Annotated in this window: 105 protein-coding genes and 3 riboswitches (1 of these 108 only partly in view); of the genes, 56 read left to right on the top strand and 49 right to left on the bottom strand. The window is 73.3% G+C overall.

Features of this window, described 5'->3' with window-relative positions:
• Window positions 1–850: the 5' portion of a 3-methyl-2-oxobutanoate hydroxymethyltransferase gene (gene panB / locus ACIGXM_RS17785; RefSeq protein WP_396561807.1), read on the bottom strand. It extends 38 nt beyond the left edge of the window; the window shows 850 of its 888 coding nt (coding positions 1–850); its start codon is at window positions 848–850; its stop codon lies beyond the left edge, outside the window.
• 266 nt (window positions 851–1116) lie between these two features.
• Here panB and ACIGXM_RS17780 point away from each other — a divergent pair, with 266 nt between their 5' ends.
• The 3 genes from ACIGXM_RS17780 (at window position 1117) to ACIGXM_RS17770 (ending at window position 4611) form a co-directional block, all read left to right on the top strand.
• Window positions 1117–2724, top strand: a complete 1608-nt coding sequence (locus ACIGXM_RS17780; RefSeq protein ID WP_396561805.1) for an MFS transporter — start codon at window positions 1117–1119, stop codon at window positions 2722–2724.
• Window positions 2725–2748: 24 nt separating this feature from the next.
• The gene (locus ACIGXM_RS17775) at window positions 2749–3429 is read left to right on the top strand and encodes a TetR/AcrR family transcriptional regulator (protein WP_396561803.1); all 681 of its coding nucleotides are present in this window, start codon (window positions 2749–2751) and stop codon (window positions 3427–3429) included.
• A gap of 129 nt (window positions 3430–3558) precedes the next feature.
• Window positions 3559–4611, top strand: a complete 1053-nt coding sequence (locus tag ACIGXM_RS17770) for an endonuclease/exonuclease/phosphatase family protein (protein WP_396561801.1) — start codon at window positions 3559–3561, stop codon at window positions 4609–4611.
• A gap of 27 nt (window positions 4612–4638) precedes the next feature.
• Here ACIGXM_RS17770 and ACIGXM_RS17765 read toward each other — a convergent pair whose 3' ends face one another.
• Window positions 4639–6396: an NAD+ synthase gene (locus tag ACIGXM_RS17765; RefSeq protein ID WP_396561799.1), complete on the bottom strand. Its 1758-nt coding sequence runs from the start codon at window positions 6394–6396 to the stop codon at window positions 4639–4641.
• 206 nt (window positions 6397–6602) lie between these two features.
• Here ACIGXM_RS17765 and ACIGXM_RS17760 point away from each other — a divergent pair, with 206 nt between their 5' ends.
• The 3 genes from ACIGXM_RS17760 (at window position 6603) to ACIGXM_RS17750 (ending at window position 12394) form a co-directional block, all read left to right on the top strand.
• Window positions 6603–7964, top strand: a complete 1362-nt coding sequence (locus tag ACIGXM_RS17760; RefSeq protein ID WP_396561797.1) for a glutamine synthetase family protein — start codon at window positions 6603–6605, stop codon at window positions 7962–7964.
• 550 nt (window positions 7965–8514) lie between these two features.
• Window positions 8515–9213 carry a hypothetical protein gene (locus tag ACIGXM_RS17755; protein ID WP_396561796.1) on the top strand — a complete coding sequence of 233 codons (699 nt, stop codon included), beginning with the start codon at window positions 8515–8517 and terminating at the stop codon, window positions 9211–9213.
• 154 nt (window positions 9214–9367) lie between these two features.
• Window positions 9368–12394 (top strand): bifunctional [glutamine synthetase] adenylyltransferase/[glutamine synthetase]-adenylyl-L-tyrosine phosphorylase, encoded by a 3027-nt coding sequence (locus ACIGXM_RS17750; protein WP_396561794.1) that lies wholly within the window; start codon window positions 9368–9370, stop codon window positions 12392–12394.
• Between the two features lie 96 nt (window positions 12395–12490).
• Here the strand turns inward: ACIGXM_RS17750 and ACIGXM_RS17745 are convergent, their stop codons facing one another.
• Entirely contained in the window at window positions 12491–13465 is a 975-nt protein-coding gene (locus tag ACIGXM_RS17745) for a phosphatase PAP2 family protein (RefSeq protein WP_396561792.1), read from the bottom strand.
• Between the two features lie 299 nt (window positions 13466–13764).
• Entirely contained in the window at window positions 13765–14505 is a 741-nt protein-coding gene (locus tag ACIGXM_RS17740; RefSeq protein ID WP_396561790.1) for an SDR family oxidoreductase, read from the bottom strand.
• A 319-nt stretch (window positions 14506–14824) separates the two neighbouring features.
• Here ACIGXM_RS17740 and ACIGXM_RS17735 point away from each other — a divergent pair, with 319 nt between their 5' ends.
• The 3 genes from ACIGXM_RS17735 (at window position 14825) to ACIGXM_RS17725 (ending at window position 17473) form a co-directional block, all read left to right on the top strand.
• Window positions 14825–15844, top strand: coding sequence for an alpha/beta hydrolase (locus ACIGXM_RS17735; protein ID WP_396561788.1), 1020 nt, complete (start codon window positions 14825–14827; stop codon window positions 15842–15844).
• 184 nt (window positions 15845–16028) lie between these two features.
• Window positions 16029–16754 carry a hemerythrin domain-containing protein gene (locus ACIGXM_RS17730; RefSeq protein WP_396561786.1) on the top strand — a complete coding sequence of 242 codons (726 nt, stop codon included), beginning with the start codon at window positions 16029–16031 and terminating at the stop codon, window positions 16752–16754.
• Window positions 16755–16897: 143 nt separating this feature from the next.
• Entirely contained in the window at window positions 16898–17473 is a 576-nt protein-coding gene (locus ACIGXM_RS17725; protein WP_396561785.1) for a hypothetical protein, read from the top strand.
• On the opposite strand, the gene ACIGXM_RS17720 is transcribed toward ACIGXM_RS17725, so the two are convergent.
• A complete protein-coding gene (locus ACIGXM_RS17720) occupies window positions 17460–18911 on the bottom strand; it encodes an FAD-dependent monooxygenase (protein WP_396561783.1) in 1452 nt (483 codons plus the stop codon). The two genes, ACIGXM_RS17725 and ACIGXM_RS17720, sit on opposite strands and share 14 nt — an antisense overlap.
• Window positions 18912–18985: 74 nt before the next feature.
• On the opposite strand from ACIGXM_RS17720, the gene ACIGXM_RS17715 reads away from it, so the two are divergent.
• A complete protein-coding gene (locus ACIGXM_RS17715; protein ID WP_396561781.1) occupies window positions 18986–19633 on the top strand; it encodes a TetR/AcrR family transcriptional regulator C-terminal domain-containing protein in 648 nt (215 codons plus the stop codon).
• A gap of 49 nt (window positions 19634–19682) precedes the next feature.
• Window positions 19683–20645, top strand: a complete 963-nt coding sequence (locus ACIGXM_RS17710; RefSeq protein ID WP_396561779.1) for a DUF1152 domain-containing protein — start codon at window positions 19683–19685, stop codon at window positions 20643–20645.
• 13 nt (window positions 20646–20658) lie between these two features.
• Here ACIGXM_RS17710 and ACIGXM_RS17705 read toward each other — a convergent pair whose 3' ends face one another.
• Window positions 20659–21213 (bottom strand): DUF1697 domain-containing protein, encoded by a 555-nt coding sequence (locus tag ACIGXM_RS17705; protein WP_396561777.1) that lies wholly within the window; start codon window positions 21211–21213, stop codon window positions 20659–20661.
• 296 nt (window positions 21214–21509) lie between these two features.
• Window positions 21510–21866 (bottom strand): arsenate reductase family protein, encoded by a 357-nt coding sequence (locus tag ACIGXM_RS17700; RefSeq protein ID WP_396561775.1) that lies wholly within the window; start codon window positions 21864–21866, stop codon window positions 21510–21512.
• Window positions 21867–21973: 107 nt separating this feature from the next.
• Here ACIGXM_RS17700 and ACIGXM_RS17695 point away from each other — a divergent pair, with 107 nt between their 5' ends.
• A complete protein-coding gene (locus tag ACIGXM_RS17695) occupies window positions 21974–23194 on the top strand; it encodes a cytochrome P450 (protein WP_396561773.1) in 1221 nt (406 codons plus the stop codon).
• A gap of 124 nt (window positions 23195–23318) precedes the next feature.
• Entirely contained in the window at window positions 23319–24476 is a 1158-nt protein-coding gene (locus ACIGXM_RS17690) for a PP2C family protein-serine/threonine phosphatase (protein ID WP_396561771.1), read from the top strand.
• 184 nt (window positions 24477–24660) lie between these two features.
• On the opposite strand, the gene glnA is transcribed toward ACIGXM_RS17690, so the two are convergent.
• The gene (glnA, locus tag ACIGXM_RS17685; protein WP_396561770.1) at window positions 24661–26073 is read right to left on the bottom strand and encodes a type I glutamate--ammonia ligase; all 1413 of its coding nucleotides are present in this window, start codon (window positions 26071–26073) and stop codon (window positions 24661–24663) included.
• Between the two features lie 306 nt (window positions 26074–26379).
• On the opposite strand from glnA, the gene ACIGXM_RS17680 reads away from it, so the two are divergent.
• Window positions 26380–26847, top strand: coding sequence for an RDD family protein (locus tag ACIGXM_RS17680; protein ID WP_396561768.1), 468 nt, complete (start codon window positions 26380–26382; stop codon window positions 26845–26847).
• A gap of 95 nt (window positions 26848–26942) precedes the next feature.
• Here the strand turns inward: ACIGXM_RS17680 and ACIGXM_RS17675 are convergent, their stop codons facing one another.
• From ACIGXM_RS17675 to lipB, 4 genes are all read right to left on the bottom strand, one after another.
• On the bottom strand, window positions 26943–27632 hold the full coding sequence (locus ACIGXM_RS17675) for a DUF4191 domain-containing protein (protein WP_396561766.1): 690 nt from the start codon (window positions 27630–27632) through the stop codon (window positions 26943–26945).
• Window positions 27633–27745: 113 nt separating this feature from the next.
• Window positions 27746–27922, bottom strand: a complete 177-nt coding sequence (locus ACIGXM_RS17670; protein ID WP_396561764.1) for a hypothetical protein — start codon at window positions 27920–27922, stop codon at window positions 27746–27748.
• 205 nt (window positions 27923–28127) lie between these two features.
• The gene (lipA, locus tag ACIGXM_RS17665; RefSeq protein WP_396561762.1) at window positions 28128–29084 is read right to left on the bottom strand and encodes a lipoyl synthase; all 957 of its coding nucleotides are present in this window, start codon (window positions 29082–29084) and stop codon (window positions 28128–28130) included.
• A gap of 136 nt (window positions 29085–29220) precedes the next feature.
• Window positions 29221–30042 carry a lipoyl(octanoyl) transferase LipB gene (lipB, locus tag ACIGXM_RS17660; RefSeq protein ID WP_396561966.1) on the bottom strand — a complete coding sequence of 274 codons (822 nt, stop codon included), beginning with the start codon at window positions 30040–30042 and terminating at the stop codon, window positions 29221–29223.
• A gap of 332 nt (window positions 30043–30374) precedes the next feature.
• Between lipB and ACIGXM_RS17655 the strand changes: the two genes are divergently transcribed.
• Window positions 30375–32114: a regulator gene (locus ACIGXM_RS17655; protein ID WP_396561760.1), complete on the top strand. Its 1740-nt coding sequence runs from the start codon at window positions 30375–30377 to the stop codon at window positions 32112–32114.
• A 68-nt stretch (window positions 32115–32182) separates the two neighbouring features.
• Here ACIGXM_RS17655 and ACIGXM_RS17650 read toward each other — a convergent pair whose 3' ends face one another.
• On the bottom strand, window positions 32183–33511 hold the full coding sequence (locus ACIGXM_RS17650; RefSeq protein ID WP_396561758.1) for an FAD-dependent oxidoreductase: 1329 nt from the start codon (window positions 33509–33511) through the stop codon (window positions 32183–32185).
• 255 nt (window positions 33512–33766) lie between these two features.
• A complete protein-coding gene (locus ACIGXM_RS17645; RefSeq protein WP_396561756.1) occupies window positions 33767–34672 on the bottom strand; it encodes a TIGR01777 family oxidoreductase in 906 nt (301 codons plus the stop codon).
• 149 nt (window positions 34673–34821) lie between these two features.
• Here ACIGXM_RS17645 and ACIGXM_RS17640 point away from each other — a divergent pair, with 149 nt between their 5' ends.
• Complete coding sequence (locus tag ACIGXM_RS17640; RefSeq protein ID WP_396561754.1) at window positions 34822–35889, top strand: DUF2510 domain-containing protein; 1068 nt, start codon at window positions 34822–34824, stop codon at window positions 35887–35889.
• A gap of 40 nt (window positions 35890–35929) precedes the next feature.
• Here ACIGXM_RS17640 and ACIGXM_RS17635 read toward each other — a convergent pair whose 3' ends face one another.
• The 6 genes from ACIGXM_RS17635 to ACIGXM_RS17610 all read right to left on the bottom strand — a co-directional run bounded on the left by ACIGXM_RS17635 (window position 35930) and on the right by ACIGXM_RS17610 (window position 43768).
• Complete coding sequence (locus tag ACIGXM_RS17635) at window positions 35930–36445, bottom strand: DUF4240 domain-containing protein (RefSeq protein ID WP_396561964.1); 516 nt, start codon at window positions 36443–36445, stop codon at window positions 35930–35932.
• 172 nt (window positions 36446–36617) lie between these two features.
• Window positions 36618–38384 (bottom strand): 2-oxoglutarate dehydrogenase, E2 component, dihydrolipoamide succinyltransferase, encoded by a 1767-nt coding sequence (gene sucB, locus ACIGXM_RS17630; RefSeq protein ID WP_396561752.1) that lies wholly within the window; start codon window positions 38382–38384, stop codon window positions 36618–36620.
• A gap of 65 nt (window positions 38385–38449) precedes the next feature.
• Window positions 38450–39838 carry a dihydrolipoyl dehydrogenase gene (lpdA, locus tag ACIGXM_RS17625; RefSeq protein ID WP_396561750.1) on the bottom strand — a complete coding sequence of 463 codons (1389 nt, stop codon included), beginning with the start codon at window positions 39836–39838 and terminating at the stop codon, window positions 38450–38452.
• Between the two features lie 406 nt (window positions 39839–40244).
• Window positions 40245–41738, bottom strand: coding sequence for a leucyl aminopeptidase (locus ACIGXM_RS17620; protein WP_396561748.1), 1494 nt, complete (start codon window positions 41736–41738; stop codon window positions 40245–40247).
• Window positions 41739–41900: 162 nt separating this feature from the next.
• Complete coding sequence (locus ACIGXM_RS17615) at window positions 41901–42647, bottom strand: adenosylcobinamide-GDP ribazoletransferase (RefSeq protein ID WP_396561746.1); 747 nt, start codon at window positions 42645–42647, stop codon at window positions 41901–41903.
• 5 nt (window positions 42648–42652) lie between these two features.
• Entirely contained in the window at window positions 42653–43768 is a 1116-nt protein-coding gene (locus ACIGXM_RS17610; protein ID WP_396561744.1) for a nicotinate-nucleotide--dimethylbenzimidazole phosphoribosyltransferase, read from the bottom strand.
• A gap of 119 nt (window positions 43769–43887) precedes the next feature.
• Between ACIGXM_RS17610 and ACIGXM_RS17605 the strand changes: the two genes are divergently transcribed.
• Complete coding sequence (locus tag ACIGXM_RS17605) at window positions 43888–44358, top strand: hypothetical protein (protein WP_396561742.1); 471 nt, start codon at window positions 43888–43890, stop codon at window positions 44356–44358.
• A gap of 33 nt (window positions 44359–44391) precedes the next feature.
• Here ACIGXM_RS17605 and cobU read toward each other — a convergent pair whose 3' ends face one another.
• Window positions 44392–44952, bottom strand: coding sequence for a bifunctional adenosylcobinamide kinase/adenosylcobinamide-phosphate guanylyltransferase (cobU, locus tag ACIGXM_RS17600; RefSeq protein WP_396561740.1), 561 nt, complete (start codon window positions 44950–44952; stop codon window positions 44392–44394).
• Between the two features lie 125 nt (window positions 44953–45077).
• On the opposite strand from cobU, the gene ACIGXM_RS17595 reads away from it, so the two are divergent.
• Window positions 45078–45278 carry a hypothetical protein gene (locus tag ACIGXM_RS17595; RefSeq protein WP_396561739.1) on the top strand — a complete coding sequence of 67 codons (201 nt, stop codon included), beginning with the start codon at window positions 45078–45080 and terminating at the stop codon, window positions 45276–45278.
• A 37-nt stretch (window positions 45279–45315) separates the two neighbouring features.
• On the opposite strand, the gene ACIGXM_RS17590 is transcribed toward ACIGXM_RS17595, so the two are convergent.
• Together ACIGXM_RS17590 and ACIGXM_RS17585 are read right to left on the bottom strand one after the other, a co-directional pair.
• Window positions 45316–46113 carry a class I SAM-dependent methyltransferase gene (locus tag ACIGXM_RS17590; protein ID WP_396561738.1) on the bottom strand — a complete coding sequence of 266 codons (798 nt, stop codon included), beginning with the start codon at window positions 46111–46113 and terminating at the stop codon, window positions 45316–45318.
• Between the two features lie 155 nt (window positions 46114–46268).
• Window positions 46269–46868, bottom strand: coding sequence for a DUF3043 domain-containing protein (locus ACIGXM_RS17585; RefSeq protein WP_396561736.1), 600 nt, complete (start codon window positions 46866–46868; stop codon window positions 46269–46271).
• 266 nt (window positions 46869–47134) lie between these two features.
• Here ACIGXM_RS17585 and ACIGXM_RS17580 point away from each other — a divergent pair, with 266 nt between their 5' ends.
• Window positions 47135–47935, top strand: a complete 801-nt coding sequence (locus ACIGXM_RS17580) for a PspA/IM30 family protein (RefSeq protein ID WP_396561734.1) — start codon at window positions 47135–47137, stop codon at window positions 47933–47935.
• Window positions 47936–47974: 39 nt separating this feature from the next.
• Complete coding sequence (locus tag ACIGXM_RS17575) at window positions 47975–48268, top strand: hypothetical protein (RefSeq protein WP_396561732.1); 294 nt, start codon at window positions 47975–47977, stop codon at window positions 48266–48268.
• Between the two features lie 74 nt (window positions 48269–48342).
• Here the strand turns inward: ACIGXM_RS17575 and nadA are convergent, their stop codons facing one another.
• On the bottom strand, window positions 48343–49527 hold the full coding sequence (nadA, locus tag ACIGXM_RS17570) for a quinolinate synthase NadA (RefSeq protein ID WP_396561730.1): 1185 nt from the start codon (window positions 49525–49527) through the stop codon (window positions 48343–48345).
• A 193-nt stretch (window positions 49528–49720) separates the two neighbouring features.
• Here nadA and ACIGXM_RS17565 point away from each other — a divergent pair, with 193 nt between their 5' ends.
• From ACIGXM_RS17565 to ACIGXM_RS17555, 3 genes are all read left to right on the top strand, one after another.
• On the top strand, window positions 49721–50647 hold the full coding sequence (locus tag ACIGXM_RS17565; protein WP_396561728.1) for an NADP-dependent oxidoreductase: 927 nt from the start codon (window positions 49721–49723) through the stop codon (window positions 50645–50647).
• A gap of 77 nt (window positions 50648–50724) precedes the next feature.
• Window positions 50725–51189: an Lrp/AsnC family transcriptional regulator gene (locus ACIGXM_RS17560; protein ID WP_396561726.1), complete on the top strand. Its 465-nt coding sequence runs from the start codon at window positions 50725–50727 to the stop codon at window positions 51187–51189.
• A 131-nt stretch (window positions 51190–51320) separates the two neighbouring features.
• Window positions 51321–52688 carry a pyridoxal phosphate-dependent decarboxylase family protein gene (locus tag ACIGXM_RS17555; protein ID WP_396561724.1) on the top strand — a complete coding sequence of 456 codons (1368 nt, stop codon included), beginning with the start codon at window positions 51321–51323 and terminating at the stop codon, window positions 52686–52688.
• A 6-nt stretch (window positions 52689–52694) separates the two neighbouring features.
• Here the strand turns inward: ACIGXM_RS17555 and ACIGXM_RS17550 are convergent, their stop codons facing one another.
• Window positions 52695–53561, bottom strand: a complete 867-nt coding sequence (locus ACIGXM_RS17550) for a GNAT family N-acetyltransferase (protein WP_396561722.1) — start codon at window positions 53559–53561, stop codon at window positions 52695–52697.
• 238 nt (window positions 53562–53799) lie between these two features.
• Between ACIGXM_RS17550 and erpA the strand changes: the two genes are divergently transcribed.
• Window positions 53800–54153, top strand: a complete 354-nt coding sequence (gene erpA, locus ACIGXM_RS17545; protein WP_396561720.1) for an iron-sulfur cluster insertion protein ErpA — start codon at window positions 53800–53802, stop codon at window positions 54151–54153.
• A 64-nt stretch (window positions 54154–54217) separates the two neighbouring features.
• Here the strand turns inward: erpA and ACIGXM_RS17540 are convergent, their stop codons facing one another.
• Window positions 54218–54916 (bottom strand): hypothetical protein, encoded by a 699-nt coding sequence (locus ACIGXM_RS17540; RefSeq protein ID WP_396561718.1) that lies wholly within the window; start codon window positions 54914–54916, stop codon window positions 54218–54220.
• A gap of 111 nt (window positions 54917–55027) precedes the next feature.
• Entirely contained in the window at window positions 55028–55246 is a 219-nt protein-coding gene (locus tag ACIGXM_RS17535; RefSeq protein ID WP_396561716.1) for a hypothetical protein, read from the bottom strand.
• A gap of 206 nt (window positions 55247–55452) precedes the next feature.
• Between ACIGXM_RS17535 and ACIGXM_RS17530 the strand changes: the two genes are divergently transcribed.
• Window positions 55453–56427, top strand: coding sequence for a carbohydrate kinase family protein (locus tag ACIGXM_RS17530; protein WP_396561714.1), 975 nt, complete (start codon window positions 55453–55455; stop codon window positions 56425–56427).
• Here ACIGXM_RS17530 and ACIGXM_RS17525 read toward each other — a convergent pair.
• Entirely contained in the window at window positions 56424–57818 is a 1395-nt protein-coding gene (locus ACIGXM_RS17525; protein WP_396561712.1) for a cysteine desulfurase/sulfurtransferase TusA family protein, read from the bottom strand. The two genes, ACIGXM_RS17530 and ACIGXM_RS17525, sit on opposite strands and share 4 nt — an antisense overlap.
• A 337-nt stretch (window positions 57819–58155) precedes the next feature.
• Between ACIGXM_RS17525 and ACIGXM_RS17520 the strand changes: the two genes are divergently transcribed.
• From ACIGXM_RS17520 to ACIGXM_RS17505, 4 genes are all read left to right on the top strand, one after another.
• On the top strand, window positions 58156–59004 hold the full coding sequence (locus ACIGXM_RS17520) for a cytochrome c oxidase subunit II (RefSeq protein WP_396561710.1): 849 nt from the start codon (window positions 58156–58158) through the stop codon (window positions 59002–59004).
• 2 nt (window positions 59005–59006) lie between these two features.
• Complete coding sequence (gene ctaD, locus ACIGXM_RS17515; protein WP_396561708.1) at window positions 59007–60791, top strand: cytochrome c oxidase subunit I; 1785 nt, start codon at window positions 59007–59009, stop codon at window positions 60789–60791.
• A complete protein-coding gene (locus tag ACIGXM_RS17510) occupies window positions 60791–61189 on the top strand; it encodes a cytochrome c oxidase subunit 4 (RefSeq protein ID WP_396561706.1) in 399 nt (132 codons plus the stop codon). Before ctaD ends, ACIGXM_RS17510 begins: the two co-directional genes overlap by 1 nt.
• A gap of 173 nt (window positions 61190–61362) precedes the next feature.
• Window positions 61363–62667 (top strand): Ig-like domain-containing protein, encoded by a 1305-nt coding sequence (locus ACIGXM_RS17505; protein WP_396561704.1) that lies wholly within the window; start codon window positions 61363–61365, stop codon window positions 62665–62667.
• A gap of 2 nt (window positions 62668–62669) precedes the next feature.
• Here ACIGXM_RS17505 and ACIGXM_RS17500 read toward each other — a convergent pair whose 3' ends face one another.
• From ACIGXM_RS17500 to ACIGXM_RS17480, 5 genes are all read right to left on the bottom strand, one after another.
• Window positions 62670–63038: a GntR family transcriptional regulator gene (locus tag ACIGXM_RS17500; RefSeq protein WP_396561702.1), complete on the bottom strand. Its 369-nt coding sequence runs from the start codon at window positions 63036–63038 to the stop codon at window positions 62670–62672.
• Between the two features lie 123 nt (window positions 63039–63161).
• On the bottom strand, window positions 63162–64820 hold the full coding sequence (locus tag ACIGXM_RS17495; protein WP_396561700.1) for a cytochrome bc complex cytochrome b subunit: 1659 nt from the start codon (window positions 64818–64820) through the stop codon (window positions 63162–63164).
• The gene (locus tag ACIGXM_RS17490) at window positions 64817–65899 is read right to left on the bottom strand and encodes a Rieske 2Fe-2S domain-containing protein (protein WP_396561699.1); all 1083 of its coding nucleotides are present in this window, start codon (window positions 65897–65899) and stop codon (window positions 64817–64819) included. Before ACIGXM_RS17490 ends, ACIGXM_RS17495 begins: the two co-directional genes overlap by 4 nt.
• Before the next feature lie 8 nt (window positions 65900–65907).
• Window positions 65908–66717, bottom strand: coding sequence for a c-type cytochrome (locus tag ACIGXM_RS17485; RefSeq protein ID WP_396561698.1), 810 nt, complete (start codon window positions 66715–66717; stop codon window positions 65908–65910).
• Between the two features lie 151 nt (window positions 66718–66868).
• Complete coding sequence (locus ACIGXM_RS17480) at window positions 66869–67489, bottom strand: heme-copper oxidase subunit III (protein ID WP_396561696.1); 621 nt, start codon at window positions 67487–67489, stop codon at window positions 66869–66871.
• Between the two features lie 460 nt (window positions 67490–67949).
• On the opposite strand from ACIGXM_RS17480, the gene ACIGXM_RS17475 reads away from it, so the two are divergent.
• The 3 genes from ACIGXM_RS17475 (at window position 67950) to ACIGXM_RS17465 (ending at window position 71324) form a co-directional block, all read left to right on the top strand.
• Window positions 67950–68375: a hypothetical protein gene (locus ACIGXM_RS17475; protein WP_396561694.1), complete on the top strand. Its 426-nt coding sequence runs from the start codon at window positions 67950–67952 to the stop codon at window positions 68373–68375.
• Window positions 68376–68531: 156 nt separating this feature from the next.
• Complete coding sequence (trpD, locus tag ACIGXM_RS17470) at window positions 68532–69608, top strand: anthranilate phosphoribosyltransferase (RefSeq protein WP_396561692.1); 1077 nt, start codon at window positions 68532–68534, stop codon at window positions 69606–69608.
• A 110-nt stretch (window positions 69609–69718) separates the two neighbouring features.
• Window positions 69719–69838: riboswitch (SAM riboswitch) on the top strand.
• Window positions 69839–69887: 49 nt separating this feature from the next.
• Window positions 69888–71324, top strand: coding sequence for an aminotransferase class V-fold PLP-dependent enzyme (locus ACIGXM_RS17465; protein WP_396561690.1), 1437 nt, complete (start codon window positions 69888–69890; stop codon window positions 71322–71324).
• 35 nt (window positions 71325–71359) lie between these two features.
• Here the strand turns inward: ACIGXM_RS17465 and ACIGXM_RS17460 are convergent, their stop codons facing one another.
• Both ACIGXM_RS17460 and ACIGXM_RS17455 read right to left on the bottom strand, forming a co-directional pair.
• Window positions 71360–71641: an Lrp/AsnC family transcriptional regulator gene (locus tag ACIGXM_RS17460; RefSeq protein WP_396561688.1), complete on the bottom strand. Its 282-nt coding sequence runs from the start codon at window positions 71639–71641 to the stop codon at window positions 71360–71362.
• Window positions 71638–72462 carry a rhomboid family intramembrane serine protease gene (locus tag ACIGXM_RS17455; RefSeq protein WP_396561686.1) on the bottom strand — a complete coding sequence of 275 codons (825 nt, stop codon included), beginning with the start codon at window positions 72460–72462 and terminating at the stop codon, window positions 71638–71640. Before ACIGXM_RS17455 ends, ACIGXM_RS17460 begins: the two co-directional genes overlap by 4 nt.
• A gap of 183 nt (window positions 72463–72645) precedes the next feature.
• Between ACIGXM_RS17455 and ACIGXM_RS17450 the strand changes: the two genes are divergently transcribed.
• From ACIGXM_RS17450 to ACIGXM_RS17425, 6 genes are all read left to right on the top strand, one after another.
• Window positions 72646–72891 (top strand): hypothetical protein, encoded by a 246-nt coding sequence (locus tag ACIGXM_RS17450; RefSeq protein ID WP_396561684.1) that lies wholly within the window; start codon window positions 72646–72648, stop codon window positions 72889–72891.
• Between the two features lie 145 nt (window positions 72892–73036).
• Complete coding sequence (locus ACIGXM_RS17445; protein WP_396561682.1) at window positions 73037–74440, top strand: NYN domain-containing protein; 1404 nt, start codon at window positions 73037–73039, stop codon at window positions 74438–74440.
• A gap of 179 nt (window positions 74441–74619) precedes the next feature.
• Window positions 74620–75663, top strand: a complete 1044-nt coding sequence (locus tag ACIGXM_RS17440; RefSeq protein ID WP_396561681.1) for an NlpC/P60 family protein — start codon at window positions 74620–74622, stop codon at window positions 75661–75663.
• 276 nt (window positions 75664–75939) lie between these two features.
• Window positions 75940–76090: riboswitch (cyclic di-AMP (ydaO/yuaA leader) on the top strand.
• A 3-nt stretch (window positions 76091–76093) separates the two neighbouring features.
• Entirely contained in the window at window positions 76094–77185 is a 1092-nt protein-coding gene (locus tag ACIGXM_RS17435; protein ID WP_396561679.1) for an NlpC/P60 family protein, read from the top strand.
• Window positions 77186–77366: 181 nt separating this feature from the next.
• On the top strand, window positions 77367–78437 hold the full coding sequence (locus ACIGXM_RS17430; protein WP_396561677.1) for an NlpC/P60 family protein: 1071 nt from the start codon (window positions 77367–77369) through the stop codon (window positions 78435–78437).
• A 41-nt stretch (window positions 78438–78478) separates the two neighbouring features.
• The gene (locus ACIGXM_RS17425; protein WP_396561675.1) at window positions 78479–79612 is read left to right on the top strand and encodes a hypothetical protein; all 1134 of its coding nucleotides are present in this window, start codon (window positions 78479–78481) and stop codon (window positions 79610–79612) included.
• A gap of 26 nt (window positions 79613–79638) precedes the next feature.
• Here the strand turns inward: ACIGXM_RS17425 and ACIGXM_RS17420 are convergent, their stop codons facing one another.
• On the bottom strand, window positions 79639–81042 hold the full coding sequence (locus ACIGXM_RS17420) for a glycosyltransferase 87 family protein (RefSeq protein WP_396561673.1): 1404 nt from the start codon (window positions 81040–81042) through the stop codon (window positions 79639–79641).
• Between the two features lie 186 nt (window positions 81043–81228).
• Between ACIGXM_RS17420 and ACIGXM_RS17415 the strand changes: the two genes are divergently transcribed.
• Window positions 81229–82368 (top strand): glycosyltransferase family 4 protein, encoded by a 1140-nt coding sequence (locus ACIGXM_RS17415; protein ID WP_396561671.1) that lies wholly within the window; start codon window positions 81229–81231, stop codon window positions 82366–82368.
• Between the two features lie 22 nt (window positions 82369–82390).
• On the opposite strand, the gene ACIGXM_RS17410 is transcribed toward ACIGXM_RS17415, so the two are convergent.
• On the bottom strand, window positions 82391–84181 hold the full coding sequence (locus tag ACIGXM_RS17410; protein ID WP_396561669.1) for an AMP-dependent synthetase/ligase: 1791 nt from the start codon (window positions 84179–84181) through the stop codon (window positions 82391–82393).
• Window positions 84182–84441: 260 nt separating this feature from the next.
• Here ACIGXM_RS17410 and ACIGXM_RS17405 point away from each other — a divergent pair, with 260 nt between their 5' ends.
• The 5 genes from ACIGXM_RS17405 to ACIGXM_RS17385 all read left to right on the top strand — a co-directional run bounded on the left by ACIGXM_RS17405 (window position 84442) and on the right by ACIGXM_RS17385 (window position 88442).
• Window positions 84442–84873, top strand: coding sequence for an SRPBCC family protein (locus ACIGXM_RS17405; RefSeq protein ID WP_396561667.1), 432 nt, complete (start codon window positions 84442–84444; stop codon window positions 84871–84873).
• Window positions 84874–84881: 8 nt separating this feature from the next.
• Entirely contained in the window at window positions 84882–86096 is a 1215-nt protein-coding gene (locus tag ACIGXM_RS17400; protein ID WP_396561665.1) for an ArsA family ATPase, read from the top strand.
• Between the two features lie 95 nt (window positions 86097–86191).
• The gene (locus ACIGXM_RS17395) at window positions 86192–86437 is read left to right on the top strand and encodes a DUF5304 family protein (RefSeq protein WP_396561663.1); all 246 of its coding nucleotides are present in this window, start codon (window positions 86192–86194) and stop codon (window positions 86435–86437) included.
• Window positions 86438–86635: 198 nt separating this feature from the next.
• Window positions 86636–87580 carry an ROK family glucokinase gene (locus ACIGXM_RS17390; RefSeq protein ID WP_396561661.1) on the top strand — a complete coding sequence of 315 codons (945 nt, stop codon included), beginning with the start codon at window positions 86636–86638 and terminating at the stop codon, window positions 87578–87580.
• A 70-nt stretch (window positions 87581–87650) separates the two neighbouring features.
• Entirely contained in the window at window positions 87651–88442 is a 792-nt protein-coding gene (locus ACIGXM_RS17385) for an endonuclease/exonuclease/phosphatase family protein (protein ID WP_396561659.1), read from the top strand.
• Between the two features lie 7 nt (window positions 88443–88449).
• On the opposite strand, the gene ACIGXM_RS17380 is transcribed toward ACIGXM_RS17385, so the two are convergent.
• The gene (locus ACIGXM_RS17380; protein ID WP_396561657.1) at window positions 88450–89007 is read right to left on the bottom strand and encodes a hypothetical protein; all 558 of its coding nucleotides are present in this window, start codon (window positions 89005–89007) and stop codon (window positions 88450–88452) included.
• 30 nt (window positions 89008–89037) lie between these two features.
• Window positions 89038–89811 carry an alpha/beta hydrolase gene (locus ACIGXM_RS17375; protein WP_396561655.1) on the bottom strand — a complete coding sequence of 258 codons (774 nt, stop codon included), beginning with the start codon at window positions 89809–89811 and terminating at the stop codon, window positions 89038–89040.
• 198 nt (window positions 89812–90009) lie between these two features.
• Here ACIGXM_RS17375 and ACIGXM_RS17370 point away from each other — a divergent pair, with 198 nt between their 5' ends.
• A complete protein-coding gene (locus ACIGXM_RS17370; RefSeq protein ID WP_396561963.1) occupies window positions 90010–90822 on the top strand; it encodes a lysophospholipid acyltransferase family protein in 813 nt (270 codons plus the stop codon).
• On the opposite strand, the gene ACIGXM_RS17365 is transcribed toward ACIGXM_RS17370, so the two are convergent.
• Both ACIGXM_RS17365 and ACIGXM_RS17360 read right to left on the bottom strand, forming a co-directional pair.
• The gene (locus ACIGXM_RS17365) at window positions 90819–91475 is read right to left on the bottom strand and encodes an NADPH-dependent F420 reductase (RefSeq protein ID WP_396561653.1); all 657 of its coding nucleotides are present in this window, start codon (window positions 91473–91475) and stop codon (window positions 90819–90821) included. The genes ACIGXM_RS17370 and ACIGXM_RS17365 overlap by 4 nt on opposite strands.
• 50 nt (window positions 91476–91525) lie before the next feature.
• Complete coding sequence (locus ACIGXM_RS17360; protein ID WP_396561651.1) at window positions 91526–93496, bottom strand: anthranilate synthase family protein; 1971 nt, start codon at window positions 93494–93496, stop codon at window positions 91526–91528.
• 296 nt (window positions 93497–93792) lie between these two features.
• Here ACIGXM_RS17360 and ACIGXM_RS17355 point away from each other — a divergent pair, with 296 nt between their 5' ends.
• A complete protein-coding gene (locus tag ACIGXM_RS17355) occupies window positions 93793–95127 on the top strand; it encodes a class II 3-deoxy-7-phosphoheptulonate synthase (protein ID WP_396561649.1) in 1335 nt (444 codons plus the stop codon).
• A gap of 129 nt (window positions 95128–95256) precedes the next feature.
• On the top strand, window positions 95257–95565 hold the full coding sequence (locus tag ACIGXM_RS17350) for a bacterioferritin-associated ferredoxin (RefSeq protein WP_396561647.1): 309 nt from the start codon (window positions 95257–95259) through the stop codon (window positions 95563–95565).
• Window positions 95566–95584: 19 nt separating this feature from the next.
• On the opposite strand, the gene bfr is transcribed toward ACIGXM_RS17350, so the two are convergent.
• Window positions 95585–96064 (bottom strand): bacterioferritin, encoded by a 480-nt coding sequence (gene bfr, locus ACIGXM_RS17345; RefSeq protein ID WP_396561645.1) that lies wholly within the window; start codon window positions 96062–96064, stop codon window positions 95585–95587.
• Window positions 96065–96292: 228 nt separating this feature from the next.
• Between bfr and ACIGXM_RS17340 the strand changes: the two genes are divergently transcribed.
• The gene (locus ACIGXM_RS17340; RefSeq protein ID WP_396561643.1) at window positions 96293–96922 is read left to right on the top strand and encodes a sulfite oxidase-like oxidoreductase; all 630 of its coding nucleotides are present in this window, start codon (window positions 96293–96295) and stop codon (window positions 96920–96922) included.
• Between the two features lie 3 nt (window positions 96923–96925).
• Here the strand turns inward: ACIGXM_RS17340 and pknB are convergent, their stop codons facing one another.
• The 4 genes from pknB to thiO all read right to left on the bottom strand — a co-directional run bounded on the left by pknB (window position 96926) and on the right by thiO (window position 101147).
• Entirely contained in the window at window positions 96926–98863 is a 1938-nt protein-coding gene (gene pknB, locus ACIGXM_RS17335) for a Stk1 family PASTA domain-containing Ser/Thr kinase (protein WP_396561641.1), read from the bottom strand.
• 123 nt (window positions 98864–98986) lie between these two features.
• Window positions 98987–99784 carry a thiazole synthase gene (locus tag ACIGXM_RS17330; protein ID WP_396561639.1) on the bottom strand — a complete coding sequence of 266 codons (798 nt, stop codon included), beginning with the start codon at window positions 99782–99784 and terminating at the stop codon, window positions 98987–98989.
• 5 nt (window positions 99785–99789) lie between these two features.
• Window positions 99790–99999 carry a sulfur carrier protein ThiS gene (gene thiS, locus ACIGXM_RS17325; RefSeq protein WP_396561637.1) on the bottom strand — a complete coding sequence of 70 codons (210 nt, stop codon included), beginning with the start codon at window positions 99997–99999 and terminating at the stop codon, window positions 99790–99792.
• The gene (thiO, locus tag ACIGXM_RS17320) at window positions 99996–101147 is read right to left on the bottom strand and encodes a glycine oxidase ThiO (RefSeq protein ID WP_396561635.1); all 1152 of its coding nucleotides are present in this window, start codon (window positions 101145–101147) and stop codon (window positions 99996–99998) included. Before thiO ends, thiS begins: the two co-directional genes overlap by 4 nt.
• A riboswitch (TPP riboswitch) is annotated at window positions 101141–101254 on the bottom strand. Its footprint overlaps the gene before it by 7 nt.
• Before the next feature lie 78 nt (window positions 101255–101332).
• Between thiO and ACIGXM_RS17315 the strand changes: the two genes are divergently transcribed.
• The 3 genes from ACIGXM_RS17315 to thiE all read left to right on the top strand — a co-directional run bounded on the left by ACIGXM_RS17315 (window position 101333) and on the right by thiE (window position 103589).
• Complete coding sequence (locus ACIGXM_RS17315; RefSeq protein ID WP_396561633.1) at window positions 101333–102523, top strand: NAD(P)/FAD-dependent oxidoreductase; 1191 nt, start codon at window positions 101333–101335, stop codon at window positions 102521–102523.
• Between the two features lie 65 nt (window positions 102524–102588).
• Window positions 102589–102945, top strand: coding sequence for an Rv2175c family DNA-binding protein (locus ACIGXM_RS17310; RefSeq protein WP_396561961.1), 357 nt, complete (start codon window positions 102589–102591; stop codon window positions 102943–102945).
• A complete protein-coding gene (gene thiE / locus ACIGXM_RS17305; protein ID WP_396561631.1) occupies window positions 102945–103589 on the top strand; it encodes a thiamine phosphate synthase in 645 nt (214 codons plus the stop codon). Before ACIGXM_RS17310 ends, thiE begins: the two co-directional genes overlap by 1 nt.
• Here the strand turns inward: thiE and ACIGXM_RS17300 are convergent.
• On the bottom strand, window positions 103583–104689 hold the full coding sequence (locus ACIGXM_RS17300) for a polyprenyl synthetase family protein (protein ID WP_396561629.1): 1107 nt from the start codon (window positions 104687–104689) through the stop codon (window positions 103583–103585). The two genes, thiE and ACIGXM_RS17300, sit on opposite strands and share 7 nt — an antisense overlap.
• Before the next feature lie 182 nt (window positions 104690–104871).
• Between ACIGXM_RS17300 and metF the strand changes: the two genes are divergently transcribed.
• The gene (gene metF, locus ACIGXM_RS17295) at window positions 104872–105786 is read left to right on the top strand and encodes a methylenetetrahydrofolate reductase [NAD(P)H] (protein WP_396561627.1); all 915 of its coding nucleotides are present in this window, start codon (window positions 104872–104874) and stop codon (window positions 105784–105786) included.
• A gap of 116 nt (window positions 105787–105902) precedes the next feature.
• Complete coding sequence (locus tag ACIGXM_RS17290) at window positions 105903–106781, top strand: hypothetical protein (RefSeq protein ID WP_396561625.1); 879 nt, start codon at window positions 105903–105905, stop codon at window positions 106779–106781.
• 10 nt (window positions 106782–106791) lie between these two features.
• Here ACIGXM_RS17290 and ACIGXM_RS17285 read toward each other — a convergent pair whose 3' ends face one another.
• Window positions 106792–108177 (bottom strand): phytoene desaturase family protein, encoded by a 1386-nt coding sequence (locus ACIGXM_RS17285; RefSeq protein ID WP_396561623.1) that lies wholly within the window; start codon window positions 108175–108177, stop codon window positions 106792–106794.
• A gap of 32 nt (window positions 108178–108209) precedes the next feature.
• The gene (locus ACIGXM_RS17280) at window positions 108210–108812 is read right to left on the bottom strand and encodes a DUF4126 domain-containing protein (RefSeq protein WP_396561622.1); all 603 of its coding nucleotides are present in this window, start codon (window positions 108810–108812) and stop codon (window positions 108210–108212) included.
• A gap of 281 nt (window positions 108813–109093) precedes the next feature.
• Here ACIGXM_RS17280 and ACIGXM_RS17275 point away from each other — a divergent pair, with 281 nt between their 5' ends.
• From ACIGXM_RS17275 to ACIGXM_RS17265, 3 genes are all read left to right on the top strand, one after another.
• Window positions 109094–109603 (top strand): SAV_6107 family HEPN domain-containing protein, encoded by a 510-nt coding sequence (locus ACIGXM_RS17275; protein ID WP_396561620.1) that lies wholly within the window; start codon window positions 109094–109096, stop codon window positions 109601–109603.
• 62 nt (window positions 109604–109665) lie between these two features.
• Window positions 109666–110418, top strand: a complete 753-nt coding sequence (locus ACIGXM_RS17270) for a methyltransferase (protein ID WP_396561618.1) — start codon at window positions 109666–109668, stop codon at window positions 110416–110418.
• Window positions 110419–110684: 266 nt separating this feature from the next.
• Complete coding sequence (locus ACIGXM_RS17265; RefSeq protein WP_396561616.1) at window positions 110685–111071, top strand: DUF3040 domain-containing protein; 387 nt, start codon at window positions 110685–110687, stop codon at window positions 111069–111071.
• The last annotated feature ends 145 nt before the right edge of the window (window positions 111072–111216 follow it).

The following is a 111216-nucleotide window of genomic DNA, read 5'->3' as shown; positions in this document are numbered from 1 at the left end:
CGCGCACCTCGTCGGCGAACTCCCGGGCCGCGCCGCCGAGTGCCTCGCGCAGCTCGGCGAACTTCTTGACGAACTTCGGTACCCGGCCGGCCGTCATGCCCGCCATGTCGGTCCACACCAACACCTGCGCGTCGCAGCCCGCGCCGGCGCCGATGCCGACGGTCGGGATGGTCAGCGACTCGGTGACGTGCTGGGCCAGTTCGGCCGGGACCGCCTCCAGCACCACCGAGAAGGCGCCGGCCTGCTGCACCGCCTTGGCGTCGCGCTGCAGCTTGTGCGCCGCCTCGTCGCCGCGGCCCTGGACGGGGTAGCCGCCCAGCGCGTGCACCGACTGCGGGGTGAGACCGATGTGCGCCATCACCGGCACGCCCGCCTCGACCAGCAGCTCGATGGTGTGCGCGCTGCGCTCGCCGCCCTCCAGCTTGACCGCGTGGACCCCGGCCTCCTTCATCAGCCGGGCGGCGTTGCGCAGGGCCTGGGCCGGGGACTCCTGGTACGAGCCGAACGGCATGTCGCCGATGACCAGCGCGCGCTGCGTGCCGCGCACCACGGCTGCGGAGAGCATCGTCATCTGGTCCATGGTGACCGGCACCGTGGTGTCGTAGCCGAGGTGGCAGTTGCCCGCCGAGTCGCCGACCAGCAGGACCGGGATGCCCGCCTCGTCGAAGACACCGGCGGTCAGCGCGTCGTACGCGGTGAGCATGGCCCAGCGCTCGCCGCGCTGCTTGGCGGCGGCCAGGTCGCGGACGGTGACGCGGCGGTTGGTGACCCCGCCGTAGAGGGTGCTGCCCTGGGACGCGGCCGCCGCGGCGGCGGGCGTCTGGGCAGGCGAAAGCGGAGAAGTGTTCATGGAACAGGCTCCTGAAGGGTTGTCGTCTCGTGGCGCCGTGCGGCGTCCCCGGATCACCCCCATGCTTGCACGGCCCCGCCACGCAGCAAAAGCCCCGACCGTCCGGCGAGGCTTTGCCCAGCCTTTACGATACGGCTACGTCTCGTATCGTAAAAGCGAGTACGCTGGGCCGCCGGGGGTTCCGAGACGTTTGCGTCTCGTTAAGAGGCCGGGCCGCGCCCGGTCGTCCCTCCCGCCAGCACTCCTTCCTTCGACGGGACACCCGCATGTCATCGCCGCTCCCCACCAGCCCGCCCCGGGTGCCGGAAGCCATCCACCGCCGCCGCTGGGCGATCCTCGGCACCCTGGTGCTGGCCCTGCTCGTGGTGGTCCTGGACAGCTCGATCCTCAACGTCGCGATGAAGACCATCTCGACCCCGGCGCCGGTCGGCCTGGGCGCCTCGCAGAGCGACCTGGAGTGGGCGATCAACGCCTACACGCTGGTCTTCGCCGGGCTGCTCTTCACCTCCGGCCTGCTCGGCGACCGGTTCGGCCGCAAGAAGACGCTGCTGGTCGGCATGGTGGTGTTCGGCGTCGCGTCACTGTTCTGCTCGATGGCCACCAGCCCCGCCGAGCTGATCGGCTTCCGCGCGCTGATGGGCCTCGGCGGTGCCTTCGTGATGCCCGCCACGCTGGCCATCATCATGAACGTCTTCGAGCGGCACGAGCAGCCGCGGGCGATCGGCATCTGGGCCGGCGCGGTCGGTCTGGCCATCGCGATCGGCCCGATCACCGGCGGCCTGCTGATCGAGCACTTCTGGTGGGGCTCGGTCTTCCTGGTCAACGTGCCGATCGTGGTGGTCGCCGTGGTCGCGATGGCCGTCCTGGTCCCGGACTCCAAGGACCCCAACCCCGGCAAGCTCGACCCGGTCGGCGTGCTGCTCTCCATCGTCGGTCTGGTGGCGCTGATCTACGGCATCATCAAGGGCGGCGACAAGGCCTCCTTCACCGACCCCGCGGCCGTCGTCCCGGTGCTGATCGGGCTCGGCGCGCTGGCCGTGTTCGTGCTGTACGAGCGGCGGATCGCGCACCCGGCGCTGAACGTCACCTGGTTCCGCAACAAGGTCTTCGCCACCTCGGTCGCGGTGATCGGCCTGGTCTTCTTCGCGCTGATGGGCGTCTCGTTCTTCGGCGTCTTCTACACCCAGGGCGTGCGCGGCTACAGCGCGCTGGCCGCCGGTGCGCTGATGCTGCCGCTGGCCGTCGCGCAGATGCTGTTCGCCCCGCGGGCCCGGCTGGTGGTGGACAGGCTCGGCGTCCGGGCCACCTGCGCCGGCGGCATGCTGCTGATCGCGCTCTCCTTCCTGGGCTACCTGCTGCTCGGCACGACCACCCCGATCTGGGTGCTGGAGGTGATCGGCTTCGTGATGGGCGCCGGCATGGCGCACGTGATGCCGCCGGTGACCGTCTCGATCATGGGTTCGCTGCCGCGGGAGAAGGCCGGCTCGGGCTCGGCGATCAACAACACCTTCCGCCAGGTCGGCGGCTCGCTCGGGGTCGCGGTGCTCGGCGCGGTGCTCTCCACCGTCTACCGCAACGGCATGACCGACCACCTCCAGCAGCTGCCGCCCGCGGCGCGGCAGGCGGCCGGCGAGTCGCTGGAGGCCACCCTCGACGTGGTCGGCACGCTCGGCCCGCGCGGCCAGGTGCTGGTCCAGCCGGCCTTCGACTCCTTCATCCACGCGATGCACACGGTGGCCACGCTGTCCGCCGTGGTGACCCTGGTCGGCGCGCTGCTGGCCTGGTTCTGCCTGCCGAGCAAGGTCGCCGCCCCGGCCGCCGGCGGCCCGGCGCCGGCCGAGGAGACCCGCGCCCCGCAGTCCGCCGAGGCCTGAGTGATCAGCGTGGAGAATGGCCGCATGGACACGGAGCGTCAGGCCCATCTCCTCGGCAGTGCCCCCGGCGGCACCTCCGCCGGGACGCCGACCTGTGCGGCGCCCCGGCGCGGCCGACCCCGCTCCGAGGCGGCCGAGCAGGCCATCTGCGCGGCCGTCGAGCGGCTGATGATGGACGGCGCGGGGCTGGCCGACCTGACCGTCGAGGGCGTGGCACAGGCCGCCGGCGTCGGCAAGGCCACCATCTACCGCCGCTGGCCCAACAAGGAGGCCATGCTGGTCGACGTGGTGGTCCGGCTGGACGACCCGGAGCCCGAGCTGGCCGGCCGCTGCGCCAAGGACGACCTGGTCACGCTGCTGGAGCACATGCGCCGGCGCGGGCTGGCCAAGCGCTCGCGCTGGGTGCTGATGGTGGTCTTCAACCAGCTGCACGGGCTGCCCGCGCTCCGCGAGGTCTACTACGAGCGGGTGATAAGGCCCCGTCGGGAGACCATCCGTTCGGTGGTCGAGCGCGGTCAGGCCACCGGCGAGTTCCGGGCCGACCTGGACTCCGAGATGCTGGCCGAGATGCTGGTCGGCCCGATGCTGGTGCGCACCGTGCTCTGGGACGACGCACCACTGGACGACCCCGGGCTGTCCGCCGCCATGGTGGAGGCGGTGCTGGAGGGTCTGGGTGGCCCGGCTCACGTTCGCCGGGCCGGCTAGTCGCGGCCGCGCCGGAACCCTGGGTGACCGTTCGGACGTCTGTCACGTCATAGGCTCAGCCGAGAATCAGATCATTTGCGTCGGAATCGGCACAGCCTGACGAACCGCAGAGCACCAAGGGGTCACCGCATGACGCAGGCCGACGAAGCAGTCGTGGCGGACGGTGGCGGCACGCCGCCCACCGCCGCAGGCGCACGCCTGCGCCGCGCGGGCGGGTGGCTCCGCCGCTCCTGGGGCCCGGACCGCAAGGGCCGCCGCAGCTGGCGGCGCGGCTGGATCCTCGCCGTGCTGGCCGGGCTGCTCGCCCTGCTGATGGCGCTGCACCGGCAGCTGCCCAACAGCTTCGGCAACCTCGGCAGTCTGCTGGAGACCTTCCTGCCCTGGTTCGGCCTGCTGGTCCCGGTGCTGCTGGTCGGCGCGCTGCTGCGCCGCTCGGCCACCGCGCTGGTGGCGCTGCTGCTGCCGGTGCTGGTCTGGGTCAACCTGTTCGGCGGCCTGCTCGGCGACAAGAGCACCGGCAAGGGCGACTTCACCGTGCTCACCCACAACGTGGAGGCCGGCAACACCGACCCGGCCGGCACCGCCCGGATGGTGGTCGGCTCGGGCGCGCAGATCGTCGCGCTGGAGGAGCTGACCGGCCAGGCGCTGCCGGTCTACACCGCTGGGCTGGCCACCGCGTACCCGTACCACGTGGTCGAGGGCACGGTCGGGCTCTGGTCCAAGTACCCGCTCTCCGGCACCCGGGTGGTGGACATCAGGATCGGCTGGACCCGGGCCTTCCGTACCGAGGTGACCACCCCCGAGGGGCCGCTCGCGGTGTACGTGGCGCACATGCCCTCGGTCCGGGTGAAGTTCGACGGCGGCTTCACGGCCGACCAGCGCGACGTCAGCGCGCAGGCGCTGGGCGACGCCATCCAGGACGAGCCGCTCGGCAAGGTGCTGCTGCTCGGTGACCTCAACGGCACCATGAACGACCGCGCGCTGGCCCCGGTCACCTCGCAGCTGCGCTCGGCGCAGGGCACCGCGGGGGCGGGCTTCGGGTTCAGCTGGCCCTCGGAGTTCCCGATGGCGCGGATCGACCAGATCATGAGCCGGGGCATGCAGCCCACCGACTCCTGGGTGCTGCCGGCCGACGGCAGTGACCACCGGGCGGTCGCCGCCGACTTCCGCTACGACCGTTGAGGCGTCGCGGCGGAAGCCGGCGGCCGGTCAGCCGCGACGCCAGCCGTTGGTGATCGGCAGCCGGCGGTCCCGGCCGAAGCCCTTGGGGGAGATCTTCGGGCCCGGCGGGTACTGCCGACGCTTGTACTCCGCGGTGTCCACCAGCCGCACCACCCGGTCCACCACGGCCGGGTCGAAGCCCTGCGCCACGATCGCGTCCCGGCCCTGGTCGCCCTCCACGTAGGCGTCCAGCACGGCGTCCAGCAGGTCGTAGTCGGGCAGCGAGTCGGTGTCCAGCTGGTCCGGCCGCAGCTCGGCGCTCGGCGGCTTGCTGATGGTGTTCTCCGGGATCGGCGGGGTCTCGCCGCGCTCGGCCGCCAGCTCGTTGCGCCAGCGGGCCAGCCGGAAGATCAGCGACTTGTAGACGTCCTTGATCGGGCCGAAGGCGCCCACCGAGTCGCCGTACAGGGTCGAGTAGCCGACCGCCAGCTCGCTCTTGTTGCCGGGCGCGAGCACGATGTGCCCCTCCTGGTTGGAGATCGCCATCAGCAGCGTGCCGCGCAGCCGGGACTGCAGGTTCTCCTCGGCCAGCCCGGTCAGCCCGAGCGCGTCCATGTAGGCGTCGAACATCGGGGCGATCTCGACGGTCCGGAAGTGCAGTCCGGTGCGCCGGGCCAGCTCGGCCGCGTCGTCCCGGGAGTGCTGCGAGGAGTAGCGGCTCGGCATCGAGACGCAGTGCACGTTCTCGGAGCCGATCGCGTCCACCGCGATGGCCGCCACCAGCGCCGAGTCGATGCCGCCGGAGAGACCGATCAGCACCGACTTGAAGCCGTTCTTGCGCACGTACGCCCGGGTGCCGGTGACCAGGGCGGCGTAGATCTCGGCCTCGTCCTCCAGCCGCGGCGCGGTGCCCGCGGTGAGCGGCTCGGCGGGCCGTTCGACGACCTCGCCGCCCAGCTCGGTGCGGGCCAGGTGCAGGCCGTCGCTGAGCAGCAGGCCGTCGGTGCGGTCGCGCTCGTCGGCGGCCGGCAGGTCGAGGTCGAGCACCAGCAGCGCCTCCTCGAACTGCGGCGCGCGTGCCAGCACCCGGCCGGCCGCGTCCACCACCAGCGAGTCGCCGTCGAAGACCAGCTCGTCCTGGGCGCCGACCATGTTGAGGTACGCCAACGTGCAGTCGGCCTCGGCGGCCCGGCGCTGGACCAGCTCCAGGCGCAGGTCGTCCTTGTTTCGCTCGTACGGCGAGCCGTTGATCACCAGCAGCAGCCCGGCCCCGGCCTCCCGGGCGGCGGTCACCCGTCCGCCGTCCTGCCAGATGTCCTCGCAGATCGCCAGCGCCACGTCCACCCCGTGCAGCCGCAGCACCGAGAGCTGCTCACCGGGCACGAAGTAGCGGTACTCGTCGAAGACGCCGTAGTTCGGCAGGTGGTGCTTGGCGAACCGGGTGACCACCCGGCCCCGGTGCAGCACCGCCGCGCAGTTCTGCGGTGACCCGGCCGGCCGGTACGGGCGGCGCGACTCCTGTTCGGACCGGCCCAGGTAGCCGACCAGGACGGGCAGCTCGCCCAGCCCCTCGGCGGCCAGCCGCTCGGCCAGCGCCACCAGCGCGGCCCGGGAGGCCTCCACGAACGACCGCCGCAGCGCGAGGTCCTCGACCGGATAGCCGGTCAGGGCCATCTCGGGGAACGCGACCAACTGCGCACCGCGCTCGGCGGCACGCCTGGTCCAGCGCACCACCTCCTCGCTGTTGTGCGCGATGTCCCCGACGTGGGGATCGAACTGGCTCAGGGCGAGGCGGAGATTGGGCATGCCGCCAGTCTAATCGTCTAACTGACGTTATGTCGCGGCCAGGCCGGCCCGCGAGCGTTCCGCGAACGTTCGCCGTGACCGGGGTGCCACCGGGGGTGGTGGATCCGCGATGATGGGAGCGAACAGTGCGTACGTCCGGAAACGGCGTCCCGCGACCGTCCCGCTTGCGTAACACGAACGTAAAGAGCAGAGGTGAGACTGTCCCCATGGGCAAGCAGCAGGAGTTCGTGCTCCGTACGCTCGAAGAGCGTGACATCCGGTTCGTCCGGCTGTGGTTCACCGACGTGCTCGGGTTCCTCAAGTCGGTGGCGGTGGCCCCGGCCGAGTTGGAGCAGGCCTTCGAGGAGGGCATCGGCTTCGACGGCTCCGCGATCGAGGGCTTCGCCCGGGTCTACGAGTCCGACATGATCGCCAAGCCGGACCCGACCACGTTCCAGATACTGCCCTGGCGCTCCGAGACCCCCGGCACCGCACGGATGTTCTGCGACATCCTGATGCCGGACGGCTCACCGTCCTTCGCCGACCCGCGCTTCGTCCTCAAGCGCACCCTGAAGCGGACCTCCGACCTCGGCTTCACCTTCTACACCCACCCCGAGATCGAGTTCTTCCTGCTCAAGAACCTCCCCGGGGACGGCACCGCGCCCCAGCCGGCCGACCAGTCCGGCTACTTCGACCACACCCCGCGCGGGGTGGGCCACGACTTCCGCCGCCAGGCGATCACCATGCTGGAGTCGATGGGCATCTCGGTCGAGTTCTCGCACCACGAGGGCGCCCCCGGCCAGCAGGAGATCGACCTGCGCTACGCCGACGCGCTCTCCACCGCCGACAACATCATGACCTTCCGGCTGGTCATGAAGGAGGTGGCGCTGGAGCAGGGCGTCCACGCGAGCTTCATGCCGAAGCCGTTCTCGCAGTTCCCGGGCTCGGGCATGCACACCCACCTGTCGCTCTTCGAGGGCGACCGGAACGCCTTCCACGAGACGGGCGCCGAGTTCCAGCTCTCCAAGGTCGGCCGCTCCTTCATCGCCGGCCTGCTCCGGCACGCCGCCGAGACCGCCGCCGTCACCAACCAGTGGGTCAACTCCTACAAGCGGATCTGGGGCGGCTCGCAGCGCACCGCCGGCGCGGGCGGCGAGGCGCCGTCGTACATCTGCTGGGGGCACAACAACCGCTCCGCGCTGATCCGGGTGCCGATGTACAAGCCGGGCAAGCAGGGCTCCACCCGGGTCGAGGTCCGCTCCCTGGACACCGGCTGCAACCCCTACCTCGCCTACGCGGTCACCCTCGCCGCCGGTCTCAAGGGCATCGAGGAGGGCTACGAGCTCCCGCCCGGCGCCGACGACGACGTCTGGGCCCTCTCCGACGCCGAACGCCGTGCCATGGGCATCCAGCCCATGCCGCAGAACCTCGGCGAGGCGATCGACCTGATGCAGCGCAGCGAACTGGTCGCCGAAACCCTCGGTGAGCACGTCTTCGACTTCTTCCTGCGCAACAAGCGCCAGGAGTGGGAGGAGTACCGCTCCGAGGTCACGCCGTTCGAGCTGCGCAAGAACCTCCAGGTGCTGTAGCCACCGGGCGGCCAGTACGGCGGCTCCGGCCCGGCGGATCACCCCCACCGGGCCGGAGCCGTCGTACTGGGTGGGGGTGGGCCGGAGGGGCGGCGATTGGGCGGCTTGGGGGAATTTCCGACGACTTGCCTGATGATCTCCGTGTTCTGATCTCCTCGTCAGAATTGTCGCCTCCATGATCTGAGTGGCATTCACTCGGAGTGATGGAGGTGCGGGCGTGGGTCGGTTGGTGAGAACGCCGGTGAGGGGCGTGCGACGGTGGGTCGTCCCGTTGGTCGCGCTCTGCGCCACCAGTACGGGTTTGCTGGTGGGGGCGTTGCCGGCGCGGGCGTTGGGGGAGCCGGTGGGGGCGGCGAGCGCGAGTGCCACCACGAGTGCCGGTGTGTCGGCGAGCCCTGGGCCGAGTGCTGTGACCAGCCCCGGCGCGGAGGTCGGCCCGAGCGCGTCGGCGAGTCCCGGTGCGGTGACGAGCCCGAGCGGGTCGGCGCGGCCGAGCGCGCCCGTGCAGGGGCCCCCGGCGCGCGATCCGCGGCGGTGCCACCTGGAGATCGTGAAGTCGGCCGACCGGACTTCCTACGTCGCCGGGCAGCGGATCACCTTCACCGTCCGGCTCCACAACGACGGGAACGAGCCGATCACCGGGGCGGTGGTGACCGACGACCTCCGCGGGGACCTCGCGGATGCCAGGTACGACCAGGACGCGCGGGTGGGCGTCGGGCGGCTGCGGTACGACGCGCCCGTGCTGACCTGGACCGGTGACCTCAGGCCGGGCGAGCAGACCGTGATCGTCTACAGCGTCACCACCAACCGGCCGGACAACGGTCCGATGACGCTGCACAACGCGGTGACCGGCCCGCCGTTCAGCAGCTGCCCGACCGGGACGGAGGCCGGTTGCAGCGTGGACATCTGCGGTTCGCCGGGCAGCCCGTCGCCCAGCCCGTCGAGCAAGCCCAGCCCGTCGCCCAGCCCGTCGAGCAAGCCCAGTCCGTCGCCCAGCCCGTCGAGCAAGCCCAGTCCGTCGCCCAGCCCGTCGAGCAAGCCCAGCCCGTCGAGCACGCCGGCGAAGCCGACCCGGCCCACCTGGCCGAGTCACCCGACGCCGCCCGCCCAGCCCACCCCCACCGCCCCCGGACAGCTCGCGCAGACCGGGGCCGACGACGGGCCGGGCCTGCTCGGGACGGTCTCGGTGCTGCTGGTGATCGCCGGTGCCACGCTCTTCCTGCTGTCCCGTCGGGCGGGCCGGCGCTGACCCGCAGCCTCCCGCACGCCCCCGCGGGGTCCGGCCCACCGGCCGGGCCCCGCGGTCGTGTTCCCCGCCGGCGTGCGTCACCCGCCCGGGGCGGGGAAGGAGCTTGACGAACACGTACGCCACCCAGCGATCACCGCCAGCGAAGGGAGCCCGGATGACCAGCGCCGGCAGCCGCGTCAGCAGGCCCGAGGTCCGGCTGGTCCGCCGCGGCTTCACCGACCCCGAGGCGGCCGTCCGCCGGCTCGCCGTCCCCGCCCTGCACGGCCTGGCCGACGACCCGGTCCTGCTCGACGCGCTGGGCGCCACCGCCGACCCCGACCTCGCGCTGCTGGGCCTGGCCCGACTGCTGGAGGCGCTCGGCGAGACCGAGCGGCACACCCTGCGGGACACCCTGACCACCTCCAAGCCACTGCGCGACCGGCTGCTGAGCGTGCTCGGCGCCTCCGCCGCGCTCGGCGACCACCTGGCCACCCACCCGCGCGACTGGCACGCCCTGGAGACCTTCGAGGTGCGGGACATCCACCCGGGCACCGAGGAGTTCCGCCGCGAGCTGGCCGAGCGGCTGGCCGCCGCCGAGGGCGACCCCGCCGACGTGCTGCGCACCGGCTACCGCCGCTGCCTGCTGGCCATCGCCGCCCGCGACCTGAGCGCCACCGCCGACCTCGCGCAGACCTCCGCCGAGCTGGCCGACCTGGCCGGCGCCACCCTGCGGACCGCGCTGGCGCTGGCCGAGGAGGCGGACGAGGAGGCCGCCGAGGCCTGCCGACTGGCCGTGATCGGCATGGGCAAGTGCGGCGGCCGCGAGCTGAACTACGTCTCGGACGTCGACGTGATCTTCGTCGCCGAGGCCCGCGAGGGCGTCGACGAGCAGCACGCGCTGCAGGCGGCCACCAGGCTGGCCGCCCGGATGATGCGGCTCTGCTCGGACACCACCCGGGAGGGCTCGATCTGGCCGGTGGACGCCAACCTGCGCCCCGAGGGGCGGCACGGCCCGCTGGTGCGCACCCTGGCCAGCCACCTCGCGTACTACCAGCGCTGGGCCAAGACCTGGGAGTTCCAGGCCCTGTTGAAGGCCCGCCCGGTGGCCGGCGACGCCGAGCTGGGCGCGGCCTACGTCGCGGCGCTGGCGCCGATGGTCTGGCAGGCCGCCGAGCGGGAGAACTTCGTCGCGGACGTCCAGCAGATGCGCCGCCGGGTGGTCGAGGCGATCCCGGCCCCCGAGCTGGACCGCCAGCTCAAGCTCGGCCCGGGCGGCCTGCGGGACGTCGAGTTCTCGGTGCAGCTGCTGCAGCTGGTGCACGGCCGCACCGACCCCGCGCTGCGCAGCGGCAACACCCTGGAGGCACTGGCCGCGCTGTCGGCCGGCGGCTACGTCGGCCGTGCCGACGCCGCCTCGCTGGACGCCGCGTACCGGTTCCTGCGCGCGCTGGAGCACCGGATCCAGCTGCACCGGCTGCGCCGCACCCACCTGATGCCCAAGGACCCGGCCGACCTGCGCAGACTGGCCCGTTCGCTGGCCGCGGTGATCAACGGCGACACCCGGGCCGACCCGGTGGCCGCGCTGGAGCGGGAGTGGAAGCGGCACGCGCTGGAGGTCCGCCGGCTGCACGAGAAGCTCTTCTACCGCCCGCTGCTGGACGCGGTGGCCGACCTCCCGGCCGGCGCGGCGCTCACCCCGGGCACTCCGGCGATGAGCACCGAGGCGGCCCGGGCCCGGCTGGTCGCGCTGGGCTTCCACGACCCGGCGGCCGCGCTGCGCCACCTGACCGCGCTGGCCACCGGGGTCAGCCGCAAGGCGGCCATCCAGCGGACCCTGCTGCCGGTGCTGCTCGGCTGGTTCGCCGACTCGGCCGACCCGGACGCCGGCCTGCTGGGCTTCCGGCAGGTCTCCGACGCGCTCGGCCGCACCCCCTGGTACCTGCGCCTGCTGCGCGACGAGAGCGCGGCGGCCGAGCAGCTGGCCCGGGTGCTCTCGGCCGGGCGGCTCGCCCCCGACCTGCTGCTGCGCGCCCCCGAGGCGGTGGCCATGCTGGGCGACCCGCAGGGGCTGCAGCCGCGCGGGCGGGCGGCGCTGGAACAGGAGGTGCTGGCGGCGGTCGGCCGGGCGGACGGCCCGGCGGCGGGCGTCGCGGCGGTCCGTTCGGTCCGCCGGCGCGAGCTCTTCCGCACCGCGGCGGCCGACCTGCTGGGCCGGTTCGGGGACGACCCGGGCGAGGCGCTGGAAGCCGTCTCGGAGGCGCTGACCGATCTCACCGCGGCCACCTTGCAGGGTGCGCTGGCGGCCTGCGTGGCGAGCTGGGAGGCGGAGCACGGCGCGCCGCTGCCGGCCCGGATCGCGGTGATCGCGATGGGCCGGTTCGGTGGGCACGAGCTGGGCTACGGCTCGGACGCGGACGTGCTCTTCGTGCACGAGGAGCGGTCGGACGGGGACCGGGACGCCACCGCGGCCGTCCGCTCGGTCTGCAACGAGCTGCGCACCCGGCTGGCCGTGCCGTCGACCGAGCCGCCGCTGCTGGTCGACGCCGACCTGCGCCCGGAGGGCCGGCAGGGGCCGCTGGTGCGCACCCTGGGCTCGTACCGGGCGTACTACGCGCGCTGGTCGCACGTCTGGGAGAGCCAGGCGCTGCTGCGGGCCGAGCCGGTGGCGGGCGACGCCGAGCTGGGGGAGCGGTTCCGGGCGCTGATCGACCCGCTGCGCTACCCGGTGGGCGGGGTGCCGGAGGGGGACCTGCTGGAGATCCGGCGGATCAAGGCCCGGGTGGAGCGGGAGCGGCTGCCGCGCGGGGCCGACCCGACCACCCACACCAAGATCGGCCGCGGCGGGCTGGCCGACGTGGAGTGGACCGTCCAGCTGCTCCAGTTGCAGCACGCGGACCGGGTGCCGGAGCTGCGCACCACCCGGACCCGGGAGGCGCTGCGGGCCGCGACGGAGGCGGGGCTGCTGGCCGCCGCCGACGCCCGGGTGCTCGACGAGGCATGGGTGCTGGCCTCCCGGGTGCGCGCCGCGGTGATGCTGGTCCGCGGGCGGCCCGGGGACAGCTTCCCGGGGGAGTCGCGGGAGCTGGCCGGGGTGGCCCGTTACCTCGGGTACGGCGAGGGGCGCAGTGGCCAGCTGCTGGACGACTACCGGCGGACCACCCGGCGGGCCCGGAGCGTGATGGAGCAGGTCTTCTACGGCTGATCGTGTGCGACGGCCGGGCGTCCGCCACGGCCGGTCCGGGCCCGGACACGACGCCGCCCCCGCCCGGCGGACCGGACGGGGGCGGCGTGCGCGGAGTTACTGGCGGGAGCCGGCGCCGACCGGGGTGGGCCGCTGCTCGGGCACCGACGCGCCCTGCGGCGGGCTCTGCCGCGCGACCGGAACCTGCGGGAACTGGTAGGCCCAGCGGTGGTAGACCAGCCGGGTCACCGTGAAGCCGATGGCCAGGCAGACCGCCCCGCCGACCGCGTCCATCCAGAAGTGGTTGGCGGTGGAGATGATCACCATCAGGGTGGCCGCCGGATAGGCCAGGCCGAGCGCCCGCACCCACTTCCGTTCGGCCAGGAAGAAGATCGTCAGGCCGCACCAGGAGGACCAGCCGATGTGCATCGAGGGCATCGCGGCGAACTGGTTGGAGACGCTGGCGCCCGGGCCGGAGGCCAGCGAACCCCAGGTGTGGTGCACGGCGACGGTGTCGATGAAGTGACCGTCGGTCATCAGCCGCGGCGGTGCCAGGGGGTAGAAGTAGAACCCGACCAGGGCGATGCCGGTGGTGATGAAGAGCACCGTGCGGGAGGCCGCGTAGCGGCCGGGATGACAGCGGTAGAGCCAGACCAGGACGCCGATCGTCATGATGAAGTGCAGCGTCGCGTAGTAGTAGTTCATCCCCACGATCAGCCAGGTCACCGAGTTGACGGCGTGGTTGATCGAACGTTCCACCGCGACCCCGAGGCCCTGCTCGGTGTGCCAGACCCAGAAGGCGTTCCGCTCGGCGGCCGAGGCCTGCTCCGGGACGGCGTTGCGCACCAACGAGTACAGCCAGTAGCTGATCGCGATCAGCGCGAGCTCGAAGACCACCTTGGGCCGGGCCGGATGCTGCCGCTGGGCGCTGATCCAGGCGCGGACCCCGGAGGCTCCGCGAAGCGCGGTGCTGGCGCCGGCTCCGTCCGCAGGCCCGTCGGCCGGCCGGCCGGGGGACTGGACGGAACCGCCGCCGCGTGCCGTGGTGGCGCGCTCGGCGCCCGGCGACTGGATCTCGGTCGGTTCCCCCATGGACGAGAAGTCTGCCAGACGTTCTGTGGCCGTCCGATCATCCTCTGGTCGTGGATTCTTCATCGGCTGTCCTCCCAGAGTGCTAGGTGACCGCCCCCGACCGGGGCTGAGGAGGCGGCACGGCACACGCGGGTGCGGCGCGTCGGAGGGACACACATGCGTTCCATTGTTACTCGTTCGCAATGTGGGCTGCGCGGCGACCCCCCTCCGGCGCCGTCCGGGTGCCGGGAGCCCTGGCCGGGCGCGGTCCCCGGCCGTCTCCGGCGTCGGGCGGTCGCCCGCCGGGCCGGCCCGGGCGGTCAGCCGCGACCGATGTACGGCATCGTGGTGGCCAGCACGGTGGCGAACTGGATGTTGGCCTCCAGTGGCAGCTCGGCCATCTGCCGGACGGTCCGCGCGACGTCGGCGACGTCCATGGTCGGCTCGACGACGATCCGTCCGTCGGCCTGCCGGGCGCCCACGCTCATGGCGGCGGTCATCTCGGTGGCGGCGTTTCCGATGTCGATCTGCCCGCAGGCGATCCGGTACGGCCGGCCGTCCAGCGAGAGCGACTTGGTCAGGCCGGTGACCGCGTGCTTGGTCGCGGTGTAGGCGATGCTCTGCGGGCGCGGCACGTGCGCCGAGATCGAGCCGTTGTTGATGATCCGGCCGCCCTGCGGCCGCTGCTCCTTCATCTGCCGGAAGGCGGCCTGGGCGCAGAGGAAGGAGCCGGTGAGGTTGAGGTCGACCACGGCCCGCCAGTCGTCGTGGCCCAGCTCCTCCAGCGGCACGGCGCGGCCGAAGGTGCCGGCGTTGTTGAAGAGCAGGTCGAGCCGCCCGTAGTGCCCGGCCGCCTCGGCGAAGAGCGCGTGCACCGCCGCGGGGTCGGTGACGTCGGTCGGGACCACCAGGCCGCCGCCGGCCAGCCGGGCGGTCTCCCGGAGCGGTTCGGCACGCCGCCCGGCCAGGGCCAACTGCCATCCGGCCCGGGCGAGTTCGAGGGTCACGGCGCGGCCCACGCCGGTGCCGGCCCCGGTGACGACGGCGATCTGCTGCGGCATGCGTGCTCCCTCTGGTGCGACGGTCCTCCGATGATCGCCGACAGCGGGCCGGCCCGTCACCGTAGGAGCCGCCGAAGGGCGGTGGCGGCCCGGTCCGGGCCTTGGACGGAGTCGACACCACCCGCCGGTCGACCCCCGCCGGATGGCCGGGATTTTGCCAAAGTCACAGCAAATGTTGGTTGCCAGGCAGCCCGGTCGCAACCATGGCGGGACGAGGTCGCGTCATAGGATCGTCCTCACCCCGCGCCGCCCCACATCCGGTCGGCGCCGCCCGACTACGAGACGGTTCGGGCGCCACCCACCAGTCGGAAGACCTGCCGTGCATCCGCCGCTCGCTCGTACCCGTGCCGTTCTGACCGCTGCCGCCGCGCTGACCCTGGCCGGCGCCCTCACCGCGTGCGGGGGAGGCGGTGGCGGCGCGTCCGGCGCCGACGCCCATCCGGCCGGCTCCGGCGGCTCGGTGGCCCCGAGCGTGCCGGCGTCGCCCGCGGCCGATGCCAAGGTGCTGATGCCGACCGGCCCGACCACCCAGCTCACCAAGGCCCGGGACACCGCGGCCGGACCGATCATGATGACCACCCTGCAGGGCAAGAAGTCCGGGGTGTCCGCCAAGCTCTGGATCTGGCTGCCGCCGGAGTACAACGACCCGAAGTACGCCAAGACCGGCTTCCCGGTGCTCACCCTCTACGCGGGCGGCCAGAGCAACGGCTACAACACCTGGACCGACAACCAGCTGCCGATCCAGGAGGCCGACGAGGAGCTGGCCAAGCAGGGCAAGGCGCACCCGTTCATCATGGTGATGCCGGTGCAGAACCTGACCTCCGACGAGCAGCGGGCCTACGACTGCAGCGACATCCCCGGCCAGCCGAAGATGGGCACCTGGATGTCCCAGGACGTCCCGGACTTCGTCCGCGCCAACTTCCGCACCCTGAAGAGCCGGGACGGCTGGGGCCTGATGGGCGCCTCGACCGGCGCGTTCTGCAGCGCCAAGATGGCCCTGGAGCACCCGGACCAGTACAAGGCCGCGGTGCCGATCGACGGCTACTTCGACCCGGACTCCCTGCTCTGGAAGGGGCACGAGGACGAGCGGCTGGCCAACAGCCCGGGTGTGATGGTGAGCCAGGGCAAGGCCGACGTGCGGATGCTGGCCACCGCCGGCGGCGCCAACCCGCCGGAGGTCAAGCTGGTGAAGGCCTGGGTCCAGAAGGCCGCCGCGCCGACGAACATCCAGTACTACGAGCAGCCCGGCGGCAAGCACCTCACCTCGGACTTCAAGAAGATGATCCCGCTGACCCTGCAGTGGCTGACCCAGAACATGGCCGGTCCGACCAACGACTGAGTTCCGTCGGCGGCCCGGCTGACCGCCGGTGAACCCGCGAAACCGCCGCTGACCTGCACGGCAATCCGGTATTGATTCGTCTCTGATCGACTGGGGACAACCTGGGCCCACGGCGCCGCTCCGCTTCGCTCACCCGAGGCGGGCGGCGCCGATCCGTCCCCACGCCAGTCATGAAGAGAGCGCCATGCCGACGCCGACCCACCTGCAGTCCATTCCCGCCCCGCGCGGACCCCGCGAGGCGGTCGCGGTCGCGCGGCCACTGCGGTTCGCCGGCCTGCGGCTCGCCCAGGCCGCGCTCCGCCGGGACCTCGCCCGGGTGCCCACCGCGCTGCGGCTGCTGCAGCCCGGCGACGAGGCGGGCGCCGCGGCGCTCCAGCGGCACTGGGACTTCCTGACCGCGATGCTCACCTGCCACCACGAGCAGCAGGACGGCCGGCTCTGGCCGCTGCTCCGGCGCTTCGCCCCCGAGCTGCGGCTGCTGGTCAACTGGCTGGAGGACGACCACCACAACCTGGACCACTGCTTCACCCGGACCACCACGCTGATGCGGGTGGCCACCCGGGATCCGGCCAGCTGCTGGTCGGTGGCGTACGCGGTCGAGGAACTGGCGGCCCGGCTGGAGACCCACCTGCGGATCGAGGAGGAGCAGGTGTTCCCGGTGATGGCGCGGCTGCTCGTCCCGCAGTCCCGGGTCGGCACCCTGCCCGAGCTGCTCGACCTGCTGCGGCTCGCCGACGGGCCGGGCGCCCCGGACGCGCTGGCCTGGTTGCTGGAGGGGGTGGCGGAGGAGCAGATCGACGCGCTGCTGGCCGACTGCGACGACCTGACGGCTCGCCAGTGGCCGCACTGGCAGGCGGTCTACGCCCGCTGCTCGGCCCAGCTCTGGGGGGTGGCCCCGGCCGGCGAGTGACCGGGCGGCTTGTGGTGCGGGCGAGTTGACGCACGTTCGGACCATCCGCGATGGCGGAACCGGTGCCGGGGTGCCCAAGGTGAGGAGTGGCCGGCCCGTCCCAGCCGTCGCCGCTCGTCCTTGGTGGAAGGAAGAACCAGCTCATGCCCCGCACGTCGTGGACCGCCGTCCTGCTCAGTACCGCGTTGGCCGGTGGGCTCGCCGGCAGTGCCGCCGCCTCCGCGCCGGGCTCGCCCGGCGGCCCGGTCGGCGCGCACGGCCACCCGGTGATCCGGCCGGTCGCCGCGCGGGCCTCCGCCGCGGCCCGGACCACGGCGGCCCTCGGGGCACTCGGCGAGGTGCTGCGGGCGGCGGGCGACCTGGCGGGGGCGGTGGCCCCGGGTGGCGACCGGCCGGACCCGGGCGCACTGCGGGGCCGGCTGGACCAGCTGGACACGGCGTCCGGCGCGCTCCGCCGGGCGCTGCCGGCCGACCCGGCCGCGCCCTCGCCGGTCGAGCCGCGGCCGGTGCTGCCGGGCGGGCCGCTGCGGCGCGAGGCGCCGGCGCCGGCCGGCAGTGTCGAGGACCGGCTCGGCGTGCTCGCCCAGGACGCCGCCAATCTGGTGGCGGCCGCGACCGAGCGGCGCGACGCGACGGCGGTGGACGCCGCGTTGCCGCCGTTCTCCGCCGATCTGCTCGGTCTGAGCAGCGCCACCGTCACCCGGCTCAGCCGGTCGTGAGGGCGGAGGCGCCGGAGAGTTGCCCGAGGTAGGCCGCCACCCGGGCCGGGTTCCGGGTGGCCAGCCCGAGGTACCCGTCCGGACGGATCAGGAAGAGCCCCGGCCCGAACCCCGCCAGGCCGGCCGTCTCACGGACCACCAGCTCCGGGGCCTCGACCGCCGGTGCCGGGCAGTCGATCGCCAGCAGGGTGGCGTGCGGTCCGCGCAGCAGGTCGAACAGCCGCCCGCCCCGGTACGGCAGGTCGGGCACCCGGTCGCCGGCCCGCAGCGTGTCGGCCGGTGGCTCCGCGCGGTCCTCCACGGTCAGCGGGCCGGTCGGGTAGCCGATCCCCAACTGTGAGGTCTGGTCGCCGCGTTGGGTGGCCATCCCGTACAGCGCGGTGCTCAGCCCCAGCACCGCGGCGGCCACCGGCCGGCGCTCCGCCTCGTAGCTGTCCAGCAGGGTGTCCGGCGCGCCGTGCCGCAGCACCCGGCCGAGCTTCCAGCCGAGGTTGTAGGCGTCCTGCACCCCGGTGTTCAGCCCCTGCCCGCCGGCCGGCGAGTGGACGTGCGCGGCGTCCCCGGCCAGCAGCACCCGGCCGACCCGGTAGCGGTCGGCGAGCGCGGCCCGCGGCCGGAAGTCACTGGACCAGCGCACCTCGCGGACCGCCTCGGCGGTCAGCTGGGTGCGCTCGGCGATCACCGCCCGGACGGCGTCCGGCGAGAGGTCCGGCTCGCCCTCGTCGAAGCGGGCGGAGAGCTGGAACTCGTCCGTCCCGGCCAGCGGGCAGAGCAGCAGCATCCCGCCCGGCGCCTCGGGCCAGACGTGCCAGTTGTCGCGGTCGAGCCCGTCGATCCGGACGTCGGCGACCAGGACCGGCCGCGGGTCGACGGTCTCGCCGGTCATCGCGACCCCGATCGCCCGCCGCACCGCGCTGCGCCCGCCGTCGGCGCCGACCAGGTAGCGCGCCCGGACGGTCCGGGTGCCGCCGTCGGCGCCGGTCAGCACGGCCTCGACGGCGTCCGGGCGCTGGGTGAGCGCGTGGAGCGCGGTGCCGAAGGCCACGGTGCCGCCGAGTTCGCGCAGCCGGGCGAAGAGGATCTCCTGGGTGCGCCACTGCGGGACCATCCACGCCGCCGGGTAGGGCACGCCCGGGCGTTCGGTCGCCGACTTGATCAGGTCCCACTCCTCCTGCGGCGTGCCGTTCCGCCAGCTGAGCATCCGCGGGTAGCGCCCGCCGGCCGCGCGCACCGCGTCGATCACCCCGAGGTCGTCGAAGACCTCCTGGGTGCGCGGCTGCAGGCCCTTGCCGCGGGAGCCGGGGAAGAGCGTCTCCTGCTGCTCGACGACCAGCGCGCGCACCCCGCGCCGGGCGAGGTCGCAGGCCAGCATCAGGCCGGTGCCGCCGGCGCCGACCACCAGCACGTCCAGATCTGACTTAACGTTGTTAAGCTCCATGTCGCCAGTGTGCGCTTAACGTTGTTAAGCTGTCAAGCGTGGGCCGTGTCGGAGCGGGCTGGGAGGATGGACCGGTGGCAAGCAAAATCGACCCCGCGCAGGTCACCGAAACCGCGCTGCGACTGCTCAACGAGACCGGCCTGGACGGGCTGACCCTGCGCCGGATCGCCAAGGAGCTGGACGTCCAGGCGCCCGCGCTCTACTGGCACTTCGCCAGCAAGCAGGCCCTGCTGGACGCGATGGCCACCGAGATGTTCCGTCGGATGGCACAGGACGGGCGGCCCGGGCCGGACGCCGACTGGCCGGACTGGATCACCTCGGCCTGCCGGACCCTGCGCCGCGCGCTGCTCGGCTACCGGGACGGCGCCAAGGTCTTCGGCGGCACCCACTTCACCGACACCGACCACGCCGGGCTGCTGGAGGCCCACCTCGCCGCGCTGGTCGCGGCCGGCTTCCCGCTGGACGACGCCGTCTTCGCCCTGTCCACCGGCTACGCCTACACAGTCGGCTTCGTGATCGAGGAACAGTCCGTCCACCCGCTGCCCGGCGAGCGCGACGAGCGCTTCGACGTCGCCGCCCGGGCCGAGCTGATCGGGCCCGCCCACCCGCTCGCCGCGGCCGCCGGCGCGGGGCTGTTCACCGGGTTCGAGGAGCGCTTCGAGCGCGGGCTGGCGGTGCTGGTGGCCGGCATCGCGGCCACCGGGCCCGCGACGCGGCCCTGAGCGGCGCGACCCCTTGCCAACCGGCCGGGCGCCTGTCACCGTCCTCCGGGTGTTCTCCCTCCTCGAACCCCCGGTCTTCACCCGGCTGCGCGCCGCCGAGCGGATCCTGGTGGCCGGCGCGGGCGGCGGCTTCGACGTCTACGCCGGGCTCCCGCTGGCCCTCGCGCTGCGCGCGGCCGGCAAGCGGGTGCACCTCGCCAACCTCTCCTTCAGCCACCTGCACGGGCTCCCCGCCGAGGTCTGGCTCGCGCCGGACGTCGCCGAGATCCGCCCCGACACCCGGACGCACGACCAGTACTTCCCCGAGCTCACGCTGGCCCGCTGGCTCAACCGGCACGGCCTGCCCGACACCGTCTGGGCCCTCGCCCCGGTCGGCGTCCAGCCGCTGCGGGCCGCCTACCGGGAGCTGGTCGCCCACCTGGACATCGACGCGGTGGTGCTGGTGGACGGCGGCACCGACATCCTGATGCGCGGCGACGAGGCCGGCCTCGGCACGCCCGAGGAGGACATGGCCAGCCTGGCCGCGGTGGCCGGGCTGGACGGGCTGACCGAGCGGCTGGTGGTCTGCCTGGGCTACGGCGTGGACGCCTACCACGGGGTCAACCACTCGCTGGTGCTGGAGAACCTGGCCGACCTCGCCCGCACCGGCGACTACCTGGGTGCCTTCTCGATCCCGCGGGACAGCCGGGAGGGCGCGCTCTACCTGGACGCCGTCGCGGACGCCCAGGCCGCCACGCCCGACCACCCGAGCATCGTCCAGGGCTCGGTCGCGGCGGCCCTGCGCGGCGAGTTCGGTGACGTCCGGTTCACCGCCCGCACCCGGCACAGCGAGCTCTTCATCAACCCGCTGATGACGCTCTACCTCACCGTCACGGTGGCCGGCCTGGCCGACCGCAACCGCTACCTCGACCGGTTGGAACGCACCGTGTTGATACGCCAACTCAGCACCGTCATCGAGGAGTTCCGCGACGAGCTGCCCCGGCTCCGGCCGCCGCGGACGTTCCCGCACTGAGCCGTCCGAGCCGTCAGCCCCGTTTGGCCGCGGCCACGATCTTCGCGGTGGTGTGGAAGAACCGCGCGGTGCCGTGGCCGCGGTAGGCCGGCCCGAAGACGCCGGCCGGATTCCCCGCCGGCCGGCCGTCGAGCGTCCGGGTCACCACGAAGGCGGTGCTCCCGGCGGCGCCGATCACCTCCAGGTCGCCGCGCGGGCTGCGCCGCGGCAGCTCCAGGTCGGCCGGCAGCGGCTCGGTCAGGAACACCAGACTGAGCCGCACCTCCGGGGTCACCTCGACGTCGCGGAACGGATCGGCCGCGAGCAGCTCCTCGACCTCCGGCACGGTCCGTAGCACGGTCGGCACCTCGAAGCCGAGCGCCGCGTGCAGGTGCCGTTCGATCCGCCGGCTCAGCGCGGCCCGGTCCGTCCCGGTGTCCGCGGTGAAGAAGACGTTGCCGCTCTGGATGTACGTGCGGACGTCGGCCAGCCCGAGCTCCGCGAAGAGCTCGCGCAACCGTTCCATCCTGACCACGCGTCCGCCCACGTTCACGGCACGGAGAAAGGCGATGAAGGTCTGCTCGGCCATCCGGCCAGTCTGCCGGACCGCCGCCCGGGGCGGCGGTCGGTGCCCCGTGTGACAGTGGGCACATGAGCAGCTGGCAGGAGTTCGGGCAGGCGGCGCCCGAGCTGGCGGAGGCCGCCCTCGCCGGCTACGAGGCGGAGCTGCCCGAGCCGCCGACCGAGCCGTTCCACGCGTTCCGGCTGGAGCTGACCGAGGTGGTGCTGACGTCGATCGGCGAGGGCGGCGACCACCTCCTCATCCGGAGCCGGCGCCCGGGCGAGGAGGTGCGCACCGGCCGGCGGCGCCAGGGGCTGGACCCGCTAGGGCAGCACCGAGCGCAGGGCCTCCGGCGTCCGCGCGACGACGGCGTGCCCGTCGTCCGCCGTGATGATCGGCCGCTGCACCAGGATCGGGTGCTCCGCCAGCGCGGCGATCCAGCGTGCCCGGTCGGCGGGCTCCCGGCCCCAGCCGCGCATGCCCAGCTCCTTGGCGACCGCCTCGTCGAGCCGGGTGATGTCCCACGGGTCGAGGCCGAGCCGGTCGAGCACCTGCTCCAGCTCCGGCACGCTGGGCGGGTCGTCCAGGTAGCGGCGCACGGTGTACTCGACGCCGGCGGCGTCCAGTTCGCCGAGCGCGACGCGGCACTTGGTACAGCGGGGATTGATCCAGATCTCCATGCCGGCCAGCCTACGCACTCGTCCGGACCGGGAACTCCGGCGCCACGGACGGCGGTTCTCGGTAGGGGGCGGCCGTGGGGCCGGCCACAGGGACCGAGGGGCAGGCCTTGGACGGTACCGAGATCATCAACCAGCTGTTGACGCCGGAGGGTTCGGCCGACCCGTACCCGCTCTACGCCGAGGCGCACCAGCTCGGCCCGGTCACCCCGGTCTGGGACGGCGAGATGCTGCTCGCGCTGGCCCACCCGGTCGCGCACCAGCTGCTGCGCGACCCCGCCTACGGCGTGGCGGACCAGGAGCTGCGGCTGAGCTTCGACCCGGACTACGCGCAGCACTCGTCCAGGCTGCTGCTCAGCCACTCGATCCTGGAGGTCAACGCACCGGACCACGCCCGGATGCGCTCGCTGATCGCCTCGGTCTTCACCGCCCGCCGGGTGGCCGCGCTGGAACCGGCGGTCACCGCCACCGTCGAGCGGCTGCTGGACGAGATGGCCGAGCTGGGCGCCGGCGGCGAGCCGGTGGACTTCCTGGACACCTTCGCCTTCCGGCTCCCGGTGACCGTGATCTGCGAGCTGCTCGGCGTGCCGGAGCAGGACCGTTACCGGTTCCGGCCGCTCGCCGCCGACCTCACCAGCTCGCTGGAGGTCTCCACGACGGAGGACGAACTGCTGCGCGCCGACGCCGCCTGCGACGAACTGGCCGGCTACTTCGCCGAGCTCTGCGCCGAGCGCACGGCCCGTCCGCAGGACGACCTGGTCAGCGCCCTGGTCAGGGCCGCCGACGCGGAGGACGGCCGGCTCAGCGGCCGGGAGCTGCTGGCCAACCTGGTGCTGCTGCTGGCGGCCGGTTTCGAGACCACCACCAACCTGCTCGGCAACGGCCTGGCGCAGGCCTTCCAGCACCCGTGGGCCGCCGACGGGCTGCGCTCCGGCGAACTGGACCCGGCCGGCTTCACCGACGAGGTGCTGCGCTACGACTCCCCGGTCCAGCTCACCTCCCGGCTGCCGCTCTCCGAGGGCCTCTCGGTGGCCGGGGTGCCGACGCCGCCCGGCAGCGGAGTCTTCGTGCTGATCGGCGCGGCCAACCGGGACCCGAAACGGTACGAGCGGCCGGACGTCTTCGACCCGACCCGCCGGGAGAGCCACCCGCTCTCCTTCGGTGGCGGGGTGCACTTCTGCCTCGGGGCCCAGCTGGCCAGGCTGGAGGCCAACGTCGCGCTGCCCGCGCTGCTGCGCCGGTTCCCGCGGCTCGCCCCGGCGGCGGAACCGGTGCGCCGCAACCGTCTGGTGCTGCGCGGCTACCAGGAGCAGCCGGTCACCCTCGGCTGACCGGCCCCGGGCCGGCCCGCGTGGCCGAAGGTCCTCTTCGCCGGGCCGTCCGCCCCGCCGCTCACTCGCGACATACGGGACCATGGACTGGTAGCCCCGCTGTCGAGCCCCCAGGAGTCCCGCAGTGTCCGCGCCCGTAGAGGCAGGCCGCCCACCGGCCGCCCCGCACCGTGGCCCCAGTGCCCGGCGCGACTCCGCCGCCTCGGCGGTGGTGGCCGGGGGCGCACACTCCCCGCGCTGGGTGCGCTGGCTCCCGGCGCTGCTGATCGTGCTGGACCTCTCGGTGGAGGCCGCCGTGCCGCGGACCACCGCGGCCGGGTTCATGCTGATCATCCTCCCGGTGGTGGTGGCCTTCGGCTACGGCCCGGTCCCCACCGCCGCCTCCAGCACGGTCGCGCTCGGTCTCCAGCTGCTGCTGGCCGCCCGGGTCGGGCACCTCTACGAGCAGCACCACGTCTGGGCCTACGTCTCCACCTCGCTGGCCGGCCTGGCCGGCGTGATGCTCGCCCGGCAGCGGCTGCGGCAGGCCCGGCACCTGGTCCGGGCCCGCACGGTCAGCGAGGCCCTGCAACGCACCGTGCTGCACCCGGTACCGGAACAGGTCGGCGGCCTACGGGCGGCCGGCCTCTACCGGGCCGCGCAGGCCGAGGTGGCGATCGGCGGCGACCTCTACGAGATCTGCGACACCGCCTACGGCACCCGGGTGCTGCTCGGTGACGTCCGTGGCAAGGGGCTGGAGGCGATCCGCACGGTGGCCGACGTGCTCGGTGCCTTCCGGGTGACCGCGCACGAGACCGCCGACCTGGCCGAGCTGGCCGAGCAGCTGGACCGCCAGGTCCGGCGCGGGGCGCTGGAGCGCGACGACGAGGAGCTGTTCGTCACCGCCCTGCTGGTGGAGCACGACCCCGCCGCCCGCGAGGCCCGACTGATCAGCCGCGGCCACCCGGATCCGGTGCTGCTGGGCGACGGCACCGTGCGAACCCTGCACTGCCCGCAGGACCTCCCGCTCGGCCTCGGCCACCTCCGCCCGCCACACTCGACAGCGGTCAGCGCGGTCCCGCTGGACGCCGGCCAGACCCTCCTGCTGCACACCGACGGCGTCACCGAGGCCCGCGACCGCGCCGGCCACTTCTACCCCCTCACCGAACGGCTGGCCGCCCGCTTCTCCGACAGCACGGCCGCCCCCGAGCAGCTGGTGGCCTTCCTCGACGAGGACGTCCACGCCTACGGTGGCCCCGCCACGGACGACCTCGCCGTCCTCGCCCTCACCCCGACCCGCTGACCCGGCAGGCCCCCGCCATCGACGGGGGCCTGCCGGGTCGGGTGGTGATCAGGAGATGCCGCAGGCGATCCGGCGGGACTCCTGGTCGAGGTCGAGCCGGGGGCTGACCGATCCCGCCGGTCCCGGGAGAACGCGCCGGGTCCCCGGCACTCGCCACGGAGAGTGCCGGGGACCCGGAGGCGTCCTACAGGTCGAAGTAGAGCTCGAACTCGTGCGGGTGCGGGCGCAGCGCGATCGGGGCGATCTCGTTGGTGCGCTTGAAGTCGATCCAGGTCTCGATCAGGTCGGGCGTGAAGACCCCGCCGGCGAGCAGGTACTCGTGGTCCTCCTCGAGGGCCTCCAGGACGGCCGGGAGGGAGGAGGGGACCTGCGGGACGCCCGCGTGCTCGTCGGGGGCGAGCTCGTAGAGGTCCTTGTCGACCGGCTGGAGCGGCTCGATCTTGTTCTTGATGCCGTCCAGGCCGGCCATCAGCATCGCCGAGAAGGCCAGGTAGGGGTTGGACGACGGGTCGGGGGCGCGGAACTCGATGCGCTTGGCCTTGGCGTTGGAGCCGGTGATCGGGATCCGGATCGCCGCCGAGCGGTTGCGCTGCGAGTACACCAGGTTGACCGGTGCCTCGAAGCCGGGGACCAGTCGGTGGTAGGAGTTCACCGAGGGGTTGGTGAAGGCGAGCAGCGAGGGGGCGTGCTTCAGCAGACCGCCGATGTAGTAGCGGGCGGTGTCGGAGAGCCCGGCGTAGCCCTGCTCGTCGTAGAAGAGCGGCGCACCCTCGGCCCAGAGCGACTGGTGCACGTGCATGCCCGAGCCGTTGTCGCCGAAGATCGGCTTCGGCATGAAGGTGGCCGTCTTGCCGTTCCGCCAGGCGACGTTCTTGATGATGTACTTGAACAGCATCAGGTCGTCGGCGGCGTGCAGCAGGGTGTTGAACTTGTAGTTGATCTCGGCCTGGCCGGCGGTGCCCACCTCGTGGTGCTGGCGTTCGACCTGGAGGCCGGCGTTGCCCAGCTCCAGGGACATCTCGGCGCGCAGGTCGGCGAAGTGGTCGACCGGCGGGGTCGGGAAGTAGCCGCCCTTGTACTTGACCTTGTAGCCGCGGACGTCGCCCTCGGTCGAGCCGGTGTTCCAGGCGCCGGCCTCGGAGTCGATGTGGTAGTAGGACGCGTTCGCGCTGGTGTCGAAGCGCACCGAGTCGAAGACGTAGAACTCGGCCTCCGGACCGAAGAACGCGGTGTCGGCGATCCCGGACGAGGCGAGGTACGCCTCGGCCTTCTTGGCCACGTTGCGCGGGTCGCGGCTGTAGGCCTCGCCCGTGATCGGGTCCTGGATGAAGAAGTTGATGTTGAGGTGCTTGTCCTTGCGGAACGGGTCCAGACGGGCGGTCGCCAGGTCCGGGACGAGCGCCATGTCCGACTCGTGGATGGCCTGGAAGCCGCGGATCGACGAGCCGTCGAACATCAGGGTCTCGGCGGGGTCGAAGGTGGCCGCCGGGACCGCGAAGTGCTGCATGACGCCCGGCAGGTCGCAGAACCGCACATCCACGAACTTGATGTCGTTCTCCGCGATGTAGGCCTTGACCTCGGCGGCGTTCTTGAACATCCATCCTCCTCGGCCCGGCCCGTGAGGGGCCGGGTTCAGACGTGCACCGACCAGTCGTCCCAACCGGCCATGGTGCGGCTCACCCTAGGAATCGGCCGTTTCCTCGCGGTGACCCAATCGTTTCGCCCATGTTAACCAGATGCCCCCGAATGGGCGGCAAAGTCGCCCGGGAGGGGGCAAATCGTTCCGGAACACGGACTCCGTGCGATGAGTGGTCTAGACCATTGGAGCCGGCGCGGCCACGCGGATTCACTCGCAGGGGGAGTCGCCGCCGGTCGGGCCGGGCTGCCCGGATAGTGTGGATTCGTGGACAGCAGAGAAGCGTTGGGATCGTGGATCGAGGGGCCGAAGGCCGCCGCCGAGCGGATGGGCGCCGACTTCGGCTACCGGGGCGAGCGGCTCGGCCTGCCCGAGGAGGGATCCGGCTCGATGGCCGGCCCCGGCCGGCGGATCGGCGCGCTGCTGGTCGACGGCTGGCTCTGCAGCCTGGTCGCGTACGGGATGCTGGCGCACGGCAGTGCGCGCGAGGCGAACCTGTGGAACCTGCCGCTGTTCTTCACGGTCACCGCGATCTTCCTGGCGACCACCGGGACGACCATCGGCAAGCGGCTCTTCGGCCTGCGGGTGGTGCGCCTGGGCGGCGGCCGGGCCTCGATCCCTCAGGTGCTGCTGCGCACCTTCCTGCTCTGCCTGGTGATCCCCGCGGCGGTCTGGGACCGCGACTCGCGCGGCCTGCACGACAAGGCGGTCGGCACCGTCGAGGTCCGGATCTGAGCGGGAAGCCCCGCAGGCATCAGGAGACATCGCGAAAGAGGCCCCGCCGGACGGCGGGGCCTCTGCTGTCTGAGGGTGCTACGACGGCGGCGGGGTCAGCGCCCCTGGCCGCCCTTGGGCATCCGGGCACCCTTGGGCATCGGCCCCTTGGGGACCGGCGCCTTGGAGAGCAGGTCGCCCAGCGCACGCAGCCGGTCGTTGGTCTCGGTGACCTGCGCGGGCGTGATGGCCCGCGGCAGCCGCATCAGGTGGATCTGCAGCTTCTTCAGCGGCACCTCGCCCGGACCGTCGCCGACCACGATGTCGTGCACCGGCACGTCGCCGACCACGCGGGCCATCTTCTTCTTCTCGGCGGCGAGCAGCGTGCGGACCCGGTTCGGGTTGCCCTCACCGATCAGCGCGATGCCGGCCCGGCCCACGGCGCGGTAGACCGCGTCCTGGCTGCGGGTGATCGCGACCGGGGTCGGGTTGCTGCTCCAGCCCCGGCGGATGTTGTTGAGGACCGCCGCGGCCGCGCCCGGCTGGCCCTCCATCTGCCCGAAGGCGGCCCGCTCGGCCCGGCGGCCGAAGACGATCGCCGCGGCCAGGAAGGCCACGATGAAGCCCAGGATGCCCAGGTAGATCGGGTGACCGATCAGGAAACCGATGGCGAGGAACACGCCGAAGGTGAGGAGGCCGACGCCTCCGATGATCAGGCCGATCTTGGTGTCGACCTTCTTGGTCATGATGTACGCCTGGCGGATCTGCTGGAGCCGCCCAGGGGTATCGGATGTTTCCCTCGCCATGAAGGTCATGGTACGTGGCATGGACAGCGGACATCGAAGCCCGGTCCCCAATCGGTCCGAAGCTGTGATCCGACCGGGTCCGTCCGTCGGGTCCGTCAGCCGGGTCCGCCGGGCTACTGCCCGGCCCGGGGCCGCGGGCCGACCGGCGCCGCCGTCCGCTCCGCCGCGTGCCGGCGGTTCTCGCAGACCGCGGTCCAGGCGTTCAGCCGGGCCTGCCGCCGTCCGGGGGCCAGCAGGACGCGGTCCGCGAGCCGGATCGCGGCGCCGATGGTGGTACGGGTGGTACGCATGTCGGGTACTCCCCTCGCCGAGCCTCGCCAAGCCTGGGACCAGTCTCGGCCGCCGGTGTGACCGGCCGATGACGGCACCGTCAAAGGCTGATGAAACCGTTCTGCAGACCCGGTGCCGCCTCGGCGCCCCGCCGGCTCCCCGGCGTTCCCCCGAACAGCCGTGGGGCCCGGCGAACCGGGCCCCACGTCGGCGTTCCGCCGGGACTCACACCGCGCTGGCGCGCTCGCGGTGCTCCAGCGCCTGCCGGTACAGCCGCCCGGCGCGGTACGAGGAGCGGACCAGCGGCCCGGACATCACTCCCGCGAAGCCGAGCTCCTCGGCCTCCTGCTGCAGCTCCACGAACTCCTGCGGCTTCACCCAGCGCTCCACGGGGTGGTGGCGCACCGACGGCCGCAGGTACTGGGTGATGGTGATCAGCTCGCAGCCGGCCCCGACCAGGTCGGCCAGCGCCTGGCTGACCTCCTCGCGGGTCTCGCCCATGCCCAGGATCAGGTTCGACTTGGTCACCAGCCCGGCCGCCCGGGCCTGCGTGATGACGTCCAGCGAGCGCTCGTAGCGGAACGCCGGGCGGATCCGCTTGAAGATCCGCGGCACCGTCTCGACGTTGTGCGCCAGCACCTCGGGACGCGAGGAGAAGACCTCGGCCAGCTGCTCCGGGACCGCGTTGAAGTCCGGGATCAGCAGCTCGACGCCGGTCCGGCCGGCCTCGCGCCCGGCCGTCATGGCGTGCACCTGGCGGACCGTCTCGGCGTACAGCCAGGCCCCGCCGTCCGGCAGGTCGTCGCGGGCGACGCCGGTGATGGTGGCGTAGTTCAGGTCCATGGTGACGATGGACTCGGCGACCCGGCGCGGCTCGTCGCGGTCGAAGTCGGCCGGCTTGCCGGTGTCGATCTGGCAGAAGTCACAGCGCCGGGTGCACTGGTCGCCACCGATCAGGAAGGTCGCCTCGCGATCCTCCCAGCACTCGAAGATGTTGGGGCAGCCGGCCTCCTGGCAGACCGTGTGCAGCCCCTCCTTCTTCACCAGCGACTGGAGGGCGTTGTACTCCGGACCCATCTTCGCGCGGGTCTTGATCCACTCCGGCTTCCGCTCGATGGGGGTCTCGCTGTTGCGGACCTCCAGGCGGAGCAGCTTCCTGCCGTCGGGGGCGACAGCGGACACGAGCGACTCCTAGAACTAGACGGGGTACCCCCAGGGTACGCCTCTGCTTGTACGGTTTCCGCCCGGCGCGGGCCCTGCAATCGCAGGGCAACCGCCGCGGCGGCGTGATGATTCCCGACTCAGCGGGCCAGGACGCTCAGCGGGCCGCCGCGATTGGGGCCGCCGCGATCGGGGCCGCCGCGGGCGCGACCCGGGCCGGCGCGGGCTCCGGCAGCTCGGCGAGGACCGCCGCCAGGTGCCGCTGCACCACCGGCGCCGCCTCGCCCACCGGGATCTGCCGCCCCGCCTCGCCGGAGAGCGAGCCGACCCCGGCGTCCCGGATGCCGCACGGGATGATCCGGTCGAACCAGGTCATGTCCGGGTTGCAGTTGAGCGCGAAGCCGTGCATCGTCACGCCGCGCGCGACCCGCACCCCGATCGCCGCCAGCTTGCGGTCGTCCCCGCGCTGCCCGGCGTTGGACGGCGCGTACTCCGGGCCGGCCAGCCGCGGGTCGATGCCGAGCGGCAGGCCGAGCCGCAGCGTCAGCTTGCCGATGTCGACCACCTTGGCCGGGTCCGGCTGCGCGCCCGGCAGCTCCTGGCCCAGCACCCACACCCCGCTGCGCCCCTCGATCCGGCTGGTGCCGACCCCGAACTCGGCGCAGGCCCGGATCAGTGCCTCCTCCAGCCGCCGCACGTAGGCGACCACGTCCATCGGCTCGGGCAGCTTGACGATCGGGTAGCCGACCAGCTGGCCCGGCCCGTGCCAGGTGCCCTCGCCGCCGCGGTTGACCTGCACCACCGGGGTGTCGTCCAGCGGCAGGTCCTCCGGCTTGGTGCGCTTGCCGGCGGTGAAGACCGGCTGGTGCTCCAGCAGTAGAACGGTGTCGGGGATCTCGTCGGCCATCCGCAGCGCGTGCAGTCGCTGCTGTTCCTCCCAGGCCTCCTGGTACGGCACGGCGCGCTCGCCTATGCCCATCGTCACGAACCGTACGTTCTCGCTCACCGCTGCTCCTTGCCGGGCGTTGCGACCAACCTCGCCACTGTACGCCCGTGCGATCGGTTGCCCGAGAGCAGCCGTCACGCGGCCCGCGCGAGACGTCGGAAAGCCGCTCTCCGCCTCAAACCCCGCAGGCCGCACCTTCCCCACAACGGGCGCGCCTGCTTCACCCGTTCGGAGGATTGCCCGCCCAGATCCACCCATAGCGTCAGAATGCTCGCTACATTCACGCCGATTCCCGACAGGGGGCGTCGTGCAAGGCACCGGGGGGCTGGAGCTGCCGGTGCGGCGTCCGAGAGGTGTTGACTGACATGCCCCAACGGCCTGCAACCGACAGCCCGGCCTACGACCCACTCGACCCGCTCGGCCCGGACGAACCCGAGGCCGAGCACCCGCTGCCGGCCGCCTCCCTGCCCGGAGACCCTCGGGACGAACCCGAGGAGGCGGCCGCCCCCGGCCGGGTCCCGCCCGCCCGCACCCAGAACCCGTTGCTCGCCGAGCTGATCGAGGAGGCCGGCTTCTCGCACGCCGGGCTGGCCCGCCGGGTCGACCAGCTGGGTCTGGAACACGGCCTCGACCTGCGGTACGACAAGACCTCGGTGACCCGCTGGCTGCGCGGCCAGCAGCCGCGCGGAGCCACCCCGGCGCTGATCGCCGAGGTCTTCACCCGCAGACTCGGCCGCCGGCTCTCGGCCCAGGACATCGGCCTGGACGCCTGCGGGCCGGTCTACGCCGGGCTGGAGTTCGCCGAGACGCCGCAGGAGGCGGTGGACATCGTCGCCAGCATGTGGCGCAAGGACACCGGCCCGCAGTCCGAGCTGCGCCGGATCGCCTTCACCCCGGCCGGGCTGGTGGTGCCCAGCCGGGACTGGCTGATCGGGCGCAGCGACGAGCAGGTCGCCCGGGACGGCTCCACCGGCATCTTCGTCTCCGGCCCGGCCGGACCGCTGGCCGGTCTGGACGCCTCGCCGGACCCGGGGGACCAGCCGCCGCCACGCGGTTCGGCACCCCGCCCGGCGTCGCCCGGCCGGGTGCCCTCGCAGGGCCGCCGGCCGCTGGTCTCGACCGCCCGGACGGCCCCGCTGCCCGCGCCACCCGGACCGGCCGGCGAGGGCGCGGCCCGGGGCCAGCAACGGCCCGGACTGCGGGTCGGCCGCGGGGACATCGCCGCGGTGCGGGCGGTCGGCGACCTCTTCCGGGCGCTCGACCAGGCCTACGGCGGCGGCCACGCCCGCCAGGCGCTGGTGCGCTACCTGGAGAGCGAGGCCGAGCCGATGCTCCGCGGGCGCTACGGCGAGCAGATCGGCCGGGCGCTCTTCGCCGCCGTCGCCGACCTCACCAGACTCGCCGGCTGGACGTCCTTCGACATCGCCGCGCACGGGCTGGCCCAGCGCTACTTCGTGCAGGCGCTGCGGCTCTCGCAGGCGGCCGGCGACCGGGTGCTCGGCGGCTACGTGCTGATCACCATGAGCCAGCAGGCGGTCCACCTCGGGCACGGCCGGGAGGCGGTGCAACTGGCCCGGGTGGCCCAGCAGGGCGTGGGCACGGGGGCCCCGACCGTGGTGCAGGCGCTGATGCACGCGGCCGAGGCCCGCGGGCACGGGATACTGGGTGACGTGCGCTCCTGCACCGCCGCCCTGGTGCGCTCCGAGCGGGCCCTCGCGCTCTCCCGCAGCGGTGACGAAATCCCATCCTGGGCACGGTACTTCGACGAGGCCCAGCTGGCCGAGGAGTTCGCCCACTGCTACCGCGACCTGCAGCAGTGGCGGCCGGCCGCGCAGCACGCGGAGAAGTCGCTGCGGCTGCGCTCGGCCGCGTACGCGCGCAGCCGGGTGTTCTGCCGGATGGTGCTGGCCGCCTCCCGGCTGGGCATGGGCGACCTGGACGAGGCCTGCGCGATGGCCAGCGAGGCGCTCCGGGCGGCGGGGGAGATGCGCTCCGCCCGCACGGTGGAGTACCTGCGCGACTTCCACCGCCGGCTCGCGCCGTACCGGGGCAGCCCGGTCGCCCGGGCCTTCGAGGAGGCGGCGCGGCAGGCGGGCGCGATCTGAGGCGGTGACGTGGGGCCGGGCCGCCGCCCGGCCCCACGCGCTCCCGTCGACCCGGCCCCGACGGCGACTCAGGCCGCCGCGCGGGCCTCCGGCAGGCCGTCCCGGGCCACCCCCAGGTCGCGCAGCACCGCCTCGGCCGCCCGCCGGCCGGACACCAGCGCGCCCCGCGCACTGCTGGTGTCCCGGTGGTCCCCGCAGACGTACAGCCCGGCCAGCACCCGCACCGGGCGGCGGAAGTTGTGCGGCGGCGGCATCGCGGGCAGCGCGTCCGGCAGGTGACGCACGCTCAGGAACTCCCACTCCCGGGCGGACACCCCGTACAGCTCGGTCAGCCGGGACCGGACCGCCGGTTCCAGTCCGGCCGGCCCGCCGGCGTCGAAGCCGCGCCGCCCGAGCACGGTGGTGGCCACCAGCGAGCGACCGGCCGGGGCGTACGACTCGTGCACCTCGCTGAGCACCAGCGAGTGCGAGACCGGCGCGGCACCGCCGGTCCGGTCGGCGTCCAGCAGCAGCGCGGCCTCGCCCAGCGGTGCGGGTCCGGTGGCGTGGTAGTAGGTCGTCACCGGATGGAACTCGGGCAGCCGCAGGCCGGGCAGCAGCTCGGCGGCCGACCGGGCGTCGGTGGCCAGCACCACCGCGCGGGCCCGGATCGGCCCGTGCCCCGCGGTCCGCACGCCCTCCGCGCCGACCGCGCTCACCCGGACGCCGAGCCGGACGGTGCCCGGCGGCAGCGCCCCGGCCATCCGGGTGGGGACGGTGCCGGCCCCGGCGGCGGGCAGGCAGAGCCCGTCCCGGGCGTAGTCGCGCAGTGCCAGGTCGGCCACCCGGCTGCTGGTGCCCAGCGCCGGGTCGCTCAGCAGAGCGGTGAGCAGTGGGCGCAGGAAGCCGTCCACCACGCGTGGCGAGTGGCCGCGCTCGACCAGCGCCCGGGCCGTCGTGGTCTCCGGTCGGGCCAGCAGCCGGGGGACGGGGGTGGTGGCGAGCCGGTTCAGGGTGGCCGCCAGCCGGGCCTTGTCGAGCGCGCCGCCGCGCGGCGGGCGGCCGGCCGGGGGTCGGCCGGGCGGCTGCGGCGGGCCGCCGACCCGGTGCCGGTGGCCGGCGCTGTGCACCAGCACGCCGGGGGCCAGCGGGCACAGCTCCAGCCCGGCCAGGTCCAGCCGGTGGACCGGCTCCGGGAAGCCGGTGTTCAGCAGCTGGCCGCCGTGGTCCAGCCGGTAGCCGTCCACCTGGTGCCCGGCCATCCGGCCGCCGATCCGCTCGGTGGCCTCCAGTACCTGGACGTGCAGGCCGGCGCCGCAGAGCGCGTGGGCGGCGGCCAGTCCGGCCAGCCCGGCGCCGACCACAACCACGTCGGGGTCGGCGGAGCGGGTGCGGCGGGCGATGTCTTGTGGGGTCACGGACGAACTCCCTCCCTGGTCCCGGAGCTCCGGGCCGGCGGACGGCTACGGGGTGCCGGGACGGTCCGAACAGGTGATGCCCAGTCAGAACCGTGATCAGGCAAGGGTGTTCGAATCGGATCCAGGGGCGCACACCCCGTCGGTGGCACGTCCCGGGGGCACGCCCGGGCGCTGTGCGCCGTCCTGTGCGCCCCCGCGCCCGCCCATTCGCTCCCCGGTGCCGCTCCCGCCCGTCCCAGCCGTCTCCGGCGCCCCTCAGAGCGCCGCACGCACCGCCGAGAGGACGTCCGGATGAGCGAACTGGAACCCGGCCTTCAGCAGCTTCTCCGGCACCACCCGGTGGCTGCCGACCACCTCCACCGCCATCTCGCCGAGCGCCAGGCGCAGCACCGCCTCCGGCACCGGGAACGGCGTGGGCCGGCCGAGCACCTTGCCCATCGCCGCGGTGAGCTCCTCGTTGGTCGCCGGCGAGGGCGCGGTCAGGTTGACCGGCCCGCGCAGCTCCTCCACGTCGATCAGGAACCGCAGCGCCGCCACCTGGTCGGCCAGCGAGATGAAACTCCAGTACTGCCGGCCGGAACCGAGCCGGCCGCCCAGCCCGAGCCGGAACAGCGGGAAGAGCCGGCCACCCGCGCCGCCCGCGGCCGAGAGCACCAGGCCGGTGCGCGGGTGCACCACCCGGATCCCCGCCTCGGCGGCCGGCCGGGCCGCGCCCTCCCAGTCCACGCAGACCCGGGCCAGGAAGTCGTCCCCGGCCGGCGCCGTCTCGTCGATCAGCCGGTCGCCGGTCTGGCCGTAGAAACCCACGGCCGAGCCGCTGACCAGCACGGCCGGCGGCTTCTCGGCGGCGGCCAGCGCGGTGGCCAGGGCCCGGGTGCCGAATACCCGGCTGTCCCGGATCTCCTGCTTGTACCGAGTGGTCCAGCGGCGGTCGCCGACCCCGGCACCGGCCAGGTGCACCACCGCCTCGGTGCCGGCCAGCCCGGCCCGGTCCACCTCCCCGAGCGCCGGGTTCCAGCCGACCCCGACCGAGCCGTCGGGGTGCGGGCCGGTCGCACTGCGGTGCCGGACCAGCCGGACCACCTGGTGGCCGTCGGCCAGCAGCGAGCGGACAAGGGCGGAGCCGATCAGGCCCGAGGAACCGGTGACAGCGATGCGCATGCGGCCATCCTGGCAGCACGGCCGGTCCGGGCGGCCCCCGGGCCGATCCACACCGGCGGCGTGTCGCGGTCGGTGCGGGCCTGTTGACGGTCCGTCGGCCGGGCGGACCGGGTCGCTCCGCGGTCGGGTGGGACCGGTACGGTACGGCCGTGAACAACTCGACCCCCGCCGGCTGGTACCCCGACCCTGACCAGGGCGCGGGCGTCGGTGCGGGCGTCGGCGGCGGCCGGGAGCGGTACTGGGACGGCACCGCCTGGACGCCGCGGAGCCGGCCGGCCGGGGGAGCGTCCGAGGCGGCGCCACCGGTGCCGGCGCGGCGGACCGGGCCGTCCCAGGTCTCCGACGCCTCGCCCGCGTACGGGCACCCGGCCGTTCCCGCGCCGGACGTCACGCCGGGCGCCGGTTACGGCTTCCCGCACCTCCCCGGGCCCGCCGGGTACCGCTTTCCGCCGCCGCCCGTGCCGGTACCCGGGCCCGGCTTCCCGCCGCCGTTCGGTGCCCCCCACCCGGCGCCGCCGGTCGGCCCGCGCCGACGGGTCGGCCTGATCGCGGCGGTCGCGGCGGGCGCGCTGACCGTGACGGCCGTCCTGGTGGTCGGCACGCTGGTGCTGTTGGAGGGCGCCCACCAGGCGGCGGGCGGGCGCCCGGCCGCGGCCGCACCGACCCCGTCGGCGCCCGCCGTCTCGGCGGCGTCCGCCGCGCCGAGCCTCCCGGACCCGGACGGCACGGTGCAGGACGCCCAGCACGACTGGACCGTGCCCGTGCCGGTCGGCTGGACCTCCGCCGGCCAGGCCGGCGACCCCACCCTCCAGTTGGTGACCGGCCGCTACGACTGCACCGACCCGAACGGCTGCTACCACGGCACCTTCACCATCGGAAGCAGCCCGGCCACCGGTCCGGACGCCCGCTCGGTGGCCGAGGACGCGACGCGGACGGGCTCCGCCCAGCACTACGGCGACCGGACCTCGCACCAGGAGCTGGCCGCCGGCCAGGCCACCGTGGCGGGGATCGCCGGCTACTCGGTGCACTGGCAGGTGACCCCGCAGGACGGCTCCGGTCCCGGCGGCTTCGTCACGGTGGTCGCCGTCCCGGACGGCATCGGCGGCTACACCACCCTGGTCGGCACGGTCGACAACGCCCCGAACGCCCCGGCCCCGGCCGTCCTCGACCAACTCCTCCTCGGCATCCGCCCCACCGGGCCGCGCAGCGGCATCTGATCCCGGGGACGGTGGGGCGCCGGTCCGGGCTCCGGGAGGCCTACCGCCCGTACTGCTCCCAGAGGCGGGGGAATCGTTTCGCCATCATCCGCTCGTCGTCGAAGTCGAACGACTGGCCGGCCGGCTGCCGCGGCTGCCGGGTGCCCAGGTCGGGCAACGGCAGCCCGGTGAGCTGCTCGTGCGCCTCGTCGGCGGCGTAGCCGAAGTCCTCGGCGTCGCCGTCCTCCTCCTCGTCGAAGTCGGGCACCAGCTCGGCCAGCGCGTCCGGGTCGTGCACCGCGCCCTCGAAGACCTCCCGGCCCTGCGCGATCAGCCAGCAGCGGAAGAAGTCGAAGCCGTCCTCCGAGGCGCCACCGAGCAGCAGGTGGGCGGCACCCCACAACTCCCACGTGTAGGCGCGCTGGAAGCGCGCCTCGAACAGCCGGGCGAAGTCGATCACCTCATCGGGCGTCAGCTGGGCGAGCCGGTCGACCAGCAGGTCGGCCTGGTCGTCCGGGTCGCCCTCGGCGGCGTCCCGGGTCTCGTCGATGAGCTGCCAGAAGTCGGTCTCGTACATCACCGCTCCAGCATCCCCGTTAGCCGGCGCAAATGCACTGCGGCTGCGCCGCGCGGCACGGGCCCGCGCCGCCGGTTCGGGTGAACGCGGCACGCCGGACCACGGCCGGGCACGACCGAGCCCCGGTCCGTACGGGACGGACCGGGGCTCGGACGGAACTACGAACTACGCCTTACAGGCCGAGGTCGCCCTCGAACGCGCCCTCTTCCAGGCGGGCCTTGACGGTGCCCAGGAAGCGGGCCGCGTCGGCGCCGTCGACGATCCGGTGGTCGTAGGACAGGGCCAGGAAGACCATGTCGCGGATCGCGATCGTCTCGCCCAGGTCCGGGTGGTTGACGACGACCGGGCGGCGCACGGTGGCGCCGATGCCCAGCATGCCGACCTGCGGCTGGTTGAGGATCGGGGTGTCGAACAGCGCGCCGCGCGAACCGGTGTTGGTCACCGTGAAGGTGCCGCCGGCCAGCTCGTCGGGCTTGAGGCCACCGTCGCGGGTGCGGGCCGCCAGGTCGGCGACCTTCTTCGCGATACCGGCGATGTTGAGGTCGCCGGCGCCGTGGATCACCGGGACGAAGAGGCCCTTCTCGGTGTCCACCGCGATGCCGACGTTCTCGACGTCGTGGTAGGTGATGGTGTCGTCGTCGTTCACCCGGGCGTTGACGATCGGGTGGACCTTGAGCGCCTCGGTGGCGGCCTTGATGAAGAACGGCATCGGCGAGAGCTTGACGCCCTCGCGCTGCTGGAAGCCGGCCTTCGCCTTGGCGCGCAGCTGCATGATGCGCGTGACGTCGACCTCGACCACGGTGGTCAGCTGGGCCGACACCTTGAGCGACTCGACCATGTGCTTGGCGATGGCCTTGCGGACGCGGGTCATCGGCACGGTCTGGCCGCGCAGCGGGGACGGGGCCACCGGGGCGGCGGCCTTGGCGGCGGCGGGAGCGGCGACCGGGGCGGCGGCCAGTCGAGCCGCGGCGGCCTCGGCGGCGGCGATGACGTCCTGCTTGCGGATCCGGCCGCCGACACCCGAGCCGGTGACGGAGTTCAGCGCGACGCCCTGCTCGGCGGCGAGCTTGCGGACCAGCGGGGTGACGTAGGCGTCACCGGCGTCGGCCACCGGGGCGGCGGCAGCCGGGGCGACCGGGGCAACCGGAGCCGGGGCGGCGGCGACCGGCGCCGGAGCCGGGGCGGCGGCGACCGGCGCGGGGGCCGGGGCAGCCGGGGCGACCGGAGCCGGAGCAGCCGGGGCGGCGGGGGCGACCGGAGCAGCCGGGGCCGGAGCGGCCACCGGGGCCGGGGCGGCGGCCGGAGCCGGAGCGGCGGCAACCGCACCCGCGGCACCGATCAGCGCGAGCTGAGCGCCGACCTCGGCGGTCTCGTCCTCGCCGACCAGGATCTTCACCAGCACACCGGCGACCGGCGACGGGATCTCGGTGTCGACCTTGTCGGTCGAGACCTCCAGCAGCGGCTCGTCGACCTCGACGGTCTCACCCTCGGCCTTGAGCCAGCGGGTGACGGTGCCCTCGGCGACCGACTCGCCCAGCGCCGGGAGCAGCACCGGGGTGGCGTCCGCAGCCGGGGCGGCCGGGGCGGCAGCGGCCGGAGCCGCGGGGGCGGCGGCCACCGGCGCCGGAGCGGCCGGAGCCTCGGCCACCGGGGCCGGGGCGGCGGCGGCAGCCGGGGCGGCAGCCGCGACCGGGGCGCCCGAGCCGTCGTCGATGATCGCCAGCTCGGCGCCCACCTCGACGGTCTCGTCCTCGCCGACCTTGATCGCGGCCAGGATGCCGGAGGCCGGCGCGGGGATTTCGGTGTCCACCTTGTCCGTGGAGACCTCGAGCAGCGGCTCGTCGGCCTCCACCCGCTCACCCTCGGCCTTGAGCCAACGGGTGACAGTGCCCTCGGACACGCTCTCGCCCAGTGCGGGCAGCGTTACTGAGACCGCCATGGTTTCAGCGACTCCTATCAAGTCTTGCGTTCAGGAAGTTCAGGAAGGGGGAAGGTCGGGCGCGCTCAGTCGTGCGCGTGCAGCGGCTTGCCGGCCAGCGCCAGGTGCGCCTCGCCGAGCGCCTCGGACTGGGTCGGGTGCGCGTGGATGAGCTGCGCGACCTCGGCGGGCAGCGCCTCCCAGTTGTAGATCAGCTGCGCCTCGCCGACCTGCTCGCCCATCCGGGCGCCGACCATGTGGACACCCACGACGGCGCCGTCCTTGACCTGGACGAGCTTGATCTCGCCGGAGGTCTTGAGGATCTTGCTCTTGCCGTTGCCGGCGAGGTTGTACTTGAGGGTGACGACCTTGTCCTTGCCGTACACCTCGATGGCCTTGGCCTCGCTGATGCCGACCGAGGCGACCTCGGGGTTGGAGTAGGTCACCCGCGGCACGCCGTCGTAGTCGATCGGCACGGCCTTGAGGCCGGCCAGCCGCTCGGCCACCAGGATGCCCTCGGCGAAGCCGACGTGCGCCAGCTGCAGGGTCGGGACGAGGTCACCGACGGCCGAGATGGTGGGCACGTTGGTGCGCATGTACTCGTCGACCAGGACGTAGCCGCGGTCCATCGCGACGCCGGCCTCCTCGTAGCCCAGCCCCTGCGAGACCGGGCCGCGGCCGATGGCGACCAGCAGCAGGTCGGCGTCGATCTGCTTGCCGTTCTCGGTGGAGACCCGGACGCCGTTCTCGGTGTACTCGACGCCGGAGAAGCGGGCCTTGAGCTCGAACTTGATGCCACGCTTGCGGAAGGCGCGCTCCAGCAGCTTGGAGGAGTTCTCGTCCTCCAGCGGGACCAGGTGCGGCAGGGCCTCGACGATGGTGACGTCGACGCCGAAGGACTTCCAGACCGAGGCGAACTCGACGCCGATCACGCCGCCGCCGAGGATGACGGCGGACTGCGGGACGCGGTCGAGCTTGAGGGCGTGGTCGGAGGAGATGATCCGGTCGCCGTCGATGGTCAGGCCGGGCAGCGACTTCGGCACCGAGCCGGTGGCGAGGACGATGTGGCGGCCCTCGACGCGCTGGCCGTTGACGTCCACCGAGGTCTGCGAGGAGAGTCGGCCCTCGCCCTGGATGTAGTGGACCTTGCGGGAGGCGACCAGGCCCTGCAGGCCCTTGTACAGGCCCGAGACCACGTCGTCCTTGTACTTGTGGACGCCCTTGATGTCGATGCCCTGGAAGGTGGCGAGCACGCCGAACTCGGCGGCCTCGCGGGTCTCGTCGGCGACCTCGGCGGCGTGCAGCAGCGCCTTGGTGGGGATGCAACCCCGGTGCAGGCAGGTGCCGCCCAGCTCGCCCTTCTCGATCAGGGCCACGCTCAGACCCAGCTGAGCGGCGCGGAGCGCCGCGGCGTAACCGCCGCTTCCGCCTCCGAGAATGACTACGTCGAAAACGGTGCTGGCGTCGTTCGCCACGTCACGTCCTCCATGCCATGGGGTGTGGATCGTCCGGGCCGGTGCTGGTCCGGTGTTCGGGAAGCCCTTGTGGGGTGCCCAGTCGTACCGGAAATACATCTTCGCACTTGTTCGCGGCGACTGATGTCCGGGTCCACCCTGCGGGGGGTCCGGGACGGCCCCGGGTGACCCGGTGCCGGCCCTCCGGCGGCCGGTCTGCGCAGGTCAGGGCCGGTCATTCCGGGCCTGCGGGGTGTGCTGGACGGAACAGGAGCGGAGCGGATTCCACCCTGTGGAACAAAGTTTCGCCCGAGGCGAACAGGATTCCCGGGCCCGGTTGACCACTACCAGCTGGTAACCGGGAAGGCCGGGCGAAACGCGGGTAGGGCCCCGCGCCGGAGCGCGGGGCCCTACCGGGGAGCGGGACTCAGTCCTGCGCGGTCTCCTCCGCCAGCTGCACCAGGGTGCGCACCGCGCTGCCCGTGCCGCCCTTGGGGGTGTAGCCGTACGGGGCGCTCTCGTGGAAGGCCGGGCCGGCGATGTCCAGGTGCGCCCAGTCGATGCCGTCCGCCACGAACTCCTTCAGGAACAGGCCGGCCACCAGACCGCCGCCCATCCGCTCGCCCATGTTGGCCAGGTCGGCCACCGGCGAGTCCATGCCCTTGCGCAGCTCGGCGGGGAGCGGCATCGGCCAGGACTGCTCGCCGGCACGCTGCGCGGTCGCGTGCAACTTCTCGCGGTAGGCGTCGGTGCCGGCCATCACACCGAAGGTGCGGGTGCCCAGCGCCAGCACCATCGCGCCGGTCAGGGTGGCCACGTCGACGATCGCGTCCGGCTTCTCCTCACCGGCCCGGACGATCGCGTCGGCCAGCACCAGGCGGCCCTCGGCGTCCGTGTTGAGCACCTCGACGGTCTTGCCGCCGTACATCCGCAGCACGTCGCCCGGGCGGGTGGCGCTGCCGGACGGCATGTTCTCGGCCAGCGCCAGCCAGCCGGTGACGTTGACGGCCAGGCCCAGCCGCTTGGCGGCGACCACGGCGGCGAAGACCGCGGCGGCACCGGACATGTCGCACTTCATGGTCTCGTTGTGGCCGGCCGGCTTGAGCGAGATGCCGCCCGAGTCGTAGGTGATGCCCTTGCCGATGAAGGCCAGGGTGGCCTTGGCCTTCGGGTGGGTGTAGGCGATCTTCACCAGCCGGGGCGGGTTGTCCGAGCCGTTGCCGACGCCCAGGATGCCGCCGAAGCCGCCCTTGGCCAGCGCCTTCTCGTCCAGCACCTCGACCTTGAGGCCGTGCTCCTTGCCGACGCTCTGCGCGATGGTGGCGAAGGCCTTCGGGTGCAGGTCGTTCGGCGGGGTGTTGATCAGGTCGCGGGCGCGGTTCATCTCCTCGGCGAGGACGACCGCGCGCTCGGCGGCGGCCTTGGCGTCCTTGCTGCCCTTGCGCGGGGCCAGCACGGTGAGCTCGCCGACCGCGCCCTTGCCGTTCTCGGCGGTGCGGTACGCCGTGAACTCGTACGCGCCGAGCAGGCCGCCCAGCGCGACCGCCTCGACCTCGGCGGGCGACTCGGCCGGCAGCGCCAGACCGGCCTTCTTGGCGCCGGCCAGGGTGCGCGCGGCGACACCGGCCGCCCGGCGCAGCGCCTCCAGCGGGTAGCCGTCCTCGGCGGCCTCGCCGAGGCCCACGGCCAGCACGAAGCCGGCCTTCAGCCCGGCCGGGGCCGGCAGCTTGACGGCCTCTCCCTCGCCGCCGGTCGCGCCCAGCGTGCTGAGGACGTCCGCCAGCTTGCCCTCGAACGCCTCGGCCACGGCCTCGGCGCCGGAGGTCACCACCAGGCCCTTGGGCCCCTTCGCCACGCCGATGACGAGCGCGTCCGCGCGCAGCGCGGCGGCGGAGGAGGTGCTCACAGACAGTGCAGTCACGTAATTGCGTCCTGTTCTTTCGCGTTCTTTCGCGGTCCACAGCCGGGAATGCGGCATGGCTACAGCCCAAGCATGCTCCGCCGAAAGGCGCAGGGCTACGGTGCTCCCCGCATGGTAGTCCGCATGGTGGGATCCCGCGTCCCCCGGTCCTCCCACCGGATTTCAGGGCCCCACGGCAAGGCAGAACAGGCAGGCGGTCGCCGCGGTCTCCGCCATCGCGCCCAACACGTCTCCGGTGACTCCGCCGAACCGGCGGACACAACGGCGCAACAGCAGCCCGGCGGTCAGCTGGCCGACCGTCAGGGCCAGCGCGTAGCGCGGGTGGTGGCCGAGCACGGCGAGGGCGAGCGCGGCGAGCGCGGTGCCGGCGAGCGCGCCGGCGGGGGGGACCGTCCCGGCCACCATGGCGCCCAGGCCACCCGGCCGGGCGGCTGGCACCGAGCGCAGGCAACCCCAGCCGAGCGCGCACCGCCCGGCCACCGCCGCGGTCAGCACCGCGAGCGCGCCGCGCGCCGCCGAATGGCCGAACTGCTGGGCCAGGCAGGCGATCTGAGCGGCCAGCAGGAGCACCAGGGTGAGCACCCCGAACGGCCCGATGTCCGACTGCTTCATGATCCGCAGCGCGTCCTCGGCCGGCTTGCCGCTGCCCAGCCCGTCGGCCACGTCGGCCAGGCCGTCCAGGTGCAGTCCACGGGTGAGGCCGGCCAGCGCGGCGAGCGCGGTGACGGCCCCGAGCAGCGGCCCGCCGCGCCAGGCGGCCAGCGCGCCCAGGCCGGCCGCCAGGGCGCCCAGCACCAGCCCGACCAGTGGCGCGAGCAGCATCGCCCGGCCGGCCGAGGTGCGGTCCCAGCGCTCGACCCGGACCCGCAGGACGGACAGCGTGCCGAAGGCGAACCGCAGGCCGTGCACCCGGCTCAGGCCCCGCCGAGCAGTTCCAGCGCGGTGGGCAGCCGCGGCGGCTCCTTGGGCGCGGTCGGCCGGGCGGGGGTGAACGGGTCCACGGCCAGCGCGTCCGAGGCCGCCTGCAACAGCGGCAGTGCCAGCAGCGCGCCGATGCCCTCGCCGGTGGTGATCTTCTCCTCGTGCAGCGGGGTGAGGGTCAGCCGGTCGTACGCCTTGGTCAGTGCCGGCTCCCCGGTCGGTGCCGCGGCCCGCCACCACTCCGGCGCCCGGAACGAGATCCGCTGCGCCACCAGCGCGCAGGCGGCCGCGACGACGCCGTCCAGCACGACCGGCAGCTTGCGCACCGCGGCCTGCAACAGGAAGCCGGTGATCGCCGCGAACTGCGCGCCACCGGTGGTCGCCAGCAGCGCCAGCTGGTCGCCGAGCACCGGCCGGGCCCGCCGCAGCGCGTCCCGGATCGCCGCGCACTTGACCATCCAGACCTGGTCGTCGATCCCCGAGCCGCGCCCGCAGACCGCCGCCGCGTCCGTCCCGCACAGCGCGCCGACCAGCACCGCGGCCACCGCGGTCGAGCCGACCCCGAGGTCGCCCAGCAGCACCAGGTCGGTGCCCAGGTCGGCCTCGTCGTCGGCGATCGCCATCCCGGTCGCGAAGGCGGCGGTGGCCTCGGCCAGGCTGACCGCCTCCTCGACGTCGATCCGCCCGGAGCCGCGTCGGATCCGGTGCTGGACGACCTCGGCGGGGAACTGCTCCGGGTCCGCGTCGACCGCCACGTCGACCACCCGCAGCTCGGCGCCGAACCGCCGGGCCAGCTTGGCGACCGGTGCGCTGCCGTTCAGCACGGCGTGCACCCGGCGGGCGGTGCCGCCCTGCGCGGGCAGCCGGGAGACGCCCAGCGAGGCCACGCCGTGGTCACCCGCGAACAGCACCACCTTGGGTGAACTCAGCGCGCGCAGCGGCGACCGGCCCTGAACGGCCGCCAGCCAGCTGCCATACTCCTCCAACCGCCCGAACCCGCCACGCGGTTGGTCCAGTTCGAGCCAGCGCTCCGAAGCCGCGCGGCGGGCGTCGTCGTCGGGGCGCTCCACGAGCGAGGCGAACGTGTCGAGATCCACGGTGGTGTCCATCGCTCGGAAGGTTACCAATCCGGCTCGCCCTGAGCGGGGCCGGTGCGGGAGACTTCTCCGCTGTGACCTTTCCTCCGCCGCCGTCCGGCGCACCCGGCCAGCCTCCGTTCCCGCCGTCCATGCCGCCCGAGGGGGCCGGCGCCCCGGTCTACGGATATCCGCAGTCGACCCCGCCGTACGGTCAGTCGGCCGCGACCCCGCCGCCCGGTTACGGCTTTCCGGCCGCCCCGGCGGCGCCGGTCGCCGGGCAGCAGCTGGTGACCTTCGGGGACATCGCGGTGACCACCACCGGGATCGTCACCCCGGCGGGCACCTTCCCCTTGCAGGGCGCGGTCTGGACGGTCACCGACCTCTCCCGCACCGAGGAGCGGATCGCACCGGCCGGCATCGTGCTGGCCATCGTCTTCTTCCTGTTCTGCCTGATCGGCCTGCTCTTCCTGCTGATGAAGGAGCGTCGCACGGTCGGCCACCTGCAGATCACGGTCAGCAGCGGGGGGCGGTTCCACTCCACCTCGATCCCGGTGAGCTCGCCCGAGCAGGTCGCGGATCTGATGAACCGGGTCAACTACGCCCGCAGCGTCTCCGTCTGACGCTTCGACGTCTGACGCTTCGACGACGGGTCGTCAGTCCGGCCGGCCGGTGTCCCGGATCGCCAGCACCTGGCCGGCCACCACCAGCAGCACCCGCTCCGACTCGTCGGCGAGCGCCATGTTGAGCCGGCCCAGCGCGTCCCGGAACCGCCGACCGGCCGCGGTGGCGGGCACCACGCCCATCCCCACCTCGTTGCTGACCGCGATCACCCGGCGCCCGGTCAGCCGCCAGGCCTCGGCCAGCTCCGCGCAGTGCCGGGCCACCTCGGCCTCGGCGCCGGTCGCCCAGGCGGCGTCGTCCCAGGCGTCGGCCCGGTCCATCACGGCGGTCAGCCAGAGCGCCAGGCAGTCGACCAGCACCGGCGCCGGGTCGTCCCGGTCGGCCAGTACCGCCACCAGGTCGCAGGTCTCCGCGGTGCGCCAGCCGGCCGGACGGCGCTCGCGGTGCAGCGCGACCCGCTGCGCCCACTCCGCGTCGTCCGGGCGGCTGCCGCTGGTGGCGACGTAGAGGACGTCGGCGTGGTCGAGCAGCAACTGCTCGGCCCGGGTCGACTTGCCGGACCGTGCGCCACCGAGGATCAGGGTGCGTGCCATGCGCACATCCTGCCGGACGGGGTTGACCGCCCCCGCGGTGGGCAGCCTGACCCCTGCGCGCCGCGCGATAGCCTGCGCGGACGGGCGTCGAGAGGGCGCGAGCGAACCGCAGGGAGGAGCCGGGCATGGTGTGGACGTGGCGGTACGAGGCGGCGGACGGAACGGTCATCACCCCGGCCGCGGGCACCGAGGAGTTCGCCGGTCAGAGCGACGCGGAGTCCTGGATCGGCGAGTCCTGGAAGCAGCTGCTGGCCGACGGGGTCGAGCGGGTCACCCTGCTCGAGGACGAGCAGAAGATCTACACGATGAGCCTGAGCGAGAGCTGAGGCGGCGGACCCGATCCGCCGCACCTGGTGGGCCCCGCTACTTGGCGCCCACCAGGTGCAGCAGCCCGGCGACCCGCCGGTACGGGTCCTCGCGGCCGGCCCGTTCCTCGGCGTCCAGCAGCTGGGCGAGCTGGCGGCCGTCCACCGGCAGTGGGGCGTGGTCGGCGGCGGCGTCGGTGAAGACCCGCACGCCGTACCAGTTCCGCAGCGGGACGGCGACCTCGGTGAGCGTGGTGGCCAGGTCGGCCAGCCGGTCGGCGCGCGCGGTCAGGCCGAGCCGGTCGGCGTAGTGGTCGGTGTCGAAGGCCTGCAGCGCCGCCCGCCAGTCACCGGTCAGACCGGCCCGCATGGCCAGCGCGTCCCGGTTGCGGGCGACCAGCGAGAGCAGCCCGCCGGAGGCCACCATCCGGGCCAGCGAGGCGATCAGCGGATCCGGGTCGGGCAGGTACATCAGCACGCCGTGGCAGAGCACCAGGTCGAAGCTGCCGGGCCGGAACCAGCGGCCGCACTGGTGCCCGTCGCCGCTCAGTAGCCGGACCCGCTCCCGCACCTCGGGCGGCTCGGCGGCCAGCGCGGCCTGTGCCGCGCCCAGCGTGACCGGGTCGGCGTCGAGCCCGGTGACCAGGTGGCCGGCCCGGGCCAGCCGCAGCGCCTGGACGGCCTGGCCGCAGCCGACGTCCAGCACCCGCAGCGCGCCGGCGCCCTGGAAGTGCGCGGCGAGCTCTTCGGCCAGCTGCCGGCCCACCAGCTCCTGCCGGACCACGTTGCGCAGCCCGTGCTGCCGGTCCAGCCAGGCCCCGGCGCCGCCGGCGAACGATCCGCCGCGGGCCGGCACCCGCTCGTGGCCGACCCGCTCGTACGGCGACAGCTCGTACGGCGAACGGTCGTGGTCACCGTCCGACTGTCCGGGCAGCGCGTACAGCCCGGACCCCTGGACGGCGCCGACCCCCTGGACGGTGGGCGACCAGTCGTACGGCAGCGGCTCGGCGGTCAGGGGCGCTCGCCCCGCTTCACCTGCGGCTTGGGCAGCCGCAGCCGGCGCATCTGGAGGATCCGCATCAGGCCGTAGCTCAGCACGCCACGGGTGTTCTCGTTCGGGAAACGGGTGACCAGCTGCTTGCGCAGGCCGAGGCCGAGGCGCAGGAAGTCGAGCACCACCATGACCAGGAAGACCAGGAAGAGCAGCGTGGAGAGCAGCTGCAGCGCCGGCACCCGGAGCACGCTGAGCACCAGGATCACCACGGCGAACGGCAGGAAGAACTCGGCCAGCGACCAGCGGGAGTCCACGTAGTCGCGGGCGAAGCGCCGCACCGGGCCCTTGTCGCGCGGGGGCAGGGCCCGCTCGTCACCGTTGAGCAGCGCCACCCGCTGTTTCTCGCGCTCGGACCGCAGCCGCTCGCGGGACTGCTTGGCGGCCTCCTTGCGGTCCTTCGGCACGGTCACCCGGGTCCGCCGGTGGGCCTCGGCCTCGCTGCGCTTCGGCGTGGGACGGCCCTTCTTCGCCTGCGGGTCGCGGGTCGAGGGCGTTTCATCCTGCTCGGCCAGGGCGGCGGCGGAGGAGGGAGCATCATCTGAACGGCGTCGGAACACAGGACAAGCCTACGTGCTGGGAGGGGCGTCCCCGGAGGCCCGCAGGACGCAAACCCGTATCGATCTAGGGGTCGCACCCCGACCGGGTTCCACCTGCGGAATCCACCCCTGGGAGGAGGCCGGCGGCGGCAAGCCGTAGCAGGCTTGTTGCCACCAGGTGTACTGCGGTGATTGCCTCGCTGCACTTACACTCGCACTAGATTTGGTACGAGATAGAAACCGCAGGCCGGAGAAGGGGGCACCCGAGGCCCATGAGCGACGGAATCATGAAGCGTATGGGGCTGATCTTCCGCTCCAAGGCGAACAAGGCCTTGGACCGGGCGGAGGATCCGCGCGAGACGCTCGACTACTCGTACCAGAAGCAGCTCGAACTGCTGCAGAAGGTGCGCAGGGGCGTGGCGGACGTCGCCACCTCGCGCAAGCGCCTGGAGCTGCAGCTGACCCAGCTCCAGCAGCAGTCCGCCAAGTACGAGGACCAGGGCCGCAAGGCCCTCTCGCTCGGCCGTGAGGACCTGGCGCGCGAGGCGCTGACCCGCAAGTCGGCGATGCAGACCCAGATCAACGATCTGCAGGTGCAGTACCAGCAGTTGCAGGCCGAGGAGGAGAAGCTCACCCTCGCCTCCCAGCGGCTGCAGGCCAAGGTGGACGCGTTCCGCACCAAGAAGGAGACCATCAAGGCCACCTACACAGCCGCCCAGGCGCAGACCCGGATCGCGGAGTCCTTCTCCGGCATCTCCGAGGAGATGGGCGACGTCGGCCTGGCCATCCAGCGGGCCGAGGACAAGACCGCCCAGATGCAGGCCCGGGCCGGCGCGATCGACGAGCTGCTCGCCTCCGGCGCGCTCGACGACCCGAGCGGCATGCGCAAGGACGACATCGAGGCCGAGCTGGAGCGAGTGGCCGGCGGCAGCGACGTCGAGCTGGAACTCGCCCGGATGAAGGCCGAGCTCAGCGGTGGTTCCGCCGGCCCGGCCGCGATCGAGCAGGGCAACGGTGGTGGCGCCGCGCAGCAGGGGGGCCAGGCCCAGCAGGACACCCCGCCGCCGACCATCAACTACCACAAGTAACCAGCCCGCTTCGGATCGACAGCAGGGAGAAACGCCAGCATGATCATGCGGATCATGGGTGAGGGTCAGTTCCAGGTGGCGGACGAGCACCTGAACCGGCTGAACCAGCTCGACGACGAGCTGCTCACCGCTCTGGACGAGGGGGACGAGACGGCGTTCCGCAGCACGCTGGGCAATCTGCTCACGGCGGTCCGCGAGGTCGGTTCCCCGGTGCCGGTCGACTCCCTGGAGCCGTCCGACCTGATCCTGCCCACCGAGGACGCCACCATCGACGAGGTCCGCGCGCTGCTGCGGGCCGAGGGTGACGGGCTGATCCCCGGTATTCCCGAGTAACACGGGCTCCGGCCGGACGTACGAAGGGGCGGCACCTCCCGAACGGGAGATGCCGCCCCTTCGTCATGCCCCGGTTACGGCAGCGCCAGCATCCGGTCCAGCGCGGCCTTGGCGTACTTCTCGGTCTCCGGGTCGACCGTGATCACGTTCGGCACCCGGCCGTCCACCAGCGACTCCAGCGCCCAGACCAGGTGCGGCAGGTCGATCCGGTTCATCGTCGAGCAGAAGCAGACCGACCGGTCCAGGAAGACGATCTCCTTGTCCGGGTGCGCCTTGGCCAGCCGGCGGACCAGGTTGAGCTCGGTGCCGATGGCCCACTTGGAGCCGGGCTCGGCGGCGTCCAGCGCCTTGATGATGAACTCGGTCGAGCCGACCATGTCGGCGGCCGTGACCACCTCGTGCTTGCACTCGGGGTGCACCAGCACGGTGACGCCCGGGATCCGCTCGCGGACCTCGTTGACCGAGTCCAGCGAGAACCGGCCGTGCACCGAGCAGTGCCCGCGCCAGAGGATCATCTTGGCGTTCCGCAGCTGCTCGGCGGTCAGCCCGCCGTTCGGCTTGTGCGGGTTGTAGAGGACGCAGTCGTCCAGCGAGAAGCCCATCTCGCGCACCGCGGTGTTGCGGCCCAGGTGCTGGTCGGGCAGGAAGAGCACCTTCTGGCCCTGCTCGAAGGCCCACTCCAGGGCGCGCTTGGCGTTGGAGGAGGTGCAGATGGTGCCGCCGTGCTTGCCGGTGAAGGCCTTGATGTCGGCGGAGGAGTTCATGTACGAGACCGGCACGGTCACGTCGGCGACGCCGGCCTCGGTCAGCACGTCCCAGCACTCGGCGACCTGCTCGGCGGTGGCCATGTCGGCCATCGAGCAGCCGGCCGCGAGGTCGGGCAGCACGACCTGCTGGGCGTCGGTGGTCAGGATGTCCGCCGACTCGGCCATGAAGTGCACGCCGCAGAAGACGATGTACTCGGCCTCCGGTCGGGCCGCCGCGTCCCGGGCGAGCTTGAACGAGTCGCCGGTGACGTCGGCGAACTCGATGACCTCGTCGCGCTGGTAGTGGTGGCCGAGGATGAAGACCCGGTCACCGAGGGCGGCCTTGGCGGCGCGGGCGCGCTCGACCAGGTCCGGGTCGGAGGCGGGCGGCAGGTCGCCGGGGCACTCGACGCCGCGCTCGCTGTTCGGGTCGGCCTGCCGGCCGAGGAGCAGCAGTGCCAGCGGGGTCTGGCTCGGCTCGGTGAACTGCTGGGGGTCAACGGTGGTGGTCACGGGCGGGTGCCCTCCTGCTGCGGCCGGAGAGTCCCAGCCTTCTCGTCTATCTGACGCTATCTATCATAACGCGTTCGCGTCACCCTGACGATGGCCATCGCGTCGATGTGACGCGATCCGCTGGACTCCGTGGAGCGCGCGGTCGGCGCCGCGCGACCGCGCGGATCGGCCGCCGGTCGGCGAGGCTGGTGCCATGAAGGCGATCGCGATCAGGCGGTACGGCGGCCCCGAGGTCGTCGAGTGCATGGAGCTGCCCGACCCCAAGGTCGGCCCCGACTCGGTGCTGGTGCGGGTCCGGGCGGCGGGGGTCAACCCGGTCGACTGGAAGATCCGGGAGGGCTGGCTGGACGGCGTGCTGGACGTCCACTTCCCCCTGGTCATGGGGTGGGACGTGGCCGGGGTGGTGGAGCGGGTCGGTCCGGCCGTCACCGAGTTCCGCCCGGGCGACGCGGTGCTCGGCTACGTCCGCAAGGACGCGGTCCAGCACGGCACCTACGCCGAGCTGGTCTCCTGCCCGGTCCGCACGCTGGCCCACAAGCCCGCCGGGCTCGGCTGGGCACAGGCCGGCGGCCTGCCGCTGGCCGGCCTGACCGCCTACCAGGGCGTGGTCAAGGCGCTCCGGGTGCAGGCCGGCGAGACCGTGCTGGTGCACGCGGCGGCCGGCGGGGTCGGCAGCCTGGCGGTCCAGCTCGCGCTGGGCCTGGGCGCCCGGGTGATCGGCACGGCCGGCCCGCACAACCACGAGTACCTGCGCGAGCTGGGCGCCGAGCCGGTGCTCTACGGCCAGGGCCTGGCCGAGCGGGTCCGCGAGCTGGCGCCGCAGGGCGTGGACGCCGCGTTCGACGCGTTCGGCGGCGGCGCGGTGGCGGTCTCGCTCGACCTGGTGGCCGACCCCGGCCGGATCGCCTCGATCGCCGACGCCTCGGTCCGCGAGGCCGGCGGGCACTACGTCTTCGTCCGCCCGGACGCCGCCGACCTCGCCGTGCTGGCCGAGCTCGTCGAGACCGGCCGGCTCGCCCTCACGGTCGCCTCGACGTTCCGACTGGAGGACGCCTGCTCGGCGCAACTGCTCAGTGCGGAGGGCCGGACCCGGGGCAAGATCGTCCTAACGGTGGACTGATCGTTCGACTTGGCGAGAATAGGGGCGGTAAACCCGAGAGACCCGAGCCCGAGTTCGATCAGTGGAGACCCGCACCGATGAGCACCAGCCGACCGCCGGAGACGGGCGGCGTCTCCCTCGACGAGACCGACCGACTGCTCCTGGCCCACCTGGGCCGTGACGGCCGGGCCTCGTACGCCGAGATCGGGCAGCTCGCCAACCTCTCCGCGACCGCCGTGCGGCGCCGGATCGACCGGCTGCGGGCCCGCGGGGTGGTGCGCGGCTTCACCGTGGTGCTCGACCCCGCCCTGCTGGGCTGGGAGACCGAGGCGTTCGTCGAGGTCTACTGCCGCGAGCGCACCCCGCCGGAGGAGATCCTGGCCACCCTGCGGCAGTTCCCCGAGGTGGTGGCCGCCTGGACGGTCACCGGCGACCCGGACGCGCTGGTCCATCTGCGTGCCGCCGACACCCGCCACCTGGAGGCGGTGATCGAGCGGATCCGCAAGGAGCCGGGCGTCCAGCGGAGCCGCAGCTCAGTGGTGCTGTCACGGCTGATCGGCTGACGCAGGAATCCTGCGTGAAGAGCATCGAACACGCTCGAAAGCTGCCTGAATAGCCGCATTCAGACGCGCGGGCGTGGGCCGCCGCTGCCTACGCTGATCAGCAGTTTTCCGCCCGATCGAGAGGCCGCACCGTGACCGCAGCAGCGCACCGCATGCACCAGCCCGACAACGAACTGGTGGACCTGGTCTTCGGCTACATGCGCGAGCGCCTGCAGTACGACCCGGTCCCGCTCGACCACCCCGGCGACGGCGAGCACCTGCGCGGCCAGCTGGCCGGCCTGCTGAACGAGCACGGCAACGCCCCGGCCGACGTGCTCAAGCTCTACGACCACGAGCTGTCCCGCGCGGTGATCTCCGCCGACAGCCCGCGCTACCTCTCGTTCATCCCGTGCGCCCCGACCAAGGCCGCGCTCCTCTTCGACATGGTGGTCTCCTGCGCCTCGCTGCAGGGCATCTCCTGGCTGGAGGCGGCCGGCGCGATCGCCGCCGAGAACCAGGTGCTGCGGCTGATAGCCGACCGGGCCGGGCTGCCCGCCACGGCCGGCGGCACCTTCGTCTCCGGCGGCTCGGCCGGCAACCTCTCCGCCCTGGTGGTGGCCCGTGACACCGCGCGCCGCAGGCTCGGGCTCGGCCCGGAGGCCCGGCTGCGGATCGCCGTCGCCGACCAGGTGCACTCCTCGGTCAAGAACACCTTCAACATCATCGGCGTGGAGGCCTTCAAGGTCCCCACCGTGGACCGCCGCTTCACCGGGCAGGCGCTGCGCGAGGCGCTGGCCGCCGACCCGCACCCGGAGACGGTGATCGCCGTCGTCGGCACCGCCGGCACCACCAACGAGGGCATCGTCGACGACCTGCAGGGCCTCTCCGAGGTCACCCGCGAGCGCGGCCTCTGGTTCCACGTGGACGGCGCGTACGGCGGCGCCGGCCTGTTCGCCCCCTCGATCCGGGCCCGCTACAACGGCATCGAGCACGCCGACTCGTTCGTCGTCGACCCGCACAAGTGGCTCTTCGCCCCCTTCGACTGCGCCGCGCTGATCTACCGCGACCCGCGGCTCGCCAAGGCCGTGCACACCCAGGACGCCTCCTACCTGGACGTGCTGCACCACGAGGGCGACGAGTGGAACCCCACCGACTACGCCTACCACCTGACCCGCCGGGCCCGCGGCCTGCCGCTCTGGTTCTCGCTGGCGGTGCACGGCACCCAGGCCTACACCGACGCCATCGAGGCCGGCCTCACGCTGGCCCGGGAGACCGCCGAACTGATCCGGGAGACCGAGCACCTGGAGCTGCTGCACGACCCGCAGCTCTCCGCGGTCTGCTTCCGCCGCACCGGCTGGACCGAGCAGCAGTACTACGACTGGTCGCACCGGCTGCTCGCGGACCAGGTCGGCTTCGTCACCCCGACCGGCTGGGACGGCGAGACGGTCGCCCGGTTCGCCTTCCTGCACCCCGGCACCACCATGGAGATGGTCCGCGAGATCCTCGCCACCATGGCCTGAGGCCCGTCAGAGGAAGCCGCCGCTCGGCAGGTAGGGGGTCGGCGGCTTCATCCCGTGCAGCGCCAGGTAGCCGTGGGTCTCCAGGGTCAGCCCGAGCTCCAGGCCGACGTCCACCGCCCACTCCTGCTCGGCGGTGGCGAACCGGACCAGCGCCTCGGTACCGGTGGGCACCCGGGCCAGCGCCTCGCGCAGCAGCCGGACCGCCAGCCGTTTGGAGGTGGCGGCGAGCAGCTTGACCTCGCCGCCCTGTCGGTAGCAGTAGCCGCTGCCGGCCAGGGTGTCGGCCACCAGCAGCTCGTCGTGGTGGGCCAGCATGAAGCGGTGGTCGGGGCCGTGCGCGGCGCCGCGCAGCCGGCGGTCCACCGAGTCGAGCAGGTGCGTGTGCCCGGCGTTGCCGGGGTGCACCGGGATGTCCCCGGCGTCCACCAGGCCGGCCCGGTCGACCAGCCCGGTCAGCCGCATGGCCGGGTGGAGCGTGAAGCCGGCCCGGCGGTAGCGCCGGGCGGCCGCCGGGTCGGGCGAGGCACAGATCATCCCGCGCAGACAGCCGTGCCCGTGCGCGGCGGCCCGCTCCAGCAGCAGCCGGCCCACCCCCTTGCCCTGGGCATCCGGCAGCACCGCGTAGAGCGAGAGCAGCCAGACGCCCTCGCGGCGCATCGACAGCGCGCAGCCGACCGCCCGGCCGTCCTCCACGGCCAGCCAGCAGCCCTCCGGATCGGTGCCCGCCAGGTGTCTGGTCCGGGCCAGATGGGTCACCACCCCGGCCGGCGGCAGCGGCTGCCGCGCCGGGCCGAGCGCGGCGAACGCGGCGTTCGCGATCTCCAGAACCGTCTCGGCGTCGGCTCGGTTGTCCCGGACCTGGCGAAGGATCATCCGACCATCCTGGCTGGTCGGCGGCCCCGCGTGGGCGGGTTTCCGGCAAGCCGCAGGTGATCCGCGGCACCGCGCCGTCCGGCGATCGGACGATGACCCGATCCCGGCGGTGTGCGAGCATGGGTGAGGTGGGGGAGCGGGCAGCAGCCCGCACCACGGATCCACTGCCCGGAATCAATCCGGGCGGCCGCTGGTTGGCACTGGCGGCAGATTGTCGTCACAGACCGGGAGTAAGCAGATGACCGTCCAGGACGAGACCACCGTCGAGAGTGGTCTGATCCTCACCGATGCCGCGGCGGCCAAGGTGAAGGGCCTGCTGGAGCAGGAAGGCCGCGACGACCTCGCGCTGCGCGTCGCCGTCCAGCCCGGTGGCTGCTCCGGCCTGCGCTACCAGCTCTTCTTCGACGAGCGCTCGCTGGACGGCGACGTCGTCAAGGACTTCGGCGGCGTCAAGGTCGTCACCGACCGGATGAGCGCCCCGTACCTGGGTGGTGCCACCGTCGACTTCGTGGACACCATCGAGAAGCAGGGCTTCACCATCGACAACCCGAACGCCACCGGCTCCTGCGCCTGCGGCGACTCGTTCAGCTAAGGCGCCCAGCGCGCGAGGGCGGCCCCGGAGTTCCGGGGCCGCCCTCGCGTGTCCTCCGGGCGGGTCAGTTGCCCGCGCTCACCGGGCCGCCGTTCGGCAGCGACTCCAGCGGCACGCTCGCCCCGCTGTCCGTGTCCACCACCATCCGGCCGTTCAACGGCTGCGCGAGGTCGGTCGCCGCCGTCTGCTTCTTCTGCAGCGCGGGGCACATCTGGCCGGCCGGCGCCTTCTGGGTGATCACGATCTGCACGCCGACCTGGCCGGGCCGGCTCTGGTCGGTCTTCAACCCGTACTTGTCGCAGATCCCGCCGAAGAAGAAGACGGTCAGCTGGTTGCCGCTGGTCAGGTAGCTGACCGGCTTCAGCATGGCCGGCGGGTTGCCCGGGGCGACCGACGGCGTGCCGGGGGTGCTCGGAGCGGGCGTCGGGCCGCCGGTCGGCGGGTTCGGCTTGGACGGCCCGCCGGGCTGCACACCGCCCGACGGCGAGCCCGACGCCCCGCCCGGCGACTGGGCGGACGCGCCCGGCGCGGGGCTGCCGCTGCCCGAAGCACTCGGCGCGGCGCTCGCGGAGGCGGCGGCGGTGGACGCGCCGGAGCCCGCGTGGTTCTGGTTCTTGTCGCAGGCGCTGACCGTGGCCGTGAGCGCCAGCAGCAGCGCGGCCGCCGCCACCACCCGCCGCCGTCGGCGCCCGCCCGGCCCGGTGACGGCGGCGCCACTCGCGGTGGGGTGGGCGAACGGCTCGGCGGTGGTCTTCTCGTCCATGGTGCGACGTCCTCCAGGTCTGCGGATCCTCACGGCAGCGGTGGCTGCGCCCATCTGACGTGACGCGCGGGGATCCGGTTCCCGGGGCCGCCCGGGTCCACCTCCAAGGTCCTAGAGGCCGAACTCGGCCATCCGGGCAACCAGGTCGCGGGTCCGGGCGGGTACCGAGATGTGCCCGGCCGGGCGGGCGACGGGCTGCGGACCGGCGGTCAGCTCCGGCCAGAACAGGCCCAGCCGACGGGAGGAGTCCACCAGCGCGTCGAGGGTGTCCGGATCGACCTCGCCCCCACGGGCGCTCGGCGGCTGGACGGGGAAGTGACTGGGCAGCATGGCATGCGCTCCGATCGCCGGCCGCGGCCTCGGTGCCGCGGGCCTGGGCTCCGCTGAGCCCCTCTCCTGGCGACCCTAGGCCGCCGTACCGGGCCGGGCCAGACCTACCCGCAGGTAGTCGTCCGCCCGGTGACCGTGTGGCCGCGGTGACGGAGGCCGGTACCGTAGGGGGGTTGTCCCGCCATCGCCTACCGAGGAGTTCCCCCGTGCGCATCGCCGTCACCGGTTCGATCGCCACTGATCACCTGATGACCTTCCCCGGCCGCTTCGCCGACCAGCTGGTCGCCGAGCAGCTGCACACGGTCTCCCTCTCGTTCCTGGTCGACACCCTGGACATCCGGCGCGGCGGGGTCGCCCCGAACATCTCCTTCGGCATGGGCGTGCTCGGCCTGCACCCGGCCATGGTGGGGGCGGCCGGCGCGGACTTCGAGGACTACCGGGCCTGGCTGGAGCGGCACAACGTGGACACCGCCTCGGTGCACATCTCCGAGACCCGGCACACCGCCCGCTTCATGTGCACCACCGACGAGGACCACAACCAGATCGCCTCCTTCTACACCGGCGCGATGGCCGAGGCCCGCTACATCGAGCTCAAGCCGGTCGCCGACCGGCTGGGCGGCCTGGACCTCGTGCTGATCGGCGCCGACGACCCGCAGGCCATGGTCCGGCACACCCAGGAGGCCCGGGCCCGCGGCTACGCCTTCGCCGCCGACCCGTCCCAGCAGCTCGCCCGGCTGGACGGCGACGCGATCAAGGAGATCGTGGACGGCGCCGCGTTCCTGTTCAGCAACGAGTACGAGGCCGCGCTGATCGAGAGCAAGACCGGCTGGGACACCGCCGAGGTGCTGGAGCGGGTCGGTGCCCGGATCACCACCCTGGGCAGCAAGGGCGTCCGGATCCAGCGCAAGGGCGAGCCCGACCTCACCGTCGGCTGCGCCCAGGAGCGCCGCAAGGCCGACCCGACCGGCGTCGGCGACGGCTTCCGCGCGGGCTTCGTGGCCGGGCTCTCCTGGGGCCTCGGCCTGGAGCGCGCCGCCCAGGTCGGCTGCATGCTGGCCACCCTGGTGATCGAGACCATCGGCACCCAGGAGTACGAGCTGCGCCCGGCGGCCTTCCTGGAGCGGCTGGCCGAGAACTACGGCGACGAGGCCGCCGCCGAGGTCCGCGCGAAGCTCGGCTAGGGACGCCGCCGCACCAGGTACGCCACGCCCCGGTCGGCGCCGTAGTCGGCGGCCGGGGCGTGCCCGGCGTACTCCTCGCCGCGCATCTCGCACCAGGCCGGGATGTCCAGCCGGGCCGCCTCGTCGTCCGAGAGCACCACGACCAGGCCGCCCGGCGGCACCTCACCGATCCGCTTGGCCAGCTCGATCACCGGCAGCGGGCAGCGCTTGCCGAGCGCGTCGATGACCAGTTCCCGCTCGGCCGGTGCGGGGGCCGGCAGGTCCAGGCCGAGCGGGGCGCGCACCTGCGCCACCAGCTCCGGCAGCACGGTCAGGAAGCGGTCGACCGCCGACTCCGGAGCGCCGTACGGCAGCGAGACCCGCACGTTGCCCTCGGTCAGTACGCCCATCGCCGCCAGCACGTGGCTCGGGGTCAGCGTGCTCGCGGTGCAGGACGAGCCGGAGGAGACCGCGAAGCCGGCCCGGTCCAGCTCGCTCAGCAGTACCTCGCCGTCCACGTAGAGGCAGGAGAAGGTGACCAGGTGCGGCAGCCGCCGGACCGGGTCGCCCACCACCTCGACCTCCGGCACCAACCGGGGCACCCGGGCCCGGATCCGCTCCACCAGCGCGTGCAGCCGGGCGTTCTCCGCCTCCGCCTCGGCCCGCACCGCGCGCAGCGAGGCGGCCGCGGCCACGATCGCCGGCACGTTGACGTACCCGGGCACCCGGCCGCCCTCCCGCTCGTCGGCCGGCAGCGCCGAGGCGAACCGGACGCCCTTGCGGACCGCGAGCACCCCGACCCCGGCCGGCCCGCCCCACTTGTGCGCGCTCGCCGTCAGCAGCGACCAGCCGGCCGGCACCGGCAGTCGGCCCACGCTCTGCGCCGCGTCCACCAGTAGCGGCACCCCGCCGCAGCGTTCGGCCACCTCGGCCACCGGCTGGACCGTCCCCACCTCGTGGTTGGCCGACTGCAGCACCGCCAGCGCGGTGTCCGGACGGGCCGTGAACGCCTCGACCCGCACCCGCCCGCCGCGGTCCACCGGCACCACGTCCACCTCGCCGCCCTCGGCCCGGTGCCGGTCGGCGGTGTGCAGCACGCAGGAGTGTTCGACCGCGGAGTGCAGCAGGTGCCGGCCGACCCGGCGCCGCCCGCGCAGCGCGCCCAGCATGCCCAACTGCACCGCCTGGGTACCACTGGTGGTGAACGCCACCTCGTCGGCCCGGGCCCCGATGGCCTCGGCCACCGTCTCGCGGGCCGCGTCCAGCAGCATCCGGGCCTGCCGGCCGGAGCGGTAGAGCCGGGCCGGGTCGGCCCAGCCCTCGTCGAGGGCGGCGGTGAGGGCCTGCCGCGCGACCGGGTGAAGGGGGGCGGTGGAGGCCACGTCGAAGTAGCCGGACAGATCGGACGCCATGCCCCCACGGTATCCGGGCTCACACCACGTCAGCCGACCACCGCAAATGTCCGCTTCGTCCGGTGCCGACGATCCGTCACCCGGTCGTCCGAGAGGGGTCCCCCGATCGGGTGCACGGGCCTCGAATGCCTACGATGACCTGGGATTCCGTACCTGCCGGGGCTGATCGGGTAGGCGGACGGCGCGTTACCGGGACCTGCTCGTCAGCTCCGCATAAGCCTGGAGTAGGGTTTGGCCCGCATAAGCATTCAAACCGTGCCCGTGGACGGGTCGCCGGGGAGCCAAGAGTACTCCTGGGGGCGACGCGATCGCGGGCGAGACTTCGGGAAGGCGCTACGTGAGTCCCAACGGCTCCGACCGCTCGCCGCGGCGCTCGATGCGGCGGAAGCTGCCTCAGGCGCTGGCACTGGGCCTCGTCATCGCGACCGCTACCGGCTGCTCGGCCAACGACCTCCCCAGGCTTGGCCTCCCCAGCCCAGTCACGACGACTGGACACCTTGTCCTTCAGATGTGGCAGGGCTCCTGGATCGCGGCGCTGGTGGTCGGCGTACTGATGTGGGGTCTGATCATCTGGAGTGTGATCTTCCACCGGCGCAGTCGCACCGGCATCGAGATCCCTCCGCAGACCCGGTACAACGTGCCCATCGAGGCGCTCTACACCGCGGTCCCCATTGTCATCGTCTCGGTCCTCTTCTACTTCGTCGCGCGTGACGAGGCTCGGCTGACCTCGGTCTCGGCCAAGCCGGACCACTACGTCAACGTGGTCGGCTTCCAGTGGAGCTGGGCGTTCAACTACGAGAACACCGAGAACCCCAACCCGAACAACCCGCTGGCCGCCTACGACGTCGGTACCCCCAAGGACATCCCGACGCTCTGGCTGCCGGTGAACGAGTCGGTCGAGTTCCGGCTCACCTCGCGGGACGTCATCCACGACTTCTGGCCCGTCAACTTCATGATGAAGATGGACGTCATCCCGGGCGTGGTGAACAAGTTCCAGGTCACGCCGACCGCCCTCGGCACGTTCGACGGCAAGTGCGCCGAACTCTGTGGTGTTGACCATGACCAGATGCTCTTCAAGGTCAAGGTCGTGACGCACGACCAGTACGTGGCCCACCTGCAGCAGCTCCGGGCCGAAGGCCAGGCTGGCGCGGTGCCCTCGGGCATCACGACCATGGGAAGTGAATAGAAGTGACCATCCTCAATGAGCCCGCCGCGGGCGGTGCCCCTGCGGGGGCCGCCGTCACGGCCGGTGGGGCCGCGCGGACCCGCAAGCCGGGTTCCACCATCATCAAGTGGCTGACCACCACCGACCACAAGACGATCGGCACGCTGTACCTCGGTACTTCGTTCGCCTTCTTCCTGATCGGTGGCATCCTCGCCCTCGTCATGCGGGCCCAGCTGGCCCAGCCGGACGGCAAGGTCCTGACGAACGAGCAGTTCAACCAGGCCTTCACCATGCACGGCACGATCATGCTGCTGATGTTCGCGACGCCGCTCTTCGCCGGCTTCACGAACTGGATCATGCCGCTCCAGATCGGTGCGCCCGACGTCGCCTTCCCGCGACTGAACATGTTCGCCTACTGGCTCTACCTGTTCGGCTCGACCATCGCGGTCGGTGGCTTCCTCACCCCGCAGGGTGCGGCCGACTTCGGCTGGTTCGCCTACTCTCCGCTGTCGGACGCGGTCCGGTCGCCCAGCGTCGGCGCCGACATGTGGATCATGGGTCTGGCCTTCTCCGGCTTCGGCACCATCCTCGGCGCGGTCAACTTCATCACCACCGTCATCTGCATGCGCGCCCCCGGCATGACGATGTTCCGGATGTCGATCTTCGTCTGGAACGTGCTGCTGACCTCGGTGCTGGTGCTGCTGGCCTTCCCGGTGCTCGCCGCCGCGCTCTTCGCGCTGGAAGTCGACCGGAAGTTCGGGGCGCATATCTTCGACCCGGCCAACGGTGGAGCACTACTCTGGCAACACCTCTTCTGGTTCTTCGGCCACCCCGAGGTGTACATCATCGCGCTGCCGTTCTTCGGCATCATCTCGGAGATCATCCCGGTCTTCGCCCGCAAGCCGATGTTCGGTTACTCGGGCCTGATCGCGGCCACCATCGCGATCGCCGGTCTGTCCGTGACGGTGTGGGCCCACCACATGTACGTCACCGGCCAGGTGCTGCTGCCGTTCTTCTCCTTCATGACCTTCCTGATCGCGGTCCCGACCGGGGTGAAGTTCTTCAACTGGGTCGGCACCATGTGGAAGGGCTCACTGAGCTTCGAGACCCCGATGCTCTGGACGGTCGGCTTCCTGGTCACCTTCCTCTTCGGTGGTCTGACCGGTGTGCTGCTGGCCTCCCCGCCGATCGACTTCCACGTCTCGGACTCGTACTTCGTGGTCGCCCACTTCCACTACGTGGTCTTCGGCACCGTCGTCTTCGCGATGTTCGCCGGCTTCCACTTCTGGTGGCCGAAGATGACCGGCAAGATGCTCGACGAGCGCCTTGGCAAGATCACCTTCTGGACGCTGTTCATCGGCTTCCACACCACCTTCCTGGTGCAGCACTGGCTCGGCGCAGAGGGCATGCCCCGCCGCTACGCCAGCTACCTGCCCTCGGACGGCTTCACCACGCTGAACACCGTCTCGTCCATCGGCTCGTTCCTGCTGGGCATGTCGATCCTGCCGTTCCTCTACAACGTCTGGAAGACCGCCAAGTACGGCGAGAAGGTCAACGTCGACGACCCGTGGGGCTACGGCCGCTCGCTCGAGTGGGCGACCTCCTGCCCGCCGCCGCGGCACAACTTCCTCACGCTGCCCCGGATCCGGTCGGAATCCCCGGCGTTCGACCTGCACCACCCGGACATCGCCGCGCTGGACTACCTGGAGTTCCACGGCCACCCGGCCAAGCACTTCGAGGGCGTCACGCCGGCCGCCTACGACACTCCTGAGCTGACCAAGGCCAAGAAGAAGGAGGGCGACGCCTGATGAAGGAGCAGGGCAAGATCTTCGCGGGCTTCGCCATCTTCATCCTGATCATGTGCGTGGTCTACGGGCTCTGGTCGCACGAGCCGGCGGGTACCACCGCGCTCTTCCTGGCCTTCGGCCTGTGCGCCTTCATCGCCTTCTACCTGGGCTTCACGGCCCGCCGGGTGGATCTCGGCGCGGGTGACGACCCCGAGGCCGAGGTCGCGGACGACGCCGGTGAGATGGGCTTCTTCGCCCCGCACAGCTGGCAGCCGCTCTCCCTGGCGATCGGCGGCGCGCTGGCCTTCCTGGGTGTCATCTTCGACTGGTGGCTGATGTTCTGGGCCGCCCCGATCATCCTGATCGGCCTGTACGGCTGGGTGTTCGAGTTCTACCGCGGCGAGAACCAGAACCAGTAGGTCCCGGTTCCCGCACGCACGGCAGGACCCCTCTTCGGAGGGGTCCTGCCATTTTTGTTCGGCCCTCCGGGGGGCGGTGTCACTCAGGCGGGCGCAGTGGGGTGCGCCTCCTGGTCGGAGATGAGGTGATGTTCCTACGACCTGATTCGCTGGTTGAACCTCAGGAGGCTCCGGTGGTCGGCAAATGTGCAATACGGGGCGAGCACGGGGCATCGGGACGTTCATCCGGACGCCGGGCGCCACTGTGCTGGCTGAGCCTGGCCCCGCTGCTGCTGGGCTCGCTGGCGGGCTGTGACGGCTTCGGGGCGGGCTCAGGGATCAGGCCGCCGCGGGCCGTCGACGCCGCGGCGCTGGTCCACACCTCCACCTTGCGTGACGCGGATCCCGGACAGCCCTTCACGGTGACCGCGCAACCCGGTGCCACGCTCACCGACGTCACCCTCACCTCGCCCGACGGCAGGCTGGTGGCCGGTGCGCTGGACCAGGACGGGCACGGCTGGCACAGCACCGCCCGGCTGGTCCCCGGTACCCACTACGCCGCCCGGATCGCCGTCTCGGACGGCCACGGCGGACGCGGCGAGGAGACCGCGGACGTCTCCACCAAGGCCGCCGACCGGCTGCTCACCGCGACCCTGGGCCCCGACCCGGCGCGCGCGGTCTACGGGGTGGGCGAGCCGCTCACCGTGCAGCTCTCCGAGGCGGTCGACGACCCGAAGGCCCGGGCCGAGGTGGAGGGCGACCTCAGCGTGGTCTCGGACCCGCCGGTGACCGGTGCCTGGCACTGGGTCGACGGCAAGAACCTGCACTTCCGCCCGCAGGAGTACTGGCCCGCCAACACCACGGTGAAGCTCGGCTACGACGCCCAGGGCCACGCGATCGACGGCCACGGGCTGTACGGCGGCGCCCCGGTCTCGGTGTCGTTCCGGACCGGGGACCGGGTGGAGGCGATCGTCGACGCGGCCGCCCACCAGCTGACCTTCAAGCGCAACGGCACGGTGACGGCCACCATCCCGGTCACCACCGGCCGGCCCGGCTTCGACACCCGCAACGGCGTCAAGGTGGTGCTGAGCAAGGAGCGGGAGGTCGAGATGAAGAGCGAGACGATCGGGATCGCCAAGGACAGCTCCGACTCCTTCGACCTCAAGGTGGAGTGGGCCACCCGGGTGACCTGGAGCGGCGAGTACGTGCACGCGGCGCCCTGGTCGGTGTCCTCCCAGGGGGTGGAGAACGTCAGCCACGGCTGCACCGGGATGACCACCGCGTACGCCAAGTGGTTCTTCGAGCAGACCCGGGTGGGCGACATCGTCCAGGTGATCAACAGCCGGGGGCACCAGATGGAGCCCTTCGGCAACGGCTTCGGGGACTGGAACGTCGCCTGGGACGCCTGGCTGCGCGGCAGCGCGCTCGGCAGGACGGTGGACACCACCGCGCCGGCCCCGGAGCCGCAGGCCGCCGCGACCCTCCACCCGCAGTCCTGACGCTACCCCCGGTAGACGAGGTCCAGCGCGCCGGTCACGGCCGCCTGGGCCTCGTCGTGGTCCAGGCCCAGCCGGGCGACCCGTTCGGCGTACTCGGTGGCGGCCGCCGCGGCCAGCTTGTGCGCGGTGTCGCCGGTGGCGGCGACCAGGGTGCCACGGCGGCCGTGCGTCTCCACCACCCCGTCCGACTCCAGCTCGCGGTAGGCCCGGGCCACCGTGTTGACGGCCAGGCCCAGCTGCTCGGCCAGCGCCCGGACGGTCGGCAGCTTCAGCCCGGTCGGCAGCACGCCGGACCGGGCCTGCTCGGCGATCTGCGAGCGGAGCTGCTCGTACGGGGGAGTGGCGGCGTGGTGATCGATGCTCAGCTGCACGGCGGGGTCTCCTCGGGAGGCGGTGGGCCCGGTTCTGCAAGGTCATTCTGCGGGAGACTGCCGAGGGGCCCTGCCCGGCAGTGCCGGGCAGGGCCCCTCAGGTGGCTGACGCGCGTTGGAGGATCAGTGGTGGCCGTGGCCGCTGGTGATCTCCTTGTGCTCCTCGGCGGTCGGCTTGGCGATCTGGCCGCCCTCGCCGAAGTAGCCCTCGGACAGCTTGGCGCGGGTCTTGGTCAGGACGCCGACCTTGCGGGCGACCCCGTTCTCGTCGACCTCGGCCGGCAGCTCCATCGGCTCGTACTGCTCGTGCGCGGTGAGGGTGTGCAGCTTCTCCTGCGGGAGCTGGGCGTGCACCTCGATGAACTCACCGTGCGGCAGGCGCTTGATGACACCGGTCTCCCGGCCGTGCAGCACCTTCTCCTTGTCGCGGCGCTGGAGGCCGAGGCACCAGCGCTTGGTGACGAAGTAGGTGATGACCGGCACCACGAACGACCCGATCCGAACGAAGTAGGTGATGTCGTTCAGCGACAGGTGGAAGTGGGTGGCGATCAGGTCGTTGCCACCACCGGCCAGCAGCACCAGGTAGAGCGCGATCCAGGCGGCACCGAGCGCGGTACGCACCGGGGCGTTGCGCGGGCGGTCCAGGATGTGGTGCTCGCGCTTGTCGCCGGTGATCCAGCCCTCGATGAACGGGTAGGCCGCGATCAGCGCCAGCACCAGCGGGAAGAGCATCAGCGGGATGAAGATGCCCAGGTTCAGGGTGTGACCCCAGGCCCTGATCTCCCAGCCCGGCATGACACGGATCAGACCCTCGGCGAAGCCCATGTACCAGTCGGGCTGGGCGTCGGTGGACACCTGGTCGGGGCGGTACGGGCCGTAGGCCCAGACCGGGTTGACCGAGGCGATCGCGGACATCGCCGCGATGATGCCGAACACCAGGAAGAAGAAGCCACCGGCCTTGGCCATGTAGACCGGCATGAGCGGCATGCCCACGACGTTCTTCTCGGTCCGGCCCGGGCCCGCCCACTGGGTGTGCTTGTGGTAGAAGACCAGGATCAGGTGCGCGACCAGCAGGCCCAGCATGATGCCCGGGATGAGCAGCACGTGGATCGTGTAGAAGCGCGGAATGATGTCCGTGCCGGGGAACTCCCCGCCGAAGAGGAACATCTCCAGGTAGGTGCCGACCAGCGGGACGGCCAGGATCGCACCCTCCATGAACCGGATACCGGTACCGGAGAGCAGGTCGTCGGGGAGCGAGTACCCGAAGAAGCCGTCGAAGAAGCCCAGGCAGAGCAGCAGGAAGCCGAAGACCCAGTTGATCTCACGGGGCTTGCGGAACGCGCCGGTGAAGAAGACGCGCATCATGTGCACGAACATCGCGGCGACGAAGACGATCGCCGACCAGTGGTGGATCTGACGGATCAGCAGACCGCCGCGGACCTCGAAGCTGAGGTTCACCGTGGAGGCGTAGGCCTCCGACATCCGGATGCCGTCCAGCGGCGCGTACGAGCCGTTGTAGACGACCTCGCCCATGCTGGGCTTGAAGAACAGGGTGAGGTAGACACCCGTCAGGATGATGATGATGAAGGTGTAGAGGCAGATCTCACCGAGCATGAAGGACCAGTGGTCCGGGAAGATCTTGCGGAGGTTGGCCTTGGCCAGGGAGTAGATCCCGAGCCGGCCGTCCAGGTAGTCCGCCGCGGCCTCGGCCTTGTTGGCGGGCTTGGCACGCGTGCTGGCCGGAGCGGCCTGCTGCGTGCTCGGGGTGGACGCGGAACTCATGCGCGCTCCCAGAAGCTCGGGCCGATCGGCTCGGCGAAGTCCTGTGTGGCCACCAGGTAGCCGTCGGAGTCAGTGGTGATCTTGAGCTGCGGCAGCGGGTGGCCGGCCGGGCCGAAGATCACGCGAGCACCGTCCGACAGGTCGAAGGTCGACTGGTGGCAGGGGCAGAGCGCGTGGTGGGTCTGCTGCTCGTAGAGGCTGATCGGGCAGCCGACGTGGGTGCAGATCTTCGAGTAGGCGAGCACGCCCTCGACACCCAGCGCGGCCGACTTGGCGTCCTTGAGGTCCTCCGGCTGGATCCGGATGATCATCAGGGCGTCCTTGGCGATCGCCTGCTGGAAGTCCTCGTCGCTCTCCTGCAGACCGTTCGGCCGGGAGGCCGACGGGCCGGGCATGGCGAAGGTCAGCGAGCCGGTCGCGATGTCCTCGGGCTTCAGCGGCTCGTCGGTGTTCATGTTGACGAGCCGGATCGGCGCGGCCGGGGTGGCCTCGGACCAACCGGTGGAGTCGAGCTTCTTCTCCGGCAGCGGGCCGAGGTCGCGCAGCAGCATGACGCCGGACAGCGGCACCAGGGCCATCGAGCCGATCATGGTGTTGCGGAGCATCTTGCGGCGGCCGAAGCCGGACTCCGCAGCACCGGTCTTGAACTGCTGGATGACGTCCGCGCGGACCTCGTCGTCAGCCTCGATCGGGTGACGCTCGGCCGGCAGCTCGACGTCCGACATCAGGGTGCGGGCCCAGTGGACCGCGCCCGCGCCGATGCAGAAGAGCGCCACACCCAGGGTCAGGCCCAGCGCGAAGTTCAGCGCGCTGACGTGACCCAGCGGGAAGATGTAGACGATCTTCGCCTTCGGGATGCTCACGTACGAGGCGATGAAGCCGATGGTGGCCAGCATCGAGGTGACGAAGAGCAACGACACCTGGCGCTCGGCCCGCTTGGCGGCCCGCTCGTCGATGTCGGTCCGCCGCGGCTCGTGGGGCGGCAGCCCCGGGTCCGCGAACGGGTCGTCGGCGACGGCGACGTGGGCGCCGTGCCCTTCGGAGGCGTCGTGCGCCTCCGGCAGCTTGTCGTCTGACATGTCGTGGCTCATGACTTCTTGGCCTTGGTGGTGTGAGCGGCAACCCAGATCGCGACAGCGATGAGCACGCCGAGCCCGAAGATCCAGCCGAACAGACCCTCGGTCACCGGACCAAGGCTGCCCAGCGACAGGCCACCCTGGTTGGGCGCCTCATTGGCCTGGTAGCGGACGAAGGCCACGATCTCCTGCTTCTGCTTCTCCGGCATGGTGCTGTCGGGGAAGGCGGGCATGTTCTGCGGGCCGGTCTGCATGGCCTCGTAGATGTGCTTGGCGGAGGTGCCCTCGAGGGAGGGAGCGAACTTGCCCTGGGACAGGGCGCCACCCGCACCGGCGAAGTTGTGGCACTGCGCGCAGTTGGTGCGGAACAGGTCGCCACCCTTGGCGATGGCGTCCGTCTCGGTGGACGTGTACTGCTGCTGGGTCGGCGTCACCGGGCCGGGGCCCAGCGAGGCGACGAAGGCGGCCATCTGGTCGATCTGGTCCTGCGAGTAGATGTTCTTCTTGCTCGGGACCTGGGCGCCCGGCTGCTGAGCGGGCATCCGGCCGGTGCCGACCTGGAAGTCGACGGCGGCGGAGCCCACGCCGACCAGGCTCGGACCGTTGGCGCTGCCCTCGCCGTTGAGGCCGTGGCAGGAGGAGCAGCCGACGGCGAAGAGCTTCTTGCCCTCGTTGATGGCGAGCGACTGCGCGGAGCTGTCAGCCTGCGCCTTCTCGGCGGGCGCGAACGCGGCGTACAGCCCCCCGGTGGCCGCCAGGGCGAAGAGTAGGACGACCAGCGCCGCCAGTGGGTGGCGCCGTCGTGCGGAGAGCTTTTTCACGGAATTCCCCGATATCAGGACTGGGCGGTGTCAGGATCTGGTCGGCTGGTGGTGGGCCCGGCGCGCGGTCGGCGTCGGCAGGCGGACACGGACAGAAGGACCCGGGCCGGTTCGGCCAGCGGGTCCGGCCGGCGGCCAGCGACCTGATCGGTTACTTGATCAGGTAGATGGTCGCGAAGAGGCCGATCCAGACCACATCGACGAAGTGCCAGTAGTACGACACGACGATCGCCGCGGTGGCCTGCTCGTGCGTGAAGCGCTTGGCTGCGTACGTCCGCCCCAGGACCAGCAGGAAGGCGATCAGACCGCCCGTCACATGCAACCCGTGGAAGCCGGTGGTCAGGTAGAACACCGAGCCGTACGGGTCGGAGGACAGCGACAGGCCGTCCTTCTTCACCAGCTCGGTGTACTCGAAGATCTGGCCGCCGATGAAGATCGCGCCCATCATGAAGGTGACCGTGAACCAGGTGCGGAGCTTCTTGACGTCACCGCGCTCGGCGGCGAAGACGCCGAGCTGGCAGGTGAGCGAGGAGAGCACCAGGATCGTGGTGTTCACGGAGGAGAAGGGGACGTTGAGGGCATGTGCCTTCTCGGTCCAGAAGCCTGGCCCCTTCACGGAACGGGCCGTGAAGTACATCGCGAAGAGGGCCGCGAAGAACATCAGCTCGGAACTCAGCCAGACGATGGTTCCGACGCTGGTCATGTTCGGTCGGTTGACCGATCCATGTGCGTGCCCGGTTTCTACTGCTGTTGCTGTCGCCACGACCGACATTATGTCGGTCCCTTATTCCGTCTTCACGTCGGGGGGTCTCCCTCGGAGTGTCCGGTGCGTGCGGTATGCCCGGATGGCGGCGGATGGGACGCCCCTGACGCGGCGGGTGGCGTGGGGCTCGCGTGCTTCGTGGTCCGATGTGGATTTTCTGACGGTTCGTCCGATCTGATCACCCCTTTGCCGTGCGCGTCCCGCCGTCGGGAGAGTGGTCGATCCGCTAGTGGACTAGGCCGTCCGGGTGGTCCGCGCGGGTGGGGGTGACGGCCGGTCCTCCGGGTGGGTGAGCCCGGGGCGCACCGGGTGCGCGGGAGATCGCGGCGGACGCTCTCGGGGGCGGGTGATCCGGAGTAGCATCCGGAAGTGGTTGAACGTGGTCCGGATCACATCCGGCCCCCGTTGAACCGGCGGCACCAGCGGACGTATGAGGCACCTTTTTCCGAGACACCTGGGAGCAGGGACCATGGCGCACACGAGCGACGAGACCGTCACCGTTCTCGTCTACAGCGACGACCGCAACACCCGCGCACAGGTGACCACGGCGCTCGGCACCCGGCCGGCCGCCGACCTGCCGGCGGTGACCTATCTGGAGTGCGCCACCACCCCCGCCGTGCTGCGGGCCCTGGAGAAGGGCGGCGTGGACCTCTGCGTGCTGGACGGCGAGGCGGTGCCGGCCGGCGGGCTGGGCCTGGCCCGTCAGGTGAAGGACGAGATCTACGGCTGCCCGCCGGTGCTGGTGCTGATCGGGCGCCCGCAGGACTCCTGGCTGGCCGCCTGGAGCCGGGCGGATGCGGCGATCTCCCACCCGGTGGACCCGGTGGCGCTGGCCGAGGCGGCCGCCACGCTGCTGCGGGCCCGGGTCGGGGCGCGGGCACTCTCGCACAAGTAGCGGGACGGGCGTACAGGCAGCGGGACGGGCCACCGCGGGGCGCGGCGGATCGTCTCAGCAGGAGAGAGGGGTCGCCGGATCGGACCGGCGGCCCCTCCGGCCTGGTTAGGCTGGCCGTACCCCCTCTCCGAACACGGAAGCGAGCTGGAGTCAGCCATGGTCGATCTGAAGCCTGCGAACGGTGGCAACGCGCCCGCGCAGGTGGTCCGCAGCTGGCCGGAGGTCCTCAACACCCTGCTGGGCGGCGACGACCTCAGCCGGGCCGAGGCGGCCTGGGCGATGGACCGGATCATGAGCGGCGAGGCCAGTTCGGCGCAGGTGGCGGGGTTCATGGTCGCTCTCCGCGCCAAGGGCGAGACGGTCGAGGAGGTCTCCGGCCTGGTCGAGGCGATGTACGCGCACGCCGAGCCGCTGGAGATCCCCGGCCCGGCGGTGGACATCGTCGGCACCGGCGGCGACCGGGCGAAGACCGTCAACATCTCCACCATGTCGGCCATCGTCGCCGCGGCGGCCGGCGCCAAGGTGGTGAAGCACGGCAACCGGGCCGCCTCCTCGGCCAGCGGCTCGTCCGACGTGCTGGAGCGGCTGGGCATCCGGCTCGACCTGCGGGCCGAGCGGGTGGCCGCGGTGGCCGAGGAGGTCGGCCTCACCTTCTGCTTCGCCGCCCGGTTCCACCCCGCGATGCGGCACGCCGCGACGGCCCGGCGCGACCTCGGGGTGCCGACCGCGTTCAACATCCTCGGCCCGCTGACCAACCCGGCCAGGGTCACCGCGCACGCCGTCGGCTGCTTCGACACCCGGCTGGCCGGGCTGATCGCCGGCGTGCTGGCCGAGCGCGGCTCCTCCGCGCTGGTCTTCCGCGGCGACGACGGGCTGGACGAGCTGACCGTCTGCACCACCTCGCGGGTGTGGATCGTGCGGGACGGGCGGGTCACCGAGACCTGCTTCGACCCGCGCGAGGTGGGCATCGAGCTGGTCGGCATCGAGGCACTGCGCGGTGCCGACGCCGAGTACAACGCCGACGTCGCCCGCCGGGTGCTGGCCGGTGAGCGCGGGCCGGTGCGGGACGCGGTGGTGCTCAACTCGGCGGCGGCGCTGGTCGCGCTGGAGATCACCGGGGCGCCGCTGACCGAACAGCTGTCCGCGGCGATGGGCCGGACGGCGGCGGCGATCGACAGCGGTGCGGCGCAGCACCTGCTCAAGCGTTGGGCGGCGGCCACCGCCGCCGGCTGAGCCCGTCCGCCCGTGCGGCCCGCACGTCGCTGACCTGCGGGTCTCACGGCCGTCCGGATGGTGGAACGCCGGTTGACCACTCCTCGGCCGGCCGCCTAGAGTCTTCGCCAGGTCATGAGTGACAGCGCGACAAGCCCCAGCTTGCTGTCCGGCAACCCTCCGTCCGTGGCGGGGTGCCCTGGGTGAGGACCGGGCCAGGCGGCGATTCGTCCGTCGGGCAAGCGCGGACCACCGGCATCTCGCACTCCCGGGGTCCTGACCCCGGAGGAGTGCATCTTCATGTCCGTCCACCCGTCGCCCGCCGCCACCCTTGCCCCGACGCTCCCCGGGACGCCGTCCGGAAGGACCCCCAGCGCGCGGCACCTGCCGGCGCACCGCGCCCCGCTCGACGTGCTCGGCCAGGACGTCGAGGTCCCGCTGGTCACCGGGGAGAAGATCGGTTACGCCGCGCTCGACTACGCCGCCAGCGCGCCCGCGCTGCGGCGGGTCTGGGACGACGTGGCCGCCTACGCCCCCTACTACGGCAGCGTGCACCGCGGCGCCGGCTACCTCTCGCAGCTCTCCACCGACCTGTTCGAGCAGAGCCGGCGGACCGTCGCCGACTTCCTCGACCTGCGCGACGGCGACCAGGTGGTCTTCACCCGCGCCACCACCGACTCGCTCAACCTGCTGGCGGGCGTGCTGCCGGCCGGCACCCGGGTGTTCGCCTTCGAGACCGAGCACCACGCCTCGCTGCTGCCGTGGCGCCGGGACGGCCTGACGGTGAGCTACCTGCGCGCCCCGCGCTCGCACGCCGAGGCGGTCGCCGCGCTGGACGCGGCGCTGGCCGAGTACCCCGAGGGCCCGCGGCTGTTCTGCGTCACCGGCGCCTCGAACGTCACCGGTGAGCTGTGGCCGGTGGCCGAGCTGACCGAGGTGGCGCACCGGCACGGCGCCCGGGTGGTGCTGGACGCGGCGCAGCTCGCGCCGCACCACCGGGTCTCGGTCCGCGAGCTGGACGTCGACTGGGTGGCCTTCTCCGGGCACAAGCTCTACGCGCCGTTCGGGGCCGGGGTGCTGGCCGGGCGATCGGACTGGCTGGACGCCGCCGAGCCGTACCTGGCCGGCGGCGGGGCCAGCCGGACGGTGGCCCGGGAGGCGGACGGTTCGGTGGCCGTCGAGTGGCAGCACGGCCCGGCCCGACACGAGGCGGGTTCGCCCAACGTGATCGGCGCCTACGCCGTCGCCTCCGCCTGCCGGGCGCTGACCGAGGCCGGCTTCGAGGAGCTGGAGGCCCGCGAGCGGCTGCTGGTCGAGCGGCTGACGGCCGGCCTGACCGCGGTTCCCGAGGTCCGGGTGCTCAGCCTGTTCGGCGCCGACGCGCCGCGGGTGGGTGTGCTGTCGTTCGTCGTGCGGGGCTGGAACAGCTCGCACTTCGCGGCGGCGCTCTCGGCGGAGTACGGCATCGGGGTCCGGGACGGACTGTTCTGCGCGCACCCGCTGGTGCGCACGCTGCTCGGCGGGGACGCGGCCGGTGCTCCCTCGGAGTGCGGCGCCCCCGAGCCGTCGCTGCCGGGGGAGCGCAGCCTGAACGCGATCCGGGTCAGCTTCGGCGCCGGGACGCCGGACGAGCACCTCGACCGCTTCCTGGCCGCCGTCCGGGAGCTGGTCACCGACGGTGCGCGCTGGACCTACCGCAACGAGGGCGGGCGGTGCGTGGCCGACACCCGGCGCTGAGACCGGTCCGGCGGAAAGGTCCGCCGGACCCGGCCTCAGCCGTCCAGGCCGAGTGCGAAGGCGGCCTCCAGGTCGTGCTGGGAGTAGGTGCGGAAGGCGATCTGGGTCTCGGTGTGCTCGACGCCGGGGACCTTGTTGACCCGGCCCGGGATCACCTCGGCCAGATCGTCGTGGTGCCGCACCCGGACCATCGCCACCAGGGAGTAGCCGCCGGTCACCGAGTAGACCTCGCTGACCCCCTCGATGGCGGCGACCTCCTCGGCGATCTCGGGGATCCGGTCGGCGGCGGTCTTGATCAGGACGATGGCGGTGATCACTCGAAGGCTCCGGGGTCGGGGGCGAGCGGCTGGAGGTCGGTGGGGCCAGGGTATCGGGCCCGCCGTGAGGCGGCCCACAGCGCCAGGAAGCCGGCGCTGAAGCCGATCACATGCGCCAGGTAGGCCACCCCGGGGCCGGCCTGGTGCACCGACCACCACTGCACGGCGAACCACAGGCCGAGCACCAACCAGGCCGGCAGCCGCAGCGGCAGGAAGAAGAGCAGCGGGACCAGCGCGGTCACCCGGGCCCGTGGGTAGAGCCGCAGGTAGCCGCCGAGCACCCCGGCGATCGCGCCCGAGGCGCCGACCAGCGGCTGCAGCGCCTGGGGATCGGTGCTGTCGGCCAGCGCGTAGCCGTAGCCGGCCAGCGCGCCGACGGCCAGGTAGAAGAGGAGGAAGCGCGGCCGGCCCAGCCGTTCCTCCACCCCGGTGCCGAAGACCAGCAGGAAGAGCATGTTGCCCAGCAGGTGCAGCCAGCCGCCGTGCACGAAGAGCGAGGTGAACACGGAGAGCAGCGGGTTCTTCCGCGGGGTGCCGACCGGCGGGCAGCCGGGCAGCGCGGGGGCGGCGCCGGCGGCCTGAGCGGCGGTCAGCGGACGGCCGCTCAGCAGCTCGGCCGGGATCGCCCCCCAACGCTGCTGGTAGCGCTGGGCGGCGCAGTTCCGGGCGACCTGGGTGCTGCCGTAGTGGGGGGCGATCCCGCTCGGGCCGGCCAGGAAGACCACGCAGTTCACCGCCACCAGCAGGTAGCAGGCCAGCGGGACCGGGCCGGCCGCCGGGGGCCGGGTGGAGCGGAGCCGGTCGCGCCAGGGGATCACCATGGGCCGATCCTTGCTGGCCCGGCCGCCGCGCGCACCGCGCCCTGCTGCGAGCGGGTTACCCGCCGCCGACGCAGCCGCTGGTGGCAAGGGGTATCCGGTGGCCGACGCGGTGTGGTCAGGCCCTAGGCTTGGAGCCGGGGCGGCAGCACGGCCGTGCCCGGGACCAGTCGAGAGGACCCACCGATGACCGTCCCCGTGCCCACCGCCGAGACCCGCTGGCGCTGCACGCTGTGCGGCAACCTGACCCGGTTCGACGTCACCCGCTCGTCCCGGGCGGTGGAGTACGTCCATCTGGACCTGGCCGGCGAGCCGACGGTGGAGGAGCGCGAGGTGCTCAGCGAGACCGTGGAGTCGGTCCGCTGTCGCTGGTGCAACGCGGTCGACCAGGTCGAGCTGGTGCCCCGGCCGGACGCCCCAGCCGCCGACTGAGCGTGACCGTCCCGGGATGGGACGGGTGGGCGGTGTGGTGTCCGAGGTGGCACCGTTCACGCGACAATTGCACAGAGCGGTGGGTTTTGGGCATCGGCAGCCGGCCGTACGGCCCCCGCAGACCAGGATCGGAGCCGAGGACGCCATGGACGCAGCGAGGGAGGCCGCCGAGCCCCAGGGGCAGCCGCCCGCCACCCCGGAGCCCGGGGTGGACGCCGCCGAGCAGGCCTCCGGCGCCGCTGAGCAGCTCGATCGGCCGCTGCCGGAGGGGGTTCGTCGCCGGGTGGTCGGCCTGGCCGCCGACGCGCTCGGCGGGCTGACGCCGACCGAGCTGCCCAGCACGCTCCGTCCGTATGCGAAGTTCACCCCCGCGCGGCGCGCCAAGTACGCCGGGACGGCGCTGGCGTCGGCGCTGGAGGCGGAGCCGGTGTTCCGGTCGCGGATAGCGGACCGGCTGCGGCTCGGGCAGCCGGATCTGGTGAAGGCGCTGGAGGCGGGCAGTGTCCCGAGTGCTGCCGAGCCGTTGGACGTCGCCGCCGCCGCCTACCTGCTGCGCCCGCGCGGCTGGACCCGGCTGGTCGCCGAGGCCGGTGAGCAGGCCGAGCGGGCCGGTGTCGAGGACGCCGCGGCGGAGGCCGCCCGCCAGGTGGAGAAGCTCCAGGAGGAGCTGGCCGCGGTGCGCGCGCAGGCCCGGGCCGACCTGGAGCGGCAGCGGGCCGAGTCGGAGGGGGTCCGCAAGGAGCTGGAGGCGCTCCGTCGCCGGCTGCGCAGCCTGGAGAGCGACACCCGCCGGGCGCAGGCGGAAAGCCGGCGACTGCAGGGCGAGTTGACCGCGGCGGCGGCCGCGACCGCCACCGAGCGCGGCGCGGCGGAGGGGGAGAGCCGCCGACTGCGGCACCGGGTGGCCGAGCTGGAGAGCGCGTTGGAGAGCGGCCGCCGGTCGGCCCGGGAGGGCCGCAGCGTCGAGGACATGCGGCTGCGGCTGCTGCTGGACACCCTGCTCCAGTCGGCCCAGGGCCTGCAGCGCGAGCTGGCGCTGCCGGTGACCCAGCTGCACCCGGCGGACCTGGTGGACGCGGTGGTCCCCGGCTCGGCCTCGCCGCACGACGTGGCCCGGCGTGGACTGGCCGACGACGACCCGGCGCTGCTCGACCAGCTGCTGGCGATTCCCCAGGTCCACCTGGTGGTGGACGGCTACAACGTGACCAAGACCGGCTACCCGACCCTGCCGCTGGAGCAGCAGCGGATGCGGCTGCTGGGCGGGCTGGCGATGCTGGCCCAGCGCACCCAGGCCGAGGTGACCTGCGTCTTCGACGGGCAGGACCTGGACGTCCCGGTGATCATGGCGCCGCCGCGTGGCGTGCGGGTGCGGTTCAGCCGGACCGGGCAGACCGCGGACGAGCTGATCCGCCAGCTGGTCCGGGCCGAGCCGCAGGGCCGCCCGGTGGTGGTGGTCTCGGCCGACCGCGAGGTGGCCGACGGCGTGCGCAAGGCCGGTGCCCGGCCGGTCGCCTCGGTGCTGCTGCTCAACCGGCTCGCGCGCAGCTGACGCCGGCTCGGGCGCCCGAGCCGGCGTCGCGGGGAAGCCGTGACGGCCGCTGAACCGGGGGTGGTTCGCAGGGCCAAGGGAGTGGCGCGGCGATGTGACATTCACTAGGGTCTGGCGTCAAAACAATTTTTCCGGCCACTCACTCCATGGAGTGAGACCGCAGGAAGAAGGAGCCCCGCGTGGCGTCGCACCGCCGTGCCAAGCAGCCGAGTCGTGCCCGGGTCGCCGTGCTCACCGCCGCCGCGGCGACGGTGGTCGCCCTCTCCGCGCAGAGCGCCTGGGCCGATCCGCAGCCGTCGGTCAACGACGTCAAGGCGCAGATCGACAACCTGAACACCCAGCAGGAGCAGGCCTCCCAGCAGTTCGACGGTGCGCAGGAGAAGTCCGACCAGCTGCGCCAGCAGGCCTCCCAGCTGCAGGACGAGGTGGCCCGGGCCCAGGACCAGGTGACCCAGCTGGAGCAGGGTCTGGCCACGGTGGCCGGCGAGCAGTACATGAGCGACGGGATCGACCCGTCGGTACAGCTGATGCTCAACTCCGACCCGTCCGGCTACCTCTCCCAGGCCGCCAGCCTGGACCAGGCGACCACCACCGAGACCGACGCGCTCAAGTCGCTGCAGTCCGAGGAGCGGACGCTCAACCAGGAGAAGGCGGAGGCCTCGGCCACCCTGGCCGAGCTGGACGCCACCACCACCACGCTGAACAGCGCCAAGTCCCAGGTGCAGACCAAGCTGCAGCAGGCGCAGTCGCTGCTCAACTCGTTGAGCGCCAGCCAGCGGGCGGCCCTGCAGGCGGCCGAGCAGCAGGACGAGGGCGACGTCGCCTCCCGCGGTGCCGCCCGCGCCGACCTGGGCAACCTGCCGCCGGCCTCCGGTTACGCCGGGGCCGCGGTGGCCGCCGCGCTCAGCCGGCTCGGCGACTCGTACGTCTGGGGTCACACCGGTCCGACCACCTTCGACTGTTCGGGCCTGATGCAGTGGGCGTACGCGCAGGCCGGCGTCTCGCTGCCGCGCACCTCGCAGGAGCAGGGCACGATCGGCACCGAGGTGCCCAGCCTCGCCGACGCCCAGCCGGGCGACCTGGTGATCTACGGCAGCGACATGCACCACGTGGGGATGTACATCGGCAACGGCAACGTGGTGCACGCGCCGCACACCGGTGACGTGGTCCGGGTCATGCAGGCCAGCGTGATCGGACCGATCGCCACCATCCGCCGGGTCTGACCGCGCGTCGACCCCATCCGAACGGGGTCGGCCTGACGGGCCGTCACAGCCTTCACTGTGACCCACGCCACCCTCACTGCTGCACTCCGGGTGACTCCGGTATCACCCATCGTCAAATTAATCAGTTTTTTCTGACAAGGATTTGAACGGATCACGGATCTGTTACTAGGGTCGGGGTCCTGACCACCGCGACGGTGATCACCCGACCGGGGTGACAGCGGGGGTACCGCCGAGTCTGGAAAGTGGCACGGGCAGTTGACTGCCCGACGGGGAACCCCTGCGGGGGAGCCACGGACCGGAGCCGGGGAACCACGTTCCTCGGGGTGAATCGGCGCCAGGTCGGCCTGCTGGCCGGTGAGGCGTCGTAGGGCATCTCTTCCAGCCCGAACCCGTCAGCTCACCCGGTAGGCGGTCGAAGGAAGAAGGATTCGTGGGTTCCCATCGTCGTCCCAAGCCCGCCGGCCGTACCCGCACGTCGATCCTGACCGCCGCGGCCGCCACCGCCGTCGCGCTCTCCGCGCAGGGCAGCGCGCACGCCGACCCGGCGCCGTCGCTCGATCAGGTCAAGGCGCAGGTTGACCAGCTGAACCAGCAGGCCGAGGCCGCCACCCAGCAGTACGACGGCGCGCAGGCCCAGGAGCAGGCGCTCCAGCAGCAGGTCGGCCAGCTGCAGGACCAGGTGGCCCGGCAGCAGGACCAGGTCACCCAGCTGCAGGGCGGGCTGGCCGAGGTCGCCGCGGACCAGTACGCGAACGGTGGGATATCCCCGACCGTCCAGCTGATGCTCACCAGCAACCCGGGCAACTTCCTGAACCAGGCCAGCTCGGTCAGCCAGCTGAACAGCACCCAGAGCGAGACGCTGAAGGAGCTGCAGCAGCAGCAACAGCAGCTCGACCAGAGCAAGTCCGAGGCGCAGGCCAAGCTCGCCCAGCTGGACGCCACCACGCAGACCCTGCAGGCCGCCAAGGACGCGGTGCAGGCGAAGCTGCAGCAGGCGCAGGCGCTGCTCAACACGCTGACCGCGCAGCAGCGCCAGCAGATGCAGGAGCAGGAGGCGCAGGCCGCCGCCGCCTCGCAGGCCGCCGCCCAGCAGGCCCAGGCCTCCGCCGCGCGTGCCGCGCACGCCGCTGGTAGCACCCTGACCGGGGCCGCGGCCGCCACCGGCGCGACCAATGCGCAGGCCGCCGCCGCCATCGCCGCCGCGGAGAGCCGGCTCGGTGACGAGTACGTCTACGGTGCCAACGGCCCGACCACGTTCGACTGCTCGGGCCTGATGCAGTGGGCCTACGCGCAGGCCGGCGTCTCGCTGCCGCGCACCTCGCAGGAGCAGTGGGCGTACGGCACCAACGAGGGCACCAACCTCGCCAACGCGCAGCCCGGCGACCTGATCATCTTCTACGGCGGCGACCACGTCGGCATGTACGTGGGTGGCGGCCAGGTCATCCACGCCCCGCACACCGGTGCGGTGGTCCGCTACGAGGCGGCCGCGGACATGCCGATCACGGCCATCGTGCGGGTCTGATTCTCCGTCGTCACGGCCCGGTCTCCCGTAGGGAGGCCGGGCCGTCGGCGTACTCTGGCTCGGTCGGATGTCCGATTAGTGGTCAAATATTCGCATTGGCAAGGGTTTGGACTCCCCCGCTGGGACTCGCTAACGTCTGCGCTCGGATCTCAGCTTCCACGGCGATTGGAGCCGTCACCCCATGGTGATGCCGCACCGCCCGGTCACTCCGGGCCGTTCCTCCCAACCGGGCGCCGCGCGACGGCTCGCCCGGGCGCTGATGGTCACCGCCGCGGCGACCACGGCGCTGGCGATGACCGCCGCCGTCGGTCAGGCCGCCCCGGTCGCGCCGAAGCCGGACAAGAAGGACGTCAAGGCCCAGGTCGACCAGCTCTACACGGAGGCCGAGCAGGAGAACGAGAAGGCCAACGCGGCCGAGGAGGCCCAGCGACGGTTGCAGGCCGACGCCGGCGCGCTGCAGCAGCAGGTGGCCGACGCGCAGGACACGCTCAACCGGATGCGCGGCGACCTGGCCACCCTGGCCGGGGCCGAGTACCGGTCCGGCGGGATGGACCCGACCGTCCAACTGATCCTCTCCTCCGACCCCGAGGCCTACCTCAACCGGGCCCGCACCCTGGACCAGGCCGCCCAGCAGCGTGCCGCCAAGCTGCGCGACGTGCGGGACCAGCAGCGCCGGCTCGACCAGAAGCGGGCCGAGGCGACCGGCAAGCTCGCCGAACTCGACGGGGTGCGGCAGACCCTGTTGCAGAGCAAGCAGCGGACCCAGCAGCGGCTGCAGAAGGCACAGGCCCTGCTGGACAGCCTGGACGCGACCGAGCGCGCCCAGCTCGCCGAGGACGACGCCGACGAGGCGCGGGCCGGCCGCGGGGCGGACCGGGTCGACCTGGCCAGCCTGCCGCCCGCCTCCGACCGGGCCGCGGTCGCGGTGGCCGCCGCGCTCAGCAAGGTCGGTTCGCCGTACGTCTACGGATCCACCGGGCCGGGTGCCTTCGACTGCTCGGGTCTGATGTACTGGAGCTGGCGGCAGGCCGGAGTGACCCTGCCGCGTACCTCGCAGGCCCAGGCCTTCGGCGGGCGGCGGATCAGCCTCTCCGAGGCGCGACCGGGAGACCTGGTGATCTTCTTCAAGGACATGCACCACGTCGGCATGTACGTGGGCGGCGGCACGGTGGTGCACGCGCCGCACCCGGGGGCCCGGGTGCGCTACGAGAGCGTCGCGGTGATGCCGGTCGCGGCGGTGGTGCGGCCCTGAGCGGCGAGCGGTCGGCCCCCGCGGTCGTCCTCGGGCAGCCCGTGCCGTCGGCCGTCCACGGGCTGTCGCGGCGTGCCGCGCTGCTGCTGGTGGCCGGCTCGCTGACCGGGCTGTCGCTGCCCCGGGTGCCGCCGCAGGCGTCCGGTGCCGGCCCGGCCGCGCCGGCCGCCGCGGACCCGACCGGCCGGCTGCTGGCCGCGCACGCCGCCGCGCTGCGGGCCGGCCCGCTGGCCGGGCTGCCGCTGGCCGAGTTCGGCTACCGCGAGACGGCCCGCGACGCGAGCACGCTCCGTGTCGAACTCGCCTACCGGTTCCAGGGCTTCGACGACTACCCGGCGCTGCTCCAGCGCCGCTTCGCCCTGACCGCGGACGGCGGCCTGGGCCCGGAGAGCCCGGCCCCGCAGGGGCCGGCCGCGCCCTGGGATGCGGGGCCGGTCCGGCTCGCGCACGGCCGGCTCTGCCTGGTGCTGGGCGCCGAGCAGGCCGAACTCACCGAGCTGGCCGGCGTGGCGGACCGCGCGGTGCCCGCGGTGAGCGGAGTCTGGGGGACCGACTGGGCGGGCCGGCTGGTACTCCAACTGCCCGCCACCGAGGACCAGTTCGCCCAGCTGCTGGCGGTCTCGCCGGACGCCTACCAGGACATGGCCGCGGTCACCAGCGCGGCCGCCGGGGCGCCGGTGCACACCCCCGCCGACCGGATAATGGTCAATCCGGCCGTCTACCGGGAGCTCAGCGCGGTCGGCAAGCAGGTGGTCACCACGCACGAGGCCACCCACGTGGCGACCCGGGCCGACACCCACCCGTGGACCCCGCTCTGGCTCTCCGAGGGGGTCGCCGACTACACCGGCTACCTGGCCACCGGACGCACCGCCCGGCAGATCGCCCCGGAGCTGGCCGCGGACGTGGCGGCCGGCCGGATCCCGAGCGTGCTGCCCGTCGACGCCGACTTCCGGGCCGGCTCGACGGGGATCGCGCAGGCGTACGAGCAGGGCTGGCTGGCCTGCGACCTGATCGCCCGCGGCTACGGGCAGCCCAAGCTGGTCGCGTTCTACCGGGCGGTCGGTGCGGCCGGGCCGGACGTCGACCTGGACCGGGTCTTCCAGCAGCAGCTGGGCTGCACGCTGGCCGCCTTCACCCGGCAGTGGATCGCGGAGACCGTCCGCCAGTTGGGCTGACGCCGTTCGCCGGCCGGGCCGGGACGTCAGCCGCGCTGGATGTCGTCCAGCAGGCTCTGCTCGTACGCGATGCCCGGGCGGACCGGGTAGGACGGCTGCTCGGGCTCGGCCGGCTCGGCGTCGGCGGGCGGCTGCGGGCCGGCGCCCGTCGTGGAGCGCCACAGCCGGCGGCAGGAGAGCAGGGTGGCCGCGAGCAGGGTCAGGTTGCGGGCGGTCAGCACCGCCACGCCCCAGGGCGCGCTGCTGGTGATCTGGCCGAACATCATCGGGAACTCGGCCGTGGTCAGCGCCGTGGCGACCAGGATCATCGCCGCCACCGGCCGCTGGGTGGTGCCCCGCACGGTGAGGCAGACCGCCGCGACGCCGACCAGCCAGACCAGGTACTGCGGGCTGATCACCCGGCTGGTGACGGTGAAGACCAGCAACGCGGCGAGCGCCGCGTCGTACGTGGTCGAGGCCTGCCAACGGCGGGCCCGCACCCGCCAGAGCAGCAGCCAGCCGAAGCCGACCACGGTGAGGCCGACCGCGACCTTGGAGATCACGCCGACCCAGGGGCCGAGGAACTCGACCGAGCCGTAGTTCATCATCACCAGGCCGTGCCAGCCGCCGAACAGCCGGGCCAGGTGCAGCGGGACCGCGGCCAGCGACTCCACCTCGATGCCGCGGTCGGCCTGGTAGGTGAGGAACTGGAAGGCGCCGTTCATGCCGGCGGCGATCAGGAAGAGCAGGGTGGCGACGCTGACCGCGGCGGCGGTCCAGGAGCGGTGGGTGCGCCGGCCGCGCGGGGTGCCGGCCAGCAGCAGCATCGGCCAGAGTTTGACCAGCCCGCCGACGCCCAGGAGTATGCCCCCCAGCACCGGGCGGCGCAGCAGCACCAGCAGGCCCACCACGGCGACCGCGGTGACCAGGATGTCGTAGCGGCAGTAGACCGTCGGGCCCAGCAGCGGCACGCCGACCACCCAGACCCAGCAGCCCGCCAGCGACCGGCCGCGGCGCATCCCGTGCCGGAGCAGCATGCCCATCGCCAGGGTGTCGAAGACGCCGCACAGCACCCAGAAGGAGACCAGGTAGGACCACGGCAGCAGGCCCGGCAGCAGCATCACCAGGGCCGCGCCCGGCGGGTACTGCCAGGTCACGTCGTCCATCGGGAAGGTGCCGGTCTGCAAGACCTGGTACCAGCCGTGGTAGATCACCGAGACGTCGGTGGTGACGTCCAGGTTGCTGATCCGCAGCACTCCGCTGATCATCAGAACGATCAGCACCCGGGTGGCGACCCAGGAGGCGCCGATCGTCCACACCGCCCCGGGGCGCTGTGCCGGCTGCGGCAGCGCGCCGCCGGCACCGACTGCGACCGGGGGTTCCGCCACTGCGAGGTTGCCGGTGCTGCTGCCGCCGCCGTCCTGGCCGGCCGGGCCGTCCTCCGCCAACACCAACTCGCTCCCTCGTTCAGCTCCGCACGCCCGTTCGCCTGCCCGCACCCACGTCGGCTAGGACAGACTCAGGGGGGAAACGGTTCCGCTGCCTCCGTCCGTTCCCGGCGGGTGGGCATGGTGACCTATGGTACGGATCAGCCAGTGGTGAAGTGTGCACCCCCCGACCGAGCGAGCCGCGCCCAGATGCCCAGAACCCTCATCGTCACCAATGATTTTCCCCCGAGGCCAGGGGGAATCCAGGCCTTCGTCCACAACATGGCCGTCCGGCAGCCGGCCGGCTCGATTGTGGTGTATGCCTCATCCTGGCGCGACCGGAGCGAGATGGCGGCGTTCGACGCCGAGCAGCCGTTCCCGGTGGTCCGCGACCGGACGTCGATGCTGCTGCCGACCCCCCGGGTGACCCTGCGTGCGGCCGAGCTGCTGCGGGCCGAGGGTTGCGACTCGGTCTGGTTCGGCGCCGCCGCGCCGCTCGGCCTGATGGCGCCCGCGCTGCGTCGGGCCGGCGCGCACCGGCTGCTCGGCATGACGCACGGGCACGAGGCCGCCTGGGCCCAGCTGCCGGCCTCCCGGCAGCTGCTGCGGCGGATCGGCGAGGGCACCGACACGCTGACCTACCTCGGTGAGTACACCCGCAGCCGGATCGCCCGGGCGGTCGGCCCGGGCCCCGCGGCGCGGATGGTGCAGCTGCCGCCGGGCGTGGACGAGCGGACCTTCCACCCCGACTCCGGCGGCGCCGAACTGCGCGCCCGGCTCGGGCTGGCCGACCGGCCGGTGGTGGTCTGCGTCTCCCGGCTGGTGCCGCGCAAGGGGCAGGACACCCTGATCGCCGCGATGCCCCGGATCCTGGCCGCCCAGCCGGACGCGGTGCTGCTGATCGTCGGAGGGGGCCCGTACCTGGCCGACCTGCGCCGGCTGGCGGAGGCGACCGGGGTGGCCGGCTCGGTGCGGTTCACCGGCGCGGTGCCGTGGCGGGAGCTGCCCGCGCACTACGGCGCCGGGGACGTCTTCGCGATGCCGTGCCGGACCAGGCGCGGCGGGCTGGACGTGGAGGGCCTGGGCATCGTCTACCTGGAGGCCTCGGCGACCGGGCTGCCGGTGGTGGCCGGCGACTCCGGCGGGGCGCCGGACGCGGTGCTGGAGGGCGAGACCGGGTACGTGGTGCCGGGCGGCTCGCCGGGGGCGGCGGCCGAGCGGATCGTCCGGCTGCTGGGCGACGCCGAGCTGCGCCGCAAGCTGGGCGAGGCGGGGCGGCGTTGGGTGGAGGACGCCTGGCGCTGGGACCTGTTGGCCGGGCGGCTGGGCGCGCTGCTCGCGGGAGGGTGAGCGGCGCGCCCGATCCCGGTTGTCAGCGCTGGTAGAGCGCCTCGACCTCGGCCGCGAAGTCCTTCAGCACCACGTTGCGCTTGAGCTTGAGGGACGGCGTGAGGTAGCCGTTCTCCTCCGAGAAGACGGTGTCCAGGATCCGGAACTTCTTCACCGCCTCGGCGTGCGAGACCGCCTTGTTGCCGTCGTCCACCGCCTCCTGGACGGCGGCCAGCAGCGCCGGGTCGTCGCGCAGCTCGGCCAGGCTCGCGGCCGGCCGGCTGTTCAGCTCCAGCCAGCGCGGCAGGAACTCCTCGTCGATGGTGACCAGGCAGCCGATGAACGGCCGGCGGTCGCCCACCACCATCACCTCGCCGATCAGCGGGTGGGCCCGGATCCGGTCCTCGATCACGGCCGGGGCGACGTTCTTGCCGCCCGCGGTGACGATGATCTCCTTCTTCCGGCCGGTGATGGTGAGGTAGCCCTCGTCGTCCAGCGAGCCCAGGTCGCCGGTGGCGAACCAGCCGTCGCGCAGCGCCTCGGCGGTCGCGGTCGGGTTGTTCCAGTAGCCGGTGAACACCTGCGGGCCCTTGAGCAGCACCTCGCCGTCGTCGGCGATCCGCACCGCGGAGCCGGGCAGCGGCTGGCCGACCGTGCCGATCTTCGGCTTGTCGTCCGGGTTGAAGGCGGTGGCCGCGCAGGTCTCGGTCAGGCCGTAGCCCTCCAGCACGGTGAAGCCGATGCCGCGGTAGAAGTGGCCGAGCCGCTCGCCCAGCGGCGCGCCGCCGGAGATCGCGTGGGTGGCCCGCCCGCCGAGGGCGGCCCGCAGCTTGCCGTAGACCAGGCGGTCGAAGACCGCGTGCCGCAGCCGCAGGCCGAGACCCGGGCCACCCTGCCCCAACGCCCGGCTGTAGGCGATCGCGGTCTCGGCGGCGCGGTCGAAGATCTTGCCCTTGCCGTCCGCCTGCGCCTTGGCCCGGGCGGTGTTGTAGACCTTCTCGAACACCCGGGGCACGCCCAGGATCAGGGTCGGCCGGAAAGCGGCGAGCTCGGCCGTGACGTCCTTGATGTCCGAGACGTGACCGAGCTTGATCGGGGCGATCGCCGCGGCGATCTCGGCGATCCGGCCCAGCACGTGGGCCAGCGGCAGGAAGAGCAGGACCGAGCTCTCGCCGGTGCGGAACAGTTCGGGCATCCGGGCCGTCACGTTGCCCAGCTCGGCCAGGAAGTTGCCGTGGGTCAGCTGACAGCCCTTGGGACGGCCGGTGGTTCCGGAGGTGTAGACGATGGTGGCGATCGAGTCCTCGGTGGGGACCGAGCGGCGCTCGGTGAGCACGGCGTCGCTGACGCCGCGTCCGAGCTTGCCGATCTCGGCGATCGCGCCCAGCTCGATCTGCCAGGTGTGCACCAGCTCGGGCAGCTGGTCCCGGACCGACTCCAGCACGGCGGCGTGCGAGTCGGACTCGGTGATCACGGCGACCGCGCCGGAGTCGCCGAGGATCCACTGCACCTGCTCGGCGGAGGAGGTCTCGTACACCGGCACGGTGATCGCGCCGGCGGTCCAGATCGCGAAGTCCAGCAGCGTCCACTCGTAGCGGGTCCGCGACATCACGCCGACCCGGTCGCCCGGGCGCACGCCGGAGGCGATCAGGCCCTTGGCGGTGCGGTGCACCTCGGCCAGGAACTCCGCCGCCGTGACGTCCTGCCAGCGGCCCTCCACCTTCCGGCTGAGCACCGCGACACCGGGGTGCTCGGCGGCGTTCTGGTGGACCAGGTCCGAGAGGTTGCCACCGCTCGGGACCTGGTAGCGGGCCGGAAGGCTGAAGTCGAGCACTGCTGCTCCTGTCTGCGACGCTGCGGGACGGCAGGACGTTACTGCCCGGTAAGGGAATCGGATAGAGGTGTCGGGTGTGGTGTTCGCAGTGTCACACCGGTCGCCGAGCGGGGGATCGTTCCGATCCGCACCCTACGGCAGCGCCCCCTTGACCCGCGGGTAGCCCCGGGGCCCCGGACCGCGGGGCGGCGGGGGGTGCCGTCCGCGATAGCCTTCCAGGGCACCTGACGAGTGGCACGGGACAACGCGGAGGCCCACCCATGGCGGAACACACCAGGTCGAGCATCGTCATCGAGGCGACCCCGGCCGAGGTGATGGCGGTGATCGCCGACTTCGAGGCCTATCCGCAGTGGACCGGTGAGGTCAAGGAGGTCGAGGTGCTCGGCCGCACCGACCAGGGCCGGGCCAGCGAGGTCCGGCTGCTGCTGGACGCCGGCGCGATCCGCGACGAGCACGTGCTCGCCTACACCTGGGACGACGACCGCGAGGTCTCCTGGACCCTGGTGAAGAGTCAGATGCTGCGCTCGCTGGACGGCTCCTACGCGCTCGCCCCGGCCGCCGGTGGCACCGAGGTCACCTACCAGCTCGCGGTGGACGTCAAGATCCCGATGCTCGGCATGATCAAGCGCAAGGCCGAGAAGGTCATCATCGACCGGGCGCTGGCCGGGCTGAAGAAGCGCGTCGAGGGCTGAGCGGCTCGATGACGCCACCCGCGCGGACCGAGTCGTCCCGAACCGATCCGGCCCAGACCCGGACGGTGCTGGTCAGCGGTGAGGGCCCGGGGGTGCCCGAGGTGGCCGCCGCCACCGCCCTGCACGCCGCCGGGCGTGGCCGGCGCACCCTGCTGCTGGCCGCCGACGACCCGCACCGACAGCTGGACGCGCTGCTCGGAGTGCGCCTCGACGAGCGACCCGTCCCGGTCGCGGACGGCTGCTGGGCGGTCCGGCTCGACGAGCAGCAGGCCTTCCGCCGGGCCTTCGACGGGCTCGGCGACAAGCTGCGCACCGGCTTCGACCTGCTCGGCGTCGACCCGCTGGACGAGGACGAACTCACCGCCCTGCCCGGAGCCCGGCAGCTGGCCCTGCTGCGCGCGCTGCGCCGGACGCCCGGCGAGTGGGACCAGGTGGTCGCCGCCGGACCGCCGCCCGCCGAACTGACCGCCGCCCTCGCGCTGCCCGAGCAGCTGGACCGCTACCTGGCCCGGCTGCTGCCCGAGCAGCGCCAGGCGGCCCGCGCGCTGCGCCCGCTGCTGGCCGCGGCGGTCGGCGTCCCGATACCCGCCGACTGGCTCTACCGGGCCCGCGCCTGGACCAGCGCCGAACTCGCCGCGGCCCGCGCGGTGATCGAGTCCCCGGCCACCTCGGTGCGGCTGGTCGCCGACGCCGGCGGCTGCCGTCCGGACGGGCTGCGCCGGGCCCGGGCCGGCCTGGCGCTCTTCGGACACCGGGTGGACGCCCTGGTCGCGCACCGGGCGCTGCCCGCCGCCGCACTGGACTCCGCCGACCCGTGGCTGGCCGGGCAGGCCGCCCGGGAGCGCGAACGGCTGGCCGCCCTCGCGCCGGGGCTGCCGCTGCTGATCGCCGATCAGCAGGCCGAGGACCTGCCGGAGCTGGCCCGTCAGCTGTACGGCGAGGGGCCCGGCCCGGAGCCGGCCGCCGAGTGGCCCTGGACCGCCGAGAACCGGCTGGCCGAGGACGGCGTGCTGCTCTGGCGGCTGGCCGTGCCCGGCGCCGAGCGGGCCGACCTGGAGCTGGTCCGGCGCGGCGACGAGCTGGTGGTCGGGCTCGGCCCGTACCGGCGGATCCTGCCGCTGCCCTCCGCGCTGCGCCGCTGCACGGTGGCGGGTGCCGGGCTGCGGGACGGCGAGCTGACGGTGCGGTTCGCCCCGGACCCGGAGCTGTGGCCGCGCTCGTAGCTTCTCGCGGGGCGCCGGACCGGTAGCGTCGGTCGCGCGGACGCGACCGCGTCCGGGGTGGGCGCGCGGACGCCCGCCGAGCGAGGAGGCGCGTCATGAACGGTTCAGATCCTGTCGACAACCCGCTGGCCGACGAGGTCCGCAAGCTGACCAGTGCGGTGGGGGACCAGGCCCAGCAGCTGCTCGGCCGGTTCCGTGCCGACCATCCGGAGGTGTACGGCCATCTGGCCGCCGCCGGGACCGAGCTGCTGGCCGCCTACCGGGCCGTGGTGGCCGGCCAGGAGCGGCGCTGGGCGGCCGGGGACACCGCCGAGTCCGAACGCATCGACCTGGACGAGTGACCCGTCCGGGCTGCCCGCGGCCGGTCACCGAGAGGCACGAGTTCGCTACCGAATGCCTTGAATCGTACGACTTTTGAAGCATCACGGCGGGGGTCCCGCAGCCATGGCTTCGGATAATGTATGGCACGGTGTGTACGTGAGCACGGCCGGGCGGATACCGTTCCGCTCATCAGGCACGAGCGAATGACTGAGGGACACATGGCTCTGACCATCGGCGTCGACGTCGGCGGGACCAAGATCGCGGCCGGCGTCGTCGATGAGAACGGCGAGATCCTGGCCCGCACCCGGGTGCCCACCCCGGCGGACCCGCAGTGGGCGGTCGACGCCATCGCCCAGGCGGTGCGCGAGCTCAAGGCCGCCCACCCCGACGCCGCCGCGGTCGGCGTGGGCGCCCCCGGCTTCGTCGACCGGGAACGCTCCACGGTGATCTTCGCGCCCAACATCGCCTGGGAGAACGAGCCGCTGCGCTCACGGATCGAGGAGCTCACCGGCCTCGGCACGGTGGTCGAGAACGACGCCAACTGCGCTGCCTGGGCCGAGTTCCGGTTCGGTGCGGCCGCCGAGTACACCGACATGGTGCTGATCACCGTCGGCACCGGCATCGGCGGCGGCATCGTGCTGGACGGTCGGCTGCACCGCGGCCGGTTCGGGGTGGCCGGCGAGATCGGCCACCTCAACATGGTCCCGGACGGCCTGGACTGCGGCTGCGGCGGCAAGGGCTGCTGGGAGCAGTACGGCTCCGGCCGGGCGCTGCGCCGCTACGGCCGGGAGAAGGCCGCCGCCGACCAGGTGGCCGGCAAGCGGATGCTGGAGCTCAACGACGGGGTGGCCGAGACCATCCGCGGCATCCACATCACCGAGGCCGCCGAGGACGGCGACCCGCTCGCCCTGGAGTGCTACGGGGAGCTGGCCGACTGGCTGGGCCGCGGCATGGCCGACCTCGCCGCGCTCTTCGACCCGGGCGTCTTCGTGCTCGGCGGCGGGGTCTCCGACTCCGGCCGGCTGCTGCTCGACCCGGTCGCCAAGGCGTTCCAGAAGTACCTGACCGGTGGCATGCACCGGCCGCGTGCCGAGGTGGTGCTGGCCTCGATGGGCTCGGCGGCGGGCATCGTCGGCGCCGCCGACCTGGCCCGCACCCACTGACCCGTGCCGGGCGGGCCTTTCCGGCGGGATGGAGGGGTGCGCCCGCTACCCCGCCGGTAGCGTGTCACGGGTGACCTCCGACCTCACGCACTCCGCTCCGATCGCCCACCCGCTCGCGGACCTGCCGCGTTCAGGTCCGGAACCCGACGGCGCCGAGGTGATCCGGGTGCTCACCTACAACATCCGCTCGCAGCGCGACGACCGGGGCGCGCTGGTCCGGGTGATCCGGGCCTGCGAGCCGGACCTCGTCTGCGTCCAGGAGTCCCCGCGCTACTGGCGCCCGGCCGGCCAGGCCGCCTGGCTGGCCCGGCGCACCGGCACGGTCGTCCTCTCCGGCGGCGGCCGCGCGGCCGCCGGCCCGCTGCTGCTCGGCTCGCTGCGGGCGACCGTGCTCCGCCGCGTCGACCGGCTCCTGCCCAAGCGCCGCGGCCTGCACGCCCGCGGCTTCGCCACCGCCGTGGTCCGGATCGGCCGGGCCGCCCCCTTCGCGCTGACCAGCTGCCACCTCAGCGTCAACCCGCCCGAGCGGCAGGACCAGTTCCGGCTGCTCCCCGAGCAGCAGGCCGGCCTCGAGCACGCGGTGATCGGCGGCGACTTCAACGAGCACCCCGAGGACCCCGGCTGGCAGTGGCTCGCCGAGCGCTACCAGGACGGCTGGGCCACCGCCCCCTGGGGCGACGAGTACACCTCCCGCCCCGGCGACCCCTTCCAGCGCCTCGACGCGGTCTTCGCCACGCCCACCATCCGGGTCCTCGCCTGCGGCGTCCCGCCCCTTCCCCCGGCCGACCTCCTCGCCGCCACCGACCACCTCCCGGTCGTCGCCGTGCTGCGCGTCCCGGCGGGCGGCGGGTCCCGGGGCTGACCGACCGTCAGACGACGGCGCCGCCGTGGGGGTCCGGGGGCTCGTTGTCGTCGTGGTCCTTCATGCGGACGACCAGGGTGACGAAGCCGCCGAGGAAGGCGGTCATGCCGACCCAGGCGGGCCAGCCGGCGACCTCGCGCCAGACCAGGGCGTCGAAGAGGAGCAGGGCCGGGCCGCCGAGGACGGCGATCCAGGCGAACTTGGCGGTGACGTCCGCCTGGGGGAGGGGCGGCGGCTCCGGCGGGACGTAGTGGCCCTCGTCCGGGTCCTCGGCGGCGTCCCAGTCGCGCGGGCCGGCCGCGGGGCGGGGGCGGGGCTGCGGGGTGAAGCCGGCCAGGTCGGCCCGGTTGTCGGGTTCGTTCCGTTCGTTCCTGGCGCGCAGGTTCTCGATCTCGGGCCAGTCCGGTCGGGTGAGGTCCACCGGGTCGTCGAACTGCGCCACCAGCGCGGCGAAGATCGCGTCCTGCTCGGCCTGGCTGCCGGGGGCAGGGGTGGCGGAGGCGGGCTGGGGTTCGCCCTCGCGGTCCTTGGGGCGGTCCTCGTCGCCGCTGGTCGCCCCGTTCATCGGTGCTGCCTTGTGTGCACTGCCGGCCCTTCAGCCCTGGTGGTCGTCGGCCTTCGCGTCCGGGGCCAGCCGCCGCACGAACTCGAGGGTCTCCTCGAAGATCAGCTCGGCGTCGTGGTCCAGGGTCGCGACGTGGAAGCTGCGTTCGCACAGCCGCTCCGTCACGTCGATCGAGGATATCCGGGCGAGCACCAGGGCGGAGTTCGCCGGTGATACCACGTGGTCCCGCGGGCTGCGCAGCAGCAGGAGCGGCTGGTCCACCCGCGGCAGCGCGCGCTGGATCTCGCGCCAGAGGCGGGCCAGCGACCAGGCTGCGTTCAGCGGGTACCGGTCGTAGCCGATCTCCACCGCGTCCGGGCGGGCGATGTCGCCGACCACGCCGGGTCGGCTGGGGATCAGGTGGCGCAGCACGGGCAGCAGCACGCTCGCCGGATTGTCCGAGCGCACCGAGGGGTTGACCACGACGACGCCGGCGATCCGGTCGCCGTGCTCGGCGGCCAGCCGCAGCGCCAGCCCGCCGCCCATCGACAGCCCGGCCACGAAGACCCGTTCGCACTCCTCGGTGAGCAGCAGCAGTTCCCGCGAGAGCTCGGCGTACCAGTCCTCCCACCGGGTCACCCGGAGGTCCTGCCAGCGGGTGCCGTGGCCGGGCAGCAGTGGCACCGAGACGGTCAGCCCCGCGTCGGCCAGGTGCTCGGCCCACGGGCGCAGCGCCTGCGGGGCGCCGGTGAAGCCGTGGCAGAGCAGTACGCCGACCGGGCCGCCGCGACGGTGGTACGGTTCGGCGCCGGGCAGCAGCGGCATGCGGGCTCCTCGGGGCTCGGTGCGGGCGCCGGGGCCCGCGACGGACCCGGGCGCCGGCCGTGCGGCACCGGTGGCCCGGGAGCGGCATCGTCCCACGCCCCGCCCGGCTCGTACACCCCGCCGGTGCACCGGGGGGCCGCCGGGGCATTAGGATCGACCGGTCCGCAATACAGGAGGCCCGGGTTGTTCTACCGACTGATGAAGATGATCGTCGCACCGCTGCTGCGCATCTTCTTCCGGCCGTGGATGGAGGGTGCGGAGAACATCCCGGACGAGGGGCCCGCGATCATCGCGAGCAACCACCTCTCCTTCTCGGACTCGTTCTTCCTGCCCGCGCTGATGAAGCGCCGGGTCACCTTCATCGCGAAGGCGGAGTACTTCAACACCCCGGGTCTCAAGGGGAAGCTGACCGCCGCGTTCTTCAAGGGCGTCGGCCAGTTGCCGGTGGACCGTTCCGGCGTGCGCGGCGCGGGCGAGGCGGCGATCCGCAGCGCGGTCGCGGTGATCGACCGGGGCGAGCTGTTCGGCGTCTACCCCGAGGGCACCCGCTCGCCCGACGGCAAGCTGTACCGCGGCAAGGTCGGCGGCCTGGCTCGGGTCGCGCTGGCCACCGGCGCCCCGGTGATCCCGGTCGCGATGATCGACACCGAGAAGGTGCAGCCGCCCGGTCAGGTGATCCCCAACTTCGGGATCCGGCCGGGGATCCGGATCGGCCGCCCGCTGGACTTCTCCCGCTACCAGGGCATGGAGAACGACCGCTTCATCCTGCGCTCGGTCACCGACGAGGTGATGTACGAGATCATGCGGCTCTCCGGCCAGGAGTACGTGGACATCTACGCCACGGCGGCCAAGCGGCAGATCGCCGAGGAGAAGAAGCGGGCCGACGCCGAGCGCCGGGCCGTCCAGGCCGAGCAGCGCGCCGAGCAGAAGGCGGCGCTCAAGGCCCAGCAGGAGCAGGAGAAGGCCGAGAAGGCCGAGAAGGCCGAGCAGGAGAACGAGAACAAGGCCTAACCGGCCACCTGCAAGCCGTAGTTGAAGTCGGTGTGCCCGTAGTGGCGCATCAGGTTCAGCCAGAACGGCATCAGCATCTCCATCCCCCGGGCGGACTGGATGCCGCCGAGGTCGAGGATGTCCTCGGCCGGCCAGCCGAACGAGACCAGCAGCTCCGTGACCTGCTGCTTGGCCGGCTGGTCGTCGCCCGCCACGAAGAGCTGGTGCCGCCCCGGCACCCGGGCCGGGGTCACCATCACCGGCGCGGCCAGCGTGTTCAGCGCCTTCACCACCCGGGCGCGCGGGTACGTCCGTTGGATCAGCTCGCCGATGCTGTCGGTGTTCACCGGGTCGAGGGTGACCGAGCCGTCGGGGGCGAAGACCAGCGGGTTGGAGACGTCCAGCAGGACCTTGCCGTTCAGTCGCTCGGCACCGGCCGCCGCCAGCGCGGCCGGTGCGACCGTGCCCGGAGTGGCGTTGACCACCAGCTCGCCGAACTCGGCGGCCTCGGCGAAGCTGCCCGCCCGGGCGCGTGGGCCGGAGGCCTGCGCCCAGGCGGTCCCCGCCTGGCTGTTGGCACTCCGGGAACCGAGGGTCACCTCGTGGCCCAGCGTCAGCAGCTTGCTCCCGAGGGTCTGGCCGACCGTGCCGGTGCCGAGGATTCCGAAGCGCATGCCGCCCAGTGTGCCCGACCCCCGGCCGGCCGATCCGGGCGGACGCGCCGTCAGTGTGGGGCGGCCGCGCCGGTGACGCTCGGACGGAGCAGGCCCGCCACGATGCCCACGCCGTCCCGGGTGAGCACCGACTCGGGGTGGAACTGCACGCTCGCGAAGCCCGGTCCGCGCAGTGCGTGCACGTCCCCGGTACCCGGGTCGCGGGCCACCTCGATCCCCTCGGCGGCGAGCCGGGCCGCGTCGGCGTCGGAGCAGCGGGCGGTGAAGGTGTTGTAGAAGCCGACCGTCTGCGGCTCGCCGAAGAGGTCGATCCGCTCCTGGGCGCCCTGGTACGGCACCGCCTTGCGGCGCAGCGGCAGGCCGAGCCGGGAGCTCAGCAGCTGGTGGCTGAGGCAGACGGCGAGCAGCGGGGCGGTGCGCCGGCCGTCCTGGACCGCCGCCAGCGCGTCCGCGACGATCGGCCGCAGCCGCGCCATCTTGGCGTCGGCCGGGTCCGCCGGGTCGCCCGGGCCGGGGCCCAGCACCAGCGGGCCGCGGTGCGCGGCGACCCGCCCGGCGAGCCCGGGGGTGTCGTGGCGCAGCACGTCGACCCGGTGGCCGAGCGAGGTCAGCAGGTGGGCCAGCATCGCGGTGAAGGTGTCCTCGCCGTCCACCACCAGGGTCGGCTCCGGTTCGGAGACGGTGGCGGGCTGCTGCATCCGCAGCCAGAACGGCGCCAGGCCGGCCCGGCGGGAGTCCAGCGCGGCCTGCACCCGGTGGTCGTCGGCCAGTCGGGGGACGGCGCGGTGGGCGGCCGGGCGGGCGGGGGCGGGCCGGGCCCCGATCGCGGTCAGCACCGCCGCCGCCTTGGCGTGCGTCTCGGCCACCTCGGACGCCGGGTCGGAGTGCCGGACCAGGGTGGCGCCGGCCCGGACCACCAGCCGCCCGGTGGCCGGGTCGATGTCCGCGGTGCGGATGCAGATCGGCGAGTCCAGCTGCTGAGCTCCGCTGGCCGAGCGGCCGATCAGGGCGAGCGCACCGGAGTAGTAGCCGCGCCCGCCGGTCTCGTAGCGCTGGATCACCCGGGTGGCGTTCTGCACCGGGCTGCCGGTCACGGTCGCCGCGAACATGGTCTCCCGGAGCACCTCGCGGACGTCCAGCGAGGTGCGTCCGCGCAGCTCGTACTCGGTGTGCGCGAGGTGGGCCATCTCCTTGAGCCGCGGGCCGAGCACCTGGCCGCCCAGGTCGCCGACGGTGCACATCATCTTGAGCTCCTCGTCGACCACCATGGTGAGCTCCTCCAGCTCCTTGCGGTCGTGCAGGAAGTCGAGCAGCGAGTCGACGTCGGCGCCGGTGGCCGGGTGGCGGTAGGTGCCGGAGATCGGGTTCATCACGACCGTCCCGCCGCTCTGCCGCACGTGCACCTCGGGCGACGCCCCGACCAGCACCCGCTCCCCGGTGTGCACCAGGAAGGTCCAGTAGGCGCCGCGCTCCTGGTCGAGCAGCCGGCCGAACAGGGTGAGCGCCAGCTCGGTGGAGAAGTCCGCCAGCGTGGCGGTGAAGTCGCGTCGGATGACGAAGTTGGCACCCTCGCCGTTGCCGATCTCGTCCCGGATCACCCGCCGGACGATCCCGGCGTAGCTCTCGTCGTCGAGGTCGAAGCCGCCGTCGTGCAGCGTGACGGGCCGGCGCGGCAGCGCGGCGGCCAGCTCGGCCAGCGGCAGCGCGTACTGCTCGGTCACCGCGAGGCCGAGCAGCGGGGTGCCGTCGTCGTGCGCCGCGAAGCCGCGCTCACGGATCTGCCGGTAGGGGATCAGCGCGAGCAGGTCGTGCCGCGGTGCGCCGTCCGCGGGGCGGCCGGTGGGGACCGGCAGGTCGGCCAGTCGCCGGTACGGACCGACCTCGCCGATCAGCAGCTCGACGGTGTCCGGGGCCAGCCGCGGGGCCCGCCGGTGCAGCAGCGCGAAGGCGGGCGCGTCCGGGGCGGTCAGGCGGGCGAGCAGGCCGGCGGCGGTGGGTCCGGTGGCGGTGGGGCTGGTCACGTGCGGCGTCCTTCCGGAGGGGCGGTCAGGGGGCGGATGCCGGTCCGGGGGCCGCCTGCCGGTGGAACGCCGACGGCCGCCCGGAGGGGCGGCCGTCGTGTCGTCTAGGTACGCGCGATCGGTGGGCCGCCGGAAGGGCTGGCCCACCACCAGGAGGAGGTGTGCTGCGCGTGCATGGCTGCGAGCGTAGCCGATGGTCCGCCCGGGTGAGCGACGCGGGGGAAAATGTTCACCGGACGTCTCACCCATCGGGCAACCGGCACAAATCGCTTGTCACACCCCGTAGCCTTGGCATCGTGACCGTGACAAATCTCCACTCCTGGCAGTCCCTGCCCGCGGCGCAGCAGCCTGAATGGCCGGATCCTGAGGCGCTGCGCACCGCTCTGGCGGACCTCGCCTCGTATCCGCCGCTCGTCTTCGCGGGCGAGTGCGACCAGCTGCGCGCCCGGCTCGGGGCCGTCGCGCGTGGCGAGGCGTTCCTGCTGCAGGGCGGTGACTGCGCCGAGGCCTTCGACGGCGTCTCCGCCGAGCAGATCCGCAACAAGCTGAAGACCCTGCTGCAGATGGCGGCGGTGCTGACGTACGCGGCCTCCGTCCCGGTGGTCAAGGTCGGCCGGATCGCCGGCCAGTACTCCAAGCCCCGCTCCAAGCCGACCGAGACCCGCGACGGTGTGACCCTGCCGGTCTACCGCGGCGACTCGGTGAACGGCTTCGAGTTCACCCCCGAGGCCCGCCGCCCGGACCCGGAGCGCCTGAAGCGGATGTACAACGCCTCCGCCGCGACGCTCAACCTGGTCCGCGCCTTCACCACCGGTGGGTACGCCGACCTGCGCCAGGTGCACGCCTGGAACCAGGACTTCGTGCGCAACTCCCCGGCCGGCCAGCGCTACGAGCAGCTCGCCAAGGAGATCGACAACGCGCTGAGCTTCATGCAGGCCTGCGGGGTCACTCCGGAGGAGTTCAAGACCGTCGAGTTCTTCTCCTCGCACGAGGCGCTGGTGCTGGACTACGAGACCGCGCTGACCCGGGTGGACTCCCGCACCGGCGAGCTGTACGACGTCTCCGGCCACATGGTCTGGATCGGGGAGCGCACCCGCCAGCTGGACGGCGCGCACATCGAGTTCGCCTCCCGGATCCGCAACCCGATCGGCGTCAAGCTCGGTCCGACCACCACGGTGGACGAGGCGCTCACCCTGATCGAGCGGCTCGACCCGGAGCGCGAGCCCGGCCGGCTCACCTTCATCACCCGGATGGGCGCGGGCAAGATCCGCACGCACCTGCCCGCCCTGGTGGAGAAGGTCACCGCCTCCGGCGCCCAGCCGGTGTGGATCTGCGACCCGATGCACGGCAACACCTTCGAGGCCGAGACCGGCCACAAGACCCGCCGCTTCGACGACGTGCTCGACGAGGTCAAGGGCTTCTTCGAGGTGCACCGCGGGCTCGGCACCCACCCGGGCGGCATCCACGTGGAGCTGACCGGCGACGACGTCACCGAGTGCGTCGGCGGCGGCGACGAGGTGCTGGTCGACGACCTGCACCAGCGCTACGAGACGGCCTGCGACCCGCGGCTCAACCGCAGCCAGTCGCTGGACCTGGCGTTCCTGGTGGCGGAGATGTACCGCGGCCACTGAGCCCGGCGCGGACCGGCGCGGTCCGGCGCGAGTGTGACGAAGGCCCCTCCGACCTCGGCGAATCGAGGACCGGAGGGGCTTCTTCGTGCCCCGGGAGCCAGGTAAGGTAAGGCTTAGCTCAATGGCGCGGTGCCGTCCGCGCCCGCCCACCACCGCACCACCCCGGGAGAGTCCGCGATGTACGTGTGCATGTGCCATGCGGTCACCGAGGACCAGGTCAAGCAGGCCATCGAGGCCGGCGCCGACTCGCCGCGCTCGATCGCGCAGGGCTGCCGGGCCGGCACCGACTGCGGCTCCTGCGTGCGGCGGATCCAGGCGCTGCTGGGGGAACACGGGGCGCGGCCGTGCCCGACCGCCCGGTTGGCCGCCCGGCTCGGCCTGGCCGACCCGGAGGCCGCCGAGCCGGCCCGACCGCAGCGGGTGCGCCGGGCCGCGTAGCGCCGCGGCGGCTCGCCGCTCAGGTCTCCGGCTGCTCGATCTGCTGGGCCAGGTAGCGCGCCTCGCCGAGCTTCTCCACCAGTTCCAGCTGGGTGTCGAGGTAGTCGATGTGGTGTTCCTCGTCGGCCAGGATGTCCTCGAAGATGTTGGCCGAGGTGACGTCGTTCTTGGCCCGCATCACCACGATGCCCCGGCGCAGCCGGTCGATCGCCTCGACCTCGACCTGCCGGTCCGCCTCGAACATCTCCTTGGCCGTCTGACCGATCCGGACGTGGAAGAGCCGCTGGTAGTTGGGCAGGCCCTCGAGGAGGAGGATCCGGTCGGTGAGGACCTCGGCGTGCTTCATCTCGTCGAAGGACTCGTGCCGGGTGTACCTGGCGAGCTTGGTCCAGCCGAAGTTCTCCTGCATCTTGGCGTGCAGGAAGTACTGGTTGATCGCGGTCAGCTCGGCGGTGAGCTGTTCGTTGAGGAGTTCGATGACCTCGGGGTCGCCCTGCATGGTGTGCCTTCCTGCCTCACAAGTCACAAGTGGAACGGGCTGGACGCATGGTGGCATCGCCAGAGGTGGTATTTCCAGTAAGCTCACGCTCATCCGAATATGTGGCGGATTATCCGTTTTGCCAGCAAGTGTCCCGCCCAAGCGTCCCGCTGGGGGCGTGCGTTCCGGCGCGTACCCACGGAAAGGGGCGCGCGGCGGTGTTCGTCCGCCGTCTGTCACCATGGAGCCATGGGTCAGTCCGAACAAGAACCACCGCAACCGTCTGACCCGAGACTCCCACCCGGGCAGCGCCTGCAGCGCGGCTGGCCCGTCCTGCACTACGGCCCGGTACCCCGGTTCAAGCCGCTGACCTGGGACTTCCAGGTGTTCGGAGCGACCGCCTCGGCGGAGAAGCACAGCTGGGACCACGCGGGCTTCCACACCCTGCCGCGTGTCACCGTCCGGGCCGACCTGCACTGCGTGACCCGCTTCTCGATGCTCGGCAGCGAGTGGAGCGGCGTCGCCGGAAGGACCGTCCTGGAACTGGTCCCGCCGGCCCCCGGGGTGACCCATGTGATGGTCTGGGCCGAGTACGGCTACAGCGCCAACCTGCGGCTGGCCGACTTCGCCGACCCGCGCACGGTCTTCGCCACCCACCGCAACGGCGAGCCGCTGAGCGTCGAGCACGGCTTCCCGGTGCGGCTGGTCGTCCCGCAGCTGTACGCCTGGAAGGGCCCCAAGTGGGTGCGGGCGGTGGAGTACATGCGGGCCGACCGGCGCGGCTTCTGGGAGGAGCGCGGCTACCACAACCTCGCCGACCCGTGGGCCGAGCAGCGCTACTCCTACCAGGAGGAGCCCGGCGACGGGCCGCTGCGCTGAGTCCTAGAAGTTGATGGTCACCGTGCTGCCCTTGGGCGCCTGCTGGCCGGCCGACGGGCTCTGCCCGGAGACGCTGCCCAGACCCAGGAAGTTGAAGCCGGTGCTCTTCACCTGGAACCCGGCCGCGCCCAGCGCCTTGGTGGCGTCCGACTCGCTCATCCCGGTCACGTTCGGCACGGTCACCGGCTGCGGGCCCTTGGAGAGCGTCAGGGTCACCGTCGAGCCGGGCACGGCGGTGCCGGTGACGTCCTGCGCGGTCACCGAGCCGGACGGGACGGTGTCCGAGTAGGCCTGGCCGCCCAGCGCCGCCTTGAAGCCCGCCCCGGTCAGCGCCGACTGCGCCTGCGCGACCGGCTGGCCGACCACGCTCGGCACCGCCACCGGCGCCGGGCCCTGGCTGACCACCAGCGCGATCGGCGCGTTCACCGGCAGCTGCTGGCCGGCGGCCGGGTTGGTGGAGATCACCGAGCCGGTCGGCACGGTCGGGCTGTAGGCCTGGCTGGTCGTCCCCGGGGTCAGCCGGGCCGCGCCGAGCAACTGCTGCGCCTGGGCCAGCGGCTTGCCGGTGACGTCCGGCACGGCGATCCGCTCGGGCCCCTTGGAGAGCGTCACCGTCACCGGATCGCTCTTCCGGGCCCGTGCCCCGACCCCGGGGTCGGAGCTGAGCACCTGCCCGGCCGGGACGTTCTCGCTGAACGCCTGCACGAAGTGGCCCTGCAGCCCGGCCCCGGCCAGCGTGCTGACGGCCTGCGCCTGGGTCTCGCCGAGCACGCTCGGCATGGTCGCGTAGACCGCGCCGGAGAGCAGGTAGCTGACCGCCGCGACCGCGACCACCACGGTGGCCAGCACCGAACCCCAGATCAGCCGCCGCCTGCCGGCCGGCCGCATCGGCCGGCGGACCGGCGTGGGCTCGTGGTACGGGCGCGGGCGGAGCAACTGCATCGTCGCGTCCGCCGGCAGGTCCAGCACGGCGGTCCGCTCGGGCGGCGGCGCGGGGATCACCGAGGTCGCCTCGTTGGTGGCGAACCGCGGAGTGGGCCGGCTGGAGGCGGGTGGCTCGGCGTCGAGCTGGGCCGGCGTCAGGCTGCGCCGCAGCCGTTGCAGGGCGGCCAGCAGCTCCACCGCGTCCCACGGACGGGCCTGCGGGTCGCGGGCGGTGGCGGCGGCGACTATCGCGTCCAGCTCCGGCGGCAGGCCCGGGACGGTCAGCGAGGGGGCCGGCACGGTCTCGTGCAGGTGACGGTAGATCACCTGCATCGGGTTCTCGCCGGCGTACGGCTTGCTGCCGGTGAGCAGCTCGTACAGCATGATGCCGGCCGCGTAGACGTCCACCCGCTGGTCGGTCGCGGCGCCCGGCTGGACCTGCTCGGGGGCCAGGTAGGAGACGGTGCCCAGCACCACGCCCGGGGTGGTGGCGCTCGAACCGGTCGCCTCGGTGCCGGAGAGCAGTCGGACCAGGCCGAAGTCGGCGACCTTGACCATGCCGCCGTCGTTGATCAGCACGTTCTCCGGCTTGACGTCCCGGTGCACCAGCCCGGCCCGGTGCGCGGCGCCGAGCGCGGCCAGCACCGGCTCCAGCACGTCCAACGCGGCCCGGACGGAGAGCGCGCCGCGGTCGCTCAGCACGTCGCGCAGGGTGCGCCCGGGGACGTACTCCATCGCGAGGAAGACCACGCCCTGGTCGGCGCCCTGGTCGAAGACGTTGACCACGTTGGGGTGCGAGAGCCGGGCGACCGCCTTGGCCTCGCGGATGAAACGCGCGGTGAACTCGGCGTCCCCGGCCAGCCCCGGGTTCATCACCTTGAGCGCCAGCACCCGGTCGAGCCGGGTGTCGGTGCCCCGGTAGACGGTCGCCATGCCGCCCGCCGCGATGCGCTGCTCGACCCGGTAGCGGCCGTCCAGCAGCGTGCCCAGCAGGGGGTCGTTCAACGTCGTGTCCACCAGAGGAGTGTAGGGGGGTGACCCCGGCGGGTGTCCCGGGTGACACCGCGTCCGGGGCCGTTGTGCCCCGCTTGTGCCCCGCTCGTGACATTGGGCCAAGGGCGCGGGACGGTGGTCGGGGCGTCAGAACGCGGGCCGCTCGCGGTGGTCGAGGTCGGCCCGGCCGGCCATCGCCGAGGAGGCCTCGGCGTGGAAGCGGCGCGGGATCCGGCCGGCCCGGTACGCCAGCCGGCCCGCCTCGGCGGCCCGGCGCATCGCGTCGGCCATCAGCACCGGCTCCTGAGCCCGGGTCACCGCGGAGGCCAGCATCACCGCCGAGCAGCCCAGTTCCATCGCCAGCGCCACGTCCGAGGCGGTGCCCGCGCCGGCGTCCAGGACCACCGGCACGTTGGCGCTCTCCACGATCAGCTGGAAGTTGTGCGGGTTGCGGATGCCGAGCCCGGAGCCGATCGGCGAGCCCAGCGGCATGATCGCGGCGCAGCCGACGTCCTCCAGCTTGCGGGCCAGCACCGGGTCGTCGTTGGTGTAGGGGAGCACCGTGAAGCCGTCGTCGACCAGGGTCTCGGCGGCGTCCAGCAGTTCGATCGGGTCGGGCAGCAGGGTCCGCTCGTCGGCGATCACCTCCAGCTTGACCCAGTTCGTGCCGAGCGCCTCGCGGGCCAGCCGGGCGGTCAGCACCGCCTCGCCGGCGGTGAAGCAGCCCGCGGTGTTGGGCAGCACCCGGATCCCGTTGCGGGACAGCACGTCCAGCACCGAGCCCTGGGTGTCCGCCTTCACCCGGCGCATCGCCACCGTGGTGAGCTCGGTGCCGGAGACCCGCAGCGCCTGTTCCAGCACGTCCAGGCTGGGCGCGCCGCCGGTGCCCATGATCAGGCGGGAGGTGAAGGTGGTGCCGGCGATCGTCAGGGTGTCGTCGGCCATGCCGCTCAGCCCCCCTGCACGGCGGTGAGGATCTCCACCCGGTCGCCCGCGGCCAGCGGGGTCCGGGCCCACGAGCCGCGCGGGACCACGGTCTCGTTGAGCGCGGCGGCCACCCCGGAGTGCGCGGTGCTCAGGGTGGCCACCACCTCGGCCAGGGTGGCGGTCCGGGCGACCTCGCGGGGTTCGCCGTTGACGGTCAGCTGGATCGGGTTCATGCGGCGGCCCTCTGGGTGAAGCGGAGCGGGGAGAACGGGACGGCGAGGTCGGGGACGGTGCCCTCGGCCAGGTAGGCGGCGAGCAGGTCGGCGGTGACCGGGGTGAGCAGCACCCCGTTGCGGTAGTGGCCGGTGGCGGCGGCCAGCCCGGGCAGCGCGGTCGGGCCGAGCAGCGGGGCGTTGTCCGGCGAGCCGGGGCGCAGGCCCGCGCCGGTCTCGGTGAGCGGCAGCTCGGTGACGCCCGGGACCAGCTGGTGCGCGTCGCGCAGCAGCTCGTAGACGCCGCCCGCGGTGACCGTGGTGTCGTAGCCCTGCTCCTCGGTGGTCGCGCCGATCACCAGCTCGCCGTCCGCGCGCGGTACCAGGTACAGGTGCTGGCCACGGACCACCGCGCGGACGTTGCGGGAGAGGAACGGCGCGTACGGGCCGGGGATCCGCAGCCGCAGGATCTGGCCCTTGACCGGGCGGATCGCGGGCAGCACCCCCTCCGGCAGGCCGGCCAGCCGGTGGCTGTAGGGGCCGGCGGCGAGCACCAGCCGCCCGGCCGTCAGCGCGCTGCCGTCGGGCAGCCGCACCCCGACCGCCCGCCCCGCGGTGACCAGCAGCTCCGCCGCCCGGTCCCGGTGCAGCCGCACCCCGGCCCGCTCGCAGCCGGCCAGCAGCGCGGCGCACAGCCGGCGGCCGTCCACCTGGTGGTCGCCGGTGACGAGCAGGCCGCCGCTCACCCCGGGGGAGAGCATCGGCTCCAGCCGGCGGGCCTCCCGGCCGGTCAGCCACTGCGAGTCGAGGCCCAGCCGCTGGTGGAACCCGTGCAGCTCGCGCAGCTCGGCCCGGTCGTCGGAGTCCAGCGCGACGGCCAACGTGCCGGTGGCCCGGTAGCCAGTGGGCAGGCCGGTGGCCCCGGTCAGCTCGGCGGCGAACGCGGCGTACCGCTGGTTCGACGCGATGCCCAGGCGCAGCAGCGGCTCCTCGCCGTACTGCAGCTCGGTCACCGGTGCCAGCATGCCGGCCGCCACCTGCGCCGCGCCGCCGCCGGGGGTGGGGTCGAGAACGGTCACCGCGAGGCCGCGCTGTGCGGTGCGCCAGGCCACCGCGAGGCCGATGATGCCGCCGCCGACGACCAGGACGTCGGTGGATGTGCGTGCCACGATGCGGATGCTCCCTTCGCCGGAATGACCCGGATCAGGTTCGGACGGTCGCGGGCCGCCGCAGCCCGCCTCTCAGCCCGGTGCGCCGGGCTCCCGTGATGTCTCACCCCACCTTATCGCCGGCCTCCGGGGCGGCCGAGGGTGCGTACGGAGGGCGGTATTGCGGTGCTCGTTAGAGTGGCCGAATGGCTGAGCTGAAGAGCACGGATCGGGTGGTCGTGGTCGGCGCCGGGCTGGCGGGGGCGCAGTGCGCCCTGGCGCTGCGCGAAGGGGGGTGGCAGGGCTCGCTGACGCTGGTCGGGGCGGAACCGTGGGCGCCGTACGACCGGCCGCCGCTCTCCAAGGACGTCCTGCTGGGCAAGACCGACAGCACGGTGTACGAACTGGACTGGCAGCGGCTCGGCGTCGAGCTGCTGACCGGCCGTCGGGCCACCGGCCTGGCGCCGGGCCTGCTGCAGACCGACGCGGGGGAGCTGGCCTACGACCACCTGGTGCTGGCCACCGGTGCGGACCCGGTGCGGCTGCCCGCCGCGAGCGGCGAGCGGACGCTGCGGACCCTGGCGGACTCGCTCGCGCTGCGCGCGGAGCTGCGGCCCGGGCGGCACCTGGTGCTGGTCGGCGCGGGCTGGATCGGGGCCGAGACGGCCACCGCGGCTCGGGAGCTGGGCTGCGCGGTGACCGTGCTGGAGGCGGCCGACGCGCCGTTGCCGGGGGCGCTGCCGGCCGAGCTGACCGCACCGATGCGGGAGTGGTACCGGGCCGCCGGGGTGGAGCTGCGGCTGGGCGCCCGGGTGGCGACGGTCGAGCCGGGCGCGGTGCTGCTGGCGGACGGCGAGCGGGTGGTCGCGGACGAGGTGCTGGTCGGGGTCGGCGCGCGGCCGGCCACCGGCTGGCTGGCGGGCTCCGGGGTGGAGCTGGACCCGGCCGGCACCGTGCTGGCCGACCAGCGGCTGCGCACCTCCCTGCCGGGGGGCTGGGCGGCCGGCGACTGCGTCAGCTACCCCTCGGCCCGGTTCGGCGAGCGGATCTCCGTCCAGCACTGGGACCACGCGCTGCACTCCGGCCGGGCGGTCGGCGCCGCGCTGCTGGGTGCGCAGGCGCCGTACGACCCGGTGCCGTACTTCTGGTCCGAGCAGTTCGGCCGGATGGTCCAGTACGCCGGCCGGCACGGTGGCGCCGACCGGCTGCTCTGGCGCGGCTCGCCGGCCGACCCGGCGTGGAGCGTGCTCTGGCTGCGCGAGGGGGCGCTGGTCGCGGTGCTCGCCGTGGACCGGCCGCGCGACCTGGCGCAGGGCCGTCGGCTGATCGAGCGGGCCGTGGTGCTGGATCCGGACCGCGCGGCCGACCCCGAGGTGCCGCTGAAGTCCGCGCTGTGAGGTCAGCTGACGGGCCGCTGGTGCGCGTGGGGTCGCCGGGATGGCAGGCTGGTGCCGTGAGTGAGATGGAATCCAAGATCGAATCCCTTGTCCAGGACTGGCTCTACCTGCCGGACATCTCCGAGCGATGGGGTGTCCAGGTCACCGAGGTCCGCCAGATGGTCAAGGACCACCGGCTGATCGCGGTCCGCCGCGGCCCCAACCGCTCGCTCCAGGTCCCGGCCGCCTTCATCGAGGACAGCGGGCTGGTCAAGCACCTGGCCGGCACCCTGACGGTGTTGCGCGACGGCAGGTTCTCCGACGAGGAGATCCTGGAGTGGCTCTTCACCGACGACCCGTCGCTGCCCGGCAGCCCGATCCAGGCGCTGCGTGAGAACCGCGGCACCGAGGTGAAGCGGCGCGCCCAGGCGATGGCGCTCTGATGACGGACCCGCGCGCCCGGCTGGCCGACGCCCGGCTGTACCTGTGCACCGACGCCCGGCGCGAGCAGGGCGACCTGCCGGAGTTCCTGGACGCCGTGCTGGCCGGCGGGGTGGACGTCGTCCAGCTCCGCGACAAGGGCCTGGAGGCCCGGCAGGAGCTGGAGTACCTGGAGGTCTTCGCGGACGCCGCCCGGCGGCACGGCAGGCTCTTCGCGGTCAACGACCGGGCCGACGTGGCGCACGCGGCCCGGCCCGACGTGCTGCACCTCGGGCAGGACGACCTGCCGGTGCCGCACGCCCGGGCGATCCTCGGCCCGGACGTGCTGATCGGGCGCTCCTGCCACGCCGAGTCCGAGGTGGCCGCGGCGGTCGCCGAGCCGGGGGTGGACTACTTCTGCACCGGCCCGGTCTGGCCGACGCCGACCAAGCCCGGCCGGCCCGCACCCGGGCTCGGTCTGGTCGAGTACGCCGCCCGGCAGGTGACGGACCGCCCGTGGTTCGCCATCGGCGGGATCGACCTGGGCAACCTGGACCAGGTGTTGGCCGCCGGCGCCCGCCGGGTGGTGGTGGTCCGGGCGATCACCGCGGCCGAGGACCCGGGGGCGGCGGCCGCCGAGCTGGCGGCCCGGCTGAGGGCTCAGTAACGGCGGACGGTCGCGGCCCGGGCCAGCGCGAGCAGCGTGGTCCGGGCCGCGTCGTCCACCAGCGGGGCCGCGTCCAGGGCCGCCAGCGCCTGGGCCATCAGCGCCTCGATCCGCTCCTCGACCCGCTCGGCCGCCCCGCTGCGGGCCACCAGCTCGCTCAGCTCGGCGATCTCCGCCGCGCCCAGCCCGGGGGCGCCGAGCCGCTCGTCCAGCCGCCTGGCCCGAGCCGGCGGCAGGCCGCGCATGGCCAGCGCGACCAGCAGGGTGCGCTTGCCCTCCCGCAGGTCGTCGCCGGCGGGCTTGCCGGTCACCGCCGGGTCGCCGAACACCCCGAGCAGGTCGTCGCGGAGCTGGAAGGCCTCGCCGAGCGGCAGGCCGAACGCCGAGTACGCCGCCATCAGCTGGTCCGAGGCCCCCGCCAGCCGGGCGCCGACCTGGAGCGGGCGCTCGATGGTGTACTTCGCCGACTTGTAGTGCAGCACGGTCTGCGCCCGGTCCAGCGCCCCGGCGTCGGTGGAGTCGCCGGCCACCGGCTCCAGCACGTCCAGGTACTGACCGGCCATCACCTCGGTGCGCATCAGGTCGAAGACCGGCTTGGCGGCCAGCACCGCCGCCGGGTCGAGCCCGCAGCGGACGAAGAGCTCGTCGCACCAGATCAGCAGCAGGTCGCCGAGCAGCACCGCGGCGGCCGCCCCGAACTGCTCGCGGTCGCCGCGCCAGCCGCTGTCCCGGTGCAGGGCCTCGAAGCGGCGGTGGACGGACGGCAGGCCGCGCCGGGTGTCGCTGCGGTCCATCAGGTCGTCGTGCACCAGGGCGCTGGCCTGCAGCAGCTCCAGCGCGGCCGCCGCGTGCGCGATGCCGGTGCTCTCCGCCGCGCCGCCCGCGCCGCGCCAGCCCCAGTAGCAGAACGCCGGGCGCAGCCGCTTGCCGCCGTCCAGCAGGAACTCGCGCAGGGCCTCGGCGGCCGGCAGCAGGCCCGGCGAGATCGAGCCGAGCAGGGCGTGCTGGCCGGCCATGAACTCCGCCAGCGCGGTGTTGACGCGCTCGCGGACCGCCTCGACGTCGAGGGGCTGGACGGCTGTCGGGCTGGGCGAGGTCACGGGTGTCTCCGGAATCACTGGGGTGACCTCAGGGTAGCCGGGCTCCGTTCGAACTCGCGCGGCTGATCCACCCCTGTCGCGTCCCATCCACCGGGTGGGCCGCGCCGCAGGTTGTGGACGTCGTGTCTCAGTTGGTGGACAAGGTTTGTTCGCGGCCGAGCGTCGGCCGCTAATCTGCGAACATGGCACTCGGTGTTTCTTCCACCAGAACCGACCGCGCTTCCACGGTCCGCGAACTGCTGGCGGCCGGCCAGCGCTCGTACTCCTTCGAGTTCATGCCGCCACGCAGCGAGGCCGCGGAGCAGAAGCTCTGGGACGCCATCCGCCGGCTGGAGGCGCTCAACCCGAACTTCGTCTGCATGACCTACGGCGCCGGCGGGTCCTCACGCGGCCGCACCGTCAACATGGTCGGCCGGATCGCCGCCGAGACCACACTGACCCCGGTCGCCCACCTCACCGCGGTGGACCACTCGATCGCCGAGCTGCGCAACATCATCGGCCACTACGCCGACCAGGGCGTGCGGAACGTCCTCGCGGTGCGCGGCGACCCGCCCGGCGACCCGCAGGGCGAGTGGGTGCGCCACCCGCAGGGCGTCGGCTACGCGTACGAACTGGTGGAGCTGATCAGGGGCATCGGGGACTTCTGCGTCGGGGTGGCCGCCTTCCCACAGATGCACCCGCGCTCGCTCAACTGGGACGACGACATCCGGCACTTCGTCGCCAAGGTCCGGGCCGGTGCCGACTACGCGATCACCCAGATGTTCTTCGAGGTGGAGGACTACCTGCGGCTGCGCGACCGGGTCGCCGCGGCCGGCTGCGAGGTGCCGATCATCCCGGAGATCATGCCGGTCACCAACGCCAAGCAACTGGAGCGGTTCCCGCAGCTCAGCGGCTCGGCGTTCCCGGCCGAGCTGGAGGCCCGGCTGCGGGCCGCGGTGGACGACCCGGCGGCGCTGCGCGAGGTCGGCATCGAACACGCGACCTCGATGTCCGAGCGGCTGCTCGCCGAGGGGGCGCCCGGTCTGCACTTCATCACCCTCAACGGCTCGACCGCGACCCTGCAGATCTACCAGAACCTGGGCCTGCACCGCGGCTGAGCCGGCGGGCCCCGGGCATCCCCCGCGGCGGGCGCGGATGTGGGGCGGCGGCGGTCGAACGGGTACAGTCGCGGCACGCGCGCGTGCCGCGCGCCGGGCTGTGGCGGAGGTCGCTGATGGGCATCGGGATGCTGGTGTTGTACGCGGCCCTCGCGGTGGTCGCGCTCTGGCTGGTCGCCGAGCTGCTGTTGCAGAACCGTGCGCCGCTGCACTGGCGGGGCGCCGCGCTCGGCGGGTTCCTGCTGGTGGTGGCCGGGATGGCGACCCGCTCGGTGGTGCTGATCGGGGTCGGCGCGGTGGTCTTCGCGGCCGGCCAGGTGCTGGTGACCCTCGCGGTGAAGCGCGGCGAGCCGGCCGGCTGGTCGCTGCGAGCGGCGGACGGCTCACTGCCCGGACCACTGGCCAGGGTCCCGCTGCTGGGCGCGCTCACCGGCGGCGCGGCGGTGGCGGGCGCCGCGGCGGTGGCGGCGGACGCGCCGGTCGGCGAGGTCGGGCCGATCGAGGAGCCCGCCGAGGAGCTCCTGCCGGAGTCCGCGCAGGACGCGGTGAGCGACGGGTTGGACGGCCCGGTGGGCCCGGACGACTACGGCGTCTACCAGGCCGTCGGGTACGAGCAGCAGCAGCCTGCCGGCTACCCGCAGTACGGCGCGGTCCCGTACGCCGGGTCCGGTTACCCGGAGCAGGGCTATCCGGCGTACCCGGAGCAGCAGCAGTACCCGGTCGACCCGTACGGCGTGCCGTACGCCCCCCAGCCCTACCCCGAGCAGGGCTACCAGTTCGCCGATCCGTCCTGGCAGCAGCAGCCGGGCTACGGCTACCAGCCGGAGGAGTACGGCCAGGGCTACCAGCAGCAGCCCTACCCCGAGCAGGGCTACCAGCAGCAGGCCGCCTGGCCCTCCGACTACCAGCAGCCCGGCTACCAGCAGCAGTACGGCGGCATCCCGCAGCAGCCCGGCCACGAGTACCAGCCGCAGCCGGGGGGCTGGCCGCAGTAACGGCGCGGCGTCAGGCCGGGCCGATCAGGCCGGCCGTGACGCAGGCCGACATGCCCGCCCGGGCCAGCCCGCCGCCGGGGTGCGCCGCGCCGCCGATCAGGTAGCCGCCGCCCGGGGCGGCGTTGCCGGGCAGCAGGAACGCCCCGCCCGCCCCCGCCAGCGCGGGCCGCGGCACGGCACCGCCGGGGGAGCCGGTCTCCCGCTCGGTGTCGGCCGGAGTCCGCACCACCCGCCAGAGCACCCGCTCGCGCAGCCCGAGCCCGGCCGCGTCGACGTGCGTCAGCAGCGCGTCGGCGAACCGGTCGGCGACGCCGGGCGCGTTCCAGTCGAACCGGGCCCGCGAGGGCACGGTCACCGTGAGGGTGGCCGTCTCGTGGGCGTCGTCGGGGCGCAGCGTCGGATCGTCCGGGCGCAGCACCTGCACGGTCGGGCGCGCGCAGAGCCGGGCGGTCCGGCCGAACAGCGCGTCCAGCTCGTCGGCCCGGTCGGCGGCGTGCACCACCGTCCGGTGCGCGGTGCCGTCCGGGCGCGGGCCGCGCAGCGCGAGCAGCACGCTGACCCGGCCCGGCAGTGCGGGGTCGCCGGGGCCGGGCCGCAGCACGGCGTCGGCCGTCGGCGGCCGCTCGACCCGCTCGCCGAACCGGAACTCCACCCCGCGCAGCTCGCAGCGCCGGTAGACCGCCTCGGCCAGCGCCCGCATCCCGCCTCGGACGTACCAGACCCCGAAGGACTGCTCCATGTAGGGGATCACGGTGGCGCCGGCCGGCACGGTGCGCGGGTCGAAGCCGAACCGGAGCGCGTACTCCTCCAGCAGCGCGGTCAGCGCCGGGTGTCCGTCGAGTTCGCGCTCGGCGACCCGGGCGAGGGTCGGCGCGCCGCCGCCGCGCAGCCGGGCCAGCCCGCGCCGGGGCGGGGCCGGGTACGGGTCGGTGCGCAGCGGGCCGGGGTCGGCGGGCAGCGGCTCCTCCAGCAGCGGGCGCCGGGTGGCTTCCCAGACCGACCGGCCACGGTTCGTCACCGCTCCCCAGCGCGCGCCGGCGCCGGCCCCGAACGCGGTGTCCAGCGCCTGCCCGACCCCGCCGCGGGAGGCGTTCGGGAGCCGCGCGGACGAGCCGTCGGCGAACAGGTGGTGGCTCTCCGGCTCGACCGGGGCGAGTTCGACCAGCTGTTCCAGCGGCTCCTTGCCGGTCTTCAGCGCGAGGTCGCGGTAGACCGCGGGGAGGGTCAGCAGGGTCGGTCCGGTGTCGAAGGCGAAGCCGTCCCGGCGGTACTGCCCGAGCATCCCGCCGTAGGTCTCGGCGGCCTCGCACACCGTCACCCGGTGGCCGATGGTGGCCAGCCGTGCCGCCGCCGCCAGCCCGCTGATCCCCGCTCCGATGATGACGATCCGTGCCATGGCTGTTGATCCTAGGGGACCGTCCCCGCAGCTCAGGCGGTGACCGCGGTGGCCCGCGGCGCCCGCCGCTCGCGGCGCCGGGCCAGGAAGCGACGGATCCGGCCGACCGCCAGCCGGACCAGCAGCAGCCCGAGGAGCAGCAGCCCGGCCGCGACGGAGCCCGCCACCCACGGGTGGAAGACCGCCAGCGTGACCAGCCCGGCCACCGTCAGGTCCTCGGCGACGCTGAGCGCGATGTTGCTGGCCGGCTCCGGCGAGGTGTTCACCGCCATCCGCAGCGAGGCCTTGACCAGGTGGCTGACCAGCGCGGTCGTCCCGCCCAGCGCGCCGGCGGCCAGCTCGCCGAGCGAGCCGGGATGCCGCGAGGCGATCAGCGCGGCCACCACGGCGCCGGCGACCGGCCGGATCACGGTGTGCACGGCGTCCCAGACGGTGTCCAGGTACGGGACCTTGTCCGCGACCGCCTCGCACAGGAAGAGCACGGCCGCCGCGATCAGCACGTCGGTGCGTTCCAGAGCCGGCGGCACCGTCCCGGCCCCGCCGAACCGGCCCAGCAGCCCGAGGATCAGCACCACGGCGTAGGCGTTGATCCCGCTGGCCCACCCGCTGGTGAAGATCAGCGGAACGATGGTCACGACGTCCTCCCCGTCCGGCGGCCGTCACCCGCCGCCGCCCGCCACGCTACCCCGCCCCGTGCCGAAGCCCGCGATCCCGCCGGCCGGCGAGGGGGCCGACGACCCGTTCCGGCAGGGCGGGTCGCTGATCGCCCGGGCCACCACCCGGGCCGGCTGACCCGGACTCCGGAGCGGCTGGGCGGCTGACCGTTCGGCGCCCCGGGGAGTGTCAGTGGTGGGCGACAGCATGGGAGTGCGGACCGACCGGTCCGCGGCCGCCCGCTGTTGGACCGGGGGAGACCATGACCGTGACCGACCTCCATGGGGGCACCTCCCAGCCGGAGGCAGCGGGAGAGCTCCCGCTGCGTTCCGTCGACGTCCACCCGGTGCTGCTCCGGGCCGGGGCGCCGCCCGCCGCCCGCGACCTGCTGGCCCAGGCGCGGCGCACCCTGGTCCGGGCCGGTGCCGCCGAGGACCCGCTGGAGCGGTACGCCACCGCGCACCTCGCCGCGCTGCGCACCACCGCCGCCGTGCTCGCCGTCCGGGGCCGCCCCGAGCGGGATCCGCGGCGCCGCCGGGCGATTCGCAGCGCCTGGTCCGTGCTGCCCGAGGTGGCGCCCGAACTCGCCGAGTGGGCCGGGTACTTCGCGGCCGGCGCGGCCAAACGGGCAGCCGCCGAGGCCGGCATCCGGGGCGCTGCCAGCACCCGGGACGCCGACGACCTGGTCCGGAACACCGCGCTCTTCGTCCGGCTGGTCGAGCGGATCCTGCGGCTCGACGGCGCGGGAACCGGGGTGGTTGACCGAGCGTGACCAGGGGTGGCGAGGGCCTAAGGTTGGTCCCGTCCGGCCCCTGTCTCGGAGGAGAGCTCACCGTGTACCCGACGCGTCCCCGCAGCGCCCTGCGTACCGCCGTGGTCTGGGAGGTGGTGCGCACGGCCCTGGAGCGGCGGGTCGCCGAGCTGGACCAGCCGGTGCTGGACGTCCTGGACACCGGCGGCGGCACCGGCAACTTCGCCGTGCCGGTGGCCCGGCTCGGCCACCGGGTCACCGTGGTCGACCCCAGCCCGGACGCGCTCTTCGCGCTGGAGCGGCGGGCCGCCGAGGCCGGGGTGACCGACCTGGTCCGCGCGGTCCAGGGCGACACCCAGACGCTGCCCGAGGTGATCACCCCCTGCTCGGTCGACGCGGTGCTCTGCCACGGCGTGCTGGAGATGGTGGACGACCCGGCCGAGGCGCTCGGCCACCTCACCGCGACCCTGCGCAAGGGCGGCCTGGTCAGCCTGCTCGCGGCCAACCGCAACGGTGCCGTGCTGGCCCGGGCGCTGGCCGGCCACTTCGACGAGGCCCAGGCGGTGCTGGCGGCCCCCGACGGCCGCTGGGGCGCCGGCGACCCGATGCCCCGCCGCTTCACCGCCGAGGAGCTGGACGGGCTGGCCGTCGCGGCCGGCCTGCGGGTCGAGTCGGTGCACGGGGTGCGGGTCTTCGCCGACCTGGTGCCCGGCGTGCTGGTGGACACCGAGCCCGGTGCGATGGAGGCGCTGCTCAGGCTGGAGGAGGCGGCCGCCCAGCAGCCCGCCTTCCACGCCGTCGCGACCCAGCTGCACCTGCTCGCCGCGCTGACCTGAGCGCCACCCGGGGTCTGTGCCGATCAACTCCGATCAACCGGAAACTCAACCGGGTGCTGGCACGTTTGGCAGCGTGCGGGATCGGTGCGGAACGGGTGGGGATCGAGCGGACACGACGATCCGCCGCCCACTCCGGACCGGGTCCCGGGCCCGTATGATCTGGGTAAAGCCTGACACGCATGACGGCCAGACGCATGGGGCATATGGACCACGACAAGGCCAGGTGGCGGACCGGTCGCCCCGCGACCGACGAGTAGGAGGACTCCGTGCCGCTCTCGGAGCACGAGCAGCGACTGCTCGACCAGATGGAGCGAGCGCTGTACGCCGAAGATCCCAAGTTCGCGACGGCGCTCGAGGGAACCGGCCTGCGCACCTACACCCGCCGACGGGTCTACCAAGCTGCCGCGGGCTTCACTGCGGGTGTCGCCCTCCTGATGGGGGGCATGGTCGCCCAGCTGATCTGGGTGAGTGTCGTGGGCTTCCTGGTGATGCTGGGTTGCGCGGTCCTCGCGGTCGCCGGTTGGCGGCGCCATCCGGTCGTCGGCCCCGGCACCGGGTACCGCACGGCTCCGCCGGCCCGCAAGGCCGGCGTGATGGACCGGATGGAACAGCGCTGGCAGCGCCGCCGCGACGAGCACGACGGCCGCTTCTGACCGGAGCGGCTCCGCGACACCAGCACGGTGGGGGGGGGGGGCCCCCCCCCCCGCCCCCCCCCCCCCCGGGGGGGGGGGGGGGCGCGGCCCCCGCCCCCCGGGCGCCCCCCCCCCCCCCCCCGCCCCCCCCCCCCCCCCCCCCCGG

This window comes from Kitasatospora sp. NPDC052896 (assembly GCF_044547075.1).
GTDB lineage: Bacteria > Actinomycetota > Actinomycetes > Streptomycetales > Streptomycetaceae > Kitasatospora.
Note: the sequence above shows the minus strand (reverse complement) of the source record. Positions and strands in the feature narration are given on the sequence as shown.

What these genes read in the sequence shown, in the direction of transcription:
- ACIGXM_RS17780 (WP_396561805.1), top strand. Translation starts at nt 1,117, where the DNA reads ATGTCATCGCCGCTCCCCACCAGCCCGCCCCGGGTGCCGGAAGCCATC.
- ACIGXM_RS17775 (WP_396561803.1), top strand. Translation starts at nt 2,749, where the DNA reads ATGGACACGGAGCGTCAGGCCCATCTCCTCGGCAGTGCCCCCGGCGGC.
- ACIGXM_RS17770 (WP_396561801.1), top strand. Translation starts at nt 3,559, where the DNA reads ATGACGCAGGCCGACGAAGCAGTCGTGGCGGACGGTGGCGGCACGCCG.
- ACIGXM_RS17765 (WP_396561799.1), bottom strand. Translation starts at nt 6,396, where the DNA reads ATGCCCAATCTCCGCCTCGCCCTGAGCCAGTTCGATCCCCACGTCGGG.
- ACIGXM_RS17760 (WP_396561797.1), top strand. Translation starts at nt 6,603, where the DNA reads ATGGGCAAGCAGCAGGAGTTCGTGCTCCGTACGCTCGAAGAGCGTGAC.
- ACIGXM_RS17750 (WP_396561794.1), top strand. Translation starts at nt 9,368, where the DNA reads ATGACCAGCGCCGGCAGCCGCGTCAGCAGGCCCGAGGTCCGGCTGGTC.
- ACIGXM_RS17745 (WP_396561792.1), bottom strand. Translation starts at nt 13,465, where the DNA reads ATGGGGGAACCGACCGAGATCCAGTCGCCGGGCGCCGAGCGCGCCACC.
- ACIGXM_RS17740 (WP_396561790.1), bottom strand. Translation starts at nt 14,505, where the DNA reads ATGCCGCAGCAGATCGCCGTCGTCACCGGGGCCGGCACCGGCGTGGGC.
- ACIGXM_RS17730 (WP_396561786.1), top strand. Translation starts at nt 16,029, where the DNA reads ATGCCGACGCCGACCCACCTGCAGTCCATTCCCGCCCCGCGCGGACCC.
- ACIGXM_RS17725 (WP_396561785.1), top strand. Translation starts at nt 16,898, where the DNA reads ATGCCCCGCACGTCGTGGACCGCCGTCCTGCTCAGTACCGCGTTGGCC.
- ACIGXM_RS17720 (WP_396561783.1), bottom strand. Translation starts at nt 18,911, where the DNA reads ATGGAGCTTAACAACGTTAAGTCAGATCTGGACGTGCTGGTGGTCGGC.
- ACIGXM_RS17705 (WP_396561777.1), bottom strand. Translation starts at nt 21,213, where the DNA reads ATGGCCGAGCAGACCTTCATCGCCTTTCTCCGTGCCGTGAACGTGGGC.
- ACIGXM_RS17700 (WP_396561775.1), bottom strand. Translation starts at nt 21,866, where the DNA reads ATGGAGATCTGGATCAATCCCCGCTGTACCAAGTGCCGCGTCGCGCTC.
- glnA (WP_396561770.1), bottom strand. Translation starts at nt 26,073, where the DNA reads ATGTTCAAGAACGCCGCCGAGGTCAAGGCCTACATCGCGGAGAACGAC.
- ACIGXM_RS17675 (WP_396561766.1), bottom strand. Translation starts at nt 27,632, where the DNA reads ATGGCGAGGGAAACATCCGATACCCCTGGGCGGCTCCAGCAGATCCGC.
- ACIGXM_RS17670 (WP_396561764.1), bottom strand. Translation starts at nt 27,922, where the DNA reads ATGCGTACCACCCGTACCACCATCGGCGCCGCGATCCGGCTCGCGGAC.
- lipB (WP_396561966.1), bottom strand. Translation starts at nt 30,042, where the DNA reads ATGGGCATAGGCGAGCGCGCCGTGCCGTACCAGGAGGCCTGGGAGGAA.
- ACIGXM_RS17655 (WP_396561760.1), top strand. Translation starts at nt 30,375, where the DNA reads ATGCCCCAACGGCCTGCAACCGACAGCCCGGCCTACGACCCACTCGAC.
- ACIGXM_RS17645 (WP_396561756.1), bottom strand. Translation starts at nt 34,672, where the DNA reads ATGCGCATCGCTGTCACCGGTTCCTCGGGCCTGATCGGCTCCGCCCTT.
- ACIGXM_RS17635 (WP_396561964.1), bottom strand. Translation starts at nt 36,445, where the DNA reads ATGTACGAGACCGACTTCTGGCAGCTCATCGACGAGACCCGGGACGCC.
- sucB (WP_396561752.1), bottom strand. Translation starts at nt 38,384, where the DNA reads ATGGCGGTCTCAGTAACGCTGCCCGCACTGGGCGAGAGCGTGTCCGAG.
- ACIGXM_RS17610 (WP_396561744.1), bottom strand. Translation starts at nt 43,768, where the DNA reads ATGGACACCACCGTGGATCTCGACACGTTCGCCTCGCTCGTGGAGCGC.
- ACIGXM_RS17605 (WP_396561742.1), top strand. Translation starts at nt 43,888, where the DNA reads ATGCCGCCCGAGGGGGCCGGCGCCCCGGTCTACGGATATCCGCAGTCG.
- cobU (WP_396561740.1), bottom strand. Translation starts at nt 44,952, where the DNA reads ATGGCACGCACCCTGATCCTCGGTGGCGCACGGTCCGGCAAGTCGACC.
- ACIGXM_RS17595 (WP_396561739.1), top strand. Translation starts at nt 45,078, where the DNA reads ATGGTGTGGACGTGGCGGTACGAGGCGGCGGACGGAACGGTCATCACC.
- ACIGXM_RS17580 (WP_396561734.1), top strand. Translation starts at nt 47,135, where the DNA reads ATGAAGCGTATGGGGCTGATCTTCCGCTCCAAGGCGAACAAGGCCTTG.
- ACIGXM_RS17575 (WP_396561732.1), top strand. Translation starts at nt 47,975, where the DNA reads ATGATCATGCGGATCATGGGTGAGGGTCAGTTCCAGGTGGCGGACGAG.
- ACIGXM_RS17565 (WP_396561728.1), top strand. Translation starts at nt 49,721, where the DNA reads ATGAAGGCGATCGCGATCAGGCGGTACGGCGGCCCCGAGGTCGTCGAG.
- ACIGXM_RS17560 (WP_396561726.1), top strand. Translation starts at nt 50,725, where the DNA reads ATGAGCACCAGCCGACCGCCGGAGACGGGCGGCGTCTCCCTCGACGAG.
- ACIGXM_RS17550 (WP_396561722.1), bottom strand. Translation starts at nt 53,561, where the DNA reads ATGATCCTTCGCCAGGTCCGGGACAACCGAGCCGACGCCGAGACGGTT.
- erpA (WP_396561720.1), top strand. Translation starts at nt 53,800, where the DNA reads ATGACCGTCCAGGACGAGACCACCGTCGAGAGTGGTCTGATCCTCACC.
- ACIGXM_RS17540 (WP_396561718.1), bottom strand. Translation starts at nt 54,916, where the DNA reads ATGGACGAGAAGACCACCGCCGAGCCGTTCGCCCACCCCACCGCGAGT.
- ACIGXM_RS17535 (WP_396561716.1), bottom strand. Translation starts at nt 55,246, where the DNA reads ATGCTGCCCAGTCACTTCCCCGTCCAGCCGCCGAGCGCCCGTGGGGGC.
- ACIGXM_RS17525 (WP_396561712.1), bottom strand. Translation starts at nt 57,818, where the DNA reads ATGGCGTCCGATCTGTCCGGCTACTTCGACGTGGCCTCCACCGCCCCC.
- ACIGXM_RS17510 (WP_396561706.1), top strand. Translation starts at nt 60,791, where the DNA reads ATGAAGGAGCAGGGCAAGATCTTCGCGGGCTTCGCCATCTTCATCCTG.
- ACIGXM_RS17495 (WP_396561700.1), bottom strand. Translation starts at nt 64,820, where the DNA reads ATGAGTTCCGCGTCCACCCCGAGCACGCAGCAGGCCGCTCCGGCCAGC.
- ACIGXM_RS17490 (WP_396561699.1), bottom strand. Translation starts at nt 65,899, where the DNA reads ATGTCAGACGACAAGCTGCCGGAGGCGCACGACGCCTCCGAAGGGCAC.
- ACIGXM_RS17480 (WP_396561696.1), bottom strand. Translation starts at nt 67,489, where the DNA reads ATGTCGGTCGTGGCGACAGCAACAGCAGTAGAAACCGGGCACGCACAT.
- ACIGXM_RS17475 (WP_396561694.1), top strand. Translation starts at nt 67,950, where the DNA reads ATGGCGCACACGAGCGACGAGACCGTCACCGTTCTCGTCTACAGCGAC.
- trpD (WP_396561692.1), top strand. Translation starts at nt 68,532, where the DNA reads ATGGTCGATCTGAAGCCTGCGAACGGTGGCAACGCGCCCGCGCAGGTG.
- ACIGXM_RS17465 (WP_396561690.1), top strand. Translation starts at nt 69,888, where the DNA reads ATGTCCGTCCACCCGTCGCCCGCCGCCACCCTTGCCCCGACGCTCCCC.
- ACIGXM_RS17455 (WP_396561686.1), bottom strand. Translation starts at nt 72,462, where the DNA reads ATGGTGATCCCCTGGCGCGACCGGCTCCGCTCCACCCGGCCCCCGGCG.
- ACIGXM_RS17450 (WP_396561684.1), top strand. Translation starts at nt 72,646, where the DNA reads ATGACCGTCCCCGTGCCCACCGCCGAGACCCGCTGGCGCTGCACGCTG.
- ACIGXM_RS17445 (WP_396561682.1), top strand. Translation starts at nt 73,037, where the DNA reads ATGGACGCAGCGAGGGAGGCCGCCGAGCCCCAGGGGCAGCCGCCCGCC.
- ACIGXM_RS17430 (WP_396561677.1), top strand. Translation starts at nt 77,367, where the DNA reads ATGGTGATGCCGCACCGCCCGGTCACTCCGGGCCGTTCCTCCCAACCG.
- ACIGXM_RS17415 (WP_396561671.1), top strand. Translation starts at nt 81,229, where the DNA reads ATGCCCAGAACCCTCATCGTCACCAATGATTTTCCCCCGAGGCCAGGG.
- ACIGXM_RS17405 (WP_396561667.1), top strand. Translation starts at nt 84,442, where the DNA reads ATGGCGGAACACACCAGGTCGAGCATCGTCATCGAGGCGACCCCGGCC.
- ACIGXM_RS17400 (WP_396561665.1), top strand. Translation starts at nt 84,882, where the DNA reads ATGACGCCACCCGCGCGGACCGAGTCGTCCCGAACCGATCCGGCCCAG.
- ACIGXM_RS17395 (WP_396561663.1), top strand. Translation starts at nt 86,192, where the DNA reads ATGAACGGTTCAGATCCTGTCGACAACCCGCTGGCCGACGAGGTCCGC.
- ACIGXM_RS17390 (WP_396561661.1), top strand. Translation starts at nt 86,636, where the DNA reads ATGGCTCTGACCATCGGCGTCGACGTCGGCGGGACCAAGATCGCGGCC.
- ACIGXM_RS17380 (WP_396561657.1), bottom strand. Translation starts at nt 89,007, where the DNA reads ATGAACGGGGCGACCAGCGGCGACGAGGACCGCCCCAAGGACCGCGAG.
- ACIGXM_RS17375 (WP_396561655.1), bottom strand. Translation starts at nt 89,811, where the DNA reads ATGCCGCTGCTGCCCGGCGCCGAACCGTACCACCGTCGCGGCGGCCCG.
- ACIGXM_RS17370 (WP_396561963.1), top strand. Translation starts at nt 90,010, where the DNA reads ATGAAGATGATCGTCGCACCGCTGCTGCGCATCTTCTTCCGGCCGTGG.
- ACIGXM_RS17365 (WP_396561653.1), bottom strand. Translation starts at nt 91,475, where the DNA reads ATGCGCTTCGGAATCCTCGGCACCGGCACGGTCGGCCAGACCCTCGGG.
- bfr (WP_396561645.1), bottom strand. Translation starts at nt 96,064, where the DNA reads ATGCAGGGCGACCCCGAGGTCATCGAACTCCTCAACGAACAGCTCACC.
- ACIGXM_RS17340 (WP_396561643.1), top strand. Translation starts at nt 96,293, where the DNA reads ATGGGTCAGTCCGAACAAGAACCACCGCAACCGTCTGACCCGAGACTC.
- ACIGXM_RS17330 (WP_396561639.1), bottom strand. Translation starts at nt 99,784, where the DNA reads ATGGCCGACGACACCCTGACGATCGCCGGCACCACCTTCACCTCCCGC.
- thiS (WP_396561637.1), bottom strand. Translation starts at nt 99,999, where the DNA reads ATGAACCCGATCCAGCTGACCGTCAACGGCGAACCCCGCGAGGTCGCC.
- ACIGXM_RS17315 (WP_396561633.1), top strand. Translation starts at nt 101,333, where the DNA reads ATGGCTGAGCTGAAGAGCACGGATCGGGTGGTCGTGGTCGGCGCCGGG.
- ACIGXM_RS17310 (WP_396561961.1), top strand. Translation starts at nt 102,589, where the DNA reads ATGGAATCCAAGATCGAATCCCTTGTCCAGGACTGGCTCTACCTGCCG.
- thiE (WP_396561631.1), top strand. Translation starts at nt 102,945, where the DNA reads ATGACGGACCCGCGCGCCCGGCTGGCCGACGCCCGGCTGTACCTGTGC.
- metF (WP_396561627.1), top strand. Translation starts at nt 104,872, where the DNA reads ATGGCACTCGGTGTTTCTTCCACCAGAACCGACCGCGCTTCCACGGTC.
- ACIGXM_RS17290 (WP_396561625.1), top strand. Translation starts at nt 105,903, where the DNA reads ATGGGCATCGGGATGCTGGTGTTGTACGCGGCCCTCGCGGTGGTCGCG.
- ACIGXM_RS17285 (WP_396561623.1), bottom strand. Translation starts at nt 108,177, where the DNA reads ATGGCACGGATCGTCATCATCGGAGCGGGGATCAGCGGGCTGGCGGCG.
- ACIGXM_RS17275 (WP_396561620.1), top strand. Translation starts at nt 109,094, where the DNA reads ATGACCGTGACCGACCTCCATGGGGGCACCTCCCAGCCGGAGGCAGCG.